At 72.2% G+C, this 114,723-nt stretch carries 96 protein-coding genes (2 of these 96 running past the window's edge); 59 read left to right on the top strand and 37 right to left on the bottom strand.

The features are described 5' to 3' along the window. A protein-coding gene (locus ACGF3I_RS07760; RefSeq protein ID WP_393129698.1) for a helix-turn-helix domain-containing protein crosses the window boundary here: on the bottom strand, window positions 1-225 show its start. 441 nt of this gene lie to the left of the window's left edge; the window shows 225 of its 666 coding nt (coding positions 1-225); the start codon lies at window positions 223-225; its stop codon lies beyond the left edge, outside the window. Between the two features lie 263 nt (window positions 226-488). On the opposite strand from ACGF3I_RS07760, the gene ACGF3I_RS07755 reads away from it, so the two are divergent. After that, window positions 489-1,256, top strand: a complete 768-nt coding sequence (locus tag ACGF3I_RS07755; protein WP_393129697.1) for a hypothetical protein — start codon at window positions 489-491, stop codon at window positions 1,254-1,256. Window positions 1,257-1,708: 452 nt separating this feature from the next. Further along, complete coding sequence (locus tag ACGF3I_RS07750; RefSeq protein WP_393129696.1) at window positions 1,709-3,988, top strand: tetratricopeptide repeat protein; 2,280 nt, start codon at window positions 1,709-1,711, stop codon at window positions 3,986-3,988. Window positions 3,989-4,411: 423 nt separating this feature from the next. Here the strand turns inward: ACGF3I_RS07750 and ACGF3I_RS07745 are convergent, their stop codons facing one another. Then, window positions 4,412-5,008 carry a TetR/AcrR family transcriptional regulator gene (locus tag ACGF3I_RS07745; protein WP_393129695.1) on the bottom strand — a complete coding sequence of 199 codons (597 nt, stop codon included), beginning with the start codon at window positions 5,006-5,008 and terminating at the stop codon, window positions 4,412-4,414. Window positions 5,009-5,306: 298 nt separating this feature from the next. Between ACGF3I_RS07745 and ACGF3I_RS07740 the strand changes: the two genes are divergently transcribed. Further along, window positions 5,307-6,323 (top strand): alpha/beta hydrolase family protein, encoded by a 1,017-nt coding sequence (locus ACGF3I_RS07740; RefSeq protein ID WP_393129694.1) that lies wholly within the window; start codon window positions 5,307-5,309, stop codon window positions 6,321-6,323. Window positions 6,324-6,397: 74 nt separating this feature from the next. Here ACGF3I_RS07740 and ACGF3I_RS07735 read toward each other — a convergent pair whose 3' ends face one another. Beyond that, window positions 6,398-8,278 carry a hypothetical protein gene (locus ACGF3I_RS07735; protein ID WP_393129693.1) on the bottom strand — a complete coding sequence of 627 codons (1,881 nt, stop codon included), beginning with the start codon at window positions 8,276-8,278 and terminating at the stop codon, window positions 6,398-6,400. A 139-nt stretch (window positions 8,279-8,417) separates the two neighbouring features. Between ACGF3I_RS07735 and ACGF3I_RS07730 the strand changes: the two genes are divergently transcribed. The 4 genes from ACGF3I_RS07730 to ACGF3I_RS07715 all read left to right on the top strand — a co-directional run bounded on the left by ACGF3I_RS07730 (window position 8,418) and on the right by ACGF3I_RS07715 (window position 15,855). Continuing rightward, entirely contained in the window at window positions 8,418-11,915 is a 3,498-nt protein-coding gene (locus ACGF3I_RS07730; RefSeq protein ID WP_393129733.1) for an ATP-binding protein, read from the top strand. A gap of 454 nt (window positions 11,916-12,369) precedes the next feature. Continuing rightward, window positions 12,370-13,398: an L-threonine 3-dehydrogenase gene (tdh, locus tag ACGF3I_RS07725; protein ID WP_393129692.1), complete on the top strand. Its 1,029-nt coding sequence runs from the start codon at window positions 12,370-12,372 to the stop codon at window positions 13,396-13,398. Between the two features lie 226 nt (window positions 13,399-13,624). Beyond that, entirely contained in the window at window positions 13,625-14,806 is a 1,182-nt protein-coding gene (locus ACGF3I_RS07720) for a glycine C-acetyltransferase (RefSeq protein ID WP_393129691.1), read from the top strand. Window positions 14,807-14,940: 134 nt separating this feature from the next. Then, window positions 14,941-15,855, top strand: a complete 915-nt coding sequence (locus ACGF3I_RS07715; protein ID WP_393129690.1) for a LysR family transcriptional regulator — start codon at window positions 14,941-14,943, stop codon at window positions 15,853-15,855. 36 nt (window positions 15,856-15,891) lie between these two features. Here ACGF3I_RS07715 and ACGF3I_RS07710 read toward each other — a convergent pair whose 3' ends face one another. Both ACGF3I_RS07710 and ACGF3I_RS07705 read right to left on the bottom strand, forming a co-directional pair. After that, on the bottom strand, window positions 15,892-16,218 hold the full coding sequence (locus ACGF3I_RS07710) for a hypothetical protein (protein ID WP_393129732.1): 327 nt from the start codon (window positions 16,216-16,218) through the stop codon (window positions 15,892-15,894). A gap of 155 nt (window positions 16,219-16,373) precedes the next feature. After that, window positions 16,374-16,847, bottom strand: a complete 474-nt coding sequence (locus ACGF3I_RS07705; RefSeq protein ID WP_393129689.1) for an ATP-binding protein — start codon at window positions 16,845-16,847, stop codon at window positions 16,374-16,376. Between the two features lie 205 nt (window positions 16,848-17,052). On the opposite strand from ACGF3I_RS07705, the gene ACGF3I_RS07700 reads away from it, so the two are divergent. The 3 genes from ACGF3I_RS07700 (at window position 17,053) to ACGF3I_RS07690 (ending at window position 19,108) form a co-directional block, all read left to right on the top strand. Further along, complete coding sequence (locus tag ACGF3I_RS07700; RefSeq protein WP_393129688.1) at window positions 17,053-17,913, top strand: helix-turn-helix domain-containing protein; 861 nt, start codon at window positions 17,053-17,055, stop codon at window positions 17,911-17,913. Further along, entirely contained in the window at window positions 17,914-18,180 is a 267-nt protein-coding gene (locus ACGF3I_RS07695; protein WP_393129687.1) for a DUF397 domain-containing protein, read from the top strand. It begins immediately after the preceding gene. Between the two features lie 121 nt (window positions 18,181-18,301). After that, on the top strand, window positions 18,302-19,108 hold the full coding sequence (locus ACGF3I_RS07690; RefSeq protein WP_393129686.1) for an SAM-dependent methyltransferase: 807 nt from the start codon (window positions 18,302-18,304) through the stop codon (window positions 19,106-19,108). A gap of 42 nt (window positions 19,109-19,150) precedes the next feature. On the opposite strand, the gene ACGF3I_RS07685 is transcribed toward ACGF3I_RS07690, so the two are convergent. The 3 genes from ACGF3I_RS07685 to ACGF3I_RS07675 form a co-directional block, all read right to left on the bottom strand. Beyond that, window positions 19,151-20,950, bottom strand: coding sequence for an FAD-dependent oxidoreductase (locus ACGF3I_RS07685; protein ID WP_393129685.1), 1,800 nt, complete (start codon window positions 20,948-20,950; stop codon window positions 19,151-19,153). A 100-nt stretch (window positions 20,951-21,050) separates the two neighbouring features. Continuing rightward, a complete protein-coding gene (locus ACGF3I_RS07680; RefSeq protein WP_393129684.1) occupies window positions 21,051-21,836 on the bottom strand; it encodes a hypothetical protein in 786 nt (261 codons plus the stop codon). Window positions 21,837-22,053: 217 nt separating this feature from the next. Then, a complete protein-coding gene (locus ACGF3I_RS07675) occupies window positions 22,054-22,764 on the bottom strand; it encodes a GPP34 family phosphoprotein (RefSeq protein ID WP_393129683.1) in 711 nt (236 codons plus the stop codon). Window positions 22,765-23,081: 317 nt separating this feature from the next. On the opposite strand from ACGF3I_RS07675, the gene ACGF3I_RS07670 reads away from it, so the two are divergent. Then, window positions 23,082-23,501 carry a YchJ family protein gene (locus ACGF3I_RS07670; protein WP_393129682.1) on the top strand — a complete coding sequence of 140 codons (420 nt, stop codon included), beginning with the start codon at window positions 23,082-23,084 and terminating at the stop codon, window positions 23,499-23,501. A gap of 189 nt (window positions 23,502-23,690) precedes the next feature. Here ACGF3I_RS07670 and ACGF3I_RS07665 read toward each other — a convergent pair whose 3' ends face one another. The 8 genes from ACGF3I_RS07665 to ACGF3I_RS07630 form a co-directional block, all read right to left on the bottom strand. Then, window positions 23,691-25,763 (bottom strand): MDR family MFS transporter, encoded by a 2,073-nt coding sequence (locus tag ACGF3I_RS07665; RefSeq protein ID WP_393129681.1) that lies wholly within the window; start codon window positions 25,761-25,763, stop codon window positions 23,691-23,693. Between the two features lie 108 nt (window positions 25,764-25,871). Then, the gene (locus ACGF3I_RS07660) at window positions 25,872-26,870 is read right to left on the bottom strand and encodes an urea transporter (protein ID WP_393129680.1); all 999 of its coding nucleotides are present in this window, start codon (window positions 26,868-26,870) and stop codon (window positions 25,872-25,874) included. A 417-nt stretch (window positions 26,871-27,287) separates the two neighbouring features. Continuing rightward, window positions 27,288-28,706, bottom strand: coding sequence for a M1 family metallopeptidase (locus ACGF3I_RS07655; protein ID WP_393129679.1), 1,419 nt, complete (start codon window positions 28,704-28,706; stop codon window positions 27,288-27,290). Next, window positions 28,703-32,653: a Pls/PosA family non-ribosomal peptide synthetase gene (locus ACGF3I_RS07650; RefSeq protein WP_393129678.1), complete on the bottom strand. Its 3,951-nt coding sequence runs from the start codon at window positions 32,651-32,653 to the stop codon at window positions 28,703-28,705. The genes ACGF3I_RS07655 and ACGF3I_RS07650 overlap by 4 nt, the downstream gene beginning before the upstream one ends. A 165-nt stretch (window positions 32,654-32,818) precedes the next feature. Beyond that, window positions 32,819-34,027: a helix-turn-helix domain-containing protein gene (locus ACGF3I_RS07645; RefSeq protein ID WP_393129677.1), complete on the bottom strand. Its 1,209-nt coding sequence runs from the start codon at window positions 34,025-34,027 to the stop codon at window positions 32,819-32,821. A gap of 227 nt (window positions 34,028-34,254) precedes the next feature. Next, window positions 34,255-35,202, bottom strand: a complete 948-nt coding sequence (locus ACGF3I_RS07640) for a hypothetical protein (RefSeq protein WP_393129676.1) — start codon at window positions 35,200-35,202, stop codon at window positions 34,255-34,257. Between the two features lie 151 nt (window positions 35,203-35,353). Beyond that, window positions 35,354-36,883: a DUF6801 domain-containing protein gene (locus ACGF3I_RS07635; protein WP_393129675.1), complete on the bottom strand. Its 1,530-nt coding sequence runs from the start codon at window positions 36,881-36,883 to the stop codon at window positions 35,354-35,356. A 131-nt stretch (window positions 36,884-37,014) separates the two neighbouring features. Next, on the bottom strand, window positions 37,015-37,647 hold the full coding sequence (locus ACGF3I_RS07630; RefSeq protein WP_393129674.1) for a hypothetical protein: 633 nt from the start codon (window positions 37,645-37,647) through the stop codon (window positions 37,015-37,017). A 792-nt stretch (window positions 37,648-38,439) separates the two neighbouring features. On the opposite strand from ACGF3I_RS07630, the gene ACGF3I_RS07625 reads away from it, so the two are divergent. The 14 genes from ACGF3I_RS07625 to ACGF3I_RS07560 all read left to right on the top strand — a co-directional run bounded on the left by ACGF3I_RS07625 (window position 38,440) and on the right by ACGF3I_RS07560 (window position 52,333). Further along, window positions 38,440-39,423 carry an ABC transporter ATP-binding protein gene (locus tag ACGF3I_RS07625; RefSeq protein WP_393129673.1) on the top strand — a complete coding sequence of 328 codons (984 nt, stop codon included), beginning with the start codon at window positions 38,440-38,442 and terminating at the stop codon, window positions 39,421-39,423. After that, on the top strand, window positions 39,420-40,256 hold the full coding sequence (locus ACGF3I_RS07620) for an MlaE family ABC transporter permease (RefSeq protein ID WP_393129672.1): 837 nt from the start codon (window positions 39,420-39,422) through the stop codon (window positions 40,254-40,256). The genes ACGF3I_RS07625 and ACGF3I_RS07620 overlap by 4 nt, the downstream gene beginning before the upstream one ends. 3 nt (window positions 40,257-40,259) lie before the next feature. Continuing rightward, the gene (locus ACGF3I_RS07615) at window positions 40,260-41,063 is read left to right on the top strand and encodes an MlaE family ABC transporter permease (protein ID WP_393129671.1); all 804 of its coding nucleotides are present in this window, start codon (window positions 40,260-40,262) and stop codon (window positions 41,061-41,063) included. Further along, on the top strand, window positions 41,060-42,313 hold the full coding sequence (locus ACGF3I_RS07610; RefSeq protein WP_393129670.1) for an MCE family protein: 1,254 nt from the start codon (window positions 41,060-41,062) through the stop codon (window positions 42,311-42,313). The genes ACGF3I_RS07615 and ACGF3I_RS07610 overlap by 4 nt, the downstream gene beginning before the upstream one ends. Beyond that, complete coding sequence (locus ACGF3I_RS07605) at window positions 42,310-43,341, top strand: MCE family protein (protein ID WP_393129669.1); 1,032 nt, start codon at window positions 42,310-42,312, stop codon at window positions 43,339-43,341. The genes ACGF3I_RS07610 and ACGF3I_RS07605 overlap by 4 nt, the downstream gene beginning before the upstream one ends. A gap of 92 nt (window positions 43,342-43,433) precedes the next feature. Continuing rightward, window positions 43,434-44,438 (top strand): MCE family protein, encoded by a 1,005-nt coding sequence (locus ACGF3I_RS07600; protein WP_393129731.1) that lies wholly within the window; start codon window positions 43,434-43,436, stop codon window positions 44,436-44,438. Further along, window positions 44,435-45,595 (top strand): MCE family protein, encoded by a 1,161-nt coding sequence (locus tag ACGF3I_RS07595; protein WP_393129668.1) that lies wholly within the window; start codon window positions 44,435-44,437, stop codon window positions 45,593-45,595. Before ACGF3I_RS07600 ends, ACGF3I_RS07595 begins: the two co-directional genes overlap by 4 nt. Then, window positions 45,592-46,812: an MlaD family protein gene (locus ACGF3I_RS07590; RefSeq protein ID WP_393129667.1), complete on the top strand. Its 1,221-nt coding sequence runs from the start codon at window positions 45,592-45,594 to the stop codon at window positions 46,810-46,812. The genes ACGF3I_RS07595 and ACGF3I_RS07590 overlap by 4 nt, the downstream gene beginning before the upstream one ends. Next, the gene (locus ACGF3I_RS07585; protein ID WP_393129666.1) at window positions 46,812-48,134 is read left to right on the top strand and encodes an MCE family protein; all 1,323 of its coding nucleotides are present in this window, start codon (window positions 46,812-46,814) and stop codon (window positions 48,132-48,134) included. Before ACGF3I_RS07590 ends, ACGF3I_RS07585 begins: the two co-directional genes overlap by 1 nt. Window positions 48,135-48,199: 65 nt before the next feature. After that, on the top strand, window positions 48,200-48,679 hold the full coding sequence (locus ACGF3I_RS07580) for a hypothetical protein (protein WP_393129665.1): 480 nt from the start codon (window positions 48,200-48,202) through the stop codon (window positions 48,677-48,679). A gap of 145 nt (window positions 48,680-48,824) precedes the next feature. Then, complete coding sequence (locus tag ACGF3I_RS07575; RefSeq protein WP_393129664.1) at window positions 48,825-49,607, top strand: hypothetical protein; 783 nt, start codon at window positions 48,825-48,827, stop codon at window positions 49,605-49,607. Between the two features lie 69 nt (window positions 49,608-49,676). Continuing rightward, window positions 49,677-50,207, top strand: a complete 531-nt coding sequence (locus ACGF3I_RS07570; RefSeq protein ID WP_393129663.1) for a nuclear transport factor 2 family protein — start codon at window positions 49,677-49,679, stop codon at window positions 50,205-50,207. Between the two features lie 36 nt (window positions 50,208-50,243). Then, window positions 50,244-51,116 carry a hypothetical protein gene (locus ACGF3I_RS07565; protein WP_393129662.1) on the top strand — a complete coding sequence of 291 codons (873 nt, stop codon included), beginning with the start codon at window positions 50,244-50,246 and terminating at the stop codon, window positions 51,114-51,116. 95 nt (window positions 51,117-51,211) lie between these two features. Beyond that, on the top strand, window positions 51,212-52,333 hold the full coding sequence (locus tag ACGF3I_RS07560; protein WP_393129730.1) for a lytic transglycosylase domain-containing protein: 1,122 nt from the start codon (window positions 51,212-51,214) through the stop codon (window positions 52,331-52,333). Here ACGF3I_RS07560 and ACGF3I_RS07555 read toward each other — a convergent pair. Then, entirely contained in the window at window positions 52,319-53,395 is a 1,077-nt protein-coding gene (locus ACGF3I_RS07555) for an ATP-dependent DNA ligase (RefSeq protein ID WP_393129661.1), read from the bottom strand. The genes ACGF3I_RS07560 and ACGF3I_RS07555 overlap by 15 nt on opposite strands. 55 nt (window positions 53,396-53,450) lie before the next feature. On the opposite strand from ACGF3I_RS07555, the gene ligD reads away from it, so the two are divergent. Next, window positions 53,451-54,467 carry a non-homologous end-joining DNA ligase gene (gene ligD / locus ACGF3I_RS07550; protein ID WP_393129660.1) on the top strand — a complete coding sequence of 339 codons (1,017 nt, stop codon included), beginning with the start codon at window positions 53,451-53,453 and terminating at the stop codon, window positions 54,465-54,467. An 11-nt stretch (window positions 54,468-54,478) separates the two neighbouring features. Here the strand turns inward: ligD and ACGF3I_RS07545 are convergent, their stop codons facing one another. Both ACGF3I_RS07545 and ACGF3I_RS07540 read right to left on the bottom strand, forming a co-directional pair. Next, complete coding sequence (locus tag ACGF3I_RS07545; protein WP_393129659.1) at window positions 54,479-55,531, bottom strand: SIS domain-containing protein; 1,053 nt, start codon at window positions 55,529-55,531, stop codon at window positions 54,479-54,481. Window positions 55,532-55,605: 74 nt separating this feature from the next. Further along, window positions 55,606-56,943, bottom strand: coding sequence for a PTS transporter subunit EIIC (locus ACGF3I_RS07540; RefSeq protein ID WP_393129658.1), 1,338 nt, complete (start codon window positions 56,941-56,943; stop codon window positions 55,606-55,608). Window positions 56,944-57,207: 264 nt separating this feature from the next. Between ACGF3I_RS07540 and ACGF3I_RS07535 the strand changes: the two genes are divergently transcribed. Next, window positions 57,208-57,975: a GntR family transcriptional regulator gene (locus ACGF3I_RS07535; protein WP_393129657.1), complete on the top strand. Its 768-nt coding sequence runs from the start codon at window positions 57,208-57,210 to the stop codon at window positions 57,973-57,975. Between the two features lie 188 nt (window positions 57,976-58,163). Beyond that, entirely contained in the window at window positions 58,164-58,415 is a 252-nt protein-coding gene (locus ACGF3I_RS07530; protein ID WP_393129656.1) for a WhiB family transcriptional regulator, read from the top strand. Window positions 58,416-58,738: 323 nt separating this feature from the next. Here ACGF3I_RS07530 and ACGF3I_RS07525 read toward each other — a convergent pair whose 3' ends face one another. The 3 genes from ACGF3I_RS07525 to ACGF3I_RS07515 all read right to left on the bottom strand — a co-directional run bounded on the left by ACGF3I_RS07525 (window position 58,739) and on the right by ACGF3I_RS07515 (window position 62,328). Beyond that, window positions 58,739-59,707, bottom strand: coding sequence for an acyl-ACP desaturase (locus ACGF3I_RS07525; RefSeq protein ID WP_393129655.1), 969 nt, complete (start codon window positions 59,705-59,707; stop codon window positions 58,739-58,741). A gap of 199 nt (window positions 59,708-59,906) precedes the next feature. Further along, complete coding sequence (locus tag ACGF3I_RS07520) at window positions 59,907-61,547, bottom strand: ABC-F family ATP-binding cassette domain-containing protein (protein ID WP_393129654.1); 1,641 nt, start codon at window positions 61,545-61,547, stop codon at window positions 59,907-59,909. Window positions 61,548-61,911: 364 nt separating this feature from the next. Beyond that, window positions 61,912-62,328 (bottom strand): SsgA family sporulation/cell division regulator, encoded by a 417-nt coding sequence (locus ACGF3I_RS07515; protein WP_393129653.1) that lies wholly within the window; start codon window positions 62,326-62,328, stop codon window positions 61,912-61,914. 343 nt (window positions 62,329-62,671) lie between these two features. Between ACGF3I_RS07515 and ACGF3I_RS07510 the strand changes: the two genes are divergently transcribed. Further along, entirely contained in the window at window positions 62,672-63,745 is a 1,074-nt protein-coding gene (locus tag ACGF3I_RS07510) for a WD40/YVTN/BNR-like repeat-containing protein (protein WP_393129652.1), read from the top strand. 43 nt (window positions 63,746-63,788) lie between these two features. On the opposite strand, the gene ACGF3I_RS07505 is transcribed toward ACGF3I_RS07510, so the two are convergent. Beyond that, entirely contained in the window at window positions 63,789-64,088 is a 300-nt protein-coding gene (locus ACGF3I_RS07505) for a YciI family protein (RefSeq protein WP_393129651.1), read from the bottom strand. Window positions 64,089-64,154: 66 nt separating this feature from the next. Between ACGF3I_RS07505 and ACGF3I_RS07500 the strand changes: the two genes are divergently transcribed. Beyond that, window positions 64,155-64,859, top strand: coding sequence for an endonuclease V (locus tag ACGF3I_RS07500; RefSeq protein WP_393129650.1), 705 nt, complete (start codon window positions 64,155-64,157; stop codon window positions 64,857-64,859). A 129-nt stretch (window positions 64,860-64,988) separates the two neighbouring features. Here ACGF3I_RS07500 and ACGF3I_RS07495 read toward each other — a convergent pair whose 3' ends face one another. After that, on the bottom strand, window positions 64,989-66,170 hold the full coding sequence (locus ACGF3I_RS07495; RefSeq protein ID WP_393129649.1) for a saccharopine dehydrogenase family protein: 1,182 nt from the start codon (window positions 66,168-66,170) through the stop codon (window positions 64,989-64,991). Window positions 66,171-66,441: 271 nt separating this feature from the next. Between ACGF3I_RS07495 and ACGF3I_RS07490 the strand changes: the two genes are divergently transcribed. The 4 genes from ACGF3I_RS07490 to ACGF3I_RS07475 are packed head-to-tail and all read left to right on the top strand — an operon-like array spanning window position 66,442 to window position 72,201. Continuing rightward, a complete protein-coding gene (locus ACGF3I_RS07490; protein ID WP_393129648.1) occupies window positions 66,442-67,590 on the top strand; it encodes a CaiB/BaiF CoA transferase family protein in 1,149 nt (382 codons plus the stop codon). Between the two features lies 1 nt (window position 67,591). Further along, entirely contained in the window at window positions 67,592-68,734 is a 1,143-nt protein-coding gene (locus ACGF3I_RS07485; RefSeq protein ID WP_393129647.1) for an acyl-CoA dehydrogenase family protein, read from the top strand. Window positions 68,735-68,773: 39 nt separating this feature from the next. Next, a complete protein-coding gene (locus tag ACGF3I_RS07480) occupies window positions 68,774-69,988 on the top strand; it encodes an acetyl-CoA C-acetyltransferase (protein ID WP_393129646.1) in 1,215 nt (404 codons plus the stop codon). Between the two features lie 38 nt (window positions 69,989-70,026). Continuing rightward, window positions 70,027-72,201, top strand: coding sequence for a 3-hydroxyacyl-CoA dehydrogenase NAD-binding domain-containing protein (locus tag ACGF3I_RS07475; RefSeq protein ID WP_393129645.1), 2,175 nt, complete (start codon window positions 70,027-70,029; stop codon window positions 72,199-72,201). Window positions 72,202-72,245: 44 nt separating this feature from the next. Here ACGF3I_RS07475 and ACGF3I_RS07470 read toward each other — a convergent pair whose 3' ends face one another. The 3 genes from ACGF3I_RS07470 to ACGF3I_RS07460 form a co-directional block, all read right to left on the bottom strand. Next, the gene (locus tag ACGF3I_RS07470; protein ID WP_393129644.1) at window positions 72,246-73,001 is read right to left on the bottom strand and encodes a MerR family transcriptional regulator; all 756 of its coding nucleotides are present in this window, start codon (window positions 72,999-73,001) and stop codon (window positions 72,246-72,248) included. Window positions 73,002-73,166: 165 nt separating this feature from the next. Beyond that, window positions 73,167-74,147 carry a sphingomyelin phosphodiesterase gene (gene sph, locus ACGF3I_RS07465; RefSeq protein ID WP_393129643.1) on the bottom strand — a complete coding sequence of 327 codons (981 nt, stop codon included), beginning with the start codon at window positions 74,145-74,147 and terminating at the stop codon, window positions 73,167-73,169. A gap of 286 nt (window positions 74,148-74,433) precedes the next feature. Then, on the bottom strand, window positions 74,434-74,865 hold the full coding sequence (locus ACGF3I_RS07460) for a hypothetical protein (protein ID WP_393129642.1): 432 nt from the start codon (window positions 74,863-74,865) through the stop codon (window positions 74,434-74,436). 355 nt (window positions 74,866-75,220) lie between these two features. On the opposite strand from ACGF3I_RS07460, the gene ACGF3I_RS07455 reads away from it, so the two are divergent. Further along, window positions 75,221-76,087, top strand: a complete 867-nt coding sequence (locus ACGF3I_RS07455) for an oxygenase MpaB family protein (protein WP_393129641.1) — start codon at window positions 75,221-75,223, stop codon at window positions 76,085-76,087. A gap of 150 nt (window positions 76,088-76,237) precedes the next feature. On the opposite strand, the gene ACGF3I_RS07450 is transcribed toward ACGF3I_RS07455, so the two are convergent. Further along, window positions 76,238-77,263: a LacI family DNA-binding transcriptional regulator gene (locus ACGF3I_RS07450; RefSeq protein WP_393129640.1), complete on the bottom strand. Its 1,026-nt coding sequence runs from the start codon at window positions 77,261-77,263 to the stop codon at window positions 76,238-76,240. Window positions 77,264-77,649: 386 nt separating this feature from the next. Continuing rightward, window positions 77,650-79,155: a M1 family metallopeptidase gene (locus ACGF3I_RS07445; RefSeq protein ID WP_393129729.1), complete on the bottom strand. Its 1,506-nt coding sequence runs from the start codon at window positions 79,153-79,155 to the stop codon at window positions 77,650-77,652. A gap of 212 nt (window positions 79,156-79,367) precedes the next feature. On the opposite strand from ACGF3I_RS07445, the gene ACGF3I_RS07440 reads away from it, so the two are divergent. Continuing rightward, complete coding sequence (locus tag ACGF3I_RS07440; RefSeq protein WP_393129639.1) at window positions 79,368-81,350, top strand: Xaa-Pro dipeptidyl-peptidase; 1,983 nt, start codon at window positions 79,368-79,370, stop codon at window positions 81,348-81,350. A 119-nt stretch (window positions 81,351-81,469) separates the two neighbouring features. Here the strand turns inward: ACGF3I_RS07440 and ACGF3I_RS07435 are convergent, their stop codons facing one another. Next, entirely contained in the window at window positions 81,470-82,243 is a 774-nt protein-coding gene (locus ACGF3I_RS07435) for a thioesterase II family protein (RefSeq protein ID WP_393129638.1), read from the bottom strand. Between the two features lie 459 nt (window positions 82,244-82,702). Between ACGF3I_RS07435 and ACGF3I_RS07430 the strand changes: the two genes are divergently transcribed. Then, entirely contained in the window at window positions 82,703-84,343 is a 1,641-nt protein-coding gene (locus tag ACGF3I_RS07430; RefSeq protein WP_393129637.1) for an ABC-F family ATP-binding cassette domain-containing protein, read from the top strand. A gap of 67 nt (window positions 84,344-84,410) precedes the next feature. Here the strand turns inward: ACGF3I_RS07430 and ACGF3I_RS07425 are convergent, their stop codons facing one another. Then, complete coding sequence (locus ACGF3I_RS07425; RefSeq protein ID WP_393129636.1) at window positions 84,411-86,834, bottom strand: Tex family protein; 2,424 nt, start codon at window positions 86,832-86,834, stop codon at window positions 84,411-84,413. Between the two features lie 66 nt (window positions 86,835-86,900). Continuing rightward, window positions 86,901-87,764 (bottom strand): hypothetical protein, encoded by an 864-nt coding sequence (locus ACGF3I_RS07420; RefSeq protein WP_393129635.1) that lies wholly within the window; start codon window positions 87,762-87,764, stop codon window positions 86,901-86,903. A 122-nt stretch (window positions 87,765-87,886) separates the two neighbouring features. Here ACGF3I_RS07420 and ACGF3I_RS07415 point away from each other — a divergent pair, with 122 nt between their 5' ends. Next, entirely contained in the window at window positions 87,887-88,849 is a 963-nt protein-coding gene (locus ACGF3I_RS07415) for a GlxA family transcriptional regulator (protein WP_393129634.1), read from the top strand. A 38-nt stretch (window positions 88,850-88,887) separates the two neighbouring features. Continuing rightward, window positions 88,888-89,526, top strand: coding sequence for a DJ-1/PfpI family protein (locus ACGF3I_RS07410; protein ID WP_393129633.1), 639 nt, complete (start codon window positions 88,888-88,890; stop codon window positions 89,524-89,526). Window positions 89,527-89,549: 23 nt separating this feature from the next. On the opposite strand, the gene ACGF3I_RS07405 is transcribed toward ACGF3I_RS07410, so the two are convergent. Beyond that, window positions 89,550-90,293 carry an enoyl-CoA hydratase/isomerase family protein gene (locus tag ACGF3I_RS07405; protein ID WP_393129632.1) on the bottom strand — a complete coding sequence of 248 codons (744 nt, stop codon included), beginning with the start codon at window positions 90,291-90,293 and terminating at the stop codon, window positions 89,550-89,552. A gap of 73 nt (window positions 90,294-90,366) precedes the next feature. Here ACGF3I_RS07405 and ACGF3I_RS07400 point away from each other — a divergent pair, with 73 nt between their 5' ends. After that, window positions 90,367-91,044, top strand: a complete 678-nt coding sequence (locus ACGF3I_RS07400; protein WP_393129631.1) for an HdeD family acid-resistance protein — start codon at window positions 90,367-90,369, stop codon at window positions 91,042-91,044. Between the two features lie 140 nt (window positions 91,045-91,184). Next, window positions 91,185-91,685 carry an ATP-binding protein gene (locus ACGF3I_RS07395; protein WP_393129630.1) on the top strand — a complete coding sequence of 167 codons (501 nt, stop codon included), beginning with the start codon at window positions 91,185-91,187 and terminating at the stop codon, window positions 91,683-91,685. Here ACGF3I_RS07395 and idi read toward each other — a convergent pair. Then, window positions 91,660-92,265: an isopentenyl-diphosphate Delta-isomerase gene (gene idi / locus ACGF3I_RS07390; RefSeq protein WP_393129629.1), complete on the bottom strand. Its 606-nt coding sequence runs from the start codon at window positions 92,263-92,265 to the stop codon at window positions 91,660-91,662. The two genes, ACGF3I_RS07395 and idi, sit on opposite strands and share 26 nt — an antisense overlap. 114 nt (window positions 92,266-92,379) lie before the next feature. Beyond that, on the bottom strand, window positions 92,380-93,321 hold the full coding sequence (locus ACGF3I_RS07385) for a cation diffusion facilitator family transporter (RefSeq protein ID WP_393129628.1): 942 nt from the start codon (window positions 93,319-93,321) through the stop codon (window positions 92,380-92,382). A gap of 409 nt (window positions 93,322-93,730) precedes the next feature. Here ACGF3I_RS07385 and ACGF3I_RS07380 point away from each other — a divergent pair, with 409 nt between their 5' ends. From ACGF3I_RS07380 to ACGF3I_RS07300, 17 genes are all read left to right on the top strand, one after another. Then, window positions 93,731-95,527 (top strand): DUF5941 domain-containing protein, encoded by a 1,797-nt coding sequence (locus tag ACGF3I_RS07380; protein WP_393129728.1) that lies wholly within the window; start codon window positions 93,731-93,733, stop codon window positions 95,525-95,527. Continuing rightward, complete coding sequence (locus ACGF3I_RS07375; RefSeq protein ID WP_393129627.1) at window positions 95,524-96,261, top strand: sugar phosphate nucleotidyltransferase; 738 nt, start codon at window positions 95,524-95,526, stop codon at window positions 96,259-96,261. The genes ACGF3I_RS07380 and ACGF3I_RS07375 overlap by 4 nt, the downstream gene beginning before the upstream one ends. Then, window positions 96,249-97,310: an iron-containing alcohol dehydrogenase family protein gene (locus tag ACGF3I_RS07370; protein ID WP_393129626.1), complete on the top strand. Its 1,062-nt coding sequence runs from the start codon at window positions 96,249-96,251 to the stop codon at window positions 97,308-97,310. Before ACGF3I_RS07375 ends, ACGF3I_RS07370 begins: the two co-directional genes overlap by 13 nt. Then, entirely contained in the window at window positions 97,288-98,067 is a 780-nt protein-coding gene (locus ACGF3I_RS07365; RefSeq protein WP_393129625.1) for a CDP-alcohol phosphatidyltransferase family protein, read from the top strand. Before ACGF3I_RS07370 ends, ACGF3I_RS07365 begins: the two co-directional genes overlap by 23 nt. A 35-nt stretch (window positions 98,068-98,102) precedes the next feature. Continuing rightward, window positions 98,103-98,948: a glycosyltransferase family 2 protein gene (locus ACGF3I_RS07360; RefSeq protein ID WP_393129727.1), complete on the top strand. Its 846-nt coding sequence runs from the start codon at window positions 98,103-98,105 to the stop codon at window positions 98,946-98,948. Between the two features lie 55 nt (window positions 98,949-99,003). Continuing rightward, window positions 99,004-99,885 (top strand): ABC transporter permease, encoded by an 882-nt coding sequence (locus ACGF3I_RS07355; RefSeq protein ID WP_393129624.1) that lies wholly within the window; start codon window positions 99,004-99,006, stop codon window positions 99,883-99,885. After that, window positions 99,872-100,687, top strand: coding sequence for an ABC transporter ATP-binding protein (locus ACGF3I_RS07350; protein WP_393129623.1), 816 nt, complete (start codon window positions 99,872-99,874; stop codon window positions 100,685-100,687). The genes ACGF3I_RS07355 and ACGF3I_RS07350 overlap by 14 nt, the downstream gene beginning before the upstream one ends. 401 nt (window positions 100,688-101,088) lie before the next feature. Beyond that, window positions 101,089-102,000: a squalene synthase HpnC gene (hpnC, locus tag ACGF3I_RS07345; RefSeq protein WP_393129622.1), complete on the top strand. Its 912-nt coding sequence runs from the start codon at window positions 101,089-101,091 to the stop codon at window positions 101,998-102,000. Beyond that, window positions 101,997-102,947, top strand: a complete 951-nt coding sequence (hpnD, locus tag ACGF3I_RS07340; RefSeq protein ID WP_393129621.1) for a presqualene diphosphate synthase HpnD — start codon at window positions 101,997-101,999, stop codon at window positions 102,945-102,947. Before hpnC ends, hpnD begins: the two co-directional genes overlap by 4 nt. Window positions 102,948-103,083: 136 nt before the next feature. Continuing rightward, on the top strand, window positions 103,084-104,466 hold the full coding sequence (gene hpnE, locus ACGF3I_RS07335; RefSeq protein WP_393129620.1) for a hydroxysqualene dehydroxylase HpnE: 1,383 nt from the start codon (window positions 103,084-103,086) through the stop codon (window positions 104,464-104,466). Continuing rightward, entirely contained in the window at window positions 104,463-105,572 is a 1,110-nt protein-coding gene (locus ACGF3I_RS07330; protein ID WP_393129619.1) for a polyprenyl synthetase family protein, read from the top strand. The genes hpnE and ACGF3I_RS07330 overlap by 4 nt, the downstream gene beginning before the upstream one ends. Before the next feature lie 107 nt (window positions 105,573-105,679). Further along, window positions 105,680-107,674 carry a squalene--hopene cyclase gene (gene shc / locus ACGF3I_RS07325; protein WP_393129618.1) on the top strand — a complete coding sequence of 665 codons (1,995 nt, stop codon included), beginning with the start codon at window positions 105,680-105,682 and terminating at the stop codon, window positions 107,672-107,674. Beyond that, the gene (locus ACGF3I_RS07320) at window positions 107,674-108,318 is read left to right on the top strand and encodes a 1-hydroxy-2-methyl-2-butenyl 4-diphosphate reductase (protein ID WP_393129617.1); all 645 of its coding nucleotides are present in this window, start codon (window positions 107,674-107,676) and stop codon (window positions 108,316-108,318) included. Before shc ends, ACGF3I_RS07320 begins: the two co-directional genes overlap by 1 nt. 5 nt (window positions 108,319-108,323) lie before the next feature. Continuing rightward, a complete protein-coding gene (hpnH, locus tag ACGF3I_RS07315) occupies window positions 108,324-109,346 on the top strand; it encodes an adenosyl-hopene transferase HpnH (protein WP_393129616.1) in 1,023 nt (340 codons plus the stop codon). Between the two features lie 73 nt (window positions 109,347-109,419). Beyond that, the gene (locus tag ACGF3I_RS07310; protein ID WP_393129615.1) at window positions 109,420-110,928 is read left to right on the top strand and encodes an aspartate aminotransferase family protein; all 1,509 of its coding nucleotides are present in this window, start codon (window positions 109,420-109,422) and stop codon (window positions 110,926-110,928) included. A 62-nt stretch (window positions 110,929-110,990) separates the two neighbouring features. Beyond that, window positions 110,991-111,587 (top strand): helix-turn-helix domain-containing protein, encoded by a 597-nt coding sequence (locus ACGF3I_RS07305; protein WP_393129614.1) that lies wholly within the window; start codon window positions 110,991-110,993, stop codon window positions 111,585-111,587. Window positions 111,588-111,602: 15 nt separating this feature from the next. Continuing rightward, complete coding sequence (locus ACGF3I_RS07300) at window positions 111,603-111,776, top strand: DUF6126 family protein (RefSeq protein WP_393129613.1); 174 nt, start codon at window positions 111,603-111,605, stop codon at window positions 111,774-111,776. Between the two features lie 49 nt (window positions 111,777-111,825). Here the strand turns inward: ACGF3I_RS07300 and ACGF3I_RS07295 are convergent, their stop codons facing one another. After that, entirely contained in the window at window positions 111,826-112,644 is an 819-nt protein-coding gene (locus ACGF3I_RS07295; RefSeq protein WP_393129612.1) for a tyrosine-protein phosphatase, read from the bottom strand. 297 nt (window positions 112,645-112,941) lie between these two features. Between ACGF3I_RS07295 and ACGF3I_RS07290 the strand changes: the two genes are divergently transcribed. After that, window positions 112,942-113,733 carry an SGNH/GDSL hydrolase family protein gene (locus tag ACGF3I_RS07290; RefSeq protein WP_393129611.1) on the top strand — a complete coding sequence of 264 codons (792 nt, stop codon included), beginning with the start codon at window positions 112,942-112,944 and terminating at the stop codon, window positions 113,731-113,733. Between the two features lie 99 nt (window positions 113,734-113,832). On the opposite strand, the gene ACGF3I_RS07285 is transcribed toward ACGF3I_RS07290, so the two are convergent. Further along, on the bottom strand, window positions 113,833-114,723 hold the 3' portion of the coding sequence (locus ACGF3I_RS07285; RefSeq protein ID WP_393129610.1) for an NAD-dependent epimerase/dehydratase family protein. The gene runs 99 nt beyond the window's last position; only the last 891 of its 990 coding nucleotides appear in the window; the start codon falls outside the window, past its right edge; its stop codon occupies window positions 113,833-113,835.

Below are 114,723 nucleotides of genomic sequence, written 5' to 3'. Positions count from 1 at the left end.
CCGTTGCAGGAAGCGTGCCTGCAGATCGGGTTCGCCGGCCGGCCGTCCTTCGAGCAGAGCGCCCACGACATCGGCCGGAACGCCCGATGCCTCGGAGAGCCGGTGGACGTCGAACACGTCCGCCTGGCTCGCCCCGAGTTTTGCGGCGAGCTCGGCCACACGGGCGACGACGGCCGCGAGGGGGCCCGTGGCCGCCGGTCCCGGAACCAAGAAGCCGTCCGTCACCAGTGGTTCTCCTAGATCATGCGAGGTCGGTGGGCACAACAGTGGATGCTCCGGAGATTAGCGGGTCCCGGCAACAACAACCAGAACTTGCCACAGTTGTGGCGCAATCAAAGCTTCGGGGGGCCGGAATGCCACGATGCTTGACATCATTGTGTCGGCGGCATCAGGATCGCCACGCGGTGTGAAGATCGCCCTCCGAGCCCCGGGCGGGCCCGAAGGCCGGCCGCCGCACCCGCGGGCCAGCAAGAGGAGTCGCGTACTCGATGGCGGAAGAATCGGTGGCGAAGGATTCGGTGACCAAGGTTCCGGCAGTGCACGCCCCTGTGGTGGGGCGTCCGTTCGCCCTGGTCCAGGAGCGGCCCGGACAGCAGACGGCCGCGCAGGAGAACGCCGCCGACGACACGACGACGGCGAGAACTCCTGCGCCCGGACTCCCGGACGACCCCGAACTCCGGGCCTACGTCCACGACTACTTCGCGATGACGGACGCGCTGCCCTTCCCGTCCGTGGTCCTCGACCCGGGCTGGGGGGTGGCCCACGCCAACCCGGCGTACGACGCGCTCTTCGGCGCCGTCGGACCCCACCCCACCGCCATGCCGAGCGCCAACTTCCTGCGCTTCGTGCTGTTCCACCCGGACGCGGCCAGTGTGCTCGCCGACCACGAAACGGCCTGGTGCCTGCCGATGCTGGCCCAGTTCGCCGAGGCGTTCGCCGACGACGAGAGCGCTCCGGGGCTGCGGGACATCCGGCACGACATCGCCGACGACCCGATCATGGACGCCGCCTTCCGCCTCGGGCTTCCCCACTGGGTCCAAGCGGTCGGCGACGCCGCCGTCCACCACGACGGAGCGGTACGCCACGTACGCCACCCCGACCCGGAACGCGGCCGCACCAGCTGCCGCCTGATCAGCGAAACCCCGCGCACCCTGCGGGAGTTCGGACTGCGCAGGCTGACCCTGGTGCTGCGCGAGACAGAGCCTGCGCCCACCCGGCGAGGCCGCGCCCACCTGAGCGTGGTGCCTGCGCGCTAGGGCGGCGTGTTGGGGACGCTCGGACGGCGCGTGGTTGCGGGCGGGGCCGACGCCGGGGGCGGAGGGTACCTCGGCATGTGGTTGCTGCGGGCGCCGCCTGCCGCGCGTGTGGCTGAGGCCGGCGCCGATTGCCACAACTGTGGCTGACGCCGGTGCCGTCGGCCGCGCTTGTGGCTGATGCCGGTGCCGCTGGGGTCTCCGGGCACGGCCGGCCCGCATCCTGGACCCCGGCCACGGCCCGGGCGCCCATTGGCCATGGCCGTGGAAACGGTCGCGGCTCGGGCCACCTGCCATGACCACGGCCGTCGCTCGCGCGAGCACCCCCCCCGCCCGCACCGAATGCTTTCAGCCAATTGCGCGCGAACTCGGGCCGCCGTTGCGGAGGTTGCCGCATCCACTGTTGCTAGCGTGGCCGCGGCAGACGCGGGCGGTGGGCGAAATCGGGGGCGGACATGCTGGATCCCACATCGACGGCGGCCGTCGCCGCGGTCCTGGGCGCGGTCGGTGCGGGCCTCGCCAACGAGGCGGGCAAGGCGGCCTGGGAGAGTGCGGGCGGTCTGGTCCGCCGCATCGTCGGCCGGGAGGTGCGCGCCCCGCGAAGCCCCGCCGAACTGGACGGCATCGCCCAGCAGGTGCACGACGCCGTACGCCATGATCCCGCTCTCGCCCGGGCCTGGACGGCGTTCGCTCGCAGCGCCCCGACCCCCGGCGGGCCCAGCCGGGCACCCGCACTGCACGCCTCCACCCGCTTCTTCACCGACCGCGACGCCGAACGCAAGGCCCTGAGCCGCGAAGCCTCCCGCAGGGCGGACGGCAGACCTCGCGTCGCCGTGCTGCACGGTCCCCAGGGTATCGGCACCAGCGCCCTCGCCCTCCACTGGGGCTGCGCCGAGCTGCGCCGCTTTCCCGACGGCCAGCTGTACGCGGATCTGCGCGGCTCCACTGCCGGCGCCGCCTCGGGAGCCGACCCGACGGCCGTACTGCGTGTGCTGCTAAGGCAGTTGGGGATTCCGGCGGAGGAGATCCCGCCCGGCCGCGACGACCGGCAGACGCTGCTGCGCGCCTGCACGGCGGAGCGCCGCATGCTGATCGTCCTCGACCACGCCAGGTCCGCCGCGCAGATCCTGCCCGTCCTCACCTCCGCGCCCGGCGTGTTCGTCATCGTGGCGGCCCGCCATCCGCTCCCCGGTCTCGACGCGGTCGGCATCCCGGTGGGACCGCTCTCCGACAAGGACGCCCGGCGGCTGCTCGCCGAGGTGGCCAAGGCGGGCAACATACCGCTGGACCGGGCCGCCCTGCCCGCCGTGCTGGCCCGCTGCGCGGGATCCCCGTTCGCCCTGCGCGCGGCAGCGGCTCGCCTCACGGCGCGGCACTGGCAGCAGGAGGGGCACCTGGGCGACGACGCCGCACGCACCGCCGTGGCCGACAGCGTCGCAGCCCTCGCCCCGGACGCGGCACGGGCCCTGAGGCTCCTCGCCCAGCGGGACTGGCCGGCGTTCGCAGCGCCCATGACCGCAGCCGTGCTCGGCATCGACGAGCGTTCGGCCGTGGACGTGTTGCATACGCTTGCCGCCGCCCGACTGCTTGAGAGCGCTCCCAGCGACGCATACGCCATCGCGGGCGCCGACGCTGGTGTGGGAGGCGGCGCTGGGGGCGGGGCTGGTGCTGCGGGCAGTGATAGGGGTGAGGGCGGGGCTAATGGACACGACGGTGCGAGCGGCGGGCACACCCCGCACGCCGACCGTGCCGCATACGGCATGAGACCGCTGATCCGGGAGTACGCCGCCGCAGAGGCGCTGCGTGAGGACGGGCTCGAGGAGGCGGACGAAGCGGTGCGGCGGGCGATCCGCTGGTGCGTCGATTTCGCGGAGTCGGCGGGCAGAGCCGCCCTCAGCCAGGGCTGGCGTCTGGGGGAAGGGGCCAGCTCGGGCCAGGGGGCCGTGCGGTACGCGGACCCGGGCCAGGCACTCGCCGCACTCCGGCGCGAGCTGGGCAACCTGCTCCAAGCCGTCTTCGCCGCCGAGGAGTTGGGGGACACGGACGCGGTCTTCCGGTTGAACCAGGCCCTGTGGCCGGTGCAGCTGAAGATGGGCTGCCATGACGAACTGCTTCCGGCCCTGCGCGCCGGCGTCCGGGCCACCGAGGCCGGTGCCCCCGACTCGCGTGAAGCCGCGCGTATGCACACCCTGCTCGGCCTCAACCTGATGGAACTGCGCCAGTGGTCCGACGCCGAGACCGCTTTCACGGAAGCCGCCCGTGTCGAACGGGCCGCAGGCCACATCCGAGGTCACGCCACCGCCGTCGAATCCCTCGGACTGCTGCGGTTGCGCGAGTGGCGCTTTGCGGAGGCATACGACTGCTTCGAGGCGGCGGACCGCATTCTCGACGGCGTCTCGGAGGACGGCGAGGGAGGACGCGATGTGCCGCGCGCCCGGGCGCTCCTGGAGCGCCATCGCGGGCGCGCGCTGCGCGGACTGGGCCGGTGGGTGGAAGCGGAGAGTCGCCTTGAGAGCGCTCTCGCGTTCTTCCGGGCGACCCGCGAGCCCTACAACACGGCGCGTACGCTCACCGACCTCGCCGAGACCTTCGAAGCGAGCGGCCGCGCGTCGGCCGCGCTATCGCTGCTCGACGAGGCGGCCACGGCCCTGACCGATGAGCAGGCCCACTACCCCCTGATGCACGTGAGAGCGCTTCGCGAACGCTGCGAGGGCGAAGCGCGGACCGGAGCCTGAGGCGGCTTGACTGCCCACGTGGGCGAGTGGTGCTGAAGCGGGCCCCGCGCCTTTGGGCGGGCTGACGGGCGCCGGGGTGCTTGGCCAGGCAGGTGCGGCTGAGTTCGGCGGGCTCCGGGCCGGGCCCGCTCGGGCCGGCGGCTCTGGCTCAGCGTGGACGACGCTGGGCGTGGCCGGGGTCGCGCTCGGCCTGCGGCGGTGCTGGCGACCGGCTGGCGTCGACAGGCATTGGTCGTCGAATGAGAGCGCTCTCTTCCTGTAATCCGGGGCACTAAGTCCGCAGCGCGAAGTCCGCAGCGCGAAGTCCGCAGCGCGAAGTCCGCGGCATGAAGTCCGCGGTAGTGAGGGAGCGCGATGGCGAGCCGTGCCGGGAAGAGCTTGGCAGGAAAGCTCGGGCCCGAAACCCGGACCAGGCAAGGTGCCTCAGGAAGGCGGTGTTCGCTCCAACCCGCGCAGGAGCAGCGCGACCATGCGGCGCGGGTCGTAGCGAGGGTCGCTGTCCCGGCCGATGCAGAGGTTGCCGATGCCGCGCATCAGCTCGTACGCCTGAGTACCCGGCGCGATCTCCCCGGCCTCCACCGCAGCGTCGAGCAAGCGGGCGCAAACGGGTACCAGCCGCTCCTGGAAGTAGGCGAGCAGCGCGTCGAAGCCGCTGCTGTCCGACTGCATCGCCTTGGCGAGCCCGTGCTTGGTTACCAGGAAGTCGACAAAGAGATCGACCCACTGGCGAAGGGCTGTGAAGGGGGAGTCGCCCTCGGCGAGTAGGCGCGGCCCGGCTTCGGCGCACGCGTCGACCTGGTGGCGGTACACGGCGACGACCAGATCGGCGCGCGTTGGGAAGTGGCGGTAGATCGTGCCCATCCCGACGCCGGCCCGAGCCGCGATCTCACGGATCGGCGCGTCGACTCCGGACGTGACGAACACCGCCGCCGCAGCGTCGAGCAGCGTCTGCTGATTGCGCAGCGCGTCAGCCCGCTTGCCCCTGCCAGCAGCTTCCCCGGCGGGACTTGTCCTCGGCACCGCGCCCTCCTTTGTATGTCGTCACTCCGGCCGTCAACCAGGCCTTTCTCGTGACCGTTGACTAAACGGAACAGCGCTCCGTATATTAAACGGAACGACGTTCCGCTTGCAGCCTAGCTGAGACGGGACACATCCGTCTGCCTGTCTGCTTCGCCCCGCAACGCGAGTCCCTGTCGGCGCCCGCGTCGGGGCCGTCGATGGCCATGACTGAGCCACGCGTGAGGCCGGGCGCTGAACAGCGCTGCCGGGCCACACCTCAAACAGCCCCTGACCACCCTCTGAAGGGACACACACCAGCATGAGCGGATCACCCTCGAACGACGCAGCCACTACCTCCACCGCCCCCACCACGCCGCCCCCGGTGCCCGTCCTCTCGGTCGCGCCGGTGGTGCTGTCGACGCCGGACCGCGCCGTGGGCCTGGAGCTACGGATCTCGGTGCCGGTGACCGGGACCGGGCTGCCGGTCATCCTCCTCTCGCACGGCCAGGGATTCTCGAACCACCTCTCCTCCCTGAACGGTTATGCCCCCCTCGTCAACTACTGGGCGGCGCACGGGTTCGCGGTGATTCAGCCGACCCACCTGAGTTCGCGCTCCCTGACTCTGGAGCCCAACTCCCCTGAAGCGCCCCTCTATTGGCGTTCACGCGCCGAGGACATGTCTCGCACACTCGACCGGCTCGACGAGATCGAGGCGGCCGTCCCGCACCTTCGCGGTCGCCTGGACCACAGCAGGGTCGCCGTGGCCGGGCACTCCATGGGCGGACACACGGCGAGTCTGCTGCTCGGGGCACGGCTCACCGATCCGGAGGACGGGAGGGAAGTCGTCCTGGCCGACTCGCGGATCACGGCAGGTGTACTGCTCGCCTCTCCCGGCCGGGGCGGCGACGCTCTCACCGAGCAGGTCGCCAAGCTGTACCCCGTCTTCCTGAGCACGGACTTCACGGGGATGACGACACCGGCACTCGTGGTCGCAGGGGGCGGCGACACCTCCGAGCACATGACGGTCAACGGCCCGGCCTGGCACGCGGACCCGTACCACTTGGCACCCGGACCCAAGACCCTGCTCACGCTGTTCGGGGCCGAACACGGCCTGGGTGGCATCTCCGGCTACGACGTTGCCGAGACGACGGACGAGGACCCCGCACGTGTGGCCACCGTCCAGCGCTTGACCTCGGCCTACCTCCGATCCACCCTCTACCCCGCCGACCCGTCGTGGCAGGTGGCGTGCGAGGGCTTGGCCGCGGAGGCCGAGCCGACAGGGCGGGTCGAGTCGAAGGGGGCTTCTGAGAGCGCTTCCAGTGCGGCATCGAGGTAGGGGGTCCTGGACAAGTGCGGTTGGCGTGCCGCCGGCACCGCTCTCCTGTCGCGGCAGGCGGCAAACAGAGGCCCTCACGGCAGGGGCTCGCGCGAACCTGTCACCGTGACCCGATGCACGGCACGCCCCGTCCGGACGGTGATCCCGTTCTCCACTGCCCGCTCAACACTCAGGCCAGCCGTCAGCCAGGCGCGCAGGGCCGAGGCGGAGCATGCGGGGTCAATCCCTTCGGGTTCGCCGATGAGGCGCAGGATCTGTCCGGCGCGGGTCCGAACCGTGCACTCGCCCGGTCCCGTGATGTAGGCGGCGAGCGAGCTGTACGGGTGGCGTTCGAGCACTTCCGCCGTCCAGCACTCGGGTGAGCCGAACCGAGGATCCGCCGCGTCACCGTGCCGGAACACAACATCCGCGAGGGCGAGTTGACCTGGATCTCGGGTGTCCTCGTGCACGGCGATATGGGCATCTCCTTCGCCGACGGACTCGTGCGCGGGGTCTGCGTGACGAGCCACGTGGACCTCGTACGGCTCGGCCGTAACGCACGTGAGGACGTGCAACGGAGCTGTCATCGCCGCTGGTTGATGCGGCGGAAGCCTCAACGGCTCAAGTTGTGCGCGCTGTTGGGGCTCCGGCGAGGCGAGCAAGTCGTAGAACAGGGTGCGCAGTAGTGCCGCCGATGAGCCGGGCGCGGACGTGGTGTGCTGGGCCGGACCGGGAAACGGGTGGTGATGCGCGATGAGGTCGTTCAGCTGCGAGGCCAAGGGGGTGTGCAGGTCCAACAGGGGCGCCCGACGGACGAAGTCGGCCACGGGGGACCGGGGGTCGAGCCCGTTCGACGGGGCGGCGCCGAGGAGTACCGGGGTGCCGAGGGCGGCCGCGTAGTAGCTGACCGAGCCGTGGTCGCCGATGACCGCGTCGGCTGCGATCAGGGCCTGGCGCCAGTCGTGCAGGGGGTCGACCAGTGTGAGTCCCGCGCGCAGGGCACGGTCCAGCCAGGCTCTGATCTGCCCGGGGCCGTGGCCGTGCCAGATGTTGGGGTGCAGGACCGCCGCGATCCGGTACTCGTCGGCGGGAAGCTCTGCGATGAGCCGGGGCAGGAGGGCGGGCAGTACATCGGCCCCGCCCCCGTCGCCGAAGAGCGACTCGGGGTTCCACGTGGAGTTCAGCAGAATCAGGCGCTGGCCCCGGCGCACACCGAACGCCCTGCGAAAGCGCTCTCGGTACGGGCGTGCCGCCAGCATTCGGTCGTAGCAGGGGTCACCGGCAAGGACCGCGGTGGAGACGGCCTCGGGGCACGTGTCGCGCAGCCGGTCCAACTGCTCGGGGTGTGAGAGGACCATGGCGTCGGCGATGGGGCTTCCGTCGTGCAGCAGCCACTCGGGCGAGAGGCCGAACACGGGTGCCGACGTGAGAGCGCTCTCGACCGGTTCTTCGGGGCGCAGACAGGCCGGCGCCGATACCGGGGCCGAGCCCAAGGCCCCAGGCGAGAGGCGTCCGGTGTCCGGTGTCCGGTGTCCGGTGTCCGGTGTGGCGAGCGTCTTATTGTAACCAACGCCATGGGACAGCAACGCCAACTTGCCTGATATGCAATGCAGTTGGCCGCCCAGGCTGGCCGTGATCGCCAGGTCCACCCTCGTGTCCAGTGCCTGCTCCCAGGGCAGGACCGGTAGGCCGGTCTCGGCGAGAAGGGCTTCGACGCCGCCCTCGAATGCCGACGACCCCGGACAGGTGGCCAGGAGTTGGATTCCGAGGTCGTCGTTGAACAGGGGCAGCACATCGAGCAGCCGGGTCGCCGAGGTCACGTTGTGCACCACGAACAGGACGCGTCGGCACCTCCCGCGGGTGGCCCAGCGGGTGGCATCCGCTCCGACCGGCACGCGGAGGTGGCGCTCACCCGACCCTGCCACCGCGCCCCCCGCCTCTGCGACCCCGCTTGTGTCCCGTGAACCATCGGCCATGCCCGACAGGTGCGGCCACGATAACCAAATAGGTCCGCCGGTCGTCCCCGGGTCCGGGGCGCGGCGGCCTCGCATAGGCGGCACGGCCTCTGCGGCCCGGGGACGTACCGAGCGGGGCGGCGGGGAGAATGGGCGGGTGATGCTCCGCTACCGCGTACTCGGACCGACGCACGCCCTGTGCCCCGACGGCAGTGAGGCGCGGCTCGGGGGTGCCCGCCTGAGAGCGCTCCTCGCGGCGCTCGCGGCGGGCGGCGGCCGTGACGTACCGCAGTCCGCGCTCGTCGCTCAGGTGTGGAGCGAGGAGGCACCGCCGCCCGCCGACGAGGTCGCGGCGCTCCAGGCCCTGGTGGGGCGGCTGCGGAAGGCGCTCGGGCGGGGTTCGGTGGAGTCGGCGCCGGGTGGCTACCGGCTCGTCGCCGAGCCGGACGAGATCGACGTCTTTCGGTTCGAGCGCCTCGCGGTGCAGGGTGCCGCCGCGCTCGCCGCCGGGGACGCGGAGGGCGCGGTCGCGCTGCTCGATGAAGCGCTCTCCCTGTGGCGGGGGCCGGCGTTCGCCGACCTGCCCGGCCGCGACGGCGATCCGCTCGTGGTGCGGGCCGAGCGGCGCCGGGCCGAGGCGCACCGCAATCGGCTGGCGGTGGAGGTCGAGCTGGGGCGCGCCGAGAGCGCTCTCACCGACCTCGCCGACCTCGCCGCTGCCGCCCCGCTGGATGAGCCCCTCCAGGCATTGCACCTACGGGCGCTGCGAGCGGCCGGCCGGCCCGCCGAGGCGTTGGCCGCGTACGCATCCGTACGGGAAGCGCTCTCAGAGCGGCTTGGCACCAGCCCCGGGCCCGAGCTGGCCGCGTTGCACCAGGAGCTGCTACGTCCCGGGCCGCCGCGAACAGCGACCGCATCGCCTCGAAGAGCCGCCGTGTCACCTCGACCCGGGGTGTCGCGTGATGGCGCGGGGGAGGCGCCGGTTTCGGATTCCAGGGCGTCCGGCAATTTGCGGGCCCGGCTCACGTCGTTCGTCGGTCGGGAGGCGGACGTCCGGGCCGTGCACGCGGGGCTGCGGCAGGGTCGGTTGGTCACGCTCTCCGGGCCGGGGGGCGCCGGCAAGACGCGGCTCGCGGTGGAGGCGGCGGACGCGTCGGCCGAGCAGTGGCAGGACGGGGTCTGGCTGGTCGAACTCGCGCCCGTACGGGACGGAGCTGCCTTGGCCGAGGTCGTACTCACGGCTTTGGGAGCCCGCGAGACGCGGCTCGTCGCGCCGACCGAAACGGCGCCGAGGGATCCGCTCACGCAACTGCTGGCGCACTGCGGCAGGCTGCGGATGCTGATCGTGGTCGACAACTGTGAGCAAGTCGTCGGAGCGGTGGCGGAGTTGGTGGAGGAGCTACTCGTCTCCTGCCCGGGGGTCACCGTCCTTGCCACCAGCCGGGAGCCGCTCGGGGTGCCGGGGGAGCGGGTGATGGCCGTCGGTCCACTGCCGCACGAGAGCGCTCTCAGCCTGTTCGGGCAGCGTGGCGCCGCGGCTCGTCCGGACTTCAGCACTTCCGACGATCCGGAAGCGGCCGCCGAGATCTGCCGGCGTCTCGACGGGCTGCCTCTGGCGCTCGAACTCGCCGCCGCCCGGTTGAGGCTGTTCACGCCCCGGCAGATCGCGGACCGGCTCGACGACCGCTTTCGGCTGCTCACCACGGGGCCACGGACCAGTCGGACCCTGCAGCCACGTCAGCAGACGCTGCGTGCGGTGGTCGATTGGTCCTGGGATCTGCTGGAGCCCGCTGAGCGCGCCGTGCTGCGGCGCCTCGCCGTCTTCAACGGCGGGTTCGCGCTGCGGGAGGCCGAGGTCGTCTGCGTACAGCCCGAGGGGGAGGGGGTGGCGGACGCCGGTGCGGACGCGGTGGCAAAGGCCGGGGCGGGCGCTGGAGTCGGAGCGGAGTGGGTGCGGGGTCCCAGGCATGTGATGGACCTGCTCGGGTCCCTTGTCGACAAGTCGCTGGTCACCGTCACCTCCAACGTCACTTCCACCCCTACCGCCGCCCCTGCCACCACCACCTCCCGCTCCGCCTCCCCCTCCACTTCGGTCTCGGCCACGACACCGGGTGGCGGTGCCGGGGAGATGCGGTACGGGCTGCTGGAGACCGTCGCGGAGTATGCGCGGGAGCGGCTCGACGAGGCAGGGGAGCGGGAAGAGGCCGAACTGCGGCACCTCGTGGCGTACCGCGAACTCGTCCGGGTCGGCGAGGCCGCACTGCGTGGGCCGCTCCAGCACCAGGTGATGGGGTGCTTCGAAGTCGAGCACGGCAATGTGCATGCCGCTCTGCGTACGGCAGTTGAGCGGGGACGTGAGCAGGACGCGCTGACCCTGGTCCTCGCCATGGCCTGGTTCTGGCAGCTGCGCGGGCATCATGCCGAGGCGCGGGACTGGTCCTGTGCCGTCGCGGACCTCGGTCCCGACCCGTTCGCCGAACCCGTTCGCCGTGCGGTGCCGCTCGCCGAGCGCTGCACGGACGGTCCGCCGCCGTGGTCGGAGGAGATGCTCTGGGAGGCCCGTCGCGGAGTGCGGCTCATGGTGTTCGCGGCCAGTGGGAGGGGTGAGGCGGAGCTGGACAGTCCGGAGACCGTCGCGTATCTGCGCCGGGTCGTTGAGGCGTACGGTCCGGGGCTGCCGCAGAACAGCCGTCAACCCGGGTCGGTCTGGTACTTCGCGCGTTTGCTCACGGGGGAGTTCGCCGCATTCGACGAGGTCGTGCACGAGATGGTCCGGGGTGCCCGCCGGCACGGGGACGCCTGGGACCTCGGCTTCACGCTGCTGCTCCGCGCCAAGCTGCTCAATGGCACCGACGCCGAGGAGGCCCTCGCCCTCTTCGAGGGGATCGGCGATCCCTGGGGCATTGCCGAATCGCTCGCCGCGCGCGGGGAAACGCATGCACGCGAGGGAAGGTACGCGGAGGCGGCGGCGGACTTCGAGCGGGCTCTCGCCGGTGTTGACCAGATGGGGTCGCACGCACAAGTCCCGGTTTTCAAGGGCCGGTTGGCGTCGGTACGGCTTGAGGTGGCGCGCACCGCGGACGAGACTGCCGAGGCGGAGCGGATGCTGGTCGAGGCCGTCGAGGAGTCCCGGCAGTTCCCTGGTGAGGGGATCGGAAGCGCTCGGCTGTTCTTGGCGCAGCACTACGGGCGTACGGGCCGGGTGGAGCTCGCGCGCGAGCAACTGGGTGTGATGGAGGGCGAGTTCAGCGCGCCGACGCCCGACCTCTTCCGGGGGCTTGTGGCCGGGGTGCATGGCTGGCTCGACTGTCTTGACGGCAAGTTCGCCGATGCCCAAGGCAGGGTGCGGGACGCGATTCGGCGGTTGGAAAGCCAGGCCTACCTCGTCGCTCCGAACCTGATCCTCAGTCAATTCCTCTGCTCTGCATGGGCCAAGGCCGAACTCGGCGAGGCGGTGGACGGTGCCCGGCTGATCGGGGCGTACGACCGGAGCGCGACGGGCAGCGAGAGCTTCGGTCTGCGTCCGCTGCCGGCCGAGCCCGAGACACGTCGTCGGGTGGAGGGCGTGCTGCGGGCGGTGCTGGGACCGGCAGCGTACGACCGTGCCTACGCAGAGGGTGCGGAGCTTGCTGTGCGGGAGGCGGCCGGGCTGGTGTGAGCCGACCGCGCCGCCCCCGGGCCCCGCTCGCCCCGCTCGTGCCGGCGCCGCCACCCCAGGAAGCTCGCCCAGGAACCCCCGGGGGCGCCCCATCCTTGGCAGATCGCCCCCCCCGGGGCCCTCCCCGCGACACGCCCGACAGTGCTGCCCGCCGTCGCCCCCACACCGACCCCTCCACCCCTCCGATCCACACCCGCACCGTCATCCACGCCGTCCTACGCGTCGACCCCCTTCCGCCCGTGCCCAGCGCTCGCAGCAGGGCGGATGCCCCCGACGTGGCACCGCGCGCGACGGGTTGCGCATGGGGCGTGCGGGGCGCGCGTGAAGCTTGGCTGTTGGGCTGCTTAAGAAAACCTCGATGGACTCGGCGCCCTCGGCTCGGCAGATTGGTGATCAGCAGGATCGGCCGAAGTCGGTGGCCGGTCGCCCTCTCCGTACGCCGGGAGCCCCGCCCATGAAGGCACTTGTCAAGCAGCACGCCGAACCCGGACTGTGGCTCATGGACGTACCCGAGCCGGAGACCGGGCCCGGCGATGTGCTGATCAAGGTCCTTCGCACCGGCATCTGCGGCACCGACCTGCACATCCGCTCCTGGGACGGCTGGGCGCAGGGCGCCGTCAAGACCCCGCTGGTCCTCGGGCACGAGTTCGTCGGCGAGGTCGCCGCGATCGGCTCGGACGTCCAGGACATCGCGGTCGGCGACCTGGTCAGCGGCGAGGGCCACCTGGTCTGCGGGAAGTGCCGCAACTGCCTGGCCGGGCGCCGGCACCTGTGCCGCTCCACCATCGGTCTCGGGGTGGGGCGCGACGGCGCGTTCGCGGAGTACGTGGCGCTGCCCGCCTCCAACGTCTGGGTGCACCGCACCAAGGTCGACCTGGACGTCGCCGCGATCTTCGACCCGTTCGGCAACGCCGTGCACACCGCGCTGTCGTTCCCGCTGGTCGGCGAGGACGTGCTGATCACCGGCGCGGGCCCGATCGGCATCATGGCCGCGGCCGTCGCCAAGCACGCCGGAGCGCGCAGCGTCGTCATCACCGACGTCAGCGAGTCCCGGCTGGACATCGCCCGCAAGGCCGGGGCCACCCTCGCGCTCAACGTCGCCGAGCACGACATCGCCCACGCCCAGCGTCAGCTCGGGCTCAAGGAGGGCTTCGACATCGGCCTGGAGATGTCGGGCCGCCCGGAGGCCATGCGCGACATGGTCGCGAACATGACGCACGGCGGCCGCATCGCGATGCTGGGCCTCCCCGCGCAGGAGTTCGCGGTGGACTGGGCGAAGATCGTCACGTCGATGATCACCATCAAGGGCATCTACGGACGCGAGATGTTCGAGACCTGGTACGCCATGACGGTGCTCCTCGAAGGCGGTCTCGACCTCAGCCCCGTGATCACCGGCAAGTACGGGTACCAGGACTTCGACGCGGCCTTCGACGAGGCCGCCACCGCGCGCAGCGGCAAGATCATCCTCGACTGGACCGCCTGAGCCTCCGGCCCCGGGCCCAGGTTCTGTGGCCCTCGGCCAAGCCTCCCGGGCCAGGTCCTGTAGCCCTTGGGCCAAGCCCCGGGCCGGCCCCCCTGGCCCCCAGACCGGAACCCGCCCCGCAGGCCAGACCCCGACCCGCAGGCCAGACCCCGACTCGTAGGCCAGGACCGGCCCCCAGTCCCGCCCGCCTCCCGCCCCGCCCCGCCCCGCCCTAGGAGCACCCCGCATGTACGAGAACGTCCGCAACGATCTGCAGAAGACCCTTGACGAGATCAAGGACGCCGGCCTCTTCAAGCCCGAGCGCGTCATCTCCACCCCGCAGAGCGCCTCGGTCTCCGTGCCCTCCGGCGACGTGCTCAACTTCTGCGCCAACAACTACCTCGGCCTCGCCGACCACCCCGAGGTGATCGCCGCCGCCAAGGACGCCCTGGACCGCTGGGGCTACGGCATGGCGTCGGTCCGCTTCATCTGCGGCACCCAGGACGTCCACAAGGAGCTCGAAGGCCGCCTCTCGGCGTTCCTCGGCCAGGAGGACACGATCCTCTACTCCTCCTGCTTCGACGCCAACGGCGGCGTCTTCGAGACGCTGCTCGACGCCGAGGACGCGGTGATCTCCGACGCCCTCAACCACGCCTCGATCATCGACGGCATCCGCCTGTCCAAGGCGGCCCGCTTCCGCTACGCCAACCGCGACATGGCGGACCTGGAGGCCAAGCTGAAGGAGGCGTCCGGTGCGCGCCGCCGGCTGATCGTCACCGACGGCGTGTTCTCCATGGACGGTTACATCGCGCCGCTCCAGGAGATCTGCGACCTCGCCGACCGCTACGACGCCATGGTCATGGTCGACGACTCGCACGCGGTCGGCTTCACCGGCCCCGGCGGCGCCGGGACCCCGGCCCTGCACGGCGTGAGCGACCGCGTCGACATCATCACCGGCACCCTCGGCAAGGCCCTCGGCGGCGCCTCCGGCGGCTATGTCGCGGCCCGCGCCGAGATCGTCGCCCTGCTCCGCCAGCGCTCGCGCCCGTACCTGTTCTCGAACTCGCTCGCCCCGGTCATCGCGGCGGCCTCGCTCAAGGTCCTGGACCTGCTGGAGTCGGCCGGCGATCTGCGCGAGAAGCTTGCCGCGAACACCACGCTCTTCCGCACCCGGATGACCGACGAGGGCTTCGAGATCCTGCCCGGCGAGCACCCCATCGCCCCGGTCATGATCGGTGACGCCGCGGAGGCGGCCCGCATGGCCGAGCTGCTCCTGGAGCGCGGCGTGTACGTGATCGGCTTCTCGTACCCGGTCGTCCCGATGGGCGCGGCCCGCATCCGCGTCCAGCTCTCGGCCGCGCACTCCACCGAGGACATCGAGAAGACGGTGGCCGCGTTCGTCGAGGCCCGGGCCGCGATGAAGGCCTGACCCGCGGCCGAGCCCGCGCCCTGCCCGGCCGGCCCGGGCCCCGCCCGGCCACCCGGCCCGGGCCCGCGCGGGCCCGGGACCCCGGCCGCCCCCGCGCGGCGACGTCCGCTCGGCGGGCGGGCGACAATGGCGGGGTGATCGACCCCCGCCGGCTCCGCATCCTGCGTGCCGCGGCGGACCACCGTACGGTGACCGCCGCGGCAGCAGCGCTGTATCTGACCCCGTCCGCCGTCTCCCAGCAGCTCGCGGCGCTGGAGCAGGAGACGGGGCACACCCTGCTCACCCGCAGCGGCAGGGGCGTACGGCTCACGGCCGCCGGGGAGATCCTGCTCGCGCACGCCAACGCGGTCCTGGCCCAGCTGGAGCGCGCCGAGGCCGAGCTGGCCGACTACGCGGGCGGCGCGGCCGGCGAGGTCACCGTGGCGGGCTTCGCCACCGGGATCGCGGAGGTGCTCGCCCCGGCCATCGCGCGGCTGCGTGAGACACATCCGGCGATCCGGGTCCGGGTCCGGGACGCCGAGGGCGACGAGGCGCTGCCCCTGGTCCTGGACGGTGAGGCGGACCTGGCGCTCGCCGTCGAATACCGGGGCGCGCCCCGCGAGGACGACAGCAGGCTCGCGCGCGTGCCGCTGTACGCCGAGCCCTTCGACGCCGTGCTGTACGCCGCGCACCCCCTGGCCCAGCATCCGCAGGTACCGCTCTCCGCGCTCGCCGACGACGACTGGATCGGCCCCTACCCGGGCAACCCCTGCCACGACGTGATGCTGCTCGCCTGTGAACTGGCGGGATTCCAGCCCGAGTTGGTGCACTCCTCGGACGACTTCCGGGCCGTGGTGGCGCTGGCCGGAGCGGGGGCCGGGGTGGCGCTCGTGCCGCGGTCCGCGCTGCGGGGCATGGAGCAGAAGGGGACGGTGGTCCGTCCGGTGGCGGGCCCGGCGGCGACCCGGCGGGTGTTCGCGGCAGTACGCAGGGGAGCGGAGCGGCACCCGTTGTTCAGCCCCGTCCTGGAAGCCCTGGCCGAGGCGGCCCGCGACCTGCCCACCGACTAGGAGCCCTGGCCGAGGCGGCCCACGAAGGCCGGCGCGCTACGCTCCGGCCCAGGCCGGCGCCGTGCCCGTCAGCTGGCAGACCACCAGGTACAGCGGGATCGGCGGGGTGTAGGGCGTCGGGCCCTCCGGAAAGTTGATCAGGCGCGGCCGTTCGGCGCCCGGGACGACCGCGCCCGGCGCATACCGCACCGGCCGGGGCCAGGACAGGTCCTGGTCGGAGCCGGCCGGCACGATCCACCACCACCAGTCGGCGGAGGCGAAGACACAACCGGAGCGCGGCAGCCGTGACAGCAGCCGGAAGCCGTGGACGGCGGGTACACCCACCGCGTCCCGGCCCAGCGCCGCCGGTCTGACCGACGGCAGCGGCGTGCCGTCGTCGGGTCGAGCGGCGGAGCCGCCGGGCCCGGGCACACCGTGCGCACCCCCACTGCGCACGGGGCCACGGGGCCCGGCGGTTCCGGACCCATCCGGTTCCGGGCCCTGTCGCCCGGACCGGGGTCCCCAAGGAAGCTTTTCTCTCAGCACGGGCGGCCCGCCAGGCCGGGCCCGCCGTGTGCGAGCTCGGCCCAGACGATCCGTCCGGGGCCGTACGGGGCGTCGTGCGAGCCCCACGCACTGCTCACCGCGTCCACGAGCAGGAGCCCGCGCCCGCGTTCTTCGTCGTCGTGCGAGTGGCACAGCCGCGGTCCGGCCGAGCCGCAGCCGTGGTCCCTGACTGCTATCCTCAACGCCCTGTGCAGATCGGTGAGTTCACACAGTATGTGGTCGCCGCCCGTGTGCACGACGGCGTTGGTGACGAGCTCGGAGATCACCAGCGAGGCGGTCTCGTGGAGCTCGTCGTGGTGCCCCCAGCCGGTCAGCATGTCCCTGCTGCGCCGGCGTGCGAGCGACACGGATTCGGTACGGGCCGGCACGTCGAAGGCGTACCGCCGGACAGCGGTCCCGGAGCAGGCGCCTGTGAGCCGGGGGACGAGCGCGTTACCAGGAGCCACGACCGGAATCCTCACAGTGGGGAGGCGGAGCCCCGCACCGCCTCCCCCAAGGCTGTGCACGACCACCGCATGTGAACTGGTTCACCGCCCTACCATGTACCCGCGGAGGACACTTGGCAAGGGGCACTCTGAAAAATGCAGAGTGCCGTTCTCCTCTCTGCAACGACGTGGCACACTGCTCGCAACAGCGCGTGGGGAGGTCGTCGTGAGTGAACCCCGGTCCGCCCCGACCGTGGGCCAGGTCGTGCTGGGCAGACGCCTGCAGGACCTGCGCGAGCGGGCCGGTCTCCGCCGCGAGGAGGCGGCCAAGATCCTCCGGGTGGCCCCGGCCACCGTCCGGCGCATGGAGATGGCCGAGGTTTCGCTCAAGATCCCCTACGTGGTGCTGCTGCTCCAGGCGTACGGGATCGGCGAGGCGGAGGCGGAAGGTTTCATCGCCCTGGCCGAGGAGGCCAACAAGCCGGGCTGGTGGCAGCGCTTCCACGACATCCTGCCCGACTGGTTCAGCATGTACGTCAGCCTGGAGGGCGCGGCCTCGCTGATCAGGTCGTACGAGCCGCACTTCGTGCCCGGGCTGCTGCAGACCGAGGAGTACGCCCGCCACGTCATGCGCAGCGGCGCGCTCGGCGCGACCAGCGAGGCGGACATAGAGCGGCACGTGGCGCTGCGCATGGAGCGCCAGTCGCTGCTCACCCGGGAGGACGCCCCGCGCCTGTGGGTCGTCATGGACGAGACGGTGCTGCGCCGCCCGGTCGGCCCCCCGCAGGTGATGCGGGACCAGATCGACCGCCTTCTGGAGGCCTCGACGCTCCCGAACGTCACGGTTCAGCTCGCCGAATTCGCCTCCGGACACCACCCGGGGACGTACGGGCCCTTCGTGCTCTTCCGGTTCGCGGTGCCCGAGCTGCCGGACATGGTCTACAGCGAGTACCTGACCGGCGCCGTCTATCTCGACGCGCGCCCCGAGGTGGCGACCCACCTCGAGGTCATGGACCGCATGGCGGCCCAGGCCGCGACTGCACAACGCACGAAGGAGATCCTCAAGGATCTCCGCAAGGAGCTGTGAATGGATCACATATACGACGGCGGGCCGGCCGGCGGGCACATCTACAACGGCATGCCCGCAGCCCTGCTCGGCGCCGACGGCTGGCACAAGCCGTGGAGCGGCGGCAACGGCGGCAATTGCTTCGAAGCGATGAAGCTCGCCGACGGCCGGGTCGCGGTGCGCCAGTCGTCCGATCCCGAAGGCCCCGCGCTGATCTACACCCCCGGCGAGATCGCCGCCTTCATCCAGGGCGCGAAGTCCGGCCAGGCGGACTTCCTGCTGACGTGACGTCAGCCGGGCCGGCCCCCGGCCCGCCCACCCGGGTGCATGCACCGAGCCGCAGCAACCCGCATCCCAACTGCCTTAATTCCCCCACCTGTTCACTGACCTTCATCCCCATGGAGCGCACATGACCGGGCAAGACCGTACCGCCGTGACGATCGACACCAGCAAGCCCCATCCGGCCCGGGTGTACGACTGGTTCCTCGGCGGCAAGGACAACTACCCGGTCGACGAGGCGCTCGCCCGGCAGCTGCTCGCGCTCGACTCGCGCGGCCGGGACATCGCACGGGTCAACCGCGCCTTCATGCACCGCGCCACGCGCTGGCTCGCCGAACAGGGCGTACGCCAGTTCCTCGACATCGGCACCGGCATCCCCACCGAGCCCAACCTCCACCAGGTGGCCCAGGGCACCGCGTCGGACGCCCGCATCGTGTACGCGGACAACGACCCGATCGTGCTGCGGCACGCGGAGGCCCTGCTGCGCTCCACCGCCGATGGCGTCACCGAGTACATCCAGGCCGACGTCCGCGAGCCCGAGCGCATCCTCGAACTCGCCCACGGCACACTGGACTTCGACCGTCCGGTGGCGCTCTCGCTCATCGCGCTGACCCACTTCATCGGCGACGACGACGATGTGTACGGCGTCGTCGACCGCCTCCTCGGCGTCCTCGCGCCCGGCAGCTATCTGGTTCTGTCGCAGATCACCGGCGACTTCGACCCGCAGAGCGCGGCCCGGGCCGTCGAGCTGTACAAGGAGGGCGGCGTCACGCTGCGTCCGCGCACCAAGGCCGAGGTCACCCGCTTCTTCCACGGCCGCGAACTGGCCGAGCCGGGCGTGACGCTCGCCGCCGCCTGGCACCCGGAGCTCGGTGAGGGCGCGTCCGAGGGCGACGACGTGATCCCCGTGTACGCGGGAGTCGCCCGCAAGGGATGAGGCCTTCGGGCGCGGCCGGGAGGCCGGCCGCGCCCGGCCGCGTCACCCCAGGTCGAAGACGTTCGGCAGGCCGAGCCGGTGGCGCAGCCGGTCGGTGCTCTTGAGGAAGTCCAGCTCCGGCGCGCTGTAGAGCGGGGTGACCGTACAGCGTGCGGCCTTCGAACCGGCCCTGTCCATCAGGGCGTTGGCGGCGAGACGGCCCGAGGTGTTGGCGCCCTCCATCGTGGCCAGGTCGATGGGGACGGCGACGTAGTCGCCCGCGAGATAGAAGTTGGGGATCCTCGTGGCCGCCGAGGGGCGGTTGTGGAAGGTGCCGGTCGGGTGGATCAGGAGCTCGTCCTCGTTGCGCGGGTCGGGCGTGCCGGTGCCGGAGACGCCCGGGTCGAGGAACCACGAGTGCAGCCGGGAGTCACTGAGGACCGTCCTGCCGGTGTCGTTGAGCGCGGCCTTCAACTGCGCCCACACCTCGCGCGCGATCTCCTCGCGCGTGCACTGCTTGGCCGTCTTCCCGTACAGGATGCCGGGCTTGTCCCACTCGGAGATGTCGACCGACAGGCAGTCCGCCACCGAGCCGTCACCGTAGACGGCGGCGAACGGGTGCTGGGGCCAGTGCTCGGCCTGGGCGATGGCGGTCAGCGACCACGGCGAGTCGATGCAGTCGAGGTGGCCGTGCACGGTCTCGGGCCGCTCCGTCAGATAGAACTGAATGCCCGTCATCCAGTCGGTGCGCAGCTGGTCGCAGCGCGCCAACTGCGGGTCGGCCGCCCGCATCGCCGCGCTCCAGGTGGGCCGCGCGTGCTCGACGGGCAGCGCCGAGACGTAGTGGTCGGCGGTCACCGTCCGTACAACTCCGCTCCCGTCCTCGACCTGAACACCCGTCACCTGACCTGCCGCATAGGTGACTTCGCGTACGGTCCAGCCGACTTTGAACTCGACGCCGAGTGCGCGCAGCCTCGTCACCCACGGGTCGATCCAGGCCTCGTTGGTCGGTGCGTTGAGGATCCGGTCGAGCGGGCCGTCCGCGCCCCGGCCGAGCGCGTTGAACACGAAGGCTTCGAGCAGGCTGCCCACCGTGCGAGTGCTGGCCTCCTCCGCCTTGGTCGCCACGATGTTGCGGGTCACGCCCACGGCGAGGATGCGCTGGTAGTCGTAACTCATCTGCGCGGCCCGGGTGAACGTCCACCACGGCACCGACTCCCACTGGTTGTCGCGGCGTTCGGGGCAGCTGGTGAGGAAGACCGCGAGCCGGTCCACGAAGTAGGCGATCTCGCGGGCGGGCAGCCGCTGGAAGGTGCCGAGCACGCCGGTCAGGGCGCGGCGGATGTCGTCGAGAGTGAGCGGCTGGGGGGTGCCCGCGCCCGGCATCGGCAGCCGCAGGTCTTCCTGGCCGGTCCGCGCGAACATCATCTCCTTGGGCGCCACCAGGTTGTCCCACACGCCGTTGGCGTTGCCGGGGAAGGGGATGCGCCGCATCGTGTCCGGCAGGTTGTGGTAGATGCCGGGGATGAAGCGGAAGCCGTGCTCGGCGGGCAGGGGTCTGCGCCCGCCCTTCGCGCTGTCGGGCACGTCCATCGAGCGGGCCTTGCCGCCGAGTGCCCGTCGTTCGAAGACCGTCACGCGGAACCCGCGCTCGGCCAGTTCATGAGCCACCGTCAGGCCGGCCACCCCGCCGCCGAGTACGGCGACGCTCGTGCCGCCGGCCGCACCGGCCCCCGTGCCGGCGGTCGCCGCGCGGGACGCGGCCGAGGCGGCGGGCGCCGACTCCACTCCCAGGGCGGCCGCCGCGCCCGCCGCTGCCGTACCCGCGACAAATGTCCGTCTCGTGCTGCCCGTGCGCGCCACAGTGCTCCCTATTACCGGTGGTAACGGTCACGTCCGGCGCAGGAGCATACGGTCGGCCCGTCCATCCCGGAAGACGGATCGGGCCCTCGACCCAGGGCGATTACGAGACGAATTCCGCGTCCCCGTAGCGGACTTGGGCGCTCTTCCAGTCAACGCCGAGTGAATGGGTGAACCGCCGGGCGAGCGGCAGGTCGGCGACGGGCGCGATGAGGACGAGCCGCCCGTCCAGGGTGACCGAGCCGCCGCCGAGTACCTCGCGCGCCTTCGGGTCGGCCACCAGGGCGTCGTGCAGCCGGGCCACCGAGATGCCGGGTGCCTGGATCTCGACCGCGTCGGTCTCCGGCGACGTCCGCGTCAGACAGCGGAAGGTCAGCACGGACTCCTGGTGGTACTGCTTGGCGATGACGGCGGCGATGTGGTGCAGGCCCGCCCGGTTGAAGTGCGCGACATCGAACTCACGCGAGCGCTCGTACGTGGTCTGCCGCAGTTCGCCCGACCAGAAGACGCCGTCGAGCAGTGTCGAGGGGCCGGGCAGCGCCCCGTTGGCACGGATGATGCCGCGCACCTCGCGGTCGAAGCGGGTCAGCCGGGTCCTGAGCCGGGGGTCGGCCGGGTCGGTGATGACCGCGGTGTTGGGGGTGGCGAAGACGTCCGCGGACGGACAGCCCCGCCCGGCCGGCGCCGCGGCCCCCGGGAGTCCGGCACCCGCCACGTCCGGGGTACGCGGGCCGCCCGCGCCTGCCGTGTTCGCGGTGCGCGCGCCGCCCGCGCCTGCCGTGTTCGCGGTGCGCGCGCCGCCCGCCCCCGCCGCTTCCGCGCTGCCCGCGCTCCCCGCTCCTAGGGTCAGGACCCCGACGGCCACCAGAATCCGCAGCCTCCGCTTCATGCCTCAACTCCCTGCCCGATGACGTGCTGTGCTGTGCTGCGCGCCGGGCGCAGAGCGATCACCGTAGGGGTCGTGGCGCAGGGTTAACGGTGGTAACTCCACGTATGGCCGATAGTGGGCGATGGTCGGCTACGCGTATGGGGGAGTGCGGCATGCGGCACGGGTGCCTCCGCCGATGCCGGGGTGCCGGCGCCGGGGCGGGTCATCGGCCGGCGGTTCACTGGCCGCGCCAGATGTTGTCGAAGGCGGCGTCCTCGATGCTGCGCCGCTGGCGCACGGCGGCCAGTTCCGTGACGGCGTCGTCCACGGCCGTCACCACGGTCACCACGGTGTCGCCGGCCAGGGCCGCGAGCGCCTCCGGCCCCTCGGGCCGGTCGAATCCTTCGAGCCCTTCGAATTCTTCGGGTCGTCCAGGCCCTTCGGGACCTTCCGATCCTTCAGGTCCTTGAGGTCCTTCGGAGGCCTGGTCGCGCAGCCGCGCGGCGACCGCGAGGGCGGCCAGGACGGGTTCGCCCGAGGTCCACCGCTCGACCGCGGCCCGCCGGTCCGGCGAGTCGGTCACCGCCGCCCGGCCGGAGCGCAGGGGGATCCAGCGGTGCTGCTCGCGGGTCACCCCGCCGTCCGTCTCCAGAGCGGCGAGGTACTCCGCGTACAGGCCGCGGCCCCGACGCCAGAGCCAGTCCTCGACGGACTCGTACGGCTCCTGCCGGACGAGGGCCGCCGCTGCCTGACTCAACTGGCGGTCGTTCAGGCCGCTTTGAGGAGGTCCGGGGACGATACGGTCCCCGTCCAGGGTGAGTGCGAAGGCGTCGGCGAGGTCGAGCAACTCGGCTCCGGCGAGCGCCAGTGACAGGTCGCCCTGCCCGACGGAGTGGGCGCCGGTGGTGGTGTCCATGCTGACGATCAGCAGGTCCCGTGCTGTGGTCATGTCGCGTTCCCTGTCGAAGACGTGGTGGGTGCGGGGCGAGGTGCGGCCGGGTGCGGGGCGCTCGTTCCGAGTGGGGGCCGCGGTGAGCGGGTGGGGCGCCCCGGGGGCTGTGGTCTTCCCCGCGCGGTGCTGGAGGGGCGTAGGGGGACCATGGCATGCGGGCATCTTAGGGAGGTTGCGCGGCGCCGCGGCAGAGGGCGCTCCAGGGCTGGTGCGGGGCGGTGCCGGAGTGGTCGGCACGGGGGCGGGAGTGGTCGGCGCGGGGCGGGGAGCGGTTGGCGCGGGGCGGGCCCGGCGGGCTGTGGTCAGATAGGGGCATGTCCCGTCGCACCCCGCGCCCCGCACGCCCCGCCGTCCCCACGTCCTGCCCCTGCGGGCTGCCCGCCGCGTACACCGAGTGCTGCGGCCGCTACCACTCCGGCGCTGCCAAAGCGCCGACCGCCGAGGCGCTGATGCGCTCACGGTTCAGCGCCTTCGCCGTCCAGGACGGGCCGTATCTCCTGCGCACCTGGCACCCGGACACCCGCCCGGCCACCCTCGACCTCGACCCCGGCATGCGCTGGACCCGGCTTGAGATCCTGAACACCACCGACGGCAGCGCCTTCCACTCCACCGGGACGGTCACCTTCCGCGCGCACTACACCCACGGCGGCGAGGAGGGTTCCCTCCATGAGCAGAGCCGGTTCTCGCGGGTGGACGGCGCCTGGGTCTATCTCGACGCGGTGTTCACGGACTGAGTGGTTCCGTACGGTCTGCCGGTGCGTGAACTGCCCAAGTCGCTTGCGACGGGCGGGGGTTGAGGACGGTTCGGCCGCCGGGTCGGCCGCGCGCGTGGCCCGGCCCCGTACCGATGCTCGCGGGGCGACCCGCTGCTCAAGGGGCGACCCGCAGCTCGCCGCACCGACTGCCGCTGCGGCGGCAGTCGCTCAGGAGGCGAGCGTCGCTCCCGTCGTCACCCGCGCCGGGGGCAGCCCGTTCGCCAGGTCCTCGGCCATCAGGCGTTTGGCGATGGCGTCCGCCGCGGCGCGCAGTTCCGCGCTGCGCGGGCGGCCGCGGTCCTTCTCCAGCTGTTCGTTCAGCCAGTTCGACCAGGACGCGGTGATCGCGTCGACCTCGCGCTCACCGGCCGCGGTGTGCGAGAAGTACGTGCCCTCGCGGCTGAGGTAGCCCTCTTCGACCATCCGCTGGAACACCGGCACGAGCACCTCCGGCGGCACGTGACGGCGCGACGCGATCAGGCCGAGGCTCGCGTGGCCGACCGTGCGCGTGTGCTGCTCGACCTGCATGACCGCCCAGGCGCCGGCCACGTCGAGCCGGGTGTCGGACGATGCCACGATCCGCCGCGCGGTGCTCATGTCGGCGTTGCGGACGATCTTGCCCACGGCGAGTTCGAGCACCTTCGCGGAATCGCCGGTGGTCGGCTGGGCGAAGCCCTCGCCCATGTCGGTGGAGGCGGACCGCGCGGTGTCGCGCAGCTCGACCTGCTTGAGGAACAGCGCCACCAGGAAGCCCACGGCGGCGACCGGCACCGTCCACAGGAACACGGTGTGGAGGCTGTCGGAGTACGCCTGCACGATGGGCGCGGAGGCCTCCGGCGGCAGTTGGTGCAGCCCGGCCGGGGACTGCGCGGCCGCCGCGAGCCGGGCCGGGTCACCGCCGCCGGCCTTCACGGCGGCGGCCACGCCGTCCTGGAGGTTCGGCCGCAGGGTGTTGGCGTAGATGGTGCCGAAGACGGCGGTGCCGAACGAGCTGCCGAGCGTACGGAAGAAGGTGACCCCGGACGTCGCCGTCCCGAGGTCCGCGTAGTCGACCGTGTTCTGCACCGCGATGGTGAGCACCTGCATGCACAGCCCGATGCCGAGCCCGAGCACGAACATGTAGAGCGATTCCAGCCAGGCCCCGACGTCCGGCCCCATCAGGGAGAGCAGATACAGGCCCGCCCCCATCACCAGTGCGCCGACGATGGGGAAGATCCGGTACTGGCCCGTCTTGCTCACCACATTGCCGCTGAAGACCGACGCGATGAGCAGGCCGACCACCATGGGCAGGGTGCGTACCCCGGAGACGGTCGCGGAGTCCCCGTCGACGTACTGGAGGTAGGTGGGCAGGAACGTCATGGCGCCGAGCATCGCGAAGCCCACGATGAAGCTGAGCACCGAGCACACCGTGAAGACGGGGTTGCGGAACAGCCGCATCGGCAGCATGGGCTCGACGGCGCGGGTCTCCGCCCAGCAGAAGAGCGCGAGCGCGATCAGGCCGCCCGCGAACAGGGCGATGATCGTCGGTGAGCCCCAGGCGTACTCGTTGCCGCCCCAACTCGTCGCCAGGATCAGGGCGCTGGACCCGACCGCCACCAGGCCGATGCCCAGGTAATCGATGACGGGCCTGCCGGCGGAGCGGATCGAGGGGATGTTCCGGGCCGCCGCGATCACCACCACGATGGCGATGGGTACGTTGACGTAGAACGCCCAGCGCCAGCTCAGATGGTCGGTGAACAGACCGCCGAGCAGAGGGCCGATGACGGTCGAGACGCCGAACACGGCCCCGATCGCGCCCTGGTACTTGCCGCGTTCGCGCAGCGGGATCACATCGGCGATCAGCGCCATCGCCGTCACCATCAGCCCGCCCGCGCCGATGCCCTGAAGCGCTCTCCAGGCGATGAGCAGCGTCATGTTGGTGGCGAGGCCGCACAGGAACGAGCCCGTGATGAAGATGATCGCGGAGACCTGGAAGACGACCTTGCGGCCGAACAGGTCGCCGAACTTGCCGACCAGCGCGGTCGCGACGGTCTCGGCGAGGAGGTAGGACGTGACCACCCAGGACATGTGGGCGGCGCCGCCGAGGTCCGAGACGATGGTGGGGAGCGCGGTGCCCACGATCGTCTGGTCGAGCGCGGCCAGCAGCATGCCGAGCATGATCGTGCCGAACACGATGTTCCGCTGCCGGACATCGAGCACGGGTGGCGCGGACACGGGTGCTGTCTCGCTGGCGGTGGTCACACTGGCACCCTCACACCGCCCCTGGTGGGGCGCATGCCGTGTCGGCCGGGAGGGTGAGGGGGTCTGCGGGGTCGGGTTGTGCTGTGGCCGGGGGGTCTGAGAGCGCTCTCACGCGCCCAGCACGACATCCGTCCCCACCGGCTCGGTGAGGGGGAGGACGGGCGCGGGGGCGGTACGGCGCAGCCGGGGCAGTGCGGGGACGGAGGCCATGAACACCAGGGTCGTGATCACGAACGGCCAGGTGAAGGCGTGCCCGCCCGCCGGCGCGGAGAGCGCGTTCACGGCGGGCCCCAGGACCGTGGCCACCGCCGCCCCCACCACCGCGAACCCGAGGCTCCACCGGTCGGCGGCGAGCAGCACCCCGCACAGGGCCATCGCCACCAGCACGGCGTTGTAGCCCATGGTGCCGTCCACGATCCGGGCGGTCGGGGCGCCCAGCGCCCAGGCGGTCACCACGCCGACGGCACTGCCGACACAGGCCATCGCCCCCGCGGTCCGGCTGGCCGCGAAAATGCCGGCAAGCAGGATCAGGCCGACGTACCACTGCGGCATGAGGAAGATCTGCGCGATGTTCGCGAGGAACGCCTTCCCGATGTCGTCGACGGCCAGCACCACGGATCCCTGGGCGGCGCGGCTCAGTTCGGCGGTCGCGGGGCCGCCGTGCCAGACCCGCTCGAAGCCGGGTGCCGCGATGGTCATCGCGCTGGCCATCAGGCAGAACGGCAGCGTCAGGGTGGGCAGTCCCCAGCCGCGCAGCAGCGTGGTGGCGGCGGCGGTGACCACGGTGACGACCGCGCACCCGCCCGCCGCCAGAGCCATCGTGGAGGGGTGGCCGGGGCCGAGGAACACGGCGAAGCCGACCGCGACCAGGCAGGCGTTGAACCCTTCGAGCCCGGCGGACACCCTGCTGCGGTCCACCCCGAGCAGCTGCGCGGTGCCGGTGCCGATGGCGGTGCCGATCAGTCCGTAGAGCCCGTACTGCCAGCCCGCGGCGAACAGCGCGACCGTGAAGATCACCCCGGTGAGAGCGCTCTGCATGAAGTGCACCTGTGCCTGGCCGCGCAGTACGTGCACCGCGAAAAGCCCGCCCCGTCCAGCGCGCGGCATCCGCACCCGAACCTCCCCCTGAGAACCGTGAAATCGGCCGGTCATGGCCAAGCGCACAGTAAGGGGTGACATGGGGGACTTAGCAAGGGCCCGACATCGGTGGATACGGTGAATAGAGGGAGGAAAAGGGCGCATGGCGGGAAAGGTTTGTATACGACGACGGCAGGCCGGCCGAAGCCCCGGACGAAGGCACCAGCCGCATCCGGCCCGCCGCGAACGGGCCTCGGCACGGCTGCCGGACGACGGCACCAGCCGCAGCCGCAGCCGCAGCCGCACCCGGCACGCCGCACTCGTCGCACACGCCGCGAACGGGGCCTCGGCATGGCTCCGCGCGCCCGTGTCCGCCTAGGCGTTGAGAGCGCTCTCTGCCCGCCATCCCCCGCTGCCCGCTCTCACCTGCCGCCCGCTCTCGTCCCGCTAACCCCCCGCCATCCGTGTCGGCAGCTCCGGCAGCTTCTTGTCGTAGAGCCAGGTGTGGAGCAGGGGGTGCAGGGCCTCGCCGGTCGTGGCCTCGGCGTGGGCGATGAAGGCGGCCGTATCGCCCGTGCGCCCGCGCCGCGCCGCGTGCCAGCCGCGCAGCACCGCGAAGAACCGGTCGTCACCCAGGGTCAGGCGCAGCGCGTGCAGGGTGCAGGCTCCCCTGCTGTACAGCCGGTCGTCGAAGATGCGGCGCGGCCCCGGCTCGGCGAGGCGCAGGTTCTGGCCGCCTCGCGCGAGGCCCCGCCATTCGCGGCGGGCGATCTCGTCCGCGCTGTCCTCACCGATGTGCTCCGACCACAGCCACTCCGCGTACGTCGCGAAGCCCTCGTTCAGCCAGATGTGCCGCCACTCGCGGATACCCACGCTGTTGCCGAACCACTGGTGCGCCAACTCGTGGGCGACCAGGGTCTCCCAGCCCCGCCGCCCGTCGATGTGGTTGCGGCCGAACACCGAGCGCGTCTGGTTCTCGACCGGCGCGCCGAGGTCGGCGTCCACCACCACCGCGCCGTACGCCTCGAAGGGGTACGGGCCGAACAGGTGCGAGAAGTGCCGCAGCATGTCGGGCTGGCGGCCGAGGTCGTACCGGGCCGCCTCGGCGATGCGCGAAGGGTAGGCGTTGTGCACCGGGACCGGCCGGCCGCCGGGCAGCCCCGGCGCGAGCACGCTGTCGTGCTGGAAGCGGCCGGTGTAGAGCGCGGCCAGATAGGTGGCCATGGGGCCGGGGTGGTGGTAGGTCCACACATCGGTGGCACCCTCGCTGCGGCACTCGGTGAGCGTCCCGTTGGCGAGCGCCTGCCGGTCGCGCGGCACCGTGACCCGGAAGGTGTACGCGGCCTTGTCGTCGGGCCGGTCGTTGCACGGGAACCAGGACGGCGCGCCCAGCGGCTGGGAGGCGACCAGGGTGCCGTCGTGCGAGTCGCCTGTATGGTCCCAGCCGATGCTCCCGAAGGGCGATCGGAGCGGCCCCGGCCGTCCTCCGTACCGCACCTTGGTGGTGAACACCGCGCCGGAAGGCAGCAGTTGATGGGGCGTCACATACAACTTGCCCTGTCGCTGGCGGATGCGGGCGGCCTTGCCGTCGATGTGCGCCGCATGGGCGCTGAGCCGGGCCAGGTCCAGCTCGACACGGTCGAGCGGGCGCAGGGCGACGGCCTGGATGAGCGCGGTGCCCGCGAGCCGGCCGGAGACGGAGTCGTAGGCGATACGCAGGTCGTAGGTGAGCGTGTCGTGTCCGTACGAGCCGTGCTGCGGGAAGTAGCGGGCGCGGCGCACGGCCTCCTCGTCCGCGGGTGTGAGGGTGCCGAGTGCGGACAGCGCGGCCACCCGCACCAGCGACCGCCGGGTGCACCGGGTCATGCGGCGCTGCCTTCCCGGGGGCTGTTCTGACGTACCGTCATCAATGGTGCGGATACTGCCGGTTGGAGGTGGCCGACCGGTGTCTGCTCGCCCGCGATCGGATTGCCGGCCCAGCGGGTGTCCTGCGGCACGCTCTCGCCGCGCATCACCAGCGAGGCCGCGCCCACCGAGGCCCGGGCGCCCACATCGGTGCCGGGCAGCGCGATGCTGTGCGGGCCGAGTGACGCACCCTGGGCCAGCCGCACCGTGTCCAGGCGCATGATCCGATCGTGGAAGAGGTGGGTCTGGAGCACACACCCGCGGTTCACGCTCGCCCCGTCCCCGAGCGTGACCAGATCGGTCTCCGGGAGCCAGTACGTCTCCAGCCACACCCCGCGCCCGATGTGCGCCCCGAGGCTGCGCAACCACCAGTTGAGGACGGGCGTGCCGGTGAACGAGCCCGCCATCCACGGCACGGCCAGCGATTCGACGAAGGTGTCGTAGAGCTCGTTGCGCCACACGAAGGACGACCACAGCGGATGCTCGCCCGGCTCGAACCGGCCGACCAGGACCCACTTCGCCGCGGTCGCGGTGAGAGCGGCGACCACGGCCGCCGCGGCGAGCAGGCCCATGCCGGCGAGCGCGGCGAGCGGCAGCCCGCCCCGGTTGAGAGCGCTCTGTTCACCAACCAGAACGGCCTCGGCCAGCAGCACCGAGCACATCAGCGGCAGGACACGGCACAGCTCGACGGCGGCGCGGGCGAGGACGAGACGGCGCGGCGGGTCGAAGGTGCGACCCGGGTCGGCCGCGGTCGCCACGCGCGGCAGCGGAAGGGCGGGCCGGCCGAGCCACGAACTGCCCGGCTCGCTGTGCGCGGGCGCGTCGCACAGCACGCCGACGAGGGCGCCGTCGGGCACCCGCCGGTCCGGGCCGACGATGCCCGAGTTGCCGACGAAGGCCTTGCGGCCCACGCTCGCCGTCCCCAACCGCAGCCAGCCGCCCCGGATTTCGAAGGGGGCGACCAGGGTGTCGTCGGCGAGGAAGGCGCCGTCCTCGACCGTGAGGAGCGAGGGGAGCGGCAGCACCGTGGAGATCTCGGCGCGCCGGCCGACCTTCGCGCCGAGCAGGCGCAGCCACACCGGTGTCGCCAGGCTCGCGTACAGCGGGAAGAAGCTGCCGCGGGCCCCGCCGAGCAGCCGGGTCACCAGCCAGGAGCGCCAGGCGACACCGCCGCACACCGGATGGAAGCCGGGCCTGATGCCCCGGCCCAGCCCGCGGACCAGCGCGGCGAGCGTCAGCATCGAGAGCGCGGTGGTGAGCACGGTGACGGCGGGTGCGGCCAGGAACAGCCGCAGGGCGACCGCCGAGAGCGTGTCGCAGTCGCGCACCAGGTAATACACGCCGACGAGGGCGGGGGCCGTGGAGAGCAGGCTCAGGAACGGCAGGCCGAGCAGGGAGAGCGCGTACGCGGCGGCCCAGCGGCGGGAGCGCTCCGTGCGGGGCGCGGGCCAGTCGGCGCCGGCGAGCCGTTCGTGCGGTTCGGCCGGGCGGGCGGGGGAGCCGAGCGCGCGCTCGCCCGCCGCCACCTCCCCCTCCAGGCAGGCGCCGGGCTCCAGTTCGGCGTACGCCCCGAGAACCGCGCCGGGCATCAGGGTGCTGCGGTGGCCCACGCGGGCCCCGTCCCCGATGTGGACCGCGCCGATGTGCAGCGTCGCCCCATCCAGCCACCAGCCGCTGATGTCGGCCTCCGGCTCCACCGAGGCGCCCGGGCCGATGGTGGCGAGCCCGGTGACCGGCGGCATCGTGTGCAGGGCGACACCCCGGCCGACCCGGCACCCCAGTGAGAGCGCGTACAGCCGGGCCCACGGGGTGCCGAGCAGCGAAGGCACGCCGAAGGCGGCCACGAAGCGTTCGGCCGTCCACAGCCGCAGATGGACGTGGCCGCCGCGCGGATAGGTGCCGGGCACCACGCCATGGGTCAGCAGCCGGGCCGCGCCGCCCCCGATCGCGAACCTGAACGGCGCGCTCATCAGGACCACCGTGCCGATCAGCACGAACCACCAGGAGGTGTGCGGCGCCCAGGCGTGTGGTGCGAGCCACCCCAGGACGTTGTCGAGTGTCGCGAGGGCGACGAGCCCGCGCAGGCCCGCGATGCCGAACAGGACGGCGGTGACGAGCAGTTGCACCACGCCCGCGCCGCGCGGAACGGGCCGGACGGTGCCCGCCTCGGCGGCCGGGGCTTCGAGCGATTCGAGGTGCTCGGCCATGTCCCGCAGGACCGGCCGCCGGTAGAGGTCGGCGACGGACACCCCGGGATAGTGCGCGCGCAGTTCGGAGGCGAGCCGGGCCGCGCTCAGGCTGGAGCCGCCGAGCGCGAAGAAGTCGCTGTCCTGATCGGGGTGCACGCCCAGCATCCGCTCCCAGGCTCCGGCGAGCCGCGCGGAGGTGGAACCGTCGTGGTCGGCGCCGCCCCCCGCGCCGGCCGGGCCGCGCTGGGCGGGCAGCGGCCAGGGAAGGGCCTCCCGGTCGACCTTGCCCGAAGTGCGGGTGGGCAGTTCGGGGACCTCGACGAGCATCGGCACCAGCGCCGCCGGGAGGCGTTCCGCGAGGAAGCCGCGGGCCCGCGCCGTGGGGAAGCCCCCGTGCTCCGGCACCACGTAGCCGACCAGGATCTGGCCGCCCGCCGGGGTGCCGCGCACCGCGCAGGCCGCCGCGCGTACGCCGGGGAGCGCTCTCAGCATGGCGTCGATCTCACCGAGTTCGATGCGCCGGCCGCCCACCTTGACCTGGTCGTCGGCTCGCCCTAGATGGACGAGTCCGGCCGCCTCCGCGCGGACGAGGTCGCCGGTGCGATACGCGCGGTCCGTGTCGAGCAGGGCGAGCGGCGCGAACCGTTCGGCGTCCTTGGCGGCGTCGAGGTAGCGGGCGGTGCCGGCGCCGGCGATGACCAGCTCGCCCTCACCGCCGTAGGGCACGGGCTCCCCGGCGGCGTCGAGGACCGCCAACTCCCAGCCCGCGAGCGGGAGTCCGATGCGGACGGGTTCGCCGGGCAGCATGCGGGCGGCGGTCGCCACGACCGTCGTCTCGGTGGGCCCGTAGGTGTTCCACATCTCGCGGCCCTTGACCGCGAACCGGTCGGCGAGCGCGCCGGGACAGGCCTCGCCGCCGACGATCAGCAGCCGGACGTCGTCCAGCGCCTCGTCCGGCCAGAGCGCCGCGAGGGTGGGCACGGTGGAGACCACGGTGATGCCGCGCTCGACGAGCCAGGGGCCGAGTTCATGTCCCGCCCGCACCAGGGAGCGCGGCGCGGGGACCAGACAGCCACCGTGCCGCCACGCCAGCCACATCTCTTCGCACGAGGCGTCGAAGGCGACCGAGAGTCCGGCCAGTACGCGGTCGCCCGGCCCCAACGGCCGCTCCTGCACGAAGAGTTGGGCCTCGGCGTCCACGAAGGCGGCGGCCGAGCGGTGGGTGACGGCCACCCCCTTGGGCAGCCCCGTCGAACCGGAGGTGAAGATGATCCAGGCGTCGTCCTCGGGCCGCGCGACCCGCCAGCGGGCCCGCAAGGGCGCCACGGGCCCCGGCAGGATCCGCTCGCCGGCCTCGATCACGGCGCACACCCCGGCCTCCCGGAACACGGTGGCCGCGCGTTCGTCCGGATCGTCCGCGTCCACGGGTACGTACGCCGCGCCGCACAACAGGACCGCCAGGACGGCCAGGTACAGGTCGCAGGTGCCGGACGGGATCCGTACGCCGACCCGGTCGCCCGGGCCGACGCCGTGGCGGGTGAGGCGTACGGCGCGCTCGGTGATCCGGTCGCACAGGTCCTGGTAGGTGAGCCGCTCGCCGCCCGCGTCGAGGGCGGGGGCGTCCGGGTGTGCGGCCGCCGTCGCGTCCAGGACGTCGAGCAGGGTGCGTGGGCACGGGGCGGGGGCGCCGCGGAAGACGGCCGGCAGATGCGCGGACATACGGTATGCCTCTGGCGTAGTGCGGGTGGTACGGACATCCTTCGGACATCCGCCCACTCAGACGGGCATATCCAGCGGCGGGTTCGCTCCGGCCTTGGGACTTGACGAGATTTATCCGTTGTTTTCGAAGTGATTCGGATGATTATGGCGCCGACCGGGGCAAGTTCAGGCCCGTTCCCGGTGGCCGAGGTCGGTGGCGCGTAGCACTAGTTCGGTGGCGAACCGGTGTTCGGGGTCGGTGAGGCGGTCGCCGAAGATGGCCTCCAGGGTCCGCATCCGGTAGCGCACCGTCTGCGGGTGCACGTCGAGGAGTTCGCCCATGTGGGCGGCGGTGCCCCGGGTCGCGAGCCAGGTCCGCAGGGTGTCGATGAGACGCTCGCGCCGGCCGGGTGTGAGCGCGTCCAGCGGAGCGAGTTCGCGGCGGGCGAGGTGGTCGAGGAGCGCGGGATCGGAGCGCAGCCACAGGGTGACGAGGTGGTCCTCGCAGTACAGCGTCCCCGCATCGCTCTCGATGACGCCGGACGCGGCGAGTTCGAGGACCTGGCGGGCCCAGCGCAGGGAATCGGACGCATCGCCGATGGGCACTTCGAGGCCGACCGCCGCCCACGATCCGTGCAGCGCCGCGTCCAGCATCCGCCGCCGTACCTCGTCGACCGGGCCCGGCACCAGGAGGTGGGGGAGCGGCTCGCCCGGATCGGCCAGGACATCGTTGTCCAGCGCCGCTCGGGTGAGCCCCGCCCCTGAGCGGAGCGCGACCAGCGTGACCCGTTCCGGCAGGGGCCAGCGGGCCCGGTCCGCGAGTTCCGCGATGGCGGCGCGCGGCACCGGGGATCCGGCCAGGATCAGATGCAGCAACCGTCTTCGGAGCGCGTCGGACCGCTCCCCGGAGAACGAGGTGACCTCCAGGTATCCCTCGCGTGAGAGCGCTTCCAGCTGCTCGACATAGGTGAACAGGGCGTCCGCGAAGCTGAGCATCAGCGCGGGGGACAGGTTGTAGCGCCGGCCGATCTTCTTGGCCCGGCGCAGCGCCACCCGGGCGCCGAGCCGGTAGGCGCCCTGGAGGGTCTCCAGGCTCCGGCCCTCGTACGCCTCGAAGCGGCCGAAGCGGCGGCACATCTCGTCGCGCAGGGTCGAGGGCGCGCTCGGGGACGCCACCTGGTCGACGAAGACGGTCAGGTTCTGCTCGACGCCGACCCGGATGGCTTCGCCGTAGGGTCCTTCGAGTAACCGGGCGTACTCGGGATAGGCGCGGGTGACCTCCGTGCCGATCTCCTTGAGCAGTCCGGGCAGTTCGGGCCGCATGATGGCGGCGAATTCCTGTGGGAGCGGTCCCAATGGCTCCTGGGTGTCCGGTGATTGCGCGGCTGTGGGCATCTCACTCCCCTTGCACTACGGCGCCCGGTGGGGGGAGGGCCGGATGGAGAAAGCGCTCCCACCGACCGACAGGTGCGTACCTTTCGCGGACTGCTGAACCTAGAACAACTCTCAGGTTCTGGACAACACTTGGTGCGGTGTTCGACCCGGCGGGCATCGGTTGTCGGCCGATTCCGCCACGGCCCGTCCGGAGCCTGGACGGGCCGTCACCTGAGGGGCCGCGAGATCTACTGCACCGCCGAGTGCCAGTACGCGGAGAGCAGTTTGCCGTTGTCCGGCACGACGGTGCCGGGGGCGTGCAGCCCGGCCAGATACGTCGACGCGCTGTTGAGCACGATGCTGTTCTTGCCCGCCGCCGACGGCAGCCCCGTCTTGAGGTTCACCGCCCAGTCGAGGAGCCCCGCCAGGCCGCAACCGCTTGCACCCGGCACCGCGAACGTGGTGTCCGTCTGCCCGGCGTCGGTGAGGCTGAGCCGGTTCATGTCCCCCGCGGTGTTGGGCGTCCCGTTGCCGTCGAAGCGCTGGATGCCGAGCTTGGGGGCGGTGAGGTTCTGCGGGTGCAGCACGATGGGGTGGGCGGTGGAGCCGATGTAGCAGGAGCCGCCGAGGAACGGGTTCTGGAGGTGGATGCGGATCGGGATCGCGATGATCGGCCGGCCCGAGGTGGCGCCCGAGGTCAGGTTGAAGTCGGTGGGCGCACCGGCCGATTCGACGGTGGCGACGACACGGTTGAGCGTGCCGTTGCTGATCTGCCGGCAGATGTCGCCGATCACGGGGATGTCGCTCGGGCACATCAGGCCGAGCAGCCCGCCGGGGATGTCGGCGGAGTCGGCGATGAGCGCGCCGCCCGCCGGTGCGACCAGGCTGTTCGTGCCGTCGGCGTGCTGCACGACGCCCAGCTGGAGGTCGCTGGCACCGGTCACCACCTGGGTGTTGCCGAGCTTGATGGAGCCGCTCGCCGCGTGGGAGGCGATGCACTGCACGATGTCGGCGCGCCCGTCGGCGGCCAGCATGACGGGGCTGTCCACCGGGCAGCGGGTGAACGGCGCCCAGTCTCCGCCCAGTTGGGTGGCCGAGGTGGCGTCGGCCGAGGCCGGGCCGATCGTCGCGAGGGCGGCCAGAGCCGTACAGGCGGCCAGCAGTCCGGTGCGCAGACGGGTGGATACGGGAATCATCGGGTCGTCCCCTCTTGGACGTCACGGCACGCGACGTCCTGTCCTTATATGGGTGGGAGCCTCAACATCCGTGCTTGGTACGTTAGTTGGCCGAATCTTGACGCGGCGGTGCGGGGTGCGGCGGCGCGGCGGCGCGGGGCGGGGGCTCGGTTCAGCGCAGGGGGGTCGGAATGGTCGACGGCTGCTTGTCGGCGGTGCAGAGCTGGGCCGGGTCGTCCTCGATGCCGGAGGCGCACGGCGCGCCCTGGTTCTGCTTGACCGTGTTGGCGGGCCCGGACACGGACGCGGTGAACAGCGGGCTCAGGTCCTCGCCCACCCCGCAGCCGGCGAACGGCGGAATGGTCACCGAACCGTCGAGCGGTCCGCCGCGGGAGAGCGAGTAGCCGCGCCAGACCGTGTCCGTGCCCTTCTTGAGCTCGCCGAGCAGCACCATGTGGTCCTTGGTGTCGCGCTTCGGATCGGGATCGGTCGAGTAAACCGGCCCCGTGGTACGGCAGTTGGGGCCGACGTCCAATGGTGTCCCGTTGACCTTGACGTCGGAGACGCGCAGCACGAGGGAGGCCCTGATGTACGTTTCGCCGTGCCCCGCCGTGTTGTTGAGGTCGGACTCGATGGACAGGGGCCCCTGCGCCTCCAGGGTCATCGTGGCCGTGGTGGGCATGAAGCCGAAGGTGAGGAACGTGGCCGGGCCCGGCGGGGTCTGGGCGCGACCCTGGTAGTCGAGCCGGCCCGTCGAGTTCTGGAGCAGGTGCAGTTCGAAGACGCCCGGTCTGACCTCGATGCGCTTGAGCTGGTTGGGTCCCTGGACGACCTTGGCGCAGAAGACGGGGATCAGCGAGGCGCCGCCCATCTTCGTGACGTTGGAGTAGCCGGTGGTGTAGGCAGCCAGGGCGAGCGGGTCGGTGGTGTCGCCCTGACACGCGGGTGCCGCGGCGGTGTTGGCGGTCTGCGCCTTGGGCGGGGTGATGCTGGGAGCGCTCTCAGCGGCGCGGCGGGGGGCGCCGTCCGCGGTCCGGCCCGCGGCGGGGGTGCTGGGTGCCGAAGACGCCACGGAGGAGGCCGCGCTGACCGGCACGGTGGCGAGCAGACCCTTGGTCCCGGGGGCTTGGGTGCAGGGCACGGAGAGCGGAGCCGGGGCGGGGGCGCCGCCTGCGGCAGGGGCCGGGCCGAAGGTGAGCGTGAGCGCGCCGGCCGTGACAGTGAGGTCGCCGGCGCCGCCTGCGGTGATGGTGGGTACGTCCCCGGTCGACCGGAGCACCGCGCCGCCCGGCGAGGGGAGCGGGGCGGAGCGTGCGGTGCCCAGCCACAGGGCCTGGGCCTTCGCGCCGTTCTGGGCCACCTCGGTGGTGAGCCGGGTGGTGGCCCCGGTCAGGGATCCGTGGAGCTTGCCGAGCTCGGCGACGGCCGCGTCGGGCAGCGTCACCGACGTCGTGACGTCGGCGGGCCGGATCGGCGTGCCCGTCGCGGCCCGGGCCGGAAACCCGGCCGCCACCCGCATCGTCACCGGCTGCGGGCCGGCGGGGAACGCACAGGTGTAGCCGAGTTCGGCGCTGGTGCGCTGGTCACCGAGGGCGACGTCCGCGCCGGGCACGATCGCGGCCAGGACCACGGTGGCCGCGGCCACCGCACCCCGGCTGCGCACGCTCCGCCACCGGCCGGCCGGGCCCGGGGTTCTGGTCACGTTGCGTTCAGCTCCACTGGCTCGGCTCCTGGAGGGGGTGGGCGGCGTGCGCGCCGCCGGCGGGGGGACCGTCCGGCTCCTTGTGCGTCGGGCCGGACGGTCCGGGGGCGTAGCGAGGTGTCATGCCGCTGCTACGAGCCGACGATGGTGGGGTGCGTCGTGGTGCCGGTGACCACCGCGTAGTAGTCCCCGTTGAACGACGGGTGGTCGCCCGTGGAGACCACGCCCGCACAGCCCGCCGTCGGCGCCGAGACCGTCAGCTCGGTGGGAGTGGCGGCGACCTTCAGGTCACCGGTGGAGTTGGTGTAGGTGCCGTGCGCGGTGCCGGTCACCGTGAAGGCGCAAGTCGCCACCGAGACGCGGGCGTTGACGCCGGAGATGTACCCCTGCGAAACGCCGGTGGACGCGGTGTAGTTGGTGACGTTCAGCGTCCACGGGGTGTTCGCGACCGTGTTCACGGTGCCGAGGAAGCTGGTGCACGGCTCGCCGGTCTTGCCGAAGTGCACGGGGTTGATGGTGCCGACGGCCGCGGGGTTGCCGGTCGCACTGGCGAGGGAGCCGGCGGCGTCGGAGTACGTGCACGTCATGTCGATGCCGTTGATGGAGAGGACGACATTGGTGGACTTGGCGGTGAAGTTCTCCGGCGAGTTGGGGCCGACGACCCAGTGCGTGGGCACGAGGGCCATCGCGGGAGCGGTCGCCAGGGCGAACGCGGCCGCCGCGGCGCCGCACACCAGCGCGAGCTTTCCAAGGGGACTTCGCACAGTAATTCCTCCGATTTCACCAGCTACGGGTACGGATTCAGCCACGTACCATCCGTGACGATGCGGACGTTACTTGCGAGAAACATCGGCGCACAATCCTGTGGTTCAAGATTGTGCGGAGCAGGTCCCTACCTTGTGCCGGGGGTGAGCAACCGGCCGGTTTTTCTTGTCCTTTGATGCGCAATGATGCCGCCAACGGCAGGCCGTTCGTGCCGAAGTTCCCGGTTCTCTTGGCAAACGCGCCGCCCTGTCGATCGCTGACAGGTGAAACTGCGCACCTGGTGACAACTTTTCTCAATGAAGTGCTGTCGTGATGACAAAATGCCGACGGCCGGGCGCCGCCTCGCGGAAACTTCTGGAACTGGTATTGCAGAGCGAGGTTACCGGGCCGTAGCGTCCGGTGTGCCGTCGGTCCGGGCAGCTCAGAAGCCTTCCGGTCCTGCGGCACCGACGTTCCCGGCCGCGCCCCCGAAGGCCGGGACCGTACGGGCGACGTGCCCGGTCCGCCCCTGTCGGCGGCCCCGGGACACTCCCGGTGCGAGGGCGGCGCGGCTCAGCTCCCCCCGGCCGCGGCGCCCCCGCTCCCGCCCGCATCACCGCCGTACTGCTCCATTACTGCTCCGTTACTGCGCAGTCGTCCGCCGGGCCGACTCCGGAACTTGTCAACGAGTGACAAGGAAAAGGGAATTCACCGATGTGGCCGTCCGGGATCTTGTTTCGGCGTGTCCGGGCACCTTACCGTGCGCCCCTCGGTGCCCTCACGTCACTACGTATGTGCCTGCTGGAGGTGGGATGGGAATTGAAGTCGCGGTCGAAGGTCTGACCAAGTCCTTCGGCAAGCAGAACATCTGGCAGGACGTCACGCTCACCCTGCCCGCGGGGGAGATCAGTGTGATGCTCGGCCCCTCCGGCACCGGGAAGACGGTATTCCTCAAGTCACTCATCGGCCTGCTCAAGCCGGAGCGCGGCCGGGTCCTCATCAATGGCGTCGACATGGTGAACAGCCCCGAACGGGACATCTACGAGACGCGGAAACTCTTCGGCCTCATGTTCCAGGACGGCGCGCTCTTCGGCTCCATGTCCCTCTTCGACAACATCGCCTTCCCGCTGCGCGAACACACCCGCAAGAAGGAGTCGGAGATCCGCCGCATCGTCATGGAGCGCGTCGACATGGTCGGCCTGCTCGGAGCCGAGGAGAAGCTGCCCGGGGAGATCTCCGGCGGGATGCGCAAGCGCGCCGGCCTCGCCCGCGCCCTCGTCCTCGACCCGCAGATCATCCTGTGCGACGAGCCCGACTCCGGTCTCGATCCGGTGCGCACCGCGTTCATCTCCCAGCTCCTGATCGACCTCAACGCGCAGATCGACGCGACGATGCTGATCGTCACGCACAACCTCGACATCGCGGCCACCGTCCCGGACAACATGGGCATGCTCTTCCGCCGCAACCTCGTCACCTTCGGCCCGCGCGAGGTCCTCCTGACCAGCGAGGAGCCCGTCGTCGCCCAGTTCCTCAGCGGGCGCCGCGAGGGGCCCATCGGCATGTCCGAGGAGAAGGACGCCGCCACGCTCGCACAGGAGCAGCTCAACTCTCCGGCGGCAGCGTGGAGTTCACCCCGCGCGGTCGTTCCGCAGCTGGAGCCGTCGCCGGGCCTGCCGGCCCGCCAGGCGGTGCTGCGCCGCAAGCTGCGGGTGATGGACATGCTGGACGAACTGCCGCCCGCGGCCCGCCGCGCCGTCGAGACCGGCATGGCCCCGGCCCGGGAGGCGCGGCCATGACGATGGAGGCCGAGAGAGGACCGGCGCCCGCGCCGCCCGCCCGGGCCGGCCGGCCGCGGCGCCCGGTCCCGGGGCTGGGTGCGCTGCGCCAGACCGGCCGGCTCTTCGCGCTGGCCGCCGCCGTCACCCGCGCCGTGTTCAAGCGGCCCTTCCAACTGCGGGAGTTCATCGAGCAGTTCTGGTTCATCGCCAGCGTCACCATCCTTCCCGCGGCCCTCGTCTCCATCCCGTTCGGAGCCGTCATCGCCCTCCAGGTCGGCTCGCTCACCCAGCAGCTCGGCGCCCAGTCCTTCACCGGCGGTGCCAGCGTCCTCGCCGTCATCCAGCAGGCCAGCCCGCTGATCGTGGCCCTGCTCATCGCGGGCGCCGGCGGCTCCGCGATCTGCGCCGACCTGGGTTCGCGCACCATCCGCGAAGAACTCGACGCCATGGAGGTCATGGGCGTCTCACCCGTCCAACGCCTGGTCGTACCACGGGTGTTGGCGACCATGTTCGTCGCCGTACTGCTCAACGGGATGGTGTCCGTCGTCGGCACCCTCGGCGGCTACTTCTTCAACGTCATCCTGCAGGGCGGCACCCCCGGCGCCTACCTCTCCAGCTTCTCCGCCCTCGCCCAGCTCCCCGATCTGTACGTCAGCGAGATCAAGGCGCTGATCTTCGGCTTCATCGCCGGCATCGTCGCCGCCTACCGGGGGCTCAACCCGCGCGGCGGACCCAAGGGCGTCGGCGACGCGGTCAACCAGTCCGTCGTCATCACCTTCCTGCTGCTCTTCTTCGTCAACATGGTGCTCACCGGGATCTATCTCCAGATCGTCCCCCCGAAGGGCGGCTGAGCGATGGCCCTCTTCAGCGTCCTCGACCGCTCCGGTGACCAACTCGCCTTCTACGTCAAGGCGTTGCTCTGGATCCCGCGCACCCTGCGCCGCTATCTGCGGGAGGTGCAGCGGCTGCTCGCCGAAGTCGCCTTCGGCAGCGGCGGGCTCGGCGTCATCGGCGGCACCATCGGCGTGATGATCGCCATGACCCTGTTCACCGGGACGGTGGTCGGCCTCCAGGGCTACGCCGCCCTGAACCAGATCGGCACCGCCGCCTTCACCGGGTTCGTGTCCGCCTACTTCAACACCCGGGAGATCGCCCCGCTGGTCGCCGGACTCGCGCTGTCCGCGACGGTCGGCGCCGGCTTCACCGCGCAGCTCGGCGCGATGCGCATCAACGAGGAGGTCGACGCCCTCGAAGGGATGGGCATCCGCAGCCTGCCCTACCTGGTCACCACCCGGATCATCGCCGGGGTCGTCGCGATCGTCCCGCTGTACGCGATCGGACTGCTCAGCTCCTACTTCGCGTCCCGGCTGACCACCGTCGTCTTCAAGGGCCAGTCGCGCGGCACCTTCGACCACTACTTCAACCTGTTCCTCTCCCCGACCGACGTGCTCCTGTCCGTGCTCAAGGTGCTCATCTTCAGCGTGATGGTGATCCTGGCCCACTGCTACTACGGCTTCCGCGCCACCGGCGGACCCGCCGGGGTGGGTGTCGCGGTCGGCCGCTCGGTGCGCAACGCGATCGTCCTGATCGCCGTCACGGACTTCTTCCTCTCGCTCGCCCTGTGGGGCGCCACCACCACCGTGAAGGTGGCCGGATGAACGCGCCCGCGGTGCGGCGGCGTACCGCCGGAGTCGTCTTCCTGCTGGTCCCGGCGCTGCTGATATGGCTCGCGATCGCCGTGTACGACAAGGACTTCACCCGCACGGACACGGTGACGGTCGAGACGGGCAGCGTCGGCAACGAGATGCACCCGGGCGCCGAGGTGAAGCTGCGCGGCGTCGTCGTCGGCGAGGTCCGCACCATCAGCGCCGACGGCGACGGGGCGAAGCTCACCCTCGCCCTCCAGCCGGACCAGCGCGACCACATCCCCTCGGACGTCCGGGCGCAGATGCTGCCGACCACCCTGTTCGGCGAGCGCTTCGTCGCGCTCGTACCGCCGCCGAACCCGTCCACGAGAGCGCTCCCGGCCGGCGCGACCATCCCGCAGGACCGCTCCAGCAACGCCATCGAACTGGAGCAGGTGCTCGACAACGTGCTGCCGATGCTCACCGCCGTCAAGCCGGACAAGCTGTCGGCCACGCTCTCGGCCGTCGCCCAGGCGCTGCGCGGCCGGGGGTCCCAGCTCGGCGACACCGTCGTCACGCTGGACGCCCATCTGAAGAAGTTCAACCCGAACCTGCCCGCCCTCAACGAGGACCTGGTGCAGCTCGTCAAGGTCTCCCAGACCTACAGCGACGCCGCCCCCGACATCCTGAGAGCGCTCACCGACGCCACGACCACCACCCACACCCTCGTCGACCAGCAGACCCGGCTGCTCGGCGTCTACGGGCAGACCACCAGGACGGCCCAGGACCTTACGGCCTTCCTCCAGCAGAACAAGGACAACATCATCCGGCTCAGCGACGTGAGCCGGCCCACCCTCGACGTCCTCGCGAAGTACTCGGCGTCCTTCCCCTGCACTCTGCGCACCCTCGCCGGATTCGTCCCCGCGATGGACAAGGCGCTCGGCAAGGGCACGGACCGGCCGGGGCTGCACGTCACCGTCAAGGTGGTGCCCTCGCTCGGCAAGTACGTCCCGGGACGCGACACCCCGGTGTACGCGGGCGGCGACGGGCCGCACTGCTACCCCGTGCCGTACGCGGGGTCACCGCTCCCCGCCGAGAGCGCTCTCACGCCCACCGCGGCGGCCTCCGCCGCCGGGCTCGGACTGCCGAACTCGCCGCAGGAGAACCGGCTGGTGAACGAACTGCTCGCGCCCGGCCTCCAGCAGTCCCCGCAGTCCCTGCCGGACTGGAGCAGCCTGCTGGTCGGGCCGGCCCTGAGGGGGACGGAGGTGACCATCAAGTGAACCGCCGCAGCATCGCGGGCCCGCTCGTGAAGTCGCTCGTCTTCGTCCTGGTGACGGTGCTCGCGACCACCGTGCTCGCCCTGTCCATCGCCAACACGGGGGTCGGCGACACCACGACCTACCGGGCGCGCTTCACCGACACCACCGGCCTCATCGAAGGCGACAGCGTGCGGATCGCCGGGGTGAAGGTCGGCCAGGTCGACCGGGTGGAGGTGGTCGACCGGCGGCTCGCCCAGGTGACCTTCTCCGTCCAGCGCGGCCGCACCCTGCCGGGCACGGCCACCGCCGCCATCAAGTACCTGAACATGGTGGGCCAGCGCTACATCGAGCTGGGCCGGGGCACCGGCGCGGTCGGCGCGGCCCTCGCCCCCGGCGCCACCATCCCCGTGCAGCGCACCACGCCCGCCCTGGACCTGACCCAGCTCTTCAACGGCTTCCAGCCCCTGTTCGAGGGGCTCTCGCCCAAGGACATGAACGATCTGGCCGGCTCCATCGTGCAGGTCCTGCAGGGCGAGGGCACCACCGTGGACAGCCTGCTCCAGCACATCGGTTCGCTGACCACGACCGTCGCCGCGAAGGACAAGGTGATCGGCGAGGTCATAGCCAACCTGAACACCGTCCTGACCACCGTCAACGACCGCGAGGCGGGCTTCAACGACCTCGTGGTCACCCTCCAGCGGCTGGTCTCCGGGTTCGCCGGTGACCGCAAACCGCTGGGGGAGGCGGTGGCCGCGATGGGCGACCTCACCACCGTCACCGCCGGGCTGTTCGAGGACGGCCGGGCTCCGCTCAAGGAAGACATCCACCAGCTCGGCCGGCTCTCCTCCAACCTCGCCGAGAGCGCTCCCACGGTCGAAAACTTCCTGCGCAGGACCCCGGACAAGATGCGTGCCGTGACCCGTATCGCGTCGTACGGATCCTGGCTCAACCTCTACCTCTGCGAGGCCAAGGTGTCCGGCGTGAAGACCGAGGACGGCAGTCCGCCGCCCACCGGGATCCCGGTCAGCGAATCGAGGTGCCGGGGATGAGACGTCCCGCACCGCGATGGCCGGCCGCGCTCCGGCTGCCGCGCCGCGACGGCGACGGCCGGTCCGGCGGGCGCCGGCCCCGCCTCAAGCCGATGAAGGAACGCAACCCCGTCGCCGTCAGTCTGGTGGGCCTGCTGGTCCTGGCCCTGATCGGCCTCGCCGCCTACCACGCGGACTCGCTGCCGCTGATCGGCGGCGGCACGACGTACAGCGCCGACTTCACCGAATCGGCGGGTCTGCGCGACGGCGACGAGGTGCGCATCGCCGGGGTCAAGGTCGGCGAGGTCAAGGATGTCGCCCTGGACGGGGCCAAGGTCAAGGTGACCTTCCGGGTCGAGGACGCCTGGATCGGGGACGCCTCGACCGCCGCCATCGCCATCAAGACCCTGCTCGGCGAGAAGTACCTGGCCGTCGACCCGCTCGGCAGCGCCGAGCAGGACCCCGGCCACCGCATCCCGCTGTCCCGCACGACCTCCCCGTACGACGTCACCCAGGCCTTCGAGGGACTCAGCAACACCATCGGGGCCATCGACACGGCCCAGCTCGCCAAGAGCTTCGAGACCATCTCCGACACGTTCAAGGACTCGCCCCCCGAGGTGCGCACCGCCGTCTCCGGACTGTCCGCCCTGTCGAAGACCGTCTCACAGCGTGACACCCAGCTCGCTCAACTCCTCAAGAGCAGCGAGCAGTTGACCAAGACACTGGCCAACAGGAAGAGCAGCTTCGAGACCCTCATCGACGACGGCGGACTGCTGCTCGGCGAACTCAGACAACGCCGCGACGCGATCCAGGCACTGCTCACCGGCACCCGGGGCCTCGGCACCCAGCTCACCGGTCTCGTCAAGGACAACCAGCGCCAACTGGGGCCCACACTCGCGGCGTTGGGGCGCGTCACGGACGTCCTCGTCAAGAACCAGCAGGGCCTGGACCGCACGCTCGCGCTGGCCGGACCCTACTACCGGCTCGTCGGCAACACCGTCGGCAGCGGCCGCTGGTTCGACACCTACATCTGCGGGCTCGTGCCCCGCACCTACCTGCCGGCCAAGTCGCTGCCGACCACCGGCTGCATGCCGCCGAAGAACGGAGGTTACCCGTGAGCCGGCGACGCGCTCTCACGATCGTCCTGGCCCTCGCGGTGATCGCGGTCACGGTGGCCGGCGGGCTGCGCGTGTTCGCCGGCCCGGGAGGCAAGCGGATCACGGCCTACTTCGACCGCGCGGTGGGCATCTACCCCGGCTCCGACCTGCGGATCCTCGGGGTCAAGGTCGGCGAGGTGGACTCGGTGACCCCCCAGGGGCAGCAGGTCAAGGTGGTGGTGACGCTCGACGACGGCGTACGGGTGCCCCAGGACGTCCGCGCCGCGATCGTCTCGCCGAGCGTGGTCGCCGACCGCTACGTCCAGCTGGCCCCCGCCTACACCGGCGGCCCGGAGATCGCCGACCGGGCCGAGCTGCCGGCCGCCCGCAACGCCACCCCCGTCGAAGTGGACCAGCTGTACGCGTCCATCACCGAGCTCGGCAAGGCGCTCGGGCCGGACGGCGCCAACTCCTCGGGAGCGCTCTCCAGGCTGCTCGACACCGGTGCCAAGAACCTCAGCGGCAACGGCGCCGCCATCGGCGACTCCATCGAGCAGTTCGGCAAGGCGGCCAAGACCCTCGACGGCAGCAGCGAGCACCTCTTCGCGACGCTGTCCTATCTGCAGACGTTCACCACGATGCTGAAGAACAAGGACGGCGCGGTGCGCGACGCACAGAACCAACTCGCCGACGTCACCTCGTTCCTCGCCGACAACAAGGACAACCTGGCGGGCGCCCTCAAGGAACTCGGCACCGCTCTCGGCAGCGTCAAGACCTTCATCCAGGACAACCGCGGCAGCCTGAAGGCCGAGGTCGACAAGCTCGCCCCGCTCACCCAGATCCTGGTCGAGCAGCGGGCCTCCCTCGCCGAGGCGCTGGACACCGCGCCGCTCGCCGCCGCAAACGCTCTCAACGCCTACGACCCCGTCCACCGCACCCTGGACGGCCGGGGGAACATCAACGAGATCAGCATGGGCGGCGACATCGTGTTCCCGGCCAACCCCTCGGTCGCGGGCGGCGCCGCACTCGTACCCGTGCCGCAGGACCGGCTGAGAGCGCTCCCGGCGCTGCCGCTGCCGCCGGTCGGCACCGTGTACGGAACCGCCGACGGCCCGGCGAAGAGCCCCGGGAACCCATCTGCCGCCGGCTCCACGGGCGCACAGGGGGGCCGACGATGAGGCCGCGCATCTCCGGGCGGGCCGGCGCCGCGGGCAGTGCCGGTGTCGCCGTCGTCGCGGCGCTCGCCCTGACCCTGGGCGGCTGCTCCGCGCCGTCCTTCTCCGGCATCGACCAGCTGCCGCTGCCCGGCGGCGCCGACCTCGGCAGCCATCCGTACGACATCACGGCCGATTTCGCCGATGTGCTGAGCCTGGTCCCGCAGGCCGCGGTGAAAGTCAACGACGTGGCCGTGGGGCGGGTCACCAAGGTGGCCCTTGCCGCCGACGGATGGTCCGCGAAGGTGACCATGCGCATCAGGGGGGACGTACGGCTGCCCGCCAACGCGTACGCGCAGTTGGAGCAGTCGAGCCTGCTCGGCGAGAAGTTCATCCAGCTCTCCGCGCCGCCGCGGACGACCGGGGCCGTGACGGCCGGCGACCGGGCGGTCGACAGCGGGGCGGCCAAGGGCGGGACGGGCGAGGCCGGGACGGCGAAGGGCGGGCCGGACGGTGAGGCGGCGCAGGGCCGGCTGGGGCCCGGGGCCGCGATCCCGATCACCCGGACCAACCGCAACCCGGAGGTCGAGGAAGTCCTGGGAGCGCTCTCCATGCTGCTCAACGGGGGCGGCGTCAGCCAGCTCAAGACCATCACCACCGAGCTCAACAAGGCGATCGGGGGACGCGAGCCGGAGGTGCGCTCGATGCTCCAGCGCGTCAACACCCTGGTCACCGATCTGGACGGCCACCGCGGCGACATCACCGCCGCCCTGGACGGCGTCAACCGGCTCTCCTCGACGCTCGCCACCCGTAAGAGCCAGGTCGACACCGTGCTCACCGGTCTCTCGCCCGGCCTCAAGGTCCTGGAGGACCAGCGGGGTTCGCTCATGACGATGCTGAAGTCCCTGGACACGCTCTCCACGGTGGCCGTCTCGACGATCAACAAGAGCAAGGACGACATGGTGGCCGACCTGAAAGCGCTCGCGCCGACCCTCAAGGCGCTCGCGGACTCCGGCAAGGACCTCCCCGACTCGCTCCAGGTCCTGGTCACCTATCCGTTCACGGACGAGGTGATGCGCGGCGTCAAGGGCGACTACCTCAACGTGTATCTCAGCGTGGCCGCGGCACCCGGCACGCAACTCATCCCGCCGCTCACCACGCCGTCGCCGTCGAAGTCCCCGGGCGCCGGGCAGGCCCCGCTCGGTCTGCCGCCCGTCTCCGGCACCCGAGGGGCGCGCTGATGCTGACGCTCGCGACCAAGCTCAAGAACCTGGCCTTCCTCGTCATCGGGGTACTGGTGCTCGGCTACACGGGCTTCCGGTACGCCGATGTCGGTCACTACGTCGGCATCCGCGGCTACTACACGGTGAAGGTCCATCTCGCCCAGACCGGCGGCCTGTTCACCCACTCCAACGTCACCTACCGGGGCGTGTCGGTGGGCCGGGTCGGCCCCATCGGCCTCACCGACGACGGGGTCGTGGCCGAGCTGCACATCGACGAGTCGGCCCCGCCCATCCCGTCCGCGCTCACGGCGGTGGTGGCCAGTCTGTCCGCCGTCGGCGAGCAGTACATCGACCTGCGCCCCACCTCCACGGGGGCGCCCTACCTGGGCGACGGCGGCGAGATCGAGCAGACCGACACCAGCACCCCGGCGCCCGTCACCACGGTGCTCAGCAGCGTCAACAGCCTTGCCGCGTCCGTGCCGTTGGACTCCCTGCGTACGGTCGTCGACGAGTTCGGCAAGGCCTTCGAGGGGCGCGGCGACGACCTTCAGGTACTGCTCGACAACGGTACCGACTTCGTACGGGCCGCGGACAAGGCGCTGCCCAGCACCACCACTCTGCTCGCGGACGGCCGGACCGTGCTGAGCACCCAGGCCGAGGAGGGCCAGGCCATCAAGACCTTCGCCACCGGAGCGCAGCGCCTGGCCGCGACCCTGAAGGGCTCGGACGCGGACCTGCGCCGACTGATCGCCGCCGCACCCGATGCCGCCGGACAGATCAGCGGACTCCTGAGGGACCTCAACCCCGAGATCAGCGTGGTGCTCGCCAACCTCCTCACCACCGCCGACGTCGCCGTCACGCGGCAGCGCGGAATCGAGGAACTCCTGGTGAAGGTACCGCCGTTGGTCGCCGCGGGATCCACCGCCATCGACACCAAGGGTGCCAATCTCGGCATGGCGGTCACCTTCTTCGCACCGCTCCCGTGCACCGACGGCTACGGCGGGACGGTCTACCGCAACGGCCTGGAAACGCTCGACACCCCGAGGCTCAACACCACGGCGCGCTGCAACGCGCCCCTGAGCAGCGGCAAGGACGTGCGCGGCTCGGCGCACGCCCCGAGCGGCGGCCCGCTGCGGCCTCCCGCCCAGCCGGGCGCCCTGCCGCCCACCGCCTTCTCGCCCGCCCCGCCCGGGGCGTCCGCGCCGCAGGATTCCGCACTGCCGGGCGCGCTCGCCCTGCCCGCCCTGCCCGGCAGTGGTCCCTCGGACCTGGCGGGGCTGCTCGGTCTGGACGGGAGCCGGGGTGCCGGCGCGGACAACGGAAAGGACGTACGACCGTGATCGCCTGGAAGGGGCGTACGCCCTGGAGAGCGCCGCTGAGAGCGCTCTCGGCCAGTAGTCGCAGGATGCGCCGCACCCTGGCCGCGTTGGCCCTCATCGCCTCGGCGGGCTTCGCACTGGTCGCGGGATGGACCTGGTTGCAGGCGCGGAACGACTCCTCGGTCGCGTACGCCACCGCGCGGGACGCCGCCCTCGCGGCGGGCCGAGCCGAGATCGCCACACTCTCCACCCTGGACGCGGGCCACCCCGACGCGGCACTGCGCGGCTGGCTCGACGCCTCGACGGGACCGCTCCACGACGAACTCGGCCGCCAGGGCGCCACGAAGGCCACCACGTCGGCCCGAGCCGACGTCACCGATGCCGCCGTCAGCGAACTCGACGACCGCTCCGGCACCGCGAAGCTCATCGCCACGGTGCAGGTGCGGCTGACTCCGGCGGGGGGCGCCACCACCACCGACCGCAAACGTCTCGAAGCCGCCCTCGAACGCACCGATGACGGCTGGAAGTTGAAGGCGCTCAGTGCGGTTCCGGTCGCGGCGTCCTGACCCCGGACCGAGAGGGAGAAGCAGCGTGAGCACAGCAGAGCTGAAGTCGCCCCAGGCCCCGGACCCGGACGAGGCGCGCCCGGGGCCCCGCCTCGGCGCCGGTCCGGGCCTCGGCGACGGTTCCGACGTCCCGTCAAATCGCGCTGTGGGCAAGCCGGTTGACGTGCCCGGCCTGAGCGGGTCCGGCGAGGCAGGGGAGCCCGGCGTCCCCACCGGTCAGGGCGACCCGGCCGGTCAGGGCGACCCCGCCGGTCAAGGCGACCCGGCCGGTCAGGGCGACCCCGCCAGTCAGGGCGACCCCGCCAGTCAGGGCGACCCCGCCGGTCAAGGCGACCCGGTCGGTCAGGGCGACCCCGCCAGTCAGGGCGACCCCGCCGGCCAAGGCGCCCCCACCGACCCGAGCGCCTCCCGGGACTCCGCCGCGCGCCCCGCCCGGCTCCGCCGTGCGTTCGTGTTCGGTGCCGTCCTCGTCCTGCTGCTCGCCGGGGCGGGGCTCCTCTTCCAGGCGCACCGGCTGACCAGCACCGGGGCGACCGCCAACCGGGCGCTCACCGACGCCTCCGCCACCACCCGCGCGATCGGCGACGTCAGCAACACCCTCGGCAAGGTCTTCTCGTACGCCGCCGAGGACACCGGCGCCACCGAGGACGCGGCGAAGGGGCTGCTCGGCGGGCGCGCGGCCACGCAATACGCCGCTCTGTTCGGCGAGTTGAAGCAGCGGGCCGCCGAACAGAAGCTGAGCCTGACCACGCACGTCGTACGGGCCGCCGTCACCCGGCTCACCGGGGACCGGGCGGAACTGCTCGTCTTCCTCGACCAGCGGGCCCAGCGCGAGGGGAAACCCGCGACCACCGCCGCAGCCCAGCTGTCCGTCACGGCCCAACTCGCCGACGGGCACTGGCAGATCACCGACATCCGGGCCCGTTAGCGCGAGCCGCAGTACCGGACCGCCAGGCACGGCCCGCCGCCGGGCCACGCGAGAGGGAGCACGAAGAACATGGCAGCACGCATGACGATCCAGCCCCTGCTCATCGCCGCGATGGTGCTCACCCTGCTCGCGGGCGCGTTCGCGGTGTGGGCGGGCTGGTCCTGGTACGGGGCGGCGCACGACGACTCGGCCGCCTACGCCGCCTCCCGGGACAAGGTCCTCGCGGCCGGCGAGCAGGCCGTGCAGAACCTCTCCACCCTCGACCACAAGGACCTCGCGCACGGCCTCGACCTGTGGCAGGCCTCCACCACCGGGGACCTGAAGAAGCAACTGGCCGACGGGCGGGCCGAGTTCGAGAAGCAGGTGCAGCAGGCGCAGACCGTCACCACCGCCAAGGTCCTGGACGGCGCGGTCACCGAGCTCGACGACCGGGCCGGGCGGGCCAGGGTCATGGTGGCGCTGCGGATCACGGTGCAGGCGCCGAAGGAGAAGCCCGCCGCCAAGGACAGCAGGATGCTCGGCGAACTCACCCGTACCGCCGGCGGCTGGAAGCTCAGCGCGCTCGGCCAGGCGCCGGTCGGCAACAGCGCGGCCAACTGACCACCCCGCCCCCCGCCCCCCGGACAGGAGCCGCACATGTCGACCACCCGCCATCTCGTCAACCGCCGGCGACGACTCGCCCACGCGGGCACCACCCGCGTGATCACCCGAACGCCTTCGGATCAGGAGTCGAGAACCGTCAACTCGACTGATCCGAAGGAGAGTTCGCCACCGGATACGGGCCTTCGACCGCCCGGTGAATCCGCCGCCGAGCGACACGGCCCCGCCGACCCGGACGCCCCCCGGCTGGACCCCGCCGACCCGGACACCGCTCGGCGCGACCCCGCCGCCCCCGCCAATCCGGCCGCCCCCGCCGATCCGGCCGCGAAGCGCCGCAGCGTCCTCGCACCGCTCGCCCGGCGCTTCGCCGGGCTGCGCCGGCTGCTGACCGTGCGTACCCCCGTCGCCCTGTGTGTCCTCGTCGTCCTGCTCGGCGGCTTCGCCGCGTACGCCGCGAACCGGGCCGACGCGCTGCGCTCCGATCCGGCCGCCGAGAACTCCGCGCTCGTCGATCCGGCCCGGACCAGCGAGGTCAAGGGGCAGACCGAGAAGGCCGTCGCCGCGCTGTTCTCGTACAACTACGCCGACTCCGCCCCCGCCGACAAGGCGGCTTCGACTCTGCTCACGGGCAAGGCCGTCACCCAGCACCACGACATGCTGGCGGCCGTGCGCGCGCAGGCCAAGGACCAGAAACTGGTGCTGACGACCACGGTGACCGAGAGCGGGGTGGAGCTGATCGACGGCTCCCGGGCACGGGTCCTCGTCTACGCCGACCAGAGCAGCACACGGACCGCCGGCAAGAAGCCCGAAACCACTTACGCGGCCGCGATGTTCGCGGTCGACGTGGCGCGTACCGCCGGCGGCACGTGGCAGATCTCGGCCATCGACACGTTCGGGCAGGGATCGTGAAGGCCCCGGTGCGCCTCATCGGCGTCCGTCACATCCCGCTGCCCGGGCGGCGGTTGAGGCGCGGGGCGACCGGTACGGCCGTCGCGGTCGCGGCGATGGCCGCGCTCACCGCGTCCCAGGCCCCGGGGCTGTTGCACCCGGCGCCGCCGCGCCACGACCGGGTGGAGGCCGGTCCGGCGGCCTCGCTGGGCGAGGCGCCGCCGGCCGACGACTCGTACCACACCGAACTGCCGCCCCTGGTCTCCCCGCGGCCCACGACCGCGCCGCCCGCCGTCGCCGCGGTCGACCCGGTATGGACGCAGGAGGGCATACCCGCCACCGTGCTCGCCGCCTATCAGCGGGCCGAGGCCCGGCTGCGGGAGAGCACGCCGCGCTGTCATCTGCCCTGGCAACTCCTCGCCGCGCTGGGCAAGGTGGAGTCGGGGCACGCGGGCGGCGGACGGGTCGACGCGCACGGCACGACCCTCACGCCGATCCTCGGACCGGTGCTCAATGGCGCGGGTTTCGCCAGCATCGCGGACACCGACCACGGCACCCTGGACGGTGACACCCGGTACGACCGTGCGGTGGGGCCGATGCAGTTCATCCCGTCCACCTGGGCGTCCTGGGGCCAGGACGGCAACGGCGACAGCCGCCGGGACCCGAACAACGTCTTCGACGCGGCACTGGCCGCCGGCGTCTATCTGTGCGCGGACGCGCGCGACCTGTCGGTGCCGGCCGATCTGGACCGGGCCGTCCTCGGCTACAACCACTCGGCCGAGTATCTGCGCACGGTCCTGTCCTGGCTGGAGTTCTACCGCCGGGGCACCCATGCCGTGCCGGACGGCAAGGGAGTGCTGCCCGGCACGCCCGGTGCGGGCAGCGCCCAGCAGATCCAGGACGACCACGGCCGCCGGCAGGGCGGCGGCATCGTGATCGGGCCGCAGCCGGGCGGCGGAGCCTCCGCCCCGGCCCCCTCGCACCCCGGCGCGAGCCCCTCGGCGTCACGGCCCCCGCGTCCGCCGTCGCCCTCCGGCAGCCCGAGCCCCTCGCCGTCCGCGTCCACCAGCCCGAGCCCGTCGCCGTCGCCCTCGGACAGCACCAGTCCCTCGCCGTCGCCGTCGGGCAGCCCCGGCCTTCCGCAGTGCCCCTCGGGATCGCCCTCCGCGCCGGCTCCCGGGACACCCACCCCGGATCCGGGCGGTACGCCGTCGGGGTGTCCCTCACCCTCCGCCTGAGGACAGGACCTCGGCGAGGTCGTAGCGGACCGGCTCCTCCAGCTGGGCGTAGGTGCAGCCGGCCGGGTCGCGGTCCGGGCGCCAGCGGCGGAACTGCGCGGTGTGCCGGAAACGGTCGCCCTCCATGTGGTCGTACGCCACTTCCACCACCCGCTCCGGGCGCACTGCCACCCAGGACAGGTCCTTCTTGCCGGTCCAGCGGCTCGGGGCGCCCGGCAGGCGGGAGCTCTCGTGGGCCGCCTCCTCGGCCCAGGCCGCCCAGGGGTGTCCCTCGGCGACCGGGTCGGCCATGAGCAGCGGGGCCAGTTCCTCGATCAGCTCGGCCCTGCGCTTCATCGGGAAGGCCGCGCACACCCCGACGTGCTGGAGGTGACCGGACGCGTCGTAGAGGCCCAGCAGGATCGAGCCGACGACCGGGCCGCTCTTGTGGTGGCGGTATCCGGCCACCACCACGTCCGCCGTCCGCTCGTGCTTGATCTTGTACATGAGCCGGGCGTCGGGCCGGTACGGCAGGTCGAGGGGCTTGGCGACCACGCCGTCGAGCCCGGCACCCTCGTACTGCTCGAACCAGCGGCGGGCCACCTCGATGTCGGTGGTGGCCGGGGCGAGGTGGACCGGCGGCGAGACGCCGTCGAGCGCCTGCGCCAGCAGGGCCCGCCGCTCGGTCAGCGGGGTGTCGAGGAGCGAGGTGTCGCCGAGGGCGAGCAGGTCGAAGGCGATGAAGCTCGACGGGGTCTGCTCGGACAGCAGCTTCACCCGGGATGCCGCGGGATGGATGCGCTCGCTGAGCCGGTCGAAGTCGAGCCGGCCCTCATGGGCGATGACGATCTCGCCGTCCATCACACAGCGCTCGGGCAGCCGCTCGGCGAGCGCCGCGGCGAGCTCGGGGAAGTAGCGGGTCAGGGGTTTGCCGTTGCGGCTGCCGATGACGAGTTCGGCCCCGTCGCGATGCACGATCGCGCGGAACCCGTCCCACTTGGCCTCGTAGCTCATCCCCGGAGGGATCCGCGCCACGGACTTGGCGAGCATCGGCTTCACGGGGGGCATCACCGGGAGATCCATACAGCCGATTCTCACCGATATGCGGCTTTGGTGCGCTCCGCCTACCGTGGCCTGCATGGGCAACGGCGAGGCGATCGAGCTGGAGGCCGGCGGGCGGACCGTACGGCTGTCCAATCCGGACAAGGTCTACTTTCCGGAGTCCGGCTACACCAAGCGGGACGTGGCGACCTACTATCTGGCCGTCGCCGAGGGCATCACCCGCGCGCTGCGCGACCGCCCCACCACCCTGGAGCGCTACCCCGACGGCATCGAGGGCGAGTCGTTCTTCCAGAAGCGGGCCCCCAAGAACCTCCCCGACTGGATCCCGACCTCGCGCATCTCCTTCCCCAGCGGCCGGCACGCCGACGAGATCTGCCCGACCGAGCCCGCCGCCGTCCTGTGGGCGGCCCAGCTCGGCTGTCTGACCTTCCACCCCTGGCCGGTGCGGCGCGAGGCCACCGACCACCCCGACGAACTGCGCATCGACCTCGACCCCCAGCCGGGCACCGACTTCGACGACGCGGTGCCCGTCGCCCATGAACTGCGGGCGCTCCTGGGTGAGTTGGGCATCACCGGCTGGCCCAAGACGTCGGGTGGCCGGGGCATCCACGTGTTCGTGCCGATCGCGCCGCGCTGGACGTTCACCGAGGTGCGCCGGTGCGCCATCGCGATCGGCCGGGAGCTGGAGCGCCGGATGCCGGGCCGGGTCACCACCGCCTGGTGGAAGGAGGAACGCGGCGAGCGGATCTTCGTGGACTACAACCAGACCGCCCGCGACCGCACCATCGCCTCGGCCTACTCGGTGCGCCCCAAGCCGCACGCCCCGGTCTCGGCGCCCCTGCGCTGGGACGAACTGGACGACGTCCATCCACGGGACTTCGACCTGCGGACCATGCCCGCGCGCTACGCCCGACTCGGCGATCTGCACGCGGACATGGACGACCACGCCTTCGGTCTCGAACCGCTCCTGGAGCTGGCCGCGCGCGACGAGCACGACCACGAACTCGGCGACATGCCCTACCCGCCGGACTACCCCAAGATGCCGGGGGAGCCCAAGCGGGTGCAGCCGAGCCGCGCCGCCAAGGACACGTAGCGGCGCGCGTCTCAGGCGGCGGCGACCCGCGAGGCCAGCTCGAAGTCGGCCGCGTCGACGCCGCCCTCCTTGGTGTCGTCGTTGGCGAACACGAACGACTCGATGGGCACGCCCCGTTCGTCGCTGAGCGCGGCCACCAGCTCCTGCGCCACGACCGTCTCCAGGACGACCCGCACGCTCGGCGCGGTCCTCGGCAGCCGTACGACGCCGAGGCTCTCGGCCGGGTCGACGTCCTGGGTGGTGATCAGCAGCGTCAGATGGCCGGCCGAGGCGAGCGAGCGGGCCAGCTCCACCTCGCGGCCGTCCCCGAAGACCAGGTGCAGGGTGTTGCCCGCCGACTCCATCTCGCCGTGCAGGTAGTTGCGGGTGACCGAGGCGGCGGCCGGCATCCGGGGCACCTCGCGCAGCAGCAGCGCCGCCTCCTCGGCACTGACCCGGGAGGCCCCGGAGGCCACGCAGTCCGCCGCCACGCAACGGGCCGCGCGGTGGCGCAGCGCGGCGACCACCTCGGCGGCCCGGGCCCGGACGGCCGCGGTGTGTGCGGCGATGCCGTCCCACGGGTCGTCCGCACGGCCGGCGACGGCGCCCGCGATCAGATCGAGCGCGACGACGGTCGCGGTGAAGCCGATGGTCGAGGCGTACGAGTCGGGCTCGTTGCCCAGGTCGAGGGTGAGCCGGGCGAGTTCACCGAGCGGTGAGGGCGTGACGTTGAGGACGGCCAGCGTCGGCACGCCCTCGGCGGCCTTGAACGCGGCGATCGTCTCCGAGCTGCGCCCGCCCTGGGACACCCCGATGAGCAGATCGGTGTCGAAACCGTGCAGGCCGTTCTCGATCTCGCTGGCGAGCACCCGCTGGGCCGGTATGCCCGCCGCGCGCAGCACCTCGACCGGGACGGCGAGCGCCGCGTACGAGGCGCCGATCCCCGCGAGGAGGGGACGGCGCGCGGCGCGCAGCGGATCGAGGGCCGGGTCCTCGAGCTGTCGCCTCACATGGGCGAGTACGCGGTCGAGCGCCTGCGGCTGGGCGCTTTGGCCCTCCAGGAAAGTGATGCGGGATCCGGACATGACGGGTGGTCCTTTCGTGGGCCCCGCCGGTGAGCACGGCGGGGGCGCGGGGTGGCCGGTGGACGGGCGGTGCGTCAGGCCTTGGAGGCCGGATCGTCCTCCAGGGCGGCGCCCGGGGGAATGGCGTCAGGGGAGCGCACGGGTGTGTCCGCCGGTGCGTCGGTGGACGCGCCGGTGGTCCCGGTCGCCGCGGCCGCGTCCTCGGCGGGCTCGCGGCCGGGGGTGGGCAGATCGAACCGGACGATGGCGAACCGGAAGATCACGTAGTAGAGCGCGGCGAACGCCAGGCCGATCGGTATGAGCAGCCAGGGCTTGGTGGCGATGCCGTAGTTGACGACGTAGTCGATCGCCCCGGAGGAGAAGCCGAAGCCGTCGCGGATGCCCAGCGCGTAGCAGACCGCCATCGAGACCCCGAACAGCACCGCGTGGATGGCGTACAGGAGCGGCGCGACGAACATGAAGCTGAACTCGATGGGCTCGGTGACGCCGGTGACGAATGAGGTCAGCGCGACCGAGATCATCATGCCCTTGACCATGGTGCGGTTCTCGGGCCGTGCGGTGTGCGCGATGGCCAGGGCCGCGGCGGGCAGCGCGAACATGTAGATCGGGAAGCCGCCGGTCATGAACTGGCCCGCGCTGGGGTCGCCCGCGAGGAAGCGCGCGATGTCGCCGTGGACCTCGGCGCCGGTGTGCGGGTTGACGTAGGTGCCGGCGTCGAACCAGGGGAAGACGCTGAAGAAGTGGTGCATGCCGATCGGGATCAGCGCGCGCACCACCAGGCCGAAGATGCCGGCGCCCCAGGCCCCGGTGCCCACCAGCCACTCGCCGAAGTGGTAGAACCAGCCGCCGACCGTCGGCCAGACCACCCCGAACACGATGCCCGTGCCGACGCCGGCGAACGCGCAGAGGATCGGCACCAGCCGGCGGCCGCCGAAGAAGCCGAGCCATTCGGGCAGCTTGGTGCGGCTGAAGCGCTGGTAGAGCAGGGCCGCGATCAGGCCCATCACGATGCCGCCGAACACCTTGGCGTCCAGCGGCTTGCCGTCCGCGCCCTTGGGGAAGGCCTCGCTGGCGAGGACCGCCTTGAAGACCAGGTAGCCGACCGCGGCGGCCAGCGCCGTGGAGCCGTCGGCCTTCTTGGCGAAGCCGATGGCCACACCGATGGCGAAGAGCAGCGGCAGATAGTCGAAGACGGTCTGGCCTCCGGCGGCGAGCACGACGCCGAGCTTGCGGATCAGCTCCGGGAAGTTCTCCCGGCCCAGCAGGTCGGGTCCGCCGAGGCGCACCAGGAGCGCCGCCGCCGGAAGCGTGGCGACCGGAAGCATCAGGCTCCGCCCGATGCGTTGCAGGACCGCCATGACGCCCGCACCGCCGCGCCGCGTGCCGGCGGCCTTCCCTCGATCCGTACTCATCCGTCTTCCTCCATCGCGCATGCGGTCCCGCGGCCATCCAGGGGCGTGGGCGCCGGACCGGTCGGCCGCCGGGTCCGCCCGGCTGCCGCACCCCAAAGGTATGCAGTGGTATGCGAGTGGTCAATAGTGGTCTGCTTACCTTCTGCACAGGTGACCGAAGGCCCGGGGCGCTGGGCCCATGACGTCAGGGACTGCGAGACCACCCGCGCGTGGGCTCCAGTGGTATGCAGTGGTACGCTCCGAGGATCCCGCTGGAGGTTTCCCGTGAGCGCCGACGCCACCCCCGAACGCCCCGCCCGTTTCCCCGAGCGGAGCAGCGGGCCCGCGCCGCTGTGGGCCCAGACCGCCGAACTCATCCAGGACGAGATCCAGCGGCGCGGCCTGGCCCCGGGCGCCCGGCTGCCCGCCGAACGCGAGCTGGGCGAACGCCTGGACATCTCCCGGGTCACCCTGCGCAAGGCCCTCGCGCACCTGGTGGACCAGGGTCTGGTGACCGCCTCGCACGGGCGGGGCTGGTTCGTGGCCGCGCCGGTGGCGCCGCGGGAGTGGCCCAACGACCTGGAGTCCTTCACCGCGACGGCCCGCCGCAAGCACATGCGGCCCAGCTCCGTGGTGCTCCACCAGGAGCTGCGCCCGGCCACCCTGGACGACGCCGACCGCCTCGACGTGCCGGCCGGCGCTCCGCTGCTGCGCCTGGAACGGGTGCGGCTGCTCGACGACGTACGCATCGCCGTCGACCGCACCCTGCTGGTGGCCGCGCTCGCGCCCGGTCTTGAGGAGCTGGACTTCACCGGTGCCTCGCTGTTCGAGGCGCTGCACGCCAGGGGCGTCGAGCTGGACCGCTCGGAGACCACGATCGAGGCGCGCGGAGCCGATCGCGACGTCGCGGCGCACCTGGGCATCGAGCCGGGCGCCCCGGTGCTCGCCCTGGACCAGACGATCTACGCGCGCGACCAGCGCCCCGTGCTCCTGTCCACGGTCGTCTACAGCGGGGACCGCTACCGCCTGCGCACCACACTCCAGCCACGCTGACAGGCGCACGGGGGCCCCTCGGCCGCCAATGGGTGCGAAGGGAGGGGCCGTTGGTCCCCGAAGGGGTCGCACGGCCCGTAGGTCCCGGCCCAAGGTCACGCACCGGCGCGGGCCCGATGACCGCTCCCGGCCGACGCGTTCACCATTCGTTGACCGGACGTTGATCAGCCCCCGGCAGCGTGGGAACCATGCTGAACGACACCATGACCGCCGGCCGGGAACTCGGCTGGCAGGAGACCGCGTTGTGCGCACAGGCGGGGCCCGAGTTCTTCTTCCCGGCCCCGGGCAGCTCCACGCGGGAGGCCAAACAGCTGTGCGGCGCCTGCGAACAGCGCAAGGCCTGCCTGGAGTACGCCCTCGCCAACGACGAGCGCTTCGGCGTGTGGGGCGGCCTCTCCGAGAAGGAGCGGCTGACCCTGCAACGCGCCCGGCAGCGCTGAGAAGGAACGGCGACGGGGGAACGTCAACGGGGGGACGGCGACGGGGAGCGCCAACGGGGGAACGGCAGCGGGGGGGGGGGGGGGGGGGGGGGGGCGGGGCCCCCCCGCCCCGCGCCCCCCCCCCGCGGGGGGGGCCGCCCCCCCCCCCCGCGCCCCCGCCCCCGGCCGCGCGCACCCCCCGCGCGCCGGGGGCGCCCCCGCGGGGGGGGGGGGCCGGGGGCCCCCCCCCGGGGGGCCCGGGGGGGGGGGGCCCCCCCCCCAAAACCCCCCCCCCCCCCCCCCCCCCGGTTCCGTCCGTGCGGTGCCCGCCGGCCCGCCGAAGGTCAGCGCCGGGCGGCCATCCGCGCCTTGCGCGCGGCGAGCTTCTCGTCGAACTTGGCCGCCTCGCTGTCGAGCCCGCCCATGTACAGACCCAGCTCCTCCTGGGCCTGGAGACCCTCGGGGCCCAGCCCGTCGATCTCCAGGACCTTGAGGAAGCGCAGTACGGGCTGGAGCACGTCGTCGTGGTGGATCCGCATGTTGTAGATCTCGCCGATCGCCATCTGCGCCGCGGCCCGCTCGAAGCCCGGCATGCCGTGGCCGGGCATCCGGAAGTTCACGACGACGTCCCGCACCGACTGCATCGTCAGGTCGGGGGCGATCTCGAAGGCCGCGCCGAGCAGGTTGCGGTAGAAGACCATGTGCAGGTTCTCGTCGGTCGCGATCCGCGCCAGCATCCGGTCGCACACCGGGTCGCCCGACTGGTGACCCGTATTGCGGTGCGAGACGCGGGTGGCCAGTTCCTGGAAGGCCACGTAGGCCACCGAGTGCAGCATCGAGTGCCGGTTGTCCGACTCGAAGCCCTCGCTCATGTGGGCCATGCGGAACTGCTCCAGCTTGTCCGGGTCCACGGCCCGCGAGGCGAGCAGGTAGTCCCGCATCACGATGCCGTGGCGGCCCTCCTCGGCGGTCCAGCGGTGCACCCAGGTGCCCCAGGCGCCGTCGCGGCCGAACAGCGAGGCGATCTCGTGGTGGTAGCTGGGCAGGTTGTCCTCGGTGAGCAGGTTGACCACCAGGGCGATTTTGCCGATGTCGGTGACCTTCGACTGCTGGGGCTCCCAGGCCTCCCCGTCCTCGAAGAGCCCGGGGAAGTTGCGCGCGTCAGACCACGGCACGTAGTCGTGCGGCATCCAGTCCTTGGCGACCTTGAGGTGCCGGTTGAGCTCCTTCTCGACTACCTCTTCCAGCGCGAACAGCAGCCGGGCGTCGGTCCACGCGTCCGAACTGCCGAGGTGGGGAGAAGTGATCGTCACGGGTGAGCTCCAGGGGGACGGGAAAGGGGGGACGGCAGGCTTACCTACGCCTACGTAGGTTACGAGACCGTAGGTTAAGGCGACCGTAAGCCCCCAGCCAACCCCGTCTTCCCCTTCGTCCGGTTACGTTCTGCTATAGGTGCAGGTCGCCGGGGCGGAACGAGAGGCAAGTCACCTCCCCGCCCGCCCCCTCTCCCCGCTACCGCGGACCCGGGCCGCCCCTGACCTGCTCCACCGAGGTGTCGGCGAGCTCGCCGTCCAGGAGCAGCCAGCGGGTGACGCCGATCGACTCCAGGAACGGCAGGTCGTGACTGGCCACGATCAAGGCGCCCTCATAGGCGTCGAGCGCGTCCTGGAGGGCCCGCACGCTCGCCATGTCCAGGTTGTTCGTGGGCTCGTCCAGCATCAGGAGCTGGGGCGCTGGCTCCGCGAGCAGCAGGGCCGCCAGTGCGGCTCGGAAGCGCTCTCCGCCCGAAAGGGTCCCGGCCGGACGGGCGGCGCGGGCCCCCTTGAACAGGAAGCGCGCCAGGCGTGCCCGGATCGCTTGGTGGGTCGCGCCCGGTGCGAAACGGGCCACGTTCTCCACCACGCTCAGCTCGTCGTCGAGCACATCGAGGCGCTGGGGCAGAAAGCGCAGCGGCACATGGGTCAGGGCCTCGCCCGCCACCGGCTCCAGCTGTCCGGCGAGCGTGCGCAGCAGGGTCGTCTTGCCCGAACCGTTGCGGCCCACCAGCGCGATCCGCTCCGGGCCCCGCACATCGATCTCGCCCTTCACCCGCGCCCCATGAGGGAGTTGGAGCTCGCGCAGGGTCAGTACCGAGCGGCCCGGGTGCACCTTGGTGTACGGCAGCTCGATGCGGATCTCCTCGTCGTCACGCACCAACTCGACCGCCTGGCCGAGCCGTTCACGCGCCTGGTCGAGGCGCTCGCTCTGCAGGATGCGGTGCTTGCCCGCGGACACCTGCGCCTCGCGCCGCCGGTTGTTGGCGACGATCTTCGGCACCACCTTGTTGTCGTAGCTCTTCTGTCCATAACGCCGCCGCCGCGCCAACTTCATGTGCGCGTCGCTCAGTTCGCGCTGCTGGCGCTGCACATCGGCCTCGGCCACCCGCACCATGCGTTCGGCCGCCTCCTGCTCCGCGCGCAACGCCTCCTCGTAGGCGCTGAAAGTGCCCCCGAACCAGGTGAGTTGGCCCTCGCGCAGATCGGCGATGCGGTCCACCCGGTCGAGCAGCTCACGGTCGTGGCTGACCACCAGGAGCACCCCGCTCCAGGCGTCGACCGCGGCGTACAGGCGCCGGCGGGCGGCCAGGTCCAGGTTGTTGGTCGGCTCGTCCAGGAGCAGGATGTCCGGGCGCCGCAGGAGCAGCGCGGCGAGCCGCAGCAGCACCGATTCGCCGCCCGACACCTCGCCGATCGTGCGGTCGAGCCCGATGGAGCCGAGGCCGAGCTGGTCGAGGGTGGCGCGGGCGCGCTCCTCGACGTCCCACTCGTCACCCACCGTCTCGAAGTGCCGCTCGTCCGCGTCGCCGTCCTCGATGGCGTGCAGTGCGGCGCGAATCGTGTCGATGCCCAGGGCCTGGTCGACCCGCAGGGCGGTGTCGAGCACCAGGTTCTGCGGCAGATAGCCGACGTCACCCGCCGTCTTGACGCAGCCCCCGGTCGGGGTGAGAACGCCGGCGATCAGCTTCAACAGGGTTGACTTTCCTGACCCGTTGAGACCGACGAGGCCGGTGCGCCCCGGGCCGACGGCGAGCTGGAAGTCCTCGAAGGCGACGGTGCCGTCCGGCCAGGCGAAGGAGAGGCCGGCCGAGCTGATCTGAGGGGGGAAGGTTGACATACGGGTCTCCCGGTTGCGGGGAAGGAAAAAAGGGGCAACGGGGGTTCTGAGACACCGGTCAGGGCAGGAAAAAGGCCCTGGTCGTGTTGGAGGACATGGCTCGGAGGCAGAGGTCGCACCGGGACGCGCGCCACGGATGGCGATGCGCGAGACGGTGTCTCAGGGGCCTCAGACGAGCAACGTCCTACTCCGTTCGACGACAACAGGGCCAGTCACGAACGTACGCGCAGGGCGCGCGGCACCGCAAACGATTTACCGAGGGGCCGGGACCGGGGCGGGGTGTGCACATCGGGGGGCGCCGCCGCGACCGGGCAGGAGCGGAAGCGGCGCCGAAGGCGTGACGGGTGAGCGGGCGGGCGCGTGGTCAGCAGGCGTCGCGGAGCAGCGCGGTGAGGTTGCGGTCCAGGTCGAGGTGCTGGTGTTCGAGGCCGGTGGGCACCAGGAGCTGGGCGCGCTGGAGGAAGCGGCGCAGCTCGACGGTGCGGATGTGGACCATGGCGACGCCTTCGCGGGCGTGGAATTCGAGCACCGTGCGGTCGTAGCCGTAGGGCCGCACCCGCACGTCACCCACCCCGGCCGCCGCGTCGATGCCCGCTTCGAGCAGCTCGCGGGCGAACTCCCAGGAGACCTCGGTGCCTTCGAGGGTGGCCGGTGCCGGGAACGTCATGTGCACGGCGAAGGGGTCCTCGGGGTCGTAGCGCAGCGTCGCGGGCACGGTGTCCATGCGGGGCGCGGACGCGATCATGCGTACGTGGACGGGCTGCTCGATGACGGTGGACAAAGCCCTGCTCCCTCAGCCTCGGGGGTTCTCTCCTGCCGACCGGAAAGACGTCGAAACGCGGGATTGCGTGCACCGGAGGTCCACGTGACCTGCGTCACTGCCGTATGCCGACACCGAGCCGGCATCCGTGTCGCCCCCTGTGCTGCTGGTTCCCCGGCTCCCGTCCGTCACACGGCGCCGCACGGATCACCCCCCGTCACTTCCCTCCCCGTATTCGCGGCGCCCGTACGAGCGCGGCACGGGTCGCGGCGCACCTCGTGTACGCCGTGCGGTCCGGCGGCGCCGGGCGTCGGAGCGTAGGCACCCTGGACGGGCGGGAGGTGCTGGGCTAGCTTCCGACGCCATGAAGTCCATGGGGAAGACGAGACGTGTGCTGTCGGTGGGGCTCGGCGTGCTGGCGCTCGCGGCGGCGCCGGCCGCTCCGGCACAGGCGCACGGCCACCGCGATCCGGTGTGGCAGCTCAAGAACACGGCGTCCGACGCCCGCTTCAGGGGGCTCGCGGCGGTGAGCCGGTCCACGGCGTGGGTGGCCGGCACCAAGGGGACCGTCCTGCGGACCTCCGACGGGGGCCGCACCTGGCGGAACGTGTCGCCGGCCGGAGCCGGGAACCTGGAGTTCCGCGATGTCGAGGCCTTCGACGGGCGGCGTGCGGTGGTCCTGGCGATCGGCGAGGGCGAGGCGTCCCGCGTCTACCGCACCGACGACGGCGGGGCGACCTGGACCGAGTCGTTCCGCAACACCGATCCGAAGGCGTTCTACGACTGCCTCACCTTCTTCGACTCGCGGCACGGCCTGGCGATGAGCGACCCGGTGGACGGCAAGTACCGCATCCTGTCCACCGCGGACGGCGGCCGGTCCTGGAAGGTCCTGCCCGACCGGGGGATGCCGGCCGCGCAGCCCGGCGAGGCCGGGTTCGCGGCCAGTGGGCAGTGCCTGGTGAGTTACGGGTCGCACGACGTGTGGCTGGCCACCGGCGGCGGCGCGACCGGCCGCGTCCTGCACTCCGGGGACCGCGGGCTGACCTGGACGGCCGCCGAGTCGTCGATTCCGGCGGGCGACGCGGCCCGCGGGGTGTTCGGCCTCGCCTTCCGCGACCGCGACCACGGCATCGCGGTCGGCGGCGACTACCGCGCCGACCAGCCCTCGCCCCGGGCCGCGGCCCTCACCGGCGACGGCGGGCGGACCTGGCGCCAGGCGGCCGGTCCCGTCGCGGCCTACCGCTCGGGCGTCGCCTGGCGGGCCCGCTCGCGGACGACCGCCCTCGCCGTCGGGCCCACCGGCACCGATCTGACCCGCGACGGCGGACGCACCTGGCGCACGGTCGACACCGGCTCCTACGACACCGTCGACTGCACGCCGGACGGCGCGTGCTGGGCGGCGGGGGAGAAGGGGCGGGTGGCCCGCCTGGACCACTGAGCGGCGCCGGCGCTGGCCGTATGACCGACCGCCGACCGTCCGGTCAGCCCGGCAACTGCTGCTGGTGGGCGGCGAGTTGGGGGGCGACCTTCGTCGCGAAGAACTCGGTGATCCGGTAGGTGGCCAGGCCGTGGACCCGGAACGGGTCGCTCGCCACCAGCCGCTCCATCGCCCCGCGGTCGTCGCCCACCGCCAAGATGACCCCGCCGTCCCGGGGCCGCTTGCGTCCGGAGGCGAGGAAGACGCCGGCCGCGTACTGCGCGTCCAGCCAGTGGACGTGCTCGCCGAGCAGCGCGTCCACGCGGTCGAGGGGGGCGGTGTAGGTCAGTTCAAGTACGAACATGATCGCCAGGCTACTCGGGCCGACGGGGCCGGGCGCGGGCGTCCCGGTGTCCTACGCTGGGGCGCCATGGAGATCATCACGGGGATTCCGGACGGCTGGCCCGGGGACGAGGCGGCGGCCCTGGCCGTCCAGGACGAGCTGCGCGACCGGGTCGTGCTCGACGAGCCGGGGCCGGCCCCGGGACACGGCCTCGTCACCGGGGTCGACGTGGCGTACGACGACGAGCGGGACCTGGTGGTCGCGGCGGCCGTGGTGCTCGACGCGGCGAGTCTGGAGGTCGTCGACGAGGCGACGGCGGTCGGCAGGGTGGCCTTCCCGTACGTCCCCGGTCTGCTCGCGTTCCGGGAGATCCCCACCGTGCTCGCCGCCCTCGAACTCCTGGTCCGTGGACCGGGGTTGGTGGTCTGCGACGGATACGGGCTCGCCCACCCGCGCCGCTTCGGCCTCGCGAGTCATCTCGGTGTGCTCACCGGGCTGCCCGTGGTGGGCGTCGCCAAGAACCCGTTCACCTTCAGCTTCGACCAGCCGGGCCCCCAACGCGGTGACAGCACACCGCTGTTGGCCGACGACGGCACCGTGGTCGGCCGCGCGCTGCGTACCCAGGACGCGACCAAGCCGGTCTTCGTGTCGGTCGGCCACCGGGTGAGCCTGGAGGGCGCCTGCGCCCACACCCTCGCACTCGCCCGGCGCTACCGGCTCCCCGAGACCACCCGGCACGCCGACTCGCTGTGCCGCAGGGCGCTCAAGGAGGCCCAGGGGCTCGGCGTCTGAGGCGCCTCCGGGCCGGGGGTGCTGACCATGGCCAAGGGGCGCGCCTCCGGCCCGGGTTCAGAGGGTGTCGACCACGCGGGCCCAGGGGGTGCCGACCACTCGGGCCCAGCGGGAGTGGACCACGCGGGTTCAGCGGGTGTCGACCACCCGGAAGCGCATCCCGGCGGACCGCAGCCGCGCGGTGAGTTCCGGGCCCATCGCGGTCGCCGGGGTCAACTGCCCTGCCAGGGCGGGCAGTTCGTCGAACGCTAGGCAGAGCGCACCCTCGGCGAGGATCTTCGCCGTCTCGTCGTACCCCGGGTCGCCGCCCGCCACCTCGGTGAACACCCGGCGGCCCCCGCCCTCTCCGACGAAGCGCACCGTGAACCAGCTGCGCCGGCGCCGTGTCTCGTCGGGGCCGTTGCCCGCTTCGTAACGGCTCATCAACCACGCCCGTGCGGGCGGCAGTTGAGTTGCCGCCGCGACCGCGCCCACCGCCGCCACCCCGCCGATCGCCACCGGCAGGTGTTTGACCGATGCGAAGTGCCGGTAGCGGAAATCGGGCCCGTAGCGCTCGTCGGCCGCCGCCGAGCGGGCGACGACCTGCGGGTCGATCGTGGGCATGGGCAGCGCCCAGGTGCCGGTCTCCTTGCTGAAGTGCGGGGCGCCGAGCGGGGCGCGGGCCCGCCGCCCCACCAGGCGCGGCTCGTGCAGTCGGCGCTCGCGGGCGGCCCGGGCGGTCTGCGCGCCCCGGCCGAGCGCGGTGAGCGCGGAGGCGAGCGTCCCGCCGGAGAACGTCGCGTTGGTCCGCACGAAGCCGTCGACGCGCAGCGGCACCCCGGCCGGCAGCTGGTCCACCGTGAACCGGACGCCCAGGTCGTGCGGCGCCGAGTCGAACCCGCAGGCGTGCACGAGGCGCGCACCGCGCTCGCGGGCCCGCGCGTCATGGCGTACGTACATGGAGTCCACGAACTCGGGCTCGCCCGTCAGGTCGAGATAGTCCGTGCCCGCCTCGGCGCACGCCTCGACCAGGCCCTCGCCGTACCAGACATAGGGGCCGACGGTGGTGGCCACCACGCGCGAGGACTCGGCGAGCGCGCGCAGCGAGGCGGCGTCGTGGGAGTCGGCGGTGAGCAGGGGCAGGGTGGCGCACGCCGGGTCGAGCTCGGCGAGCCGCTCGCGCAGCCGCTCCAGCTTGGTGCGGTTGCGTCCGGCGATGGCCCACCGGCAGTCCTTCGGAGCGTGGGTCGCGAGATATTGGGCGGTCAGCGCCCCGACGAAGCCCGTCGCGCCGAACAGCACGATGTCGTAGGTCCGCTTCGAGGGTTCCACCGTGTGCCTCCGCAGGTCTGCTGCCGGGTGATGCCGTCGGCCGATGCCGGGTTGTGAGGCTAGCGTGCGGCCACCGCCCGGGGCACCCGGCCCCGGTGGCCCGCTCATCACCCGCAGGAGTGGCGGCGGGCAAGCCCGGCGTATCGGGGCAACCGCGCCTCCGGTGGGCCGGGGACATGCTGAGCGGTTGCTCATGGGGGCTTGTGCGGAGTGGAACGTGTTCTTAGCATCATTGATGTTACATCAGTTGTGTCACAGTGCTGGGGGCTTGATGACAGCGACAGGAACCGGCCCGCTCGCCGGGGTGCGCGTGGTCGAGCTGGCGGGCATCGGGCCCGGCCCGTTCGCCGCCATGCTCCTCGCCGACCTCGGCGCCGACGTGGTGCGCGTGGACCGCCCCGGCGGCGCCGGCCTCGCGGTGGATCCCGCGTACGACCTGACCAACCGCAACAAGCGCTCCGTGATCATCGACCTCAAGGCGCCGCAGGGCCCCGGCCTCGTCCTCGACCTCGTCGAGCGCGCCGACCTGCTCATCGAGGGCTACCGGCCCGGCGTCGCCGAGCGCCTCGGCGTGGGACCGCGGGAGTGCCTGGCCCGCAATCCCCGGCTGGTCTACGGGCGGATGACCGGCTGGGGCCAGGACGGACCGCTCGCCCAGCGGGCCGGACACGACATCGCCTACATCGCCCTGACCGGCACCCTCGGCATGATCGGCGAGGCGGGCGGGCCGCCGGTCGTCCCGGCCAATCTCGTCGGCGACTACGCGGGCGGCTCGCTCTACCTGGTCATCGGCGTCCTCGCCGCCCTCCAGCACGCCCGGAACGGCGGGGCCGGCCAGGTCGTCGACGCCGCCATCGTCGACGGCACCGCCCACCTCGCCACCATGATCCACGGCATGATGGCGGCCGGCGGCTGGCAGGACCGGCGCGGGGTCAACCTCCTGGACGGCGGCTGCCCCTTCTACGGCACGTACGAGACCTCGGACGGCCAGTACATGGCCGTCGGCGCCCTGGAGCAGCAGTTCTACGACGAGTTCGTCCGGCTGCTCGGCATCGGGGACCTGGCCCCCGCCCGCAAGGACCTCGCCCGCTGGCCGGAGCTGCGCACCGCCGTCGCCGACCGGTTCCGTACCCGCACCCGCGCACAGTGGACGGCCGTCTTCGAGGGGTCGGACGCCTGTGTGGCGCCCGTCCTGTCCCTCACGGAGGCGCCGCACCACCCGCATCTCGCGGCCCGTGACACCTTCACCGCGTACGAGGGCCTCACCCAGCCCGCGCCCGCCCCCCGCTTCTCCGCCACCCCCGGCTCCGTCCGCAGGCCCCCCGCTCTGCCGGGCGCCCACACGGCGGACGTCGCCCGCGACTGGGACCTGCCGGCACTCGCGGCGGCCCCGGCACCAACTCCCGTACAGGAGGCTTGAGTTGAAACGGCAGATCTTCACCGCCGAACACGAGGCGTTCCGCGAGACCGTCCGCACCTTCCTCGCCAAGGAGGTCCTGCCGCACTACGAGCAGTGGGAGAAGGACGGCATCGTCTCGCGCGAGGCCTGGCTCGCGGCCGGCCGGCAGGGGCTGCTCGGGCTCGCCGTGCCGGAGGAGTACGGGGGCGGCGGGCAGGCCGACTTCCGCTTCAGCGCCGTACTCGCCGAGGAGTTCACCCGCGCCGGGGCCGCCGGGCTCGCGCTCGGCCTGCACAACGACATCGTCGGGCCGTATCTGACCGGGCTCGCCACCGAGGAGCAGAAGCGGCGCTGGCTGCCCGGCTTCTGCGACGGCTCCCTGATCACGGCCATCGCCATGACCGAACCGGGCGCCGGATCCGACCTCCAGGGCATCCGCACCACCGCCGAGGACCGGGGCGACCACTGGCTCCTGAACGGCTCCAAGACGTTCATCTCCAACGGCATCCTCGCCGACCTGGTCGTCGTGGTCGCCAGGACCACCCCGGAAGGCGGCGCCAAGGGCCTCTCCCTCATCGTGGTGGAGCGCGGCGCGGAGGGCTTCGAGCGCGGTCGCAACCTCGACAAGATCGGACAGAAGTCGCAGGACACGGCCGAGCTGTTCTTCCACGACGTACGCGTCGCGAAGGACAATCTCCTCGGCGAGCGGGACGGCGCCTTCCTCCATCTGATGACCAATCTCGCACAGGAGCGGATGGGCATCGCGGTCGCCGGTATCGCCGCCGCCGAACACCTCCTGGAGATCACCACGGACTACGTCAAGGAGCGCGAGGCCTTCGGCCGGCCGCTCTCCAAACTCCAGCACATCCGGTTCGAGATCGCCGAGATGGCCACCGAGTGCGCCGTCACCCGGACCTTCCTCGACCGCTGCATCGCCGACCACGCCAACGGCGAACTCGACGCGGTGCACGCCTCGATGGCCAAGTGGTGGGCGACCGAACTGCAAAAGCGCGTCGCCGACCGCTGCCTCCAACTGCACGGCGGATACGGCTACATGACCGAGTACCGGGTCGCCAAGGCCTTCACGGACGGCCGCATCCAGACCATCTACGGCGGCACGACCGAGATCATGAAGGAGATCATCGGCCGTTCCCTGCTCGGCTGACCCCGCTCCCCGCACCACCCTCATCCGAAAGGCCTGACGTTGAGCACCGAAGCGTATGTGTACGACGCGATCCGCACCCCGCGCGGACGCGGCAAGGCGAACGGCGCCCTGCACGGCACCAAGCCGATCGACCTCGTGGTCGGCCTGATCCACGAGATCCAGGCACGCTTCCCGGGCCTCGACCCGGCGGCCATCGACGACATCGTGCTCGGCGTCGTCGGCCCGGTCGGCGACCAGGGATCCGACATCGCGCGCATCGCCGCGATCGCCGCCGGACTGCCCGATACCGTCGCGGGCGTCCAGGAGAACCGCTTCTGTGCCTCGGGCCTCGAAGCGGTCAACATGGCTGCCATGAAGGTACGTTCGGGCTGGGAGGACCTGGTCCTCGCGGGCGGCGTCGAGTCGATGTCACGCGTCCCGATGGCCTCCGACGGCGGCGCCTGGTTCGCCGACCCGATGACCAACTTCACCACCAACTTCGCCCCGCAGGGCATCGGCGCCGACCTCATCGCCACCGTCGAGGGCTACTCGCGCCGCGACGTGGACGAGTACGCCGAGCTGTCCCAGGAGCGGGCCGCGGAGGCGTGGAAGGACGGCCGCTTCGCGCGCTCCGTCGTCCCCGTCAAGGACCGCAACGGCCTCGTCGTCCTCGACCACGACGAGCACATGCGCCCCGGCACCACCGCCGACTCGCTCGCCTCCCTCAAGCCGTCGTTCGCCGGCATCGGCGAGATGGGCGGCTTCGACGCCGTCGCCCTGCAGAAGTACCACTGGGTGGAGGAGATCAACCACGTCCACCACGCGGGCAACTCCTCGGGCATCGTGGACGGTTCGGCCCTCGTCGCCATCGGCTCAAGGGCCGTCGGCGAGCGGTACGGGATGACCCCGCGGGCCCGCATCGTCTCGGCCGCCGTCTCCGGCTCCGAGCCCACCATCATGCTGACCGGCCCCGCGCCCGCCACCCGCAAGGCGCTCGCCAAGGCGGGCCTGACCATCGACGACATCGACCTCGTCGAGATCAACGAGGCGTTCGCCGCCGTCGTCCTGCGCTTCGTCAGGGACATGGGCCTCAGCCTCGACAAGGTCAACGTCAACGGCGGCGCCATCGCCATGGGCCACCCCCTCGGCGCGACCGGGGCGATGATCCTGGGCACCCTCGTGGACGAGCTGGAGCGCCGCGACCTGCGCTACGGCCTCGCCACGCTCTGCGTCGGCGGCGGCATGGGCATCGCCACCGTCGTCGAGCGTCTCTGACCGTCCGTCCCGGCACCCCTCACACGGAGATTTCAGCAATGACGAAGAGCACGACCATCCGCTGGGAACAGGACGAGACCGGCGTCGTCACCCTCGTACTGGACGACCCCGACCAGTCCGCCAACACGATGAACCAGGCGTTCAAGGACTCCATCGCCGCCGTCGCGGAGCGCGCGGAGGCCGAGAAGGACTCGATCCGGGGCATCATCTACACCTCGGCCAAGAAGACCTTCTTCGCGGGCGGTGACCTCAAGGACATGATCCGGGTCGGCCCCGAACTCGCCCAGCAGGCCTTCGACACCGGAACCGCCATCAAGGCGTCGCTGCGCCGTATCGAGACGCTCGGCAAGCCGGTCGTCGCGGCCATCAACGGCGCGGCCCTGGGCGGCGGTTACGAGATCGCCCTCGCCTCCCACCACCGGGTCGCCCTCGACGCGCCCGGCTCCAAGATCGGCCTGCCCGAGGTCACCCTCGGTCTGCTCCCGGCGGGCGGCGGCGTGACCCGTACCGTACGCCTCATGGGCATCGCGGACGCCCTGCTCAAGGTGCTGCTCCAGGGCACCCAGTACTCCCCGCGCCGTGCCCTGGAGAACGGTCTCGTGCACGAGGTCGCGGCCACGCCCGAGGAGATGCTCGCCAAGGCGCGCGCCTTCATCGACGCGCACCCCGAGTCCCAGCAGCCCTGGGACGTCAAGGGGTACAAGATCCCCGGCGGCACCCCGTCCAGCCCGCGCTTCGCCGCCAATCTGCCCGCCTTCCCGGCGAACCTCAAGAAGCAGCTCCAGGGCGCGCCCTACCCGGCGCCGCGCAACATCCTGGCGGCGGCCGTCGAAGGCTCCCAGGTCGACTTCGAGACCGCTCTCACCATCGAGGCCCGCTACTTCACCGAGCTGGTGACCGGGCAGACCTCGAAGAACATGATCCAGGCGTTCTTCTTCGACCTCCAGGCCGTCAACTCCGGCGTCAGCCGCCCCCAGGGCATCGAGCCGCGCCCGGTCCGCAAGGTCGCGGTCCTCGGCGCCGGCATGATGGGCGCGGGCATCGCGTACGCGTGTGCGCGGGCCGGCATCGAGGTCGTCCTGAAGGACGTGTCCCAGGAGGCCGCCGACAAGGGCAGGGCGTACTCGGAGAAGCTCCTCGTGAAAGCGCTCTCACGCGGACGCACCACCGAGGCCGAGCGCGACGCGCTGCTCGCCCGCATCACGCCGACCGCCGACCCGCAGGCGCTGGCCGGCTGCGACGCCGTCATCGAGGCGGTCTTCGAGGACACCGCTCTCAAGCACAAGGTGTTCCAGGAGATCCAGGACATCGTCGCCCCGGACGCGCTGCTCTGCTCCAACACCTCGACGCTGCCGATCACCGGCCTCGCCGAGGGCGTCTCGCGCCAGGCCGACTTCATCGGCCTGCACTTCTTCTCACCCGTCGACAAGATGCCCCTGGTCGAGATCATCAAGGGTGAGCGCACCGGCGCGGAGGCCCTGGCCCGCGCCTTCGACCTCGTCCGGCAGATCAAGAAGACCCCGATCGTCGTCAACGACTCCCGGGGCTTCTTCACCTCGCGCGTGATCGGGCAGTTCATCAACGAGGGCGTCGCGATGGTCGGCGAGGGCATCGAACCGGCCTCCGTCGAGCAGGCGGCGGGCCAGGCCGGCTACCCGGCCAAGGTCCTCTCCCTGATGGACGAGCTGACGCTGACCCTGCCCCGCAAGATCCGCAACGAGACCCGGCGGGCCGTCGAGGAGGCGGGCGGCGTCTGGCCCGGCCACCCCTCGGACGCGGTGATCGACCGCATGGTCGACGAGTTCGGACGTACCGGACGCAGCGGCGGCGGCGGCTTCTACGACTACGGCGACGACGGCAGGCGCGGCAAGCTGTGGCCGGGCCTGCGGGAGCACTTCACCCGGCAGGGAGCCGAGATCCCGTTCGAGGACATGAAGGAGCGCATGCTCTTCTCGGAGTCCCTCGACACCGTGCGCCTCTTCGAGGAGGGCGTGCTCACCTCGGTCGCCGACGCCAACATCGGCTCCATCATGGGCATCGGCTTCCCCGCGTGGACCGGTGGCGTCCTGCAGTACATCAACGGCTACGAGGGCGGCCTGCCCGGCTTCGTGGCCCGCGCCCGCGAGCTGGCCGAGCGCTACGGAGAGCGCTTCCAGCCGCCGGCCCTGCTCGTCGAGAAGGCGGAGAAGGGCGAGACGTTCCGGGACGCGTAGGCGCTCCGCCGGGCCCGGGGGCGCCCCTCCTTCGGGAGGGGCGCCTAGTGCGGCGGGCGCGACGGGGGGTCCGCCGGGCCGAAGGCCGCCCGCAGTTCCGCCTTCAGGGAGCGCTGGAAAGCGGTGACCAGTGCCTGGAGGACCATCGGCTGCATATGGGCGGAGAGCGATTTCATCGCCTCGACGTGATCGGGGTCCGACTCCCGCTCGCGGTACGGATTCCACACCTCGTCGCGGAAGAGCCGGGTCAGCTCATGGGCGGCCGAGCGGGCGTGCTCCATCAGCACCGTACGGGCCGCCAGGATCGTCTCGTGCGCGATCGGCACGTCCAGGAGCTGGACCCCGAGGGCGAGCAGCCCCGGGTCGACGCGGAAGGTGTCCGGCGACCCCGCGATCCGCTCCAGGACGTTCATCGCGGCGAGCCGGTCGAGGTCGGTGTCGGACAGCGGACGCCCGGCCCGCCGTTCCAGCTCGGCGCGGCTCGCGTCGTCCGCCGAGTCCGGCGCCCAGGAGGCGACCACGGCCCGGTGGATGGCCAGGTCGTGGGCGCTCAGATCGGCCGGCAACTGCTGGAGGTAGCGCTCGATCGCGGCCAGCGTCATCCCGTGGTGCTGCAGTTCCTCGATGAGCGCGAGCCGGGACAGGTGCGCGGGCCCGTAGTGCCCGACCCGGCGTGGCCCGATCACCGGCGGCGGCAACAGGCCGCGCGTGCTGTAGAAGCGGATGGTGCGCACGGTGACCCCGGCCCGCGCGGCCAGCTCGTCCACCGTGAGCGTCGGCTCCTCGGTCTCCGTCGCCATGGCAGTGCCTCGCCTCCCCACTGGTTCCCGTCGCCCACGTACGCGGCCGATCCGGTGCAACAGTATTGCTGTCTCACCAGCACTGCTCAGTATGCCCGGCTCTTCGGGCCGGGGCGAGCGGGTCGTACGGCCGTGGGGCCGGGGGCCGGGGGAGGCGCGGTACGGTCAGCGGCCGGCCTGGAGCGGGTAGTGGTCGCTGAGGTCGGTGTAGGTGTAGTCGGTGCCCCAACTGCTCACCGTCCAGGGCGTGGTGGGCTCCTGCACCACCTTGTTGTTCCAGCCGGAAGGGCGGGCGTGGCCGGCGAGGTGCAGGACGTAGTCGAGGTCCTCGCTCGGGTCGGACGGGTAGCGGTAGCGCGCGATCGAGTTCTCGGCGGTGTCGAAGGAGTACGCGTGGCCCGTCCGCGAGTCGGCGCCCACCAGACCGCTGTTGGCGAGCATCGAGGCGTACTCGGAGCCGTGCGAGTCCACGTTGAGGTCGCCCGCCACCATCACCTCCTCGCTCGCCGGGATGTTCTTCGCGTCGAGGAAGGACTTGATGGCCTTGAACTGCAGAGCACGGTCCTTGACCGCCTCGCCCGCACCGCACCCGGAGTCGGTCGACTGGGTGTGGGTGCCGACGATGTGCACCCTGGCACCGTTGACGTTCAACTCGGCATAGACGAAGCCCTTGTTGGACCACCAGTCGGAGCCGCAGGCGTCCTTGTAGACGTACTGCTCCTTGCGCACGATCGGCCACTTGCTGAGCAGGGTGACGCCGCCGTCCTCGGGGGTGGTCGAGGAGTACGAGCCGCCGGTGGCGTCCCAGCCGTCCTTGCCGCGGCCCACGACGGGCGTCTGGTACGGGTACTGGGCCGAGGCGTTCCGCTTCAGCGCGTCCGAGGCGGAGTTGTCGAACGCCTCCTGGAGCACGACCACGTCGTTGCCCTGGAAGAAGGGCGCGGCCGGTATGGCCTGGGCCCGATGGTCCTGGCCCCAGTTCGGGTAGAGGTTCTTGCTCATCAGGAAGGTGTTGTACGTCAGCACCTTCAGCCGGGGCGGCTCGGCGGCCGCCGCCGATGCGGGAGTGGCGGCGGCGGTCACGGCGGCCGAGAGGGCGGCGGCGAGCACCACGCCGTGGACCCGGCGGAGCGAGGAGTGCGGCACGTGAACTCCTGTGTCTGGAGTGGGGATGGGACCGGCCGCCACATCAAAGCAGCTGCGGTTACCTGGAGGTAACCTCCGTGCGCACCCTGTCTTGCGCGGGTGCGACGATCCGAAGTCGCTTGTGAGGTGAGGTGAGGTGAGGTGGGAAGAGGGGCGCGGCGGTTCGTGCCCGCTGCGCCCCCTTTGCCCCAACTGGCCGTGGTGCGGCCCCTGTTCGGAAGCATCTTGCGGTTGCGGCTGATGCCGCGCCGTTGGTGCTCCCGCCGCCCCTGCCGTCGCGGTTCGGCTAGCGCACGGTCACGGTGAAGGCGGCCGAGGCGGTCGGGCCGCTGACGATGCGGAGCTCGTTCTTGCCCTTGAGGCCCAGCTTGACGCCGAGCGAGTAGGAGCCGGTGCGGGAGATCGGCGCGGAGGCCGGGAGCGTGACCCACTTGCCGTTCTGCTTCTGCTGGAGCGTGACCTTGCTGCCCGCCTTGAGCCCGGTGGTCGTTCCGGTGACGCGGAACAGCTGCCATGCGCCGACCGTGGTGGCCGACGGCTTGGCGGTGATGGCCGCCTTGGCGGCGACGGCCTGGTGGGCGGCCGGGGTGGATGCGGGGGCGGAAGCGGGGGCGGGGGTGGGGGTGGCGGCCATCGCGGTACCGGCCAGGGCGACGCAGGCGGCGCTGAGGACGCCGACGGTGGCGAGGCGAAGCTGGTGGCGCTTGGTGGTGATCATGATGGTGTCCCTCTCGACGGGTGTTCGTCCGGCTGTGCGCCATGAGCGAGGAAAGTTCCCTTGGCGGCCTTGGCGCGCTCTCACCGGGTATGACGGGGCTGCGCCGGAGGGCGTTGTCGGCGTCCTGTCACCGTCTCGTAACAGCGGAGCGGCGCGATGCACCGGGCCCGGCACGGGGGGGAGGGCCGAGGGGGCGCGGTGCACAGGGTGAGGGGGGTGCAGCAGGTGTTTGAGCACCCTTCGAGATGCCTGACCCGGTCATTGCATACTGGAATCCCCGTCGTCACGGAAGGGCACATCAGCCCCGCCAGCCTCAGGGAGCCGTCCAGCTCCGCCAGCCTCAGGGAGCCCCGCCATGAGCCGCCGCGACACCGAGCCCGCCCCGCCCCCGCCGGGGGGCGTGCTGTGGAGTCTTGCGGGTGACGTGCGGATGCTCCTCACCCTGCCCGCCGCGCTCACCATGCAGGTCGCGCACCCGGCCGTCGGCGCCGGCGTGGACCAGTACTCGGTCTTCCGCACCGACCCCTGGGGCCGCGGGGAGCGCTCTCTGCGGTCGGTCCAGCTGTGGGTGTACGGGGGCGAGGGCGCCGCGCAGGAGGGGCGCCGGCTCCGCCACCTCCACAAGACCATCCAGGGCACCGACGCCAGCGGCCGCCGCTATCACGCGCTCACCCCCGCCTACTACTCCTGGGTGCACGCCACCGGTTACCCCGTCTACGCCCATGCTCAGAACTACATGGGCCGCCCGTTCACCGACGCCCAGCACCGCAAGCTGTACGCGGAGTGGCTCCAGGTCGGCCGGATCCTCGGCATCCACGACCGTGACATGCCCGCGACCATCGAGGAATTCTGGCCCTACTACCGCAAGGTCCTCGCCGACGAGATCGGGATGAACGTCGTGGTCGAGGAACTCGTGGCCACGGACCGGCCGGTGCCACCGCCCGACCGGGGCCCGCTGCTTCTGCGGCTGCTCCTGAGAGCGCTCTGGCCGCTGCTGCTGCCCCCGCTGGCCCGCTTCCGCCGCTTCGTGACCATCGGGTTCATGCCGCCCGACGCGCGCGAGGCGATCGGCCTCGACTGGAGCGACGAGCAGGAGCGCACGCTCCGCCGCTTCGGGCGCGTAGTGCGGACCGTCGTGCCCCTGCTGCCGGAGCAGTTGCGATACCTGCCGTTGGCCCGCCGGGCCCGGGCGCGGTTCAGGCACTCGGGGAGGGTGGGCTGAGAGCGCTCTCGAAGTCCTGCGCCTTGGTGTGGGTGCGGCCGGGGAGGCGGCGTGAGAGCGCTCTCGGCGGCGTGCGCCTTCGGGGAGGTGCGGACCGGCGTGGGTATGGCCGCGCTCTCGCTGGACCCCTTGCGTGCGGGCACGGACAGGTCAGGCCGAGGCGCGGCGGATCAGGGTGGTCGGGGTGATTACCGAGGCGGGTGAGACCGCTTCCGTGCCGCCCTGGTCGAGGACGCGCAGCAACAGCCGTGCCATCAGGCGGCCCATCTCCTCGATCTCCTGGCGCACCGTTGTCAGCGGCGGATCGGTGGCCTCCGCGACCGACGCCATGTCGTCGAAGCCGACCAGGGCCACGTCCTCCGGCACCCGGCGCCCGTGCTCCCGCAGCACCCGCAACGCGCCGGACGCCATGAGGTCGTTGGCGGCGAACACGGCGTCCAACTCCGGGTGGCGCGCGAGGAGTTCGGACATCGCGCGGGCCCCGCTCTCCGCCGTGAACGAGCCCTCGGCCACCAGCTCGGGGTTGGCCTCGGGAAGCATGTCCCGATAGCCGGCCAGGCGGTCGGTGGAGGCGGTCTGGTCGAGTGGGCCCGCGATGTGGGCGATGTGCCTGCGGCCCAGCGAACGCAGATGCCGCACCGCCTCGCGCGCCCCGCCCCGGTTGTCGGCGTCCACGTACGGGACGGCCGCGGGGAAGCCGGGGCGACCGCCGAAGACCGTCAGCATGCCGGCGCCGCGGGTGATGGCGGGCAGCGGGTCGTCGTCGTGCAGTGAGAACGCGAGCGCGCCGTCGACATGACCTCCCGTCAGATAGCGCGAGATCCGCCCGTAGTCGTCCGGCCCCTCGACGAGCAGCAGCACCAACTGGCTGTCATGGGCGGCCAGTTCCTTGCTGATGCCGCGGATCTGCTGGGAGAAGAAGGGGTCGGAGAAGAACCGGGTCTCCGGCTCGGCGACGATCACGGCGACCGCACCGGTGCGGCGGGTCACCAGCGAACGGGCCGCCGGATTGGGGATGTAGCCCAACTCCTCGACTGCCTGGCGCACCTTGTCGACCAGCGGAGGGCGCACCCCCGTACCGCCGTTGACGACCCGGGACGCGGTGGCCCGGGAGACACCGGCGAGTGCGGCGACGGCTTCGAGGGTGGGTCGCGTCCCGAAGTACTGCTCGGTCAAGGCGGGTTCTCCTCATCGGCGGACCGCGGGCGGCCCCTGGGCGGAAGCGTTGCCGGGCAGCGTATCGGCTGCCCAGGGGGTCCGTGGAGAGAGCGCTCTCACCTCCCGCGGTCGGACGGCCCGCCGTACGTCGCCTCCGGTGCGAGAGCGCTCTCAAGCGCTGCCCGGGAGCGGCGCGCACCGCATCGGCTCAGCGTGAGAGCGCTCTCACCCCAGGCGCGGCCAGGAACCGCCCCACCCCGCTCAAACCCGAGAGCGCTCTCACCCCAGGCGCGGCCGGGAACCGCCCCACCCCGCTCAAACCCGAGAGCGCTCTCACCCGGCACCCCTCACCCGCCCCGCCCGCTCCAACCGCCCCTCGGTCCCCCCGGGTCCCGCCCCCCGCCTCAGCGCTGCTCGTGGGATTCCTTGATCTTCTTCCAGGACTTCGGCTCCGCCGGCTTGGCCGTGGGGGCGGAGGCGAGGCCTGAGCGCGCGGTGAACCTGGCCTTGGCGGCCGACGCGGCGGAAGGCTTCGACGGCTGGAAGAGCCAGGTGTCGAAGAGCTCGGCCAGCGGCTTGCCGGAGACCTTCTCTGCGTACTTCACGAAGTCGCCCACCGCCGCGTTGCCGTAGGCGTGGGCGGTCGGCCAGCCCTTGAGGATCTTGAAGAAGGACGCGTCGCCGACCGTGTTGCGCAGGGCCTGGAGGGCCACGGCGCCCCGGTCGTAGACGGCGCCGTCGAACTGGTTGTCCGGGCCCGGATCGCCCGGCTTCACCTGCCAGAACGGGTCGTCGGCGGGGTGCTGGGCGTACACCCAGTCCGCCAGCTCCTGGGCGGTGCCGTCGCCCTCCTTCTCCGACCACAGCCACTGGGCGTACGAGGCGAACCCCTCGTTGTCCCAGATGTCCTTCCAGCCCTTGACCGAGACGCTGTCGCCGTACCACTGGTGGGCCAGCTCGTGGACGACCACGGAGACATTGGCGCCGTTGGCGAACTGGGCGGGGCTGTAGAACGGCCGGGTCTGGGTCTCCAGGGCGAAGTGGCTCGGCACGTTCGGGACGTAACCGCCCACCGCGTTGAAGGGGTACGGGCCGAACACGCTCTCAAGCCACTCGGTGACGTCCTTGGTGCGCTCGACGCTGGCGCGCACCGCGCCGTCGTTGTCGCCCAGGTCCTTGCTGTAGGCGTTGAGGACCGGAAGGCCGCTCGCCGTTCTGTCCGTGGTGATGTCGAATTTGCCGACCGCGAGCGTGGTCAGGTAGGAGGCCTGCGGCTTGTTGGAGCGCCAGTTGTAGGTGGTCCAGCCGAGCTTCGAACTCTGGCTCTGCAGCACGCCGTTGCTGATCGCCTGGGTGCCGTCGGGCACCTTCACGGACACGTCGTAGGTGGCCTTGTCCAGGGGGTGGTCATTGGAGGGGAACCACCACACGGCCGAGTCCGGTTCCTGTGCCGCCACCGCGCCGTCGGGCGTGCGGGCCCAGGCGGTCCAGCCGTCGACCTTCAGCTCGGAGGGCTTGCCCGCGTACTTCACCACCACCGTGATCGACTTGCCGTTGGGCAGGGGCGTGGCCGGGGTGATCTCCAGCTCGTGGCTGCCCGACGTCGCGAACGTCGCCCTGGTGCCGTTGACCCGCACCTCGCTGACCGCGAGCCCGAAGTCCAGGTTGAACCGGGACAGGTCCTGCTGCGTGGTGGCGAGCAGCGTGGCCGTGCCCTCCAACAGGTCCGTCTTCGGCTGGTACCTGAGCTTCAGGTCGTAGTGCGAGACGTCGTATCCGCCGTTGCCGCTGGCCGGGTAGTAGGGGTCGCCGATGCCCGGGGCGCCCGGCGTGAAGTCCGCGGCCGACGCCGGGATCACCAGCAGCAGGGACGCGGCGAGCACGCTCGGGGCGATGATTTTGCGGTGCACGAAAAGCTCCAAGTCGTCAGTGTCGTCGTGGGGTGAACGATGGTGAACGATCTCTTCGGACCCTATTCAGCCCATGCCGGCCCGGTCATGTCCATGGCCCCTGCTGTCACACGATCGCCATTCGGCCGACATGTTGACTTGTGCCTCCTGGTCCACCTCGAAGCTCCGACTGCCCTCTTCTGCGCGGGAGTTGACCGGAGTACCTTCCGGCCATGCCGATACGCGCGCGGGGCACCCGCCACAGGTCAAGATCCCTCCGTTCGCTCGTCCTCATGGCCGTGGCCGCCCTGGCGGCCGTGCTGCTCGCTCCGGCGGGCGCGCAGGCGGCCCATGCCAGGGAGAGCCGGCCGGTCTATTCGTATGCGAACGCCGTCCGCGAGGCCGTGTGGGTCGACACCGGCCTCGACGGTGACGGGGACGGCCGCGGCGACCGCGTCGCCGTCGACATCGTCCGGCCCCGCGAAGCCGCCCAGCAGGGCCGCAAGGTGCCGGTCATCATGGACGCGAGCCCCTACTACTCGTGCTGCGGGCGCGGCAACGAGAGCCAGCTCAAGACGTACGACGCCGACGGCAACGTCGTGCAGCTGCCGCTGTACTACGACAACTACTTCGTGCCGCGCGGCTACGCCGTCGTCGGGGTGGACCTGGCCGGAACCAATCGCTCGGACGGCTGTGTGGACGTCGGCGGACGCTCCGACGTCCTGTCCGCGAAGGCGGTCGTCGACTGGCTCAACGGCCGGGCCCGCGCCTACACCACGCGCACCGGCACCCAGCGGGCGAGCGCCGGCTGGACCAACGGCCGCACCGGCATGATCGGCAAGAGCTGGGACGGCACGATCGCCAACGGGGTGGCTGCCACGGGCGTCGAGGGGCTGGAGACGATCGTGCCGATCAGCTCGATCTCGTCCTGGTACGACTACTACTTCGCCAGGGGCGCCGCCCTGTACGACGGGGGCCCGGACGACCTCGCCGGTTACGTGGACAGCCCGGACGCGCAGGCCCGTTGCGCCGCCGTGCAGCACAAGCTCGCCGAGGGGGCGCCGCGCAACGGCGACTGGACGAAGCTGTGGACCGACCGCGATTACGTGCGCGGGGCCGACAAGGTCAAGGCCAGCGTCTTCGTGGTGCACGGGATGCAGGACCTCAACGTCCGGACGAAGAACTTCGGCCAGTGGTGGGACGCGCTCGCCAAGAACGGGGTCGAGCGGAAGATCTGGCTCTCCCAGACCGGCCACGTCGACCCCTTCGACTACCGGCGCGACGCCTGGGTGGACACCCTGCACCAGTGGTTCGACCACTATCTGCTCGGCTACGACAACGGCATCGAGCGCCGGCCCATGGCCGACATCGAGCGCCACCCCGACCAGTGGAGCACCGACCGGGTGTGGCCGCCGGCCGGCACCTCCGCCGCCGTGGTGCACCCGGTGAGCGGACCCGCCGCGGGCGTGGGCGGGCTCTCGCCGAAGTCCGCTCCGGCCGGTACCAGCAGCACGTTCACCGACAACCCGGCGCTGGACGAGACGAGTTGGGCCGCCCAGGTCGACACGTCCACCCCCGACAAGGCGGGGTTCGTGACCCCGCCGCTCAGCCGCGACCTGCGGGTGTCGGGCTCCTCCCGGGTGACCGTCACCGCGACGCCCACCACCAGCAGTGCCCACCTCTCCGCGGTCCTCGTCGACCTCGGGCCCGACACGATCCGCAACTACTCCGGCCCCGGCGAGGGCATCCTCACCGGGACCGACCGCACCTGCTGGGGGGCGAGCACGGCGGGTGACAGCTCCTGCTATCTGACGACCTCGGCCGACCGGACCGACGTCGGCTTCACCGTCTTCAGCCGGGGCTGGGCCGACCTCGGGCACTACGCGTCCGCCACCCGGGGCGTCGCCCTGACGCCGGGCAGGCCGTACACGATCACGCTCGACCTGGCCGCCACCGACCACGTGGTCCCCGCCGGGCACCGGCTCGCGCTCATCGTCGCGGGCACCGACCACGGGCTGATCGAACCCGCCGCGAGCAGGCCGACGCTGACGGTGGACCTGGCGCGCACGGCGGCCAGGGTGCCGTTCGTCGGCGGCGCCCAGGCGTTCGCCCGGGCCACCACGGGCACCCCCGCCCGGGCCGTGGCCCCGGCGTCGCCCCGCGGAGTGCCGGTGCCGCGGATGACGCGGCGGGTTCCCGGGCCGGCGCAGGGCTGATCACCGGGGGCGCCGGAATGGCCGGCGGGGGAGGGCGTGGCCGAACGCCGCGCCCCCTTCGCCGGCCCCCGGGCGGCCGTCGCTTTCGCCCCGCGCCGGGCGGTCCGACCCGGGACCGTTCAGTACGCCGTACGGTCCTGGGGTGCGGGTACGTCCCGCAGCGCCTGCGCGAGGGCATGCAGCACCGCGTCCGGGTTCTCGCGCAAGTAGAAGTGTCCGCCCGGGAATTGACGGACCGTCAATGGACGGGTGGTGTGCTGCTGCCAGGCGTCGAGTTCCTCGCGCGCATGGTCGGCTTCGCCGCCGAACACGGTGACCGGCACCGGCAGCGGATCCTGCGCGCGCCAGGTGTAGGTCTCCAGGACGCGGTAGTCGTCCCGCAGCGCGCCGACGACCAGCTCCCGCAGCTCCGCCGAGTCGAGCACCTCCTGCGGGATGCCGCCGTGGATCTTCGCCACGCGCTCGATGAGGTCGTCGTCGGGAAGGTGGTGCAGCGGGTCGTCGACGCGGACGTGGCGGTGGTGCGGCGCCGGATAGCCGGACAGGACCAGCCGGTCCGGGAGCGGCCGGCCGGCGGCCCGCAGTCCGCGGGTGATCTCGTACGCGATGAGCGAGCCCAGGCTGTGCCCGAAGAAGGCGAACGGCCCCGGGGTGAGTTCCACCTCCGCGAGGAAGGCGGCCACCAGGGCCTCCATGGAGGGGAACATCGGCTCGCCGTACCGGGAGCCGCGGCCCGGCAGTTGCACGGCCTGGAGGGTGGCCTGCGGCATGTCGCGCGCCCAGCGCAGGTACTCCGTGGCCGAGCCGCCCCCGTGCGCGAAGCAGTAGAGCGTGGGGGCACCGGGGCGTGGCGGCCCGGCGATGAGCCATCGGGGCGGCGGGGCGGCGCTCATCGTGCGGGAACCTCCAGGGTGCGGGGTGCGGGGTGCGGGCCGGGCAGGGCAGGGGAGGCGGATGCCGTCGGGCGTCGGCGGGTGCCGCCGTCCCGGATCCCCGGGGGAGGAGTCTGGCACCGGCCGATGTGCCGGTCGGCGCGTTTTGGCCACCGCGTGACCGTCCGGAGCCGACTGGGGGTGGGCCGGCCGTCAGGTGATCGTGCGGGGCCGGCGCACGGCGGGTCTGCCATCGCCCGGTCATACGGGGGCGGCCCGGGGTAGGTCGGGCCACTGCGTGCCCGTACGGGTCGGGCTTCTCCGTGCCCGTACGGGGGAGGTCAGGGGCGGGATAGCCGTCGCGTCCCCGTGCTGACGGCCCGGCGCGGCTCCGGCGGCCCGCGGGCGGCGGTGGCGCAGGGCGGGGCGGGGAACCTCGGGCCCGACGCTCGGGCCCGACGGCTTAGGATCGGACACCTCATGACTGCAACCCTCGTCGCCAAGGACCTCGCCGCCGGCCACGGCGACCGCACCCTGTTCGCCGGGCTCGACCTGGTGGTCGCCCCCGGCGACGTCATCGGCCTCGTCGGGCCCAACGGCGCCGGCAAGTCCTCGCTGCTGCGCCTGCTCGCCGGGCTCGACACTCCCGAACAGGGCGACCTGCGGCTCTCACCGCCCGGTGCGAGCGTCGGCCACCTGCCGCAGGAGCCCGACCGGCGCCCCGGCGAGACGATCCGCGCCTTCCTGGCCAGGCGCACCGGCGTCGCCGCCGCGCAGGAGACCATGGACGCCGCCACCCAGGCCCTGGTCGACGGGGCCCCCGGCGCCGACGACGCGTACGCCGACAGCCTGGAGCGCTGGCTCGCGCTCGGCGGCGCCGACCTGGACGAGCGGGCCGAGGAAGTGGCCGCGTCGCTCGGCCTCACCACCGGCCTCGACCAGCCGATGACCGCGCTCTCCGGCGGCCAGGCGGCCCGCGCCGGACTGGCCTCGCTGCTGCTCTCGCGCTACGACGTGTTCCTGCTCGACGAGCCCACCAACGACCTCGACCTGGAGGGTCTTGAGCGGCTCGAAGCGTTCGTGAAGGGGCTGCGGGCCGGCACCGTCGTCGTCAGCCACGACCGCGAGTTCCTGGCCCGGACCGTCACCAAGGTCCTCGAACTCGACCTGGCCCAGCAGCAGATCAACCTGTACGGCGGCGGTTACGAGGCCTATCTCGAAGAGCGCGAGACGGCCCGGCGTCACGCCCGCGAGGACTACGACGAGTACGCCGACAAGCGGTCCGCCCTCGAAGGCCGGGCCCAGATGCAGCGCTCCTGGATGGACAAGGGCGTCAAGAACGCCCGCCGCAAGGCCACCGACAGCGACAAGCTCGGAAAGAAGTTCCGCAGCGAGGCCAGCGAGAAGCAGGCCTCCAAGGCCCGCCAGACCCAGCGCATGATCGAGCGCCTCGACGTGGTGGACGAGCCCCGCAAGGAGTGGGAGCTGCGCATGGAGATCGCCTCCGCGCCCCGCTCCGGCGCGGTCGTCGCCACCCTGAACGGCGCCGAGGTGCACCGCGAGGGGTTCACCTTCGGGCCCGTCTCGCTCCAGATCGACTGGGCCGACCGCGTGGCCATCACCGGCGTCAACGGCTCCGGCAAGTCCACCCTGCTCGCGGCGCTGCTCGAACGGCTTCCCCTGGACGCGGGCCACGCCGCGCTCGGCTCAGGCGTCGTCGTCGGGGAGGTAGACCAGGCGCGCGGTCTGTTCCTCGGCGAGGAGTCGCTGCTCGACGCGTTCTGCGCGGCCGTGCCCGACACCGAGCCCGCCGAAGTCCGCACGCTGCTGGCCAAGTTCGGGCTCAAGGCGCATCACGTGCTGCGCCCCGCGGGTTCCCTCTCGCCGGGCGAGCGCACCCGCGCCGCGCTCGCGCTGCTCCAGGGCCGGGGCGTCAACCTGCTCGTCCTGGACGAGCCGACCAACCACCTCGACCTGCCCGCCATCGAGCAGCTGGAGTCCGCGCTCGACTCCTACACCGGCACCCTGCTCCTGGTCACCCACGACCGGCGGATGCTGGACGCCGTCCACACCACCCGCCGCCTGAAGGTCGCGGACGGCAAGGTGACCGAGGAGCGCTGACGCCCCCTCATATGCGGGCGGGCGTACGCCGGTTGACGTACGCCCGCCCGCATCCGCCGCTCCCGGCTCAGCGCCCGCCGCGGCCCTTCGGCTCCAGCAGGCCCGCCTTGCGCAGGGCGTCCTCCATCGCGCTGTTGGCGGGAGCCGGTGCCGAGGCGCGGCCCTGGCCGCCGCCCTGCCGGTTGCCGCCGCCCCGCGCCTCGCCGCCGCCGTTGCCCCGGCGCTGCTGGCCCTGGCGCGGCTGGCCCTGGCGCTGCTGCGGGGGACGGTTGCCCTGGCCGCCGCGCTCACGCCGGGGCGCACCGCCCGGCGTGGCCGCGTCGTCGTCGAGGCGCAGCGTCAGGGAGATCCGCTTGCGCGGCACATCGACGTCCAGGACCTTGACCTTCACGATGTCGCCCGGCTTCACCACGTCCCGCGGGTCCTTCACGAACGTCTTCGACAGCGCGGAGACGTGCGCGAGGCCGTCCTGGTGCACGCCGATGTCGATGAAGGCGCCGAACGCCGCCACATTGGTGACGACACCTTCCAGGACCATCCCGGACTCCAGGTCGCCGATCTTCTCGACGCCCTCCTTGAAGGAGGCGGTCTTGAAGGCGGGCCGCGGGTCACGGCCGGGCTTCTCCAGCTCGCGCAGGATGTCGCTCACGGTGGGCAGGCCGAAGGTCTCGTCCACGTAGTCGTCGGGCCGCAGCGAGCGCAGCACCGCGGTGTTGCCGATGAGCGAGGCGACCTCGCCGCCGGCGCTCTTCACCATCCGCCGCACCACCGGGTACGCCTCGGGGTGCACGCTGGAGGCGTCCAGCGGGTCGTCGCCGCCGCGGATCCGCAGGAAGCCCGCGCACTGCTCGTACGCCTTCGGGCCGAGCCGCGCCACGTCCTTCAGCGCCCGGCGCGAGCGGAAGGGGCCGTTGCCGTCGCGGTGCGCCACGATGTTCTCGGCGAGCGTCGAGCCGATGCCCGACACCCGCGAAAGCAGCGGCGCCGAGGCGGTGTTGACGTCGACGCCCACACCGTTCACGCAGTCCTCGACCACCGCGTCGAGCGAGCGCGACAGCTTCACCTCGGACAGGTCGTGCTGGTACTGGCCGACGCCGATGGACTTCGGGTCGATCTTCACCAGCTCGGCGAGCGGGTCCTGGAGCCGGCGGGCGATGGAGACCGCGCCGCGCAGCGACACGTCCATGTCCGGGAACTCCTGCGAGGCGAAGGCCGAGGCCGAGTACACCGAGGCGCCCGCCTCCGAGACCATGACCTTGGCGAGGTTCAACTCCGGGTGCCGGGCGATGAGTTCACCGGCGAGCTTGTCCGTCTCGCGTGACGCGGTGCCGTTGCCGATGGCGATCAGTTCGACCGCGTGCTCCTTGCACAGGCCGGCCAGCTTCGCCAGCGCCTGGTCCCACTTGTTCGCGGGGACGTGTGGATAAATCACGTCGGTGGCCACCGCCTTGCCGGTCGCGTCCACGACGGCGACCTTCACACCGGTGCGGAACCCGGGGTCGAGGCCGAGCGTGGCGCGGGTGCCGGCCGGGGCGGCGAGCAGCAGGTCGCGCAGGTTGGAGGCGAAGACGCGGACCGCCTCGTCCTCGGCCGCGGTGCGCAGACGAAGGCGCAGGTCGATGCCGAGGTGGACCAGGATGCGGGTGCGCCAGGCCCAACGCACCGTATCGGCAAGCCACTTGTCGCCCGGCCGTCCCCGGTCGGCCACGCCGAAGCGGCGCGCCACCATGTTCTCGTACACGGAGGGGCCGGGCTCGGCGGACGGCTCCTCGGGTTCGAGGACGAGGTCGAGGACCTCCTCCTTCTCGCCGCGCAGCATGGCGAGCACGCGGTGCGAGGGCAGGGCGGTGAAGGGCTCGGTGAAGTCGAAGTAGTCGGCGAACTTGGCGCCCGCTTCCTCCTTGCCCTCGCGCACCTTCGCCACGAGCCGGCCCTTGGTCCACATGCGTTCGCGCAGCTCGCCGATCAGGTCGGCGTCCTCCGAGAAGCGCTCGGCCAGGATGGCGCGGGCGCCGTCGAGGGCGCCGGCCGCATCGGCCACGCCCCTGTCCGCGTCCACGAAGCCGGCGGCCGTGGCGAGCGGGTCCACCGACGGGTCGGCGAGCAGTGCGTCGGCGAGGGGTTCGAGGCCCGCCTCGCGCGCGATCTGCGCCTTGGTGCGCCGCTTCGGCTTGAACGGCAGGTAGATGTCCTCCAGGCGGGCCTTGGTGTCGGCGGCCCGGATCTGCGCTTCGAGGGCTTCGGTGAGCTTGCCCTGCTCCCGCACCGAGTCGAGGACCGCGGTGCGCCGGTCCTCGAGCTCGCGCAGATAGCGCAGCCGCTCCTCCAGGGTGCGCAGCTGGGCGTCGTCCAGCATCTCGGTCGCTTCCTTGCGGTAGCGCGCGATGAACGGGACGGTGGACCCGCCGTCGAGCAGCTCGACGGCGGCCTTCACCTGCCGCTCCCGTACGCCGAGTTCCTCGGCGATCCTGCCTTCGATGGACGTCGTCACGTTGCCGTACCGCCTTCTCGCTGAGCCTGAGGCGCCATTGTGGCAGGCGGCACCGGCGATCGACGATCAGCCCTTGCCGATGAGGTCGGCCGGGAAGCCGCCCGCCAGGGCCGCCGTCACCAGGAATCCCTTGGCCAGTTCGGTGAGCCGGGCCACGCCCGGCGCGCCGAGGAGTTCGTAGGGGGCGAGGTCGAGGAGGTCGGTGCGGTCCTCCAGCTCGGCGCGCAGCGCGGTGCCCGCCGCCGTCAACTCGCCCTCGCCGTCGAGCAGTCCGCGCTCGCGCAGCCGTGCGGCCGCCGCGTCCAGATCCGTCTGCTCCCAGCCGCGGGTGGCGAGCAGCCAGCGCGGTGCCATGCCCTTGCCGGTCGCGGTGTGGCTGACGAGGGCCTCCACCGGGTCGAGCCCGAGGTCGAGCAGTGCGGTGAGGTGGCCGTCGCCGCGGTGTTCGCGCAGCAGGGTCGCCGCGTGCCAGTAGGCCAGGTGCGGCTGCTCGGGCACGGGCAGGTCGGCGTGGGCCGCGTACAGCGGGCGGGCGTGCCGGGTGCAGCCCTCGGCGGCGCGCAGCGCGAGGCGCGCGGCCTCGGCCATCTCGTCCGAGGCCAGGATCTCCTCGCCGAGCAGGCGGCGCAGGGTGGTGTCGACGGCGCGCAGCCGGGCGGCGAGTACGGCCTCGGGGGAGGCGGTCGTCCACACGGCGGGCAGGTGCCGGGCGACGAGGTCGTGCCGGAAGTTGTAGAACGAGGCCGTCACGACGCCGGGCCCGACCGCGCCCATCGCGGCCGCGCGGCCGGCGAAGTAGGCGGCGTTGCGGTCCTCGATGCCGAGCCCGGCGAGCTCCCCGGCGAAGTCGGGCGAGAAGTAGACCGTGGCGTGCAGCGAGTTGAGGGGGCTGTGGCAGTGGCGTCCGGCGCGCGGCGCGAGAGAACTCATGCCCCGCACGTTACCGACTGGTCGGTACGACGTGAAGGGGCGGGTGCGCGAGCGCGCCGATGGCAGGATAGGTGGGGTTCTCGTCATTGCGGCCGTCGTGGGCGGACCCCAAAAATGAGGACATGACGCAGCGTTCCGTCCTGGTCGTCCTCTTCGACGACGTCCAGAGTCTCGATGTGACCGGACCGGCCGAGGTGTTCGCCGCCGCGGGCCGTGTCCTGGGCGACCCGACCGCCTACCGGGTGCGGTTCGCCTCGCTCGACGGAGGACCCGTCGCCTCGCACAGCGGGCTGCGCCTGATGGCCGACGCAGCACTCACCGACACCGGCCCGGCGGACGTCCTGCTCGTGCCCGGCGGCGACGGCGCCGCCTCGCCCGACACCCGCCTGGTCAACTGGATGCGGGCGCACGGACCGCGCGCCCGCCGGCTCGTCTCGGTGTGCACCGGCTCGCTGCTGCTCGCGGAGGCCGGTCTGCTCGACGGGCGCCGCGCCACCACGCACTGGGCCCTGTGCGCGCGGATGGCACAGCGCTACCCCGCCGTCCGCGTCGAGCCCGACCCGATCTTCGTGCGGGACGGCCACATCGCGACCTCGGCCGGGGTGACCGCGGGCATCGACCTGGCGCTGGCCCTGGTGGAGGAGGACCACGGACGGGACGTGGCCCTGGCCGTGGCCCGCCTGCTCGTGGTGTTCCTGCGCCGCCCGGGCAACCAGGCCCAGTTCAGCGCGCAGCTCGCCGCACAGACCGCGCGCCGCGAGCCGCTGCGCGAGATCCAGCAGTGGATCACCGAGCACCCGGACGAGGACCTGTCCGTGGAGAGGCTCGCCCGCCGGGCCAGCCTCTCGCCCCGCCACTTCGCCCGCGCTTTCCACGCCGAGACCGGCACCACGCCGGGCCGCTATGTCGAGCGAGTGCGCCTGGAGTACGCCCGCCGCCTTCTGGAGGAGTCGCCCGACGGCGTCCAGGAGGTCTCGCGCGCGGCCGGCTACGGCACCCCGGAGGCGATGCGGCGCGCCTTCGTCAAGACCCTGGGCACGGCCCCCGCCGAGTACCGCCGCCGCTTCCGCCCGGCGCCCGCGTGACCCGGACCAGCATCCCGTACCGCTCCGGAAAGGCATTCATGCAGATCGCGATCCTGCTCTACGACCGGTTCACCGCCCTCGACGCGGTCGGGCCGTACGAGACGCTCAGCCGGCTGCCGGGCGCCGAGACGGTGTTCGTCGCCGCCGAGGCCGGTCCCGTACGCAACGACGGCGGGAGCCTCACCCTCGTCGCCGAGCGGGCGTTCGACGACGTCGTGCGTCCCGACATCGTTGTCGTGCCCGGCGCTCCGCCCGAGGCCGTCGAGCCGCGGCTGGTGGACGCCCCGCTCCTGAACTGGCTGCGCACGGTGGACGTCATGTCGACGTGGACGACCTCGGTGTGCACCGGCTCGCTGCTGCTCGGCGCGGCCGGGCTGCTCAAGGGGCGGCGGGCCACCTCGCACTGGCTCGCCCTGGACGGGCTGCGCGGCTTCGGCGCGACGCCGACCGCGCGGCGGGTCGTGATGGACCACAAGTACGTGACGGCGGCCGGGGTCTCCGCGGGCATCGACATGGGCCTGACCCTGCTCGGCGAGATCGCGGGGGAGCGGCACGCCCAGTCCGTACAGCTGCTGATGGAGTACGACCCGCGGCCTCCCTACGACGCGGGCTCGCCGGACACCGCGCCCGCCGACCTCGTCGCGCACTTCAGGACGAACGGCGTGCCGCGGGACTGAACGTGCCGGAGGCCGGCCGGAGCCTACGGGTGCCAGGTGAAGCGGGGCCGGCGGCGCTCCAGGAAGGCGGCGATGCCCTCCTCGGTGTCGCCGGCGCCCCGCTCCTGGCCGGCCCAGTGGGCGTCCCGGTCGGTGCGGCCCGCGATGAACTCCTTGGCCGCCGCCTGGGTGAGCCGGGAGCGCGACACGAGGACGCGGGTGAACTCGGCCACCCGCTCGGCCAGTTGGCCCGGCGGCAGTACCTCGTCCACCAGGCCGGTCCGCAGCGCCCGCGCACTGTCGATCAACTCGCCCGAGAACAACAGGTACGTGGCGGCCGAGGGCCCCACCAGCGCGGCCAGCCGCCGGGTGGAGGATGCCGGGTAGACGATGCCGAGCTTGGCGGGCGTGACGCCGAACAGGGCGCCCTCCTCGGCGAACCGCAGATCGCAGGCGGCGGCCAGCTGGCTGCCGCCGCCCACGCAGTGCCCGCGCACCGCGGCGAGCGTCGGCTTGGGGAAGGCCGCGAGCGCTTCCTCGGCCCGGATCGCGAGCTCCCTGGGGTCCTCGCCCGGGTCCCGCAGCGTCGAGATGTCCGCCCCCGCGCAGAACGTCGTGCCCGCTCCGGTCAGGACGACGGCGCCCACCCGCGGATCCGCGGCCAGGGCGTCGAGCAGCGGGGGCAGGGCCCGCCACATGTCCGCGGTCATCGCGTTGCGCTTGGCGGGGTTGGCGATGACGACGGTGGCGACGCCATCGGTGAGGCTCTGCTCCAGCTGCGGCTGCATGCGCGGATGCTATCCGGGCACCCGAAACCTATGATCGCAAGGGGGCCGTACGCGGATCGACGAGGAGACGCCGATGGCCAGGTCCACGCGGAACGCCGGGCACGAAGGCAGGAAACTCAGCCGTAGCTTCGGACTGCTCGCGCTGCTGGGGGCGGTCCTGGTGGTGGCAGGCCTGGTCGGCCTCGCCTACACCGAGTTCGCCACCCTCACCACGATGCTGCTGTTCGGCTGGCTGCTCCTGGTCGGCGGCGTGGTGGGCCTCGCGCACGCGATCCAGTCGCGCGGCTCCGGCTTCTTCTGGCTCGCCGTCGTCGTGGCCGCCCTGAACCTCGCCGCGGGCGTGGTGATCATCCGCCGCCCCGAGGGCAGCGCCGAGGCCCTCACGATGTTCGCGGCGCTGCTGTTCCTGACCGGCGGCGTCTTCCGCCTCGCGGGCAGTGTGGTGGTCCGCGGGCCGCAGTTCGGGTGGACGCTCGTGCAGGGTGCGTTCGGCGTGCTCCTCGGCGTCCTGGTCCTCGCCAACTGGCCGAGCAACAGCCGGTACGTCATCGGCTGCTTCTTCTCGCTGGCCCTGCTCTTCGACGGGCTCGGGCTGATCGCCATCGGTGTCGGCGGACGCAGAATCGTCACTCTTGTGAGCGACGCGGTGAGCTCGGGCGACGGCGGAAAGGGCACACCTCCGATGTCTCCGACACCCCCGCAAGCCATGGCAAAGCCGTCAGACGGCGGTCAGAACCCGACCCAGACATGACATCGCGCGCCGTGATCCGCCAATAGGCGGCGAAAGGTGCTGACTTCTGGTCAGTCGGCCGGTCCCGGCCGGCGCACTCCCGACACTCTTGAGCACACGGGTGTCCGTCGAGTGTCGAGCCGCGAGGATGGTGCCGGAACATGGAGATCCGCGGGAGTCTGCCGCCCGAACCCGCCACTCCGGCCCGGCAGCAGGCGTACGAGGGGGTGTGGCGGTTCACCGCCCCCGCCGTCGACTCCTCGGTGCCGCAGGCCCGGCACGCGGTCCGCGACCTGCTGCACCGCCAGGGCGTGCCCGCCCACGAGGACCTCGTCCAGGGACTGCTGCTGATCGTCTCGGAGCTGGTCACCAACGCGGTCAGACACGCGGCGCTGCTCTCGCCCGAGGTCGCCGTGGAGGTGGCCATCGGCGCCGAATGGATCCGGGTGGCGGTCGAGGACAACCACCCCTACCGCCCCCGTGCCCTGGAGCCGGACTACGCGCAGACCGGCGGCCGTGGACTGCTCCTGGTCCGCGAGATCACCGGGGAGGCCGGCGGGGAGTGCGACGTCGAGCAGACCGCGAACGGCGGAAAGGTCGTCTGGGCCGCGCTCCCGCTGGCCCCGCTGCCCGGCATCACCAGCCCGCGTCGGGCCCCGTGAGCTCCTTGACCGCGGGCCGCGCCGCGTCGAGCACCGTCATGAACCAGGACGAGAACGGGGCGCGCGCGTGCCGCTCGGCGAGCTCGTCGGGCGTCACGAACGCCGTCTCGCCGATCTCCTCCGGGTCGGGCCGCACGGGCGACTGCACCAGGCCCACGAAGAGGTGGTTGTACTCCTGCTCGACCAGGCCCGAGTCCGGGTCCGGGTGGTTGTAGCGCACCGTGCCGGCCTCGGCGAGCAGCGACGGGGAGACGCCGAGCTCCTCATGGGTGCGCCGGGCGGCGGCCGCGAACGGGGACTCGCCGGGGTAGGGGTGGCCGCAGCAGGTGTTGGACCACACGCCGGGGGAGTGGTACTTGCCGAGCGCGCGCCGCTGGATGAGGAGGCGGCCCGACGGGTCGAAGAGGAAGACGGAGAACGCCCGGTGCAGCTGCCCGGGCGCCTGATGGGCGGAGAGCTTCTCCGCGGTTCCGATGGTGTTGCCGCTCTCGTCGACGAGTTCGAGCATGATCTCTGGTGCGGCGCCGCCCGTGGTCCCGTTCGACGAGTTGTTCGCCGTGGTGGCTGGTGTGCTCGGCATAACCATCCTTCGCTTCGGTCCTCGGCTGCTCAGTCTGCCGTACAAAAGCGGCGTGTCCGCCATTGACCGGCATCCGCATGTCCTGCCCCACGCGAGGCCCCCGGAACCGCGCGTTCAGTGGCAGAGCTTCGCCTCGTGCTCGGCGTGGCCGCCCGGCTCCAGCTGGAATGTGCAGTGCTCGACGTCGAAGTGGTCGCCGAGGCACCCCTGCAGCTCGTGCAGCAGCTTCTCGTGCCCCACCGAGTCGAGCACCTCCTGGCTGACCACCACATGGGCGGACAGCACCGGCATGCCCGAGGTGATCGTCCAGGCGTGCAGGTCATGGACGTCCTCGACGCCCGGCAGCTCCACGATGTGCGCCCGCACCTCCGCCATGTCGACGCCCTTGGGGGCCGATTCCAGGAGCACGTTGAGGGTCTCGCGCAGCAGCTTGACGGTACGGGGCACGATCATCACCGCGATCACCAGCGAGGCGATCGGGTCCGCCCCCTGCCAGCCCGTCGTCATGATCACCAGCCCCGCCACCACGACGGCCGCCGAGCCGAGCGCGTCCGAGAGGACCTCCAGGAACGCGCCGCGCACATTGAGACTGTCCTGCTGCCCCTTCATGAGCAGCGAGAGCGAGACCGAGTTGGCGACCAGGCCGATCAGGCCGAAGACGACCGCGGTGCCGCCGGAGGTGTCGGCCGGTGCCACGAAACGGGCGACGGCCTCGAACAGGACGTATCCGCCGACGCCCAGCAGCAGCAGACAGTTGGCGAGCGCGGCCAGGATCTCGGCACGGGCGTACCCGAAGGTGCGGTTGCCCCCGGCCGGGCGGTTGGCGAAGTGGATGGCGAGCAGCGCCATCGCGAGGCCGAGCCCGTCCGTCGCCATGTGCGCCGCGTCCGCGACCAGTGCCAGGGAGTCCGCGAGGAGACCGCCGACGATCTCCACGACCATCACGGTCAGTGTGATCCCGAGTGCGATCCGCAGCCGTCCGCGGTAGGCGGCGGCCGCGGTGCCGGTGGGCGGCGGCCCGCCGTGCGTGTGTCCGTGGTCGTGCCCAGCCCCCATGGAGGCCCTCCCCAGTGTCTCGCCGGTCGGTTGCTTATCCCCGTACGGGGGCCAAGTGAACAACGGGTGGGGGGTATCTGCAACACGGCACTGAACACCGTTGTCATATGCCCTGACCTGCGGAAATGCTTGCAGGTCAGCGTGCTGGGCCCAGCGCCGGACACCTGCGGCGCGGGGAGGGGCGCGGACGGTGCTCCGGCGGCGGCCGGGCGCGGTTTGTGGGCTGCGCCCTTGATCCACCATGATGATCGCGGCGTCCCCGCACAGGGCGCTCCCGGGCCTCATCGGGCGCGAACGGCCAGTGAATTCCCGGTTCCGTGCATCCGATAGCCTCTGCCGACGTGCCGCCCGCCCCCGTGCCGGGCCGGGCCGTGACGTCCGCCGTGTCAGTCGCAAGGAGTGAATTCGTCTGTCCACCGCCATCCTTACCGGTCCGCCGGTGCCCGGATCGCAGCTCGGACCCGATCTGCGCGCGCTGGGATTCGACGTGCGGAACGCCTTCCTCCCCGACGACCTGCCCCGCCTGCTCGCCGAGGTGCCGGCCGGTGAGCGCGTCGCGCTCGTCGACCCGCGCTTCGTGGGACACGTCCACGCGCTGCGCCTCGCACTGACCGACCCCCGCTTCCCGGCCGCCTCGGTGCCCGGCGCCCTGACCGTCCAGGCCGAGGCACGGCCGGCGCTCACCCGGGCCGTGGCCGGCGGCGCGGTCGTGCCCGCCGCCCCGGTGCGCACGACCTCCGTCCTCACCGACGACATCGCCGCGGCCCTGGAGACGGACGGGCTCGCGGTGCACCACCCCGAGCTCGGCTCGCTCGTCGCGACCGTCCCGGCCGACGAGAGCGCCGCGCTGGCCGCGAGCCGGAGCGTGGCCGCCGTCGACGACGAGGCGGTCCGGCTGCGCAACGCGGTCAAGTCCCGCGACGGCTTCTTCACCACCCACTTCATCAGCCCCTACTCGCGCTACCTCGCCCGCTGGTGCGCCCGCCGGGGCCTGACCCCCAACCAGGTCACCACCGCCTCGCTGATCACCGCGCTCATCGCGGCCGGCTGCGCGGCGACCGGGACGCGCGGCGGCTATGTCGCGGCCGGCGTGCTGCTGATCCTCTCCTTCGTCCTGGACTGCACCGACGGGCAGCTCGCCCGCTACTCGCTGCAGTACTCGACGATGGGCGCCTGGCTCGACGCCACGTTCGACCGCGCCAAGGAGTACGCCTACTACGCGGGGCTCGCGCTCGGCGCGGCCCGCGGCGGCGACGACGTATGGGCGCTCGCACTCGGCGCGATGGTCCTCCAGACCTGCCGCCACGTCGTGGACTTCTCGTTCAACGAGGCGAACCACGACGCGTCCGCCAACACCAGCCCCACCGCCGCCCTCTCCGACAAGCTCGACTCGGTCGGCTGGACGGTGTGGGTGCGCCGCATGATCGTGCTGCCGATCGGCGAGCGCTGGGCGATGATCGCGGTGCTCACCGCGGCCACCACGCCCCGGATCGTCTTCTACGCGCTGCTCATCGGCTGTGCCTTCGCCGCCTGCTACACCACCGCGGGCCGCGTCCTGCGCTCGCTGACCCGGCGCGCCACCCGTACCGACCGCGCGGCCCGGGCCCTCGCCGACCTCGCCGACAGCGGGCCGCTCGCCCAGCTCGTGGGCGCGAGGGCGCCGCGGATCCCGGGCGCGCCCGTGGTCGCCGCCGTCGGCGTCGCGGCCCTGATCGCCGCCGCCCTGACCCAGCCCGTCGGCAGCGGCCAGATGATCGTCGCCGCCGTCTTCTCCGCGGTCCTGTCGGGCCTCGCCGTCGCCCGCCCGCTCAAGGGCGCCCTCGACTGGCTCGTACCCCCGCTCTTCCGGGTGGCGGAGTACTGCACGGTCCTGATCCTGGCGGCCCGCTCGGACGTGCAGGGGGCGCTCCCCGCGGCCTTCGGGCTCGTCTCGGCGGTCGCCTACCATCACTACGACACGGTCTACCGCATCAAGGGCGGCTCCGGCGCGCCGCCGCAGTGGCTGGTGCGGGTGATCGGCGGCCACGAGGGCCGCACGCTCGTGGTGACGGTGCTCGCCGCCGTCCTCGCCACGCGAGACACAGACTTCACCCTGGCGCTCACCGCCCTCGCGGCGGCCGTCGCGCTCGTGGTGCTCGTGGAGTCCATCCGCTTCTGGGTGTCCTCCGGAGCACCTGCCGTACATGACGAAGGAGAAACAGCATGATTGGCCTCGTACTGGCAGCCGGTGCCGGACGGCGTCTGCGCCCCTACACCGACACGCTCCCGAAGGCCCTCGTGCCTGTCGACGGTGACACCACCGTCCTGGACATCGCGCTGAAGAACTTCGCCGAGGTCGGCCTGACCGAGGTCGCCGTCGTCGTCGGCTACCGCAAGGAGGCCGTGTACGCGCGCAAGGAGGCCCTGGAGGCCAAGTACGGCGTCGCGATCACGCTGATCGACAACGACAAGGCCGAGGAGTGGAACAACGCCTACTCCCTGTGGTGCGCGCGTGAGGTGCTCAAGCGCGGTGTGATCCTCGCCAACGGCGACACGGTCCACCCCGTCTCGGTCGAGAAGACGCTGCTGGCGGCCCGCGGCAAGGGTCAGAAGATCATCCTCGCCCTCGACACGGTGAAGAGCCTCGCCGACGAGGAGATGAAGGTCATCACCGCCGAGGGCAAGGGCGTCCAGCGCATCACCAAGCTGATGGACCCGGCGAGCGCCACCGGTGAGTACATCGGCGTCACGCTCATCGAGGCCGAAGCCGCCGAGGAGCTTGCCGACGCCCTCAAGGTCACCTTCGAGCGCGACCCCGACCTCTACTACGAGGACGGCTACCAGGAGCTCGTCAACCGCGGCTTCACCGTCGACGTGGCCCCCATCGGCGAGGTGTCGTGGGTCGAGATCGACAACCACGACGACCTCGCGAAGGGCCGTGAGATCGCGTGCCAGTACTGACGCGCCTCATCCCCTCGCCGGTTGTCGTCGACATCCGGCGGGGGGCCCTGGACGACCTCGCGGTCGTCCTCGCCGACCAGCGCATCTCCGCCAACGGCAACCTCGCCATCGCCATCAGCGGCGGTTCGGGCCTGAAGCTGCGCGAGCAGTTCGGCCCGCTGCTGCCCGGCGCCGACTGGTACCCGGTCGACGGCGGCACCATCGACGCGGCGGTCCGTCTCGCCGACGCGATCCGCGGCAAGCGCTACGACGCGGTGGTGGCCCTGGGCGGCGGGAAGATCATCGACGTGACCAAGTACGCGGCGGCCCGGGTCGGGCTGCCCATGGTCGCGGTCGCCACGAACCTCTCGCACGACGGCATCTGCTCGCCGATCTCCACGCTCGACAACGACAACGGGCGCGGCTCCTACGGCGTGCCCACGCCGCTGGCGATCCTGATCGACCTGGACGTCATCCGGGACGCGCCCGCGCGCTTCGTGCGCTCGGGCATCGGCGACGCGATCTCCAACCTGTCGGCGATCGCCGACTGGGAACTCTCGCACCGCGAGACCGGGGAGCCGGTCGACGGGCTCGCCGCCGCCATGGCGCGCAGCGCCGGCGAGGCGGTCCTGCGCCACCCCGGCACCGTCGGCGACGACGACTTCCTGGTCACCCTCTCCGAGGGTCTGGTCATGTCCGGCATCGCCATGTCGATCAGCGGTGACAGCCGCCCCTCGTCGGGCGCCTGCCACGAGATCAGCCACGCCTTCGACCTGCTCTTCCCGCAGCGCGCCGGCAGTCACGGCGAGCAGTGCGGCCTCGGCGCAGCCTTCGCGATGCACCTGCGGGGCGCCGGGGACCAGAGCGCCCTCATGGCCGAGGTGCTGCGCCGGCACGCGCTGCCGGTGACCGCGGAGGAACTCGGCTTCACCGCCGAGGAGTTCGTCCGGGCCGTGGAGTTCGCGCCGCAGACCCGCCCGGGCCGCTACACCATCCTCGAGCACCTCGACCTGTCCACCGACCAGATCAGGGACGCGTACGCCGACTATGCCAAGACCATCCGTAGCTGAGCTCCGCCCGGTCGTGCACCCGGCGGGTGTGAAGGACCGGGTCAGCGGAGAACACTGGGGCGGCCGCCTGTACATGCGCGAGATCTCCCTGCGCATCACCCGCGTCCTGGTCACCACCAAGGTCACGCCGAACCAGCTGACCTATCTGATGACCCTCAGCGGTGTCCTCGCCGCCCCCGCCCTGCTCGTCCCGGGCGTCTGGGGCGCCGTCCTCGGCGTCATCGCCGTCCAGGGCTACCTCCTGCTCGACTGCGTGGACGGCGAAGTCGCCCGCTGGAAGAAGCAGTTCTCGCTGTCCGGTGTCTATCTGGACCGGGTCGGGGCCTATCTGTGCGACGCGGCGGTCCTGGTCGGCTTCGGCCTGCGCGCCGCCGACCTGTGGGGCCCCGGGCGCATCGACTGGCTGTGGGCCTTCCTCGGTACGCTCGCGGCGCTCGGCGCGATCCTGATCAAGGCCGAGACCGACCTCGTGGGCGTGGCCCGCCACCAGGGCGGCCTGCCGCCGGTCAAGGACGCCGCGGCCACCCCGCGCTCCTCCGGCGTGGCGCTGGCCCGCCGGGCCGCGGCGGCGCTCAAGTTCCACCGGCTCGTCCTCGGCATCGAGGCGTCCCTGCTGATCCTGGTCCTCGCGGTCGTCGACCAGGTCCGGGGCGACCTGTACTTCTCGCGGCTGGGCGTCGCGGTGCTCGCGGGCATCGCGCTCCTCCAGTCGCTGCTGCACCTCGTGTCCATCCTCGCTTCGAGCAGGCTCAAGTGAACGCCCCCCTGAAGGTCGGCGCGGTCGTCATCACCATGGGCAACCGTCCCGAGGAACTGCGTGCCCTGCTGGACTCGGTCGCGCGGCAGGACGGCGACCGCGTCGAGGTCGTCGTCGTCGGCAACGGCGCGCCCGTGCCCGACGTCCCCGAGGGCGTACGCACCGTGGAGCTGCCCGAGAACCTGGGCATCCCGGGCGGGCGCAACGTCGGCATCGAGGCGTTCGGCCCGTCGGGCGCGGAGGTCGACGTGCTGCTCTTCCTCGACGACGACGGTCTGCTCGCGAACAAGGACACCGCCGAACTGTGCCGCCGGGCCTTCGCGTCCGACCCCGAGCTCGGCATCATCAGCTTCCGCATCGCCGACCCCGACACTGGCGTCACCCAGCGCCGCCACGTCCCGCGGCTGCGGGCCGCCGATCCGATGCGCTCCTCGCGGGTGACGACGTTCCTCGGCGGCGCCAACGCCGTGCGCACCCGGGTGTTCGCCGAGGTCGGCGGGCTGCCCGACGAGTTCTTCTACGCCCACGAGGAGACCGACCTGGCCTGGCGGGCCCTCAACGCCGGCTGGATGATCGACTACCGCGCGGACATGGTCCTGCACCACCCGACGACCGCCCCGTCCCGGCACGCGGTCTACCACCGGATGGTCGCCCGCAACCGCGTCTGGCTGGCCCGCCGCAACCTGCCGGCGCCGCTGGTCCCGGTCTACCTCGGGGTCTGGCTGCTCCTGACCCTGGCGCGCAGGCCGTCGGGCCCGGCGCTCAAGGCCTGGTTCGGCGGGTTCAAGGAGGGCTGGACGACGCCCTGCGGACCGCGCCGGCCCATGAAGTGGCGTACGGTCTTCACGCTCACCCGGCTGGGCCGTCCCCCCGTCATCTGAGAGTCTCGGCTCTGAGACCATCGGGCGTACTTCTTGAACACGAAAGTTTCCACTTGTGAGTGACACAACCCTGTCCCCGGCGGACCTCGCCGCCAAGCACGGGCTGTCGGTGAGCGGTGCCCGTCCCGGACTGACCGCTTACATCAAGCAGCTGTGGGGCCGGCGCCACTTCATCCTGTCGTTCTCCTCGGCCAAGCTGACCGCCCAGTACAGCGAGGCGAAGCTCGGCCAGATCTGGCAGGTGGCGACGCCCCTGCTGAACGCGCTGGTCTACTACTTCATCTTCGGCGTGCTCATGGGAACCAGGAAGGGCATCCCCAACGACGTCTTCATCCCGTTCCTGGTGACCGGCGTCTTCCTGTTCACGTTCACGCAGAACTCGCTGATGGCGGGCGTACGGGCGATCTCCGGCAACCTCGGCCTGGTGCGGGCGCTGCACTTCCCGCGCGCCTCGCTGCCGATCTCCTTCGCGCTCCAGCAGCTCCAGCAGCTGCTGTTCTCGATGATCGTCCTGATGATCGTGGTGGTCGCTTCCGGCTTCATGCCGGGCATGACCTGGATCCTGATCATCCCGGTGCTGGCGCTGCAGTTCGTCTTCAACACCGGCCTCGCGCTGATCTTCGCGCGGCTCGGCGCGAAGACGCCGGACCTCGCGCAGCTGATGCCGTTCATCATGCGGACCTGGATGTATTCGTCCGGCGTGATGTTCAGCATCACCGCGGTGCTGCACGACAAGCCGAGCTGGCTCAAGCACGTCCTCCAGGTCAACCCCGCCGCGGTCTACATGGACCTGGCGCGCTACGCCCTGCTGGACGGCTACGGCGGCGGGTCCCTGCCCCCGCACGTCTGGATGCTCGCGGTCGGCTGGGCCGTCGTCGTGGGCGCCCTGGGATTCGTGTACTTCTGGAAGGCTGAGGAGCGGTATGGCCGTGGCTGAGGACATCAAGGACCGCGTCGCCGTCGAGGACGCGCGCATTCCCACCGTCATCTGCGACGACGTGCACATCGTGTACACCGTCAACGGTGGCGGCGGCGGAAAGGGCAGCGCGACCGCCGCCCTGAGCCGCATCGTCAAGCGGGACAGGACCGGCGGCGCGTCCCGCGGCATGCGCCGGGTGCACGCGGTCAGGGGCGTCTCCTTCACCGCCTACCGCGGCGAGGCGATCGGCCTGATCGGCTCCAACGGCTCCGGCAAGTCGACGCTGCTGCGGGCCATCGCCGGCCTGCTGCCGCCCGAGAGCGGCCGGGTCTACACCGACGGCCAGCCCTCGCTGCTCGGCGTGAACGCGGCGCTGATGAACGACCTGACGGGCGAGCGCAACGTGATCCTCGGCGGTCTCGCCATGGGCATGTCGCGCGAGGAGGTCAAGGAGCGCTACGAGGAGATCGTCGACTTCTCCGGCATCAACGACAAGGGCGACTTCATCTCCCTGCCGATGCGGACGTATTCCTCCGGCATGGCGGCCCGGCTCCGCTTCTCCATCGCCGCGGCCAAGGACCACGACGTCCTCATGATCGACGAGGCGCTCGCCACCGGCGACCGCCAGTTCCAGATCCGCTCCGAGGCGCGCATCCGCGAGCTGCGCAAGCATGCCGGAACGGTGTTCCTGGTGAGCCACAGCATCGGCTCCATCCGGGACACCTGCGACCGCGTGCTGTGGCTGGAGCGCGGTGAGCTCCTGATGGACGGGCCGACCGACGAGGTCGTCAAGGCCTACCAGAAGGAGTCCGGCCGCTGACGGCCCGTCATCCCGGGACCGTGCGATCCGGAGCCCCTGTCGATCAACCCCGGCAGGGGCTTTGGCGTCCTAGGGTGTGGCCGGGCGGTCAAGATCCCGTCAAGTTGCCGGTACGGGAGGAAGGTTGGGCCGCAATGGAGTGTTCTTGTAACGCTCGCAACACCCCCGCGCGTCGTCGGCCGTTGTACAACGTAAGCTGTACCGGTGCTGATTCGCGGCAAGTGGGGTGATACGCCCCCGGCTCCCCGACGGACGGGTCATCCCGTCCGGGGAGGCCAGGCGGCGTGTCCGAAATAGGATGTATTGGGTCGGCGGTGTAGAACGGGAGATGTGACGGCCATGGCTACGGAAGATCTCCAGCTCCAAGGGACGGCCGCCGTTCCCGCCCCGGGCGGTACCCGGTGACCCGAGGCCCGGACCTGCGCACCGGGACCCCTTCGCGCGCCACGCTCGACAAGGCCGCGGACGAGAACTTCCCGGTCGCCCCCTTCTTCCTGCCGCGCGCCTGGCGCGACGACCTGATGGCTGTGTACGGCTTCGCCCGGCTCGTCGACGACATCGGCGACGGCGACCTGGCCCCCGGCGGCGCCGACGCCCGCCACCTGGGCGTGACCCCCGCCGACGCGGACGACCGGCTCGTCCTTCTCGACGCGTTCGAGAAAGACCTCGACCGGGTCTTCGACGGCACCCCGCACCACCCGCTCCTGCGGGCGCTCCAGCCGACCGTGCGGCGCTGCGCGCTGACCCCCGAGCCTTTTCACGGGCTGATCGAGGCCAACCGGCAGGACCAGCGGGTGCGGCGCTACGAGACGTACGCGGACCTGCTCGCCTACTGCGAGCTCTCCGCCAACCCCGTGGGGCGGCTCGTCCTCGCCATCACCGGCACCGCGAGCCCGGAGCGCGTCCGCCGCTCCGACGCGATCTGCACGGCGCTGCAGATCGTCGAACACCTCCAGGACGTCAAGGAGGACCTCGGCCGGGACCGGATCTATCTGCCGGCCGAGGACATGTCCCGTTTCCATGTCACACAGGCCGATCTGGCCGCCCCCCGCGGGAGCGCCTCGGTGCGTGCCCTGGTCGCGTTCGAGGCGGAACGCGCCGGGTCGTTGCTGAATGAAGGCACCCCCCTGGTGGGTAGCGTCCACGGCAGACTCAAGCTGCTGCTGGCCGGGTTCGTGGCCGGCGGCCGCGCCGCGCTCGACGCGGTCGCCGCCGCCGGCCACGACCCCCTCCCGGGGCCGCCCAAGCCCACCAAGGCACGGCTGGTGCGCGAGGTGGGAGCCGTCTTGCGAAGAGCGCGTAGAGAGGGGTGAGCCGGACAGTGGAGGCACAGGCACCCGTGTCCGCACCGGTACAGGCCGCATACAGCTACTGCGAGGCCGTGACCGGGCAGCAGGCGCGCAATTTCGCCTACGGCATCAGGCTGCTGCCCGCCGACAAACGGCAGGCGATGTCCGCGCTGTACGCGTTCTCGCGCCGGGTCGACGACATCGGTGACGGCACGCTGGCCAAGGACGCCAAGCAGACGCGCCTGGAGGAGACCCGGGCGCTGCTCGGGCGCGTCCGCGACGGTGCGGTCGAGGACGACGACACCGACCCCGTCGCGGTGGCGCTCGCGGACGCGGCGCGCCGCTTCCCGATCCCGCTCGACGGCCTCGACGAGCTCATCGACGGCGTCCTGATGGACGTGTACGGCGAGACCTACGAGACCTGGGACGACCTGAAGGTCTACTGCCGGTGCGTCGCCGGCGCCATCGGCCGGCTCTCGCTCGGCGTGTTCGGCACCCAGCCCGGCGCGCCGGGCGCCGAGCGCGCCTTCGAGTACGCCGACACGCTGGGGCTCGCCCTCCAACTCACCAACATCCTCAGGGACGTTCGCGAGGACGCGGGCAACGGGCGGACGTACCTGCCCGCCGACGACCTCGCCAAGTTCGGCTGCTCGACGGGTTTCGACACGCCCGTGCCGCCTCCCGGCTCCGACTTCGCCGGGCTCGTCCACTTCGAAGTGCGGCGCGCCCGCGCCCTGTTCGCCGAGGGCTACCGCCTGCTGCCCATGCTGGACCGGCGCAGCGGCGCCTGTGTCGCGGCGATGGCCGGCATCTACCGGCGGCTGCTCGACCGCATCGAGCGCGATCCGGAGGCCGTGCTGCGCGGCCGGGTCTCGCTGCCCGGGCGCGAGAAGGCGTACGTCGCGGTCCGCGGGCTCTCCGGCCTCGACACCCGGTACGTCTCCCGGCAGACCGCCAGGAGGCGCGTCTGATGCACCACGCCCATCTGGACGAAGGGCCCGGCACGCTCGCGCGGGTCCGGCGTGCGAGGTCCCGGCGCGCCGACGCGTCCCTGACGGCGCCGGCCCGCCGTGCGCGCGGCGCCGGCACGGCCCTGGGGGAGAGCGCATGAGCGACACACGGCCCAAGAGCGCGGTGGTGGTCGGCGGCGGCCTGGCCGGCATCACCGCGGCGCTCGAACTCGCCGACGCCGGCCTCGACGTGACGCTCGTCGAGGGCCGTCCACGCCTCGGCGGCCTCGCCTTCTCCTTCCGGCGCGGCGACCTCACGGTGGACAACGGCCAGCACGTCTACCTGCGCTGCTGCACCGCCTATCGCTGGTTCCTGGACCGCGTCGGCGGCGCCGAACTCGCCCCGGTCCAGCCTCGGTTGGACGTCCCCGTCCTCGACGTGGCCCACCGCGGGGGGCCCCGGCTGGGCCGGCTGCGCCGCGACGCGCTGCCCGTGCCGCTGCACCTGGCGCGCAGCCTCGTCACCTATCCGCACCTCTCGCTCGCCGAGCGCGCCTCGGTCGGGCGCGCCGCGCTCGCGCTGAAGAAGCTCGACCCCGCCGACCCGGCCCTGGACGGCGTCGACTTCGCGAGCTGGCTGGCCCGGCACGGCCAGTCCCCGCGCACCATCGAGGCCCTGTGGGACCTGGTGGGCGTGGCGACCCTGAACGCCACCGCGCCCAACGCCTCCCTCGGGCTCGCCGCCATGGTCTTCAAGACCGGACTGCTCTCCGAGGCGGGCGCCGCCGACATCGGCTGGGCCCGTGTGCCGCTCGGCCACCTGCACGACACCCTGGCCCGCAAGGCCCTGGACGCGGCCTCCGTACGCGTCGCCACGCGCGCCAAGGCCGAGTCCATCTCCCGTACGGAACACGGGAGTTGGCGCGTCGAGCTGGCCGGCGAGGCGCTGGAGGCGGAGGCCGTGGTGCTGGCCGTGCCGCAGAAGGAGGCGCACGACCTGCTGCCGGCCGGCGCGCTCGACGAGCCGGACCGGTTGCTCGGCATCGGCACCGCGCCCATCCTCAACGTGCACGTGGTCTACGACCGCAAGGTGCTGCGGCAGCCGTTCTTCGCCGCGCTCGGCACCCCGGTGCAGTGGGTCTTCGACCGGACCGACTCCTCGGGCCTGACCGGCGGCGGCCAGTACCTGGCCCTGTCCCAGTCGGACGCGGGGGACGAGATCGAGCTTCCGGTGGCCGAACTGCGCGCCCGCTACCTCCCGGAGCTGGAAAAGCTGTTGCCCGCGGCGCGCGGCGCGGAGATCCTCGACTTCTTCGTCACCCGGGAGCGGACAGCGACGTTCGCCCCCACCCCCGGCGTCGGACGGCTGCGGCCTTCGGCACGGACCCGCGCGGACGGCCTGTACCTGGCCGGCGCGTGGACCGCGACCGGCTGGCCCGCGACCATGGAGGGCGCCGTGCGCAGCGGGTTCAGTGCCGCCGGCGCCGCTCTCTCCGCCCTCGGCCGCCCCCATGTTCATCCGCTTCAGGAGGCGGCATGACTGTCAGCAGTACTGGAACAAGAGGAGAGACTGTGCCGACTGTGCCTTCGGCTTCGGCGAACCCGGCTGTGGACACCGTGGACGTCACCGCCCTGCTGGAGCGGGGGCGAGCGCTGTCTGCTCCGGAGCTGCGCGCGGCCGTCGACCGGCTCGCGGCTCCCATGGACACCGTCGCCGCCTACCACTTCGGGTGGATCGACGCCCAGGGCCGTCCCGCGGACGGCGACGGCGGCAAGGCCGTGCGGCCCGCGCTCGCCCTGCTCTCCGCGGAGGCGGCGGGCGCCGCGGCCGAGGTCGGCGTGCCGGGCGCGGTCGCCGTGGAACTCGTGCACAACTTCTCGCTCCTGCACGACGACCTGATGGACGGCGACGAGCAGCGCCGCCACCGCGACACGGTGTGGAAGGTGCACGGGCCGGCCCAGGCGATCCTCGTCGGCGACGCCCTGTTCGCGCTCGCCAACGAGGTCCTGCTCGAACTCGGCACGGTCGAGGCGGGCCGCGCCACCCGCCGACTCACCACCGCCACGCGGAAGTTGATCGACGGTCAGGCCCAGGACATCTCCTACGAGCACCGCGAGCGGGTCACCGTCGAGGAGTGCCTGGAGATGGAGGGCAACAAGACGGGCGCCCTGCTCGCCTGCGCCTGCTCGATCGGCGCCGTGCTCGGCGGCGCCGACGACCGCACGGCCGACACCCTGGAGGCGTACGGCTACCACCTCGGCCTCGCCTTCCAGGCCGTGGACGACCTGCTCGGCATCTGGGGCGACCCGGACGCCACGGGCAAGCAGACCTGGAGCGATCTGCGCCAGCGCAAGAAGTCCCTGCCGGTCGTCGCCGCGCTCGCCGCGGGCGGCCCGGCCTCCACGCGCCTGGGCGAGCTGCTCGCCGCCGACGCCAAGAGCAACGACTTCGACAGCTTCTCCGAGGAGGAGTTCGCCACCCGCGCGGCGCTGATCGAGGAGGCCGGCGGCCGCGAGTGGACCTCCCAGGAGGCCCGCAGGCAGCACACCATCGCGATCGAGGCGCTGGACGCCGTCGACATGCCGGAAAAGATCCGCGCGCAGCTCACCGCGCTCGCGGACTTCGTCGTCGTCCGAAAGAGATGATCACCATTCCCATATGACGCGCAGTCGCCGGACGGGCCCGGGCAACCGGGCCGTATCCGACGGAGACCCCAGCACAGCAGAAGTAGCTACTGCACGAAGGGGAAGCCATGACAGCGACGACCGACGGAAGCACCGGGGCCCCGCGGCCCCGGGCCGCCGCGGCCAGTGCACCAAGCGCGACGGGTCCCGGTGCGGACGCGGTGCTCGACGCCGCCCGGCGGGCGGCCGAACGCGGCGTCGAGCACCTGCTCGCGCGCCAGGACGCCCAGGGCTGGTGGAAGGGCGATCTGGAGACCAACGTCACCATGGACGCCGAGGACCTGCTGCTGCGCCAGTTCCTCGGCATCCAGGACAGCGCGACGCTCCGGGCGGCGGCCCTGTTCATCCGGGGCGAGCAGCGCGACGACGGGACCTGGGCCACGTTCTACGGCGGCCCGGGGGAGCTCTCCGCCACCATCGAGGCCTATGTCGCGCTGCGGCTGGCCGGTGACGGGCCCGACGAGGCGCACATGGCCCGCGCGTCGGCCTGGATCAGATCACGCGGCGGAATCGCCTCGGCCCGGGTCTTCACCCGCATCTGGCTGGCCCTGTTCGGCTGGTGGAAGTGGGACGACCTGCCCGAGCTGCCGCCCGAGCTGATCTTCCTGCCGACCTGGGCGCCGCTCAACATCTACGACTTCGGCTGCTGGGCCCGCCAGACCATCGTGCCGCTCACCGTGGTCTCGGCCAAGCGGCCGGTGCGCCCCGCGCCCTTCGCCCTCGACGAGCTGCACACCGACCCCCGGTGCCCCCATCCCGTCAAGCCCCTTGACCCGGTGGCGAGTTGGCCCGGAGTGTTCCAGCGCCTCGACAAGGTCCTGCACGCCTACCACAAGGTGGCGCCGCGCCGGCTGCGCCGGGCCGCCATGCGCAGCGCGGCCCGCTGGATCATCGAGCGCCAGGAGAACGACGGCTGCTGGGGCGGCATCCAGCCCCCCGCCGTGTACTCGGTGATCGCGCTGCACCTGCTCGGCTACGACCTCCAGCACCCGGTCATGCGGGCCGGTCTGGAGTCCCTGGACCGGTTCGCGGTGTGGCGCGAGGACGGCTCCCGGATGATCGAGGCCTGTCAGTCCCCGGTGTGGGACACCTGTCTGGCCGCGATCGCCCTCGCCGACGCGGGAGTGCCGGGCGACCACCCGGCGCTGGTCAAGGCGGCCGACTGGATGCTGGACGAGGAGATCACCCGGCCCGGCGACTGGGCGGTGCGCAGGCCCGAACTCCCGCCGGGCGGCTGGGCGTTCGAGTTCCACAACGACAACTACCCGGACATCGACGACACCGCCGAGGTCATCCTGGCGCTGCGCCGCGTCAAGCACCCGCAGCCGGAGCGGGTGGAGGCGGCCATCGCCCGGGGGGTGCGCTGGAACCTCGGCATGCAGTCGAAGAACGGCGCCTGGGGCGCGTTCGACGCCGACAACACCAGCGCCTTCCCCAACCGGCTCCCGTTCTGCGACTTCGGCGAGGTCATCGACCCGCCGTCGGCCGACGTGACCGCCCATGTGGTGGAGATGCTCGCCTACGAGGGCAAGGCGCACGATCCGCGCACCCGGCGCGGCATCGAGTGGCTGCTCGCCGAACAGGAGGCGAACGGCGCCTGGTTCGGGCGCTGGGGCGTCAACTACGTCTACGGGACGGGCTCGGTGGTGCCCGCGCTGGTCGCCGCCGGGATCCCCGCCGCGCACCCGGCGGTCCGCCGCGCGGTGGGCTGGCTGGAGTCGGTGCAGAACGACGACGGCGGCTGGGGCGAGGACCTGCGCTCCTACGGCGAGACCGAGTGGGTGGGCCGCGGCCCCTCCACCGCGTCCCAGACCGCGTGGGCGCTGCTCGCGCTCCTCGCGGCGGGAGAGCGGGACGGCAGGGCCGCCGAGCGCGGCATCGCCTGGCTCGCCGAGAACCAGCGCGAGGACGGCTCCTGGGACGAGCCGTACTTCACCGGAACGGGATTCCCCTGGGACTTCTCGATCAACTACCACCTCTACCGGCAGGTCTTCCCGCTGACCGCGCTCGGCCGCTACGTCCATGGAGAACCGTTCTCTCCCAGCGCCGCCCAGGGGAGCTGATGGACGAGACCCAGGTGCCGCGGCCCGTGCCGCTGGTGATCGCCTGTGCGCTCACCATCGAACGGTTCGCGCTGCGCGGCGCCCGCGGCGGGGCGGCGGGCCCGGTCACCGTGCTGCGCAGCGGCATGGGCCCCCGGTCCGCGGAGCGTGCGATGGCGCGCGTCCTCGCCCCGGACGGGATGCGTGACGCCGCGGTGATCGCCTCAGGCTTCTGCGCCGGCCTGGTCCCCGGGATGCACCCCGGGGACCTGGTCGTCGCCGAGGAAACCCGTGACCCGGACGGGTCCACGGTGTGCACGGACAGCACGGGGCTCGCCCGGGCGCTCAGCGCGGCGCTGCCGGGCCGCACGGTCCACACCGGGCCGCTCACCGGCTCGGACCACGTCGTGCGCGGCCCCGAGCGGGCCGAGCTGCGGGCGGCCGGGGCGATCGCGGTGGACATGGAGTCCGCCGCCACGCTGCGGGCGGCCCGGCAGGCCGGAACGCGTCCGGTTGCGGCCGTACGGGTGGTCGTGGACGCTCCAGAACATGAACTGGTCCGGATCGGCACGGTGCGCGGTGGAATATCAGCCTTCCGCGTTCTTCGTGCCGTTCTTCCCGCTTTTTTTGAATGGCACCGTTCTTTGCCGCTCCCCAGGAGGTGAGCCAGATGGCCATGCCGCTTCGCCAGTCCATCAGGGTCGGGACCTATCTGTTTGAACAGAAGTTGCGCAAGCGTGAGAAGTTCCCGCTGATCGTCGAGCTGGAGCCGCTTTTCGCCTGCAACCTGAAATGCGAGGGCTGCGGAAAGATCCAGCACCCGGCCGGAATCCTGAAGCAGCGCATGCCGGTGGCCCAGGCCGTCGGAGCGGTGCTGGAGTCCGGCGCCCCGATGGTCTCCATCGCAGGTGGCGAACCGCTGATGCACCCTCAGATCGATGAGATCGTGCGGCAGTTGGTGGCCAAGCGGAAGTACGTCTTCCTGTGCACCAACGCGCTGTTGATGCGCAAGAAGCTGGAGAAGTTCACACCCTCGCCCTATTTCGCCTTCGCCGTGCACATCGACGGGCTGCGTGAGCGGCACGACGAGTCGGTGGCCAAGGAGGGCGTGTTCGACGAGGCGGTGGAGGCGATCAAGGAGGCCAAGCGGCAGGGCTTCCGGGTCACCACCAACTCGACCTTCTTCAACACCGACACCCCGCAGACCATCATCGAGGTGCTCAACTTCCTCAACGACGACCTCAAGGTCGACGAGATGATGATCTCGCCCGCGTACGCCTACGAGAAGGCGCCCGACCAGGAGCACTTCCTGGGGGTCGAGCAGACCAGGGAGCTCTTCAAGAAGGCCTTCGCCGGCGGCAACCGGGCGCGCTGGCGGCTCAACCACTCACCGCTCTTCCTGGACTTCCTGGAGGGCAAGGCCGACTTCCCGTGCACGGCCTGGGCGATCCCCAACTACTCGCTCTTCGGCTGGCAGCGCCCCTGCTACCTGATGAGCGACGGGTACGTCCCCACCTACCGGGAACTCGTCGAGGACACCGACTGGAGCAAGTACGGCCGGGGCCGCGACGAGCGCTGTGCGAACTGCATGGCGCACTGCGGCTACGAGCCGACCGCCGTGCTCGCCACCATGGGGTCCCTCAAGGAGTCGCTGAGGGCGGTCCGCGAGACGGTCTCCGGCAACCGCGGCTGACGTCATGGGCCCCGGGGAGTCCGCCTCCCCGGGGCCCACCCCGATCGGCGGCGGCCGGGAAGGAGAACGAGGCATGACCGAAACGGAGCCGAAGGGCTCGGCTGCGCCGGGGGCCGGCGCCCCGCGCGGACCTCTTGTCGCGCCGGGTGACGGCGCCCCGGGCGGACACGCCCGCGCACCGGGTGACGGCGCCCCGCGGGCCAAGGGCTTCGACCTGGCGCGGCTGCTCGCGGAGCGCGGGGCCGAGCGCTACGAGCTGCACACCAAGTACCTCAACCACCAGCTTCCCCGGATGCTGCACACCATCGGCTTCGACAAGGTCTACGAGCGGGCCGAGGGCGCGTACTTCTGGGACGCCGAGGGCAACGACTACCTCGACATGCTCGCGGGTTTCGGGGTGATGGGCCTCGGCCGGCACCACCCCGTCGTGCGCAAGGCCCTGCACGACGTCCTGGACGCCTCCCTCGCGGACCTGACCCGCTTCGACTGCCAGCCGCTGCCCGGGCTGCTCGCCGAGAGGCTCCTCGCGCACAGCCCGCACCTGGACCGGGTGTTCTTCGGCAACAGCGGCACCGAGGCGGTGGAGACCGCCCTCAAGTTCGCCCGGTACGCCACCGGCAGACCCCGCGTCCTGTACTGCTCGCACGCCTTCCACGGCCTGACGACCGGCTCGCTCTCGGTCAACGGGGAGTCCGGGTTCCGCGACGGCTTCGCTCCGCTGCTGCCCGACACCGCGCTGCCGCTCGGTGATCTGGCCGCCCTGGAGCGGGAGTTGAAGCGCGGCGACGTGGCGGCGCTGATCGTCGAGCCGATCCAGGGCAAGGGCGTCCACGAGGCGCCGCCCGGCTATCTGCGCGCCGCGCAGGAGCTGCTGCACCGGCACAAGGCGCTGCTGATCGCCGACGAGGTGCAGACCGGCCTCGGGCGCACCGGCGACTTCTACGCCTACCAGCACGACGAGGGCGTCGAGCCGGACCTGGTGTGCGTGGCGAAGGCGCTGTCGGGCGGCTATGTGCCGGTCGGCGCGACCCTCGGCAAGGAGTGGATCTTCAAAAAGGTCTACTCGTCCATGGACCGGGTCCTGGTGCACTCGGCGAGCTTCGGCTCCAACGCCCAGGCGATGGCGGCCGGGCTCGCGGTGCTCTCGGTGATGGAGGACGAGGGCGTCGTGGCGAACGCGCGCGCCACCGGCGATCTGCTGCGCTCCCGGCTCGCCGCCCTGATCGGCCGCTACGAGCTGCTCGCGGACGTCCGGGGGCGCGGGCTCATGATCGGCATCGAGTTCGGCCGGCCGTCCTCGCTGGGGCTGCGCAGCCGCTGGACGATGCTGCAGGCCGCCCGCAAGGGCCTGTTCGCGCAGATGGTCGTCGTGCCGCTGCTCCAGAAGCACCGGATCCTCACCCAGGTCTCCGGCGACCACCTGGAAGTCATCAAGCTGATCCCGCCGCTGACGATCACGGAACGCGAGGTGGACCGCTTCGTGGCGGCCTTCACCGCCGTGATGGACGACGCGCACGGCGGGGGCGGGCTGATGTGGGACTTCGGGCGGACGCTGGTGAAGCAGGCCGTGGCCAACCGGTAGGCGGTTTTGCCTCAGAGGCAAAAGATTTGCCTCTGAGGCAATGCCCTGCCTGAATGGGGTGCATGAGCACTCCTGGCGACGACGACGTCGCGGCGCTCCCGGGCGTCGCACCCCGGCTGCGCGAACTCCGGCGCCGCCGCGGCCTCACCCTGGAGGCCGCCGCCCAGCGCGCGGGCCTGTCGCCCGCGCACCTCTCGCGCCTGGAGACGGGCGCCCGCCAGCCCTCGCTGCCGATGCTGCTCGCGCTCGCCCGCATCTACGGTACGACGGTCTCCGAACTGCTCGGCGAGATGCCCCCCGAACGCGAGCCCGTCATCCGGGCCGGCCGCGCCGCACCGCGCGAGGCCGACGGCTGGACCTACCACGAGACCGGCGGCCCCGGCCGCGCCATGCAGGCGCTGCGCGTCGAGGTCCCGTACGGCACCCAGCGCGAACTCGTCCGCGTGCATCCGGGCGAGGAGTGGCTCTACGTCCTGACCGGGCGGCTGCGGCTCAGCCTCGGGGAGGCCACCCATGAACTCGACCCCGGGGACAGCGCCCACTTCGACTCGCTGACCCCGCACCGCATTTCGGCCGCCTCCCGCGGCGGGGCGGCGTTCCTGTTCGTGCACACCCTGCTGCAGAGCCCCGACCCCCATCCCCACCACCCGCACAGCTGAGAGGACGGGACCGACATGTCCGAGCACGAGAGCGCTCCCGGCGCCGCGCCCACCCCCCGCAGGAGCATCGAGGAGACCGCGGAGACGAAGTTCCCCCGCGGCCTGGTCGTCCGGCTCTTCGCCTACCTCGTCGCCGGGCACATCTTCGCGGGCTTCCTCTATCTGCTCTTCGAGGTGGGCGGCAAGTAGCCGCCCCGCCCGCCCCGCCCGCCCCGCCCGCCCTGCGGGCCCGCCCGTCCTACCGTCCCGTCCCGTCCAGGAGGCGCTCGCGCAGCCGCTCGCGGGTCTCGGGGGCGAGCCCGAGGCCCTCGGCGAAGTAGCGGTCGGTGGTTCCCCAGGTCGCCTCGATGGTGTCGAACGCCGCACGCAGGTACGCGGCGCGGGCGTCGAAGAGGGGGCTGAGGAGCTCCATCACCTCGGGGGACATCGCGTCCGCGGAGGTGCTGGTGCGCCGCACCTTGTAGCGGCGGTGCGGGTCGTTGGACTTGAGGTAGTCCGCCTCGATGGCGTCCCGCTCCACCCCGACCGCGAGCAGGGTGACCGCGATGGACAGGCCCGCCCGGTCCTTGCCCGCCGCGCAGTGCATCAGGGCGGGCACGCTGTCCTCGGCGAGGGCGTGCAGGACCCGGCTGTGCTCGGCGGTGCGCTGCGTGATGATCTCGCGGTACGAGGCGATCATCCGGTCCGCCGCCCTGCCGTCCGAGAGCGCGGCGCGCAGCTCGTCGAGGTCGCCGTCGCGCACCATCTTCCAGAACTCGGCGCCGTCGGCCGGATCGGTCAGCGGGATGTTGAGGTTGCGCACGCCCGGCAGCTCGACGTCGGGCCCCTCCAGTTTCTGGTCCCCGGCGTTGCGGAAGTCGAAGACCGTGTGCAGGCCGAGGGTCGCGAGGAAGGCCGCGTCCGCCGCGGTGGCGTGGGCGAGGTGTCCGCTGCGGAACAGCCGTCCCTCGCGCACCCGCAGTCCGTCCACGGTCGGCAGCCCGCCCACGTCACGGAAGTTGCGCACCCCCGAAAGCTCCGGCTCTGTCACGGGGACCTGCGGAATCTGCTGGGTCACGGGGACTCCTGACGTCGATCCTGGGTGGCGCGTCCTGCGCGTCTGTCGACGATACGACATGCGTTCCCGGGGCCACCGTCTCCCCGCGGCGGACCCCCTTCACGCGTGCCCGGCCGGGCACGCGTGAAGGGGGCCCGCCGGGCGCGCCTTCGCAACACCCGCCCGCAGCAGTCCGGTTGTGTCTCCGGGGTGGCCTATTCCCGGCCGGGACGAACTGACCGGGTGGTCTATATCACCCCCCGTCAACCCCTCCCTACGGTGGCGTAGGTCACTTGCGAAGGTGGAGGATGGATCCTCGTGTCAGACGATTCGAGATCATTCAGCAGCGGGACGTTCGGGTCGTACGCGGCGATCGGCGACAGCTTCACGGAGGGCGTCGGCGACCCCGGCCCGGACGGAGCGTTCGTCGGCTGGGCGGACCGGTTCGCCGTGCTGCTCGCCGACCAGCGTCCGGAGGGCTCCTTCCGCTACGCCAACCTCGCCGTGCGGGGCAAGCTCCTCGACCAGATCGTCGAGGACCAGGTGCCCCGGGCCAAGGAACTCGCCCCCGACCTGGTGAGCTTCTGCGCGGGCGGCAACGACATCATCCGGCCGGGTACGGATCCGGACGAGGTCGCAGAGCGCTTCGAGCGCGCTCTCGCGGACCTCAAGTCCTCCGTCGCCACCGTGATGGTGACCACCGGCTTCGACACCCGCGGCGTCACGCTGCTCCGCCATCTGCGGGGCAAGATCGCCACGTACAACGGGCACGTGCGGGCCATCGCGGACCGCTACGACTGCCCGGTGCTCGACCTCTGGTCGCTCAAGTCCGTACAGGACAGGCGCGCCTGGGACGTGGACCGGCTGCACCTCTCCGCCGAGGGGCACACCCGGGTCGCGCTGCGCGCCGCCCAGGTCCTCGGGCTCGACGTGCCGGCCGACCCGGACCAGCCGTGGCCGCCGCTGCCGCCGCGGGGCACCCTGGAGGTGCGGCGCGACGACATCCACTGGGCGCGCGAGTACCTGGTGCCGTGGATCGGCAGGCGACTGCGCGGCGAGTCCTCGGGCGACGCGGTCTCGGCCAAGCGGCCGGATCTGCTGCCGCTCTGACGGCGTCCGGCCGCGCGGCCGATCGACCCGGTCAGTACTTCTGACGAGGTGTCAACATCGTGTCGGATCAGGGGTGTTGGGCACCCGCGCCGGTGCGCCTCAGCCGGCCAGCACCTTCGCCTCCAGCGCCGGGTCGAGGCCGACCGGGGGCCGGTCCGGGCGCTGGGGAGCGGTCCCGCCGATCGAGCGGAGCCACTCCCAGGTGTCGGCGACCGTTTCCTCGACGGGGCGGCAGCGCAGCCCGGCCGCCACGGCCCTGGCCACCGAGGAGCGGTGCATGGTGTCGTGCAGCTCGCCCGGCGGGACCCACACGGGCAGGTGCTGCCACGGCTCGATGCCGGCGGCGAGGATCGCCCCGGGCTCGGTCCAGCGCGGTACGGCCCGGTCGCCGGTCAGCCGCACACAGGCCTCCAGCAGGCTGCCCATGGTGGCGTGCCCCACCGGGCAGACCAGGTTGTACGGGCCGCTGAGCCCCGCCTCGCAGGCGTCCAGGATCCACTCGGCGAGGTCGCGGCAGTCGATGTACTGGATGCCCAGGTCCCGCGGGCCCGGCGCGAGCATGTCGCCGCCGCGCGCCGCGCGCGCCAGCCACCACGGCAGCCGGCCGATGTTCTCCCACGGCCCGAGGATCAGGCCCGCGCGCACCAACAGGGCGCGATCGGCGCCGAATTCGCGCTCCGCGGCCAGCTCGCCGCCGCGCTTGGCCCGCGCGTAGTCCACCTCGCCCGTCTCGTCCGCGGAGCCCTCCACCAGCGGCGCGTCCTCGTCGGCGCCGGGCGGCGCGGGGTGCGGGTACACCGAGCGGCTCGACACGTACACATAGCGCCCGGCCCGCCCGGCCAGCGTCCGCGCCGCGTCCCGGACCGCGGCCGGAGCGTGCGACCAGGTGTCCACCACCACGTCCCAGGTGCCGTCCGCGAGGGCCGCGAGCCCGTTCGCCGCGGTGCGGTCGCCGTGCAGTGAGGCCACTCGGGCGGGCGGTGCGTGGCT

The organism is Streptomyces sp. NPDC048111, from assembly GCF_043202815.1.
Lineage (GTDB): Bacteria > Actinomycetota > Actinomycetes > Streptomycetales > Streptomycetaceae > Streptomyces.
The sequence above is the reverse complement of the archived record's forward strand: the minus strand, read 5'-3'. Positions and strand labels throughout refer to the sequence as shown.

Coding starts and splice junctions, on each gene's coding strand:
- ACGF3I_RS07755 (WP_393129697.1), top strand. CDS start 489: ATGGCGGAAGAATCGGTGGCGAAGGATTCGGTGACCAAGGTTCCGGCA.
- ACGF3I_RS07750 (WP_393129696.1), top strand. CDS start 1,709: ATGCTGGATCCCACATCGACGGCGGCCGTCGCCGCGGTCCTGGGCGCG.
- ACGF3I_RS07740 (WP_393129694.1), top strand. CDS start 5,307: ATGAGCGGATCACCCTCGAACGACGCAGCCACTACCTCCACCGCCCCC.
- ACGF3I_RS07735 (WP_393129693.1), bottom strand. CDS start 8,278: ATGGCCGATGGTTCACGGGACACAAGCGGGGTCGCAGAGGCGGGGGGC.
- ACGF3I_RS07730 (WP_393129733.1), top strand. CDS start 8,418: ATGCTCCGCTACCGCGTACTCGGACCGACGCACGCCCTGTGCCCCGAC.
- tdh (WP_393129692.1), top strand. CDS start 12,370: ATGAAGGCACTTGTCAAGCAGCACGCCGAACCCGGACTGTGGCTCATG.
- ACGF3I_RS07720 (WP_393129691.1), top strand. CDS start 13,625: ATGTACGAGAACGTCCGCAACGATCTGCAGAAGACCCTTGACGAGATC.
- ACGF3I_RS07695 (WP_393129687.1), top strand. CDS start 17,914: ATGGATCACATATACGACGGCGGGCCGGCCGGCGGGCACATCTACAAC.
- ACGF3I_RS07690 (WP_393129686.1), top strand. CDS start 18,302: ATGACCGGGCAAGACCGTACCGCCGTGACGATCGACACCAGCAAGCCC.
- ACGF3I_RS07680 (WP_393129684.1), bottom strand. CDS start 21,836: ATGAAGCGGAGGCTGCGGATTCTGGTGGCCGTCGGGGTCCTGACCCTA.
- ACGF3I_RS07675 (WP_393129683.1), bottom strand. CDS start 22,764: ATGACCACAGCACGGGACCTGCTGATCGTCAGCATGGACACCACCACC.
- ACGF3I_RS07670 (WP_393129682.1), top strand. CDS start 23,082: ATGTCCCGTCGCACCCCGCGCCCCGCACGCCCCGCCGTCCCCACGTCC.
- ACGF3I_RS07660 (WP_393129680.1), bottom strand. CDS start 26,870: ATGCCGCGCGCTGGACGGGGCGGGCTTTTCGCGGTGCACGTACTGCGC.
- ACGF3I_RS07655 (WP_393129679.1), bottom strand. CDS start 28,706: ATGACCCGGTGCACCCGGCGGTCGCTGGTGCGGGTGGCCGCGCTGTCC.
- ACGF3I_RS07650 (WP_393129678.1), bottom strand. CDS start 32,653: ATGTCCGCGCATCTGCCGGCCGTCTTCCGCGGCGCCCCCGCCCCGTGC.
- ACGF3I_RS07645 (WP_393129677.1), bottom strand. CDS start 34,027: ATGCCCACAGCCGCGCAATCACCGGACACCCAGGAGCCATTGGGACCG.
- ACGF3I_RS07640 (WP_393129676.1), bottom strand. CDS start 35,202: ATGATTCCCGTATCCACCCGTCTGCGCACCGGACTGCTGGCCGCCTGT.
- ACGF3I_RS07625 (WP_393129673.1), top strand. CDS start 38,440: ATGGGAATTGAAGTCGCGGTCGAAGGTCTGACCAAGTCCTTCGGCAAG.
- ACGF3I_RS07620 (WP_393129672.1), top strand. CDS start 39,420: ATGACGATGGAGGCCGAGAGAGGACCGGCGCCCGCGCCGCCCGCCCGG.
- ACGF3I_RS07615 (WP_393129671.1), top strand. CDS start 40,260: ATGGCCCTCTTCAGCGTCCTCGACCGCTCCGGTGACCAACTCGCCTTC.
- ACGF3I_RS07610 (WP_393129670.1), top strand. CDS start 41,060: ATGAACGCGCCCGCGGTGCGGCGGCGTACCGCCGGAGTCGTCTTCCTG.
- ACGF3I_RS07600 (WP_393129731.1), top strand. CDS start 43,434: ATGAAGGAACGCAACCCCGTCGCCGTCAGTCTGGTGGGCCTGCTGGTC.
- ACGF3I_RS07590 (WP_393129667.1), top strand. CDS start 45,592: ATGAGGCCGCGCATCTCCGGGCGGGCCGGCGCCGCGGGCAGTGCCGGT.
- ACGF3I_RS07585 (WP_393129666.1), top strand. CDS start 46,812: ATGCTGACGCTCGCGACCAAGCTCAAGAACCTGGCCTTCCTCGTCATC.
- ACGF3I_RS07580 (WP_393129665.1), top strand. CDS start 48,200: ATGCGCCGCACCCTGGCCGCGTTGGCCCTCATCGCCTCGGCGGGCTTC.
- ACGF3I_RS07570 (WP_393129663.1), top strand. CDS start 49,677: ATGGCAGCACGCATGACGATCCAGCCCCTGCTCATCGCCGCGATGGTG.
- ACGF3I_RS07565 (WP_393129662.1), top strand. CDS start 50,244: ATGTCGACCACCCGCCATCTCGTCAACCGCCGGCGACGACTCGCCCAC.
- ACGF3I_RS07560 (WP_393129730.1), top strand. CDS start 51,212: ATGGCCGCGCTCACCGCGTCCCAGGCCCCGGGGCTGTTGCACCCGGCG.
- ACGF3I_RS07555 (WP_393129661.1), bottom strand. CDS start 53,395: ATGGATCTCCCGGTGATGCCCCCCGTGAAGCCGATGCTCGCCAAGTCC.
- ligD (WP_393129660.1), top strand. CDS start 53,451: ATGGGCAACGGCGAGGCGATCGAGCTGGAGGCCGGCGGGCGGACCGTA.
- ACGF3I_RS07545 (WP_393129659.1), bottom strand. CDS start 55,531: ATGTCCGGATCCCGCATCACTTTCCTGGAGGGCCAAAGCGCCCAGCCG.
- ACGF3I_RS07540 (WP_393129658.1), bottom strand. CDS start 56,943: ATGAGTACGGATCGAGGGAAGGCCGCCGGCACGCGGCGCGGCGGTGCG.
- ACGF3I_RS07530 (WP_393129656.1), top strand. CDS start 58,164: ATGCTGAACGACACCATGACCGCCGGCCGGGAACTCGGCTGGCAGGAG.
- ACGF3I_RS07520 (WP_393129654.1), bottom strand. CDS start 61,547: ATGTCAACCTTCCCCCCTCAGATCAGCTCGGCCGGCCTCTCCTTCGCC.
- ACGF3I_RS07510 (WP_393129652.1), top strand. CDS start 62,672: ATGAAGTCCATGGGGAAGACGAGACGTGTGCTGTCGGTGGGGCTCGGC.
- ACGF3I_RS07505 (WP_393129651.1), bottom strand. CDS start 64,088: ATGTTCGTACTTGAACTGACCTACACCGCCCCCCTCGACCGCGTGGAC.
- ACGF3I_RS07500 (WP_393129650.1), top strand. CDS start 64,155: ATGGAGATCATCACGGGGATTCCGGACGGCTGGCCCGGGGACGAGGCG.
- ACGF3I_RS07490 (WP_393129648.1), top strand. CDS start 66,442: ATGACAGCGACAGGAACCGGCCCGCTCGCCGGGGTGCGCGTGGTCGAG.
- ACGF3I_RS07475 (WP_393129645.1), top strand. CDS start 70,027: ATGACGAAGAGCACGACCATCCGCTGGGAACAGGACGAGACCGGCGTC.
- ACGF3I_RS07470 (WP_393129644.1), bottom strand. CDS start 73,001: ATGGCGACGGAGACCGAGGAGCCGACGCTCACGGTGGACGAGCTGGCC.
- ACGF3I_RS07460 (WP_393129642.1), bottom strand. CDS start 74,865: ATGATCACCACCAAGCGCCACCAGCTTCGCCTCGCCACCGTCGGCGTC.
- ACGF3I_RS07455 (WP_393129641.1), top strand. CDS start 75,221: ATGAGCCGCCGCGACACCGAGCCCGCCCCGCCCCCGCCGGGGGGCGTG.
- ACGF3I_RS07440 (WP_393129639.1), top strand. CDS start 79,368: ATGCCGATACGCGCGCGGGGCACCCGCCACAGGTCAAGATCCCTCCGT.
- ACGF3I_RS07435 (WP_393129638.1), bottom strand. CDS start 82,243: ATGAGCGCCGCCCCGCCGCCCCGATGGCTCATCGCCGGGCCGCCACGC.
- ACGF3I_RS07430 (WP_393129637.1), top strand. CDS start 82,703: ATGACTGCAACCCTCGTCGCCAAGGACCTCGCCGCCGGCCACGGCGAC.
- ACGF3I_RS07420 (WP_393129635.1), bottom strand. CDS start 87,764: ATGAGTTCTCTCGCGCCGCGCGCCGGACGCCACTGCCACAGCCCCCTC.
- ACGF3I_RS07415 (WP_393129634.1), top strand. CDS start 87,887: ATGACGCAGCGTTCCGTCCTGGTCGTCCTCTTCGACGACGTCCAGAGT.
- ACGF3I_RS07410 (WP_393129633.1), top strand. CDS start 88,888: ATGCAGATCGCGATCCTGCTCTACGACCGGTTCACCGCCCTCGACGCG.
- ACGF3I_RS07405 (WP_393129632.1), bottom strand. CDS start 90,293: ATGCAGCCGCAGCTGGAGCAGAGCCTCACCGATGGCGTCGCCACCGTC.
- ACGF3I_RS07400 (WP_393129631.1), top strand. CDS start 90,367: ATGGCCAGGTCCACGCGGAACGCCGGGCACGAAGGCAGGAAACTCAGC.
- ACGF3I_RS07395 (WP_393129630.1), top strand. CDS start 91,185: ATGGAGATCCGCGGGAGTCTGCCGCCCGAACCCGCCACTCCGGCCCGG.
- idi (WP_393129629.1), bottom strand. CDS start 92,265: ATGCCGAGCACACCAGCCACCACGGCGAACAACTCGTCGAACGGGACC.
- ACGF3I_RS07385 (WP_393129628.1), bottom strand. CDS start 93,321: ATGGGGGCTGGGCACGACCACGGACACACGCACGGCGGGCCGCCGCCC.
- ACGF3I_RS07375 (WP_393129627.1), top strand. CDS start 95,524: ATGATTGGCCTCGTACTGGCAGCCGGTGCCGGACGGCGTCTGCGCCCC.
- ACGF3I_RS07365 (WP_393129625.1), top strand. CDS start 97,288: ATGCCAAGACCATCCGTAGCTGAGCTCCGCCCGGTCGTGCACCCGGCG.
- ACGF3I_RS07360 (WP_393129727.1), top strand. CDS start 98,103: ATGGGCAACCGTCCCGAGGAACTGCGTGCCCTGCTGGACTCGGTCGCG.
- ACGF3I_RS07350 (WP_393129623.1), top strand. CDS start 99,872: ATGGCCGTGGCTGAGGACATCAAGGACCGCGTCGCCGTCGAGGACGCG.
- hpnE (WP_393129620.1), top strand. CDS start 103,084: ATGAGCGACACACGGCCCAAGAGCGCGGTGGTGGTCGGCGGCGGCCTG.
- ACGF3I_RS07330 (WP_393129619.1), top strand. CDS start 104,463: ATGACTGTCAGCAGTACTGGAACAAGAGGAGAGACTGTGCCGACTGTG.
- shc (WP_393129618.1), top strand. CDS start 105,680: ATGACAGCGACGACCGACGGAAGCACCGGGGCCCCGCGGCCCCGGGCC.
- ACGF3I_RS07320 (WP_393129617.1), top strand. CDS start 107,674: ATGGACGAGACCCAGGTGCCGCGGCCCGTGCCGCTGGTGATCGCCTGT.
- hpnH (WP_393129616.1), top strand. CDS start 108,324: ATGGCCATGCCGCTTCGCCAGTCCATCAGGGTCGGGACCTATCTGTTT.
- ACGF3I_RS07310 (WP_393129615.1), top strand. CDS start 109,420: ATGACCGAAACGGAGCCGAAGGGCTCGGCTGCGCCGGGGGCCGGCGCC.
- ACGF3I_RS07305 (WP_393129614.1), top strand. CDS start 110,991: ATGAGCACTCCTGGCGACGACGACGTCGCGGCGCTCCCGGGCGTCGCA.
- ACGF3I_RS07300 (WP_393129613.1), top strand. CDS start 111,603: ATGTCCGAGCACGAGAGCGCTCCCGGCGCCGCGCCCACCCCCCGCAGG.